The 113057-nt window shown below is 63.5% G+C and carries 109 protein-coding genes and 1 pseudogene (2 of these 110 cut by a window edge); 48 read left to right on the forward strand and 62 right to left on the reverse strand.

Features of this window, described 5'->3' with window-relative positions:
• From IB262_RS10935 to IB262_RS10980, 10 genes are all read right to left on the reverse strand, one after another.
• Positions 1-226, reverse strand: partial view of a sugar ABC transporter substrate-binding protein gene (locus IB262_RS10935; RefSeq protein ID WP_082936573.1) — the 5' portion only. Its footprint begins 1052 nt before the window's first position; 226 of the gene's 1278 nt are visible here — the first part of the coding sequence; it begins with the start codon at positions 224-226; its stop codon lies off the left edge, out of view.
• A 227-nt stretch (positions 227-453) separates the two neighbouring features.
• Positions 454-1386: an AraC family transcriptional regulator gene (locus IB262_RS10940; protein ID WP_051659111.1), complete on the reverse strand. Its 933-nt coding sequence runs from the start codon at positions 1384-1386 to the stop codon at positions 454-456.
• Positions 1387-1482: 96 nt separating this feature from the next.
• Positions 1483-2715, reverse strand: coding sequence for a peptidase T (gene pepT, locus IB262_RS10945; RefSeq protein WP_060604411.1), 1233 nt, complete (start codon positions 2713-2715; stop codon positions 1483-1485).
• A gap of 134 nt (positions 2716-2849) precedes the next feature.
• A complete protein-coding gene (gene hpaI / locus IB262_RS10950; RefSeq protein ID WP_192493553.1) occupies positions 2850-3656 on the reverse strand; it encodes a 4-hydroxy-2-oxoheptanedioate aldolase in 807 nt (268 codons plus the stop codon).
• 8 nt (positions 3657-3664) lie between these two features.
• Positions 3665-4468: a 2-oxo-hept-4-ene-1,7-dioate hydratase gene (hpaH, locus tag IB262_RS10955; protein ID WP_034787788.1), complete on the reverse strand. Its 804-nt coding sequence runs from the start codon at positions 4466-4468 to the stop codon at positions 3665-3667.
• A 3-nt stretch (positions 4469-4471) separates the two neighbouring features.
• Entirely contained in the window at positions 4472-5341 is an 870-nt protein-coding gene (locus tag IB262_RS10960; protein WP_060529317.1) for a fumarylacetoacetate hydrolase family protein, read from the reverse strand.
• Complete coding sequence (locus tag IB262_RS10965) at positions 5338-6774, reverse strand: pyridoxal-dependent decarboxylase (RefSeq protein WP_051659112.1); 1437 nt, start codon at positions 6772-6774, stop codon at positions 5338-5340. The genes IB262_RS10960 and IB262_RS10965 overlap by 4 nt, the downstream gene beginning before the upstream one ends.
• Positions 6775-6824: 50 nt before the next feature.
• Positions 6825-7805: a 3,4-dihydroxyphenylacetate 2,3-dioxygenase gene (gene hpaD / locus IB262_RS10970; protein ID WP_034787793.1), complete on the reverse strand. Its 981-nt coding sequence runs from the start codon at positions 7803-7805 to the stop codon at positions 6825-6827.
• Between the two features lie 33 nt (positions 7806-7838).
• Positions 7839-9356 (reverse strand): 5-carboxymethyl-2-hydroxymuconate semialdehyde dehydrogenase, encoded by a 1518-nt coding sequence (gene hpaE / locus IB262_RS10975; protein ID WP_192493554.1) that lies wholly within the window; start codon positions 9354-9356, stop codon positions 7839-7841.
• A gap of 64 nt (positions 9357-9420) precedes the next feature.
• Positions 9421-9813 (reverse strand): 5-carboxymethyl-2-hydroxymuconate Delta-isomerase, encoded by a 393-nt coding sequence (locus IB262_RS10980; RefSeq protein ID WP_034787798.1) that lies wholly within the window; start codon positions 9811-9813, stop codon positions 9421-9423.
• A gap of 126 nt (positions 9814-9939) precedes the next feature.
• Here IB262_RS10980 and hpaR point away from each other — a divergent pair, with 126 nt between their 5' ends.
• Positions 9940-10410, forward strand: a complete 471-nt coding sequence (hpaR, locus tag IB262_RS10985) for a homoprotocatechuate degradation operon regulator HpaR (RefSeq protein ID WP_090296574.1) — start codon at positions 9940-9942, stop codon at positions 10408-10410.
• Positions 10411-10430: 20 nt separating this feature from the next.
• On the opposite strand, the gene IB262_RS10990 is transcribed toward hpaR, so the two are convergent.
• The 6 genes from IB262_RS10990 to IB262_RS11015 are packed head-to-tail and all read right to left on the reverse strand — an operon-like array spanning position 10431 to position 16800.
• Complete coding sequence (locus tag IB262_RS10990) at positions 10431-11441, reverse strand: phosphotransferase (protein WP_034787804.1); 1011 nt, start codon at positions 11439-11441, stop codon at positions 10431-10433.
• Between the two features lie 7 nt (positions 11442-11448).
• Entirely contained in the window at positions 11449-12732 is a 1284-nt protein-coding gene (locus IB262_RS10995; protein WP_034787805.1) for an aminotransferase class III-fold pyridoxal phosphate-dependent enzyme, read from the reverse strand.
• 3 nt (positions 12733-12735) lie between these two features.
• Positions 12736-14091 carry an aspartate aminotransferase family protein gene (locus IB262_RS11000; RefSeq protein WP_034787806.1) on the reverse strand — a complete coding sequence of 452 codons (1356 nt, stop codon included), beginning with the start codon at positions 14089-14091 and terminating at the stop codon, positions 12736-12738.
• Positions 14092-14093: 2 nt separating this feature from the next.
• Positions 14094-14756 (reverse strand): HAD-IA family hydrolase, encoded by a 663-nt coding sequence (locus IB262_RS11005; protein ID WP_034787982.1) that lies wholly within the window; start codon positions 14754-14756, stop codon positions 14094-14096.
• A gap of 8 nt (positions 14757-14764) precedes the next feature.
• Positions 14765-16018 (reverse strand): Tm-1-like ATP-binding domain-containing protein, encoded by a 1254-nt coding sequence (locus IB262_RS11010; protein ID WP_034787808.1) that lies wholly within the window; start codon positions 16016-16018, stop codon positions 14765-14767.
• Positions 16018-16800: an IclR family transcriptional regulator gene (locus IB262_RS11015; RefSeq protein WP_034787810.1), complete on the reverse strand. Its 783-nt coding sequence runs from the start codon at positions 16798-16800 to the stop codon at positions 16018-16020. Before IB262_RS11015 ends, IB262_RS11010 begins: the two co-directional genes overlap by 1 nt.
• Positions 16801-17097: 297 nt before the next feature.
• Between IB262_RS11015 and IB262_RS11020 the strand changes: the two genes are divergently transcribed.
• Entirely contained in the window at positions 17098-18549 is a 1452-nt protein-coding gene (locus IB262_RS11020; RefSeq protein WP_060582288.1) for an APC family permease, read from the forward strand.
• Positions 18550-18620: 71 nt separating this feature from the next.
• The gene (locus IB262_RS11025) at positions 18621-20099 is read left to right on the forward strand and encodes an aldehyde dehydrogenase (RefSeq protein WP_034787814.1); all 1479 of its coding nucleotides are present in this window, start codon (positions 18621-18623) and stop codon (positions 20097-20099) included.
• Between the two features lie 45 nt (positions 20100-20144).
• On the opposite strand, the gene IB262_RS11030 is transcribed toward IB262_RS11025, so the two are convergent.
• Complete coding sequence (locus tag IB262_RS11030) at positions 20145-21047, reverse strand: LysR family transcriptional regulator (RefSeq protein WP_034787984.1); 903 nt, start codon at positions 21045-21047, stop codon at positions 20145-20147.
• 176 nt (positions 21048-21223) lie between these two features.
• Here IB262_RS11030 and IB262_RS36675 point away from each other — a divergent pair, with 176 nt between their 5' ends.
• Entirely contained in the window at positions 21224-22951 is a 1728-nt protein-coding gene (locus IB262_RS36675; RefSeq protein WP_210337623.1) for an amidohydrolase family protein, read from the forward strand.
• Between the two features lie 164 nt (positions 22952-23115).
• Positions 23116-23823: a DUF6198 family protein gene (locus IB262_RS11040; protein WP_034787819.1), complete on the forward strand. Its 708-nt coding sequence runs from the start codon at positions 23116-23118 to the stop codon at positions 23821-23823.
• A gap of 84 nt (positions 23824-23907) precedes the next feature.
• On the opposite strand, the gene IB262_RS11045 is transcribed toward IB262_RS11040, so the two are convergent.
• From IB262_RS11045 to IB262_RS11055, 3 genes are all read right to left on the reverse strand, one after another.
• Positions 23908-25161 carry a sensor domain-containing diguanylate cyclase gene (locus tag IB262_RS11045; protein WP_060517822.1) on the reverse strand — a complete coding sequence of 418 codons (1254 nt, stop codon included), beginning with the start codon at positions 25159-25161 and terminating at the stop codon, positions 23908-23910.
• A 148-nt stretch (positions 25162-25309) separates the two neighbouring features.
• The gene (locus tag IB262_RS11050) at positions 25310-25822 is read right to left on the reverse strand and encodes a flavin reductase (RefSeq protein ID WP_034787824.1); all 513 of its coding nucleotides are present in this window, start codon (positions 25820-25822) and stop codon (positions 25310-25312) included.
• An 8-nt stretch (positions 25823-25830) separates the two neighbouring features.
• Entirely contained in the window at positions 25831-27393 is a 1563-nt protein-coding gene (locus tag IB262_RS11055; protein WP_034787827.1) for a 4-hydroxyphenylacetate 3-hydroxylase N-terminal domain-containing protein, read from the reverse strand.
• Between the two features lie 94 nt (positions 27394-27487).
• Between IB262_RS11055 and IB262_RS11060 the strand changes: the two genes are divergently transcribed.
• Positions 27488-28366, forward strand: coding sequence for a helix-turn-helix domain-containing protein (locus IB262_RS11060; RefSeq protein WP_034787830.1), 879 nt, complete (start codon positions 27488-27490; stop codon positions 28364-28366).
• Between the two features lie 36 nt (positions 28367-28402).
• On the opposite strand, the gene IB262_RS11065 is transcribed toward IB262_RS11060, so the two are convergent.
• From IB262_RS11065 to IB262_RS11080, 4 genes are read right to left on the reverse strand one after another with little or no spacing between them, the layout of a single operon-like run.
• Positions 28403-29527: a P1 family peptidase gene (locus IB262_RS11065; protein ID WP_034787986.1), complete on the reverse strand. Its 1125-nt coding sequence runs from the start codon at positions 29525-29527 to the stop codon at positions 28403-28405.
• Between the two features lie 2 nt (positions 29528-29529).
• Positions 29530-30417 (reverse strand): ABC transporter permease, encoded by an 888-nt coding sequence (locus IB262_RS11070; protein WP_234824461.1) that lies wholly within the window; start codon positions 30415-30417, stop codon positions 29530-29532.
• A complete protein-coding gene (locus IB262_RS11075) occupies positions 30368-31267 on the reverse strand; it encodes an ABC transporter permease (protein WP_034787833.1) in 900 nt (299 codons plus the stop codon). The genes IB262_RS11070 and IB262_RS11075 overlap by 50 nt, the downstream gene beginning before the upstream one ends.
• A gap of 1 nt (position 31268) precedes the next feature.
• A complete protein-coding gene (locus IB262_RS11080) occupies positions 31269-32360 on the reverse strand; it encodes an ABC transporter ATP-binding protein (protein WP_034787836.1) in 1092 nt (363 codons plus the stop codon).
• Between the two features lie 162 nt (positions 32361-32522).
• Between IB262_RS11080 and IB262_RS11085 the strand changes: the two genes are divergently transcribed.
• Together IB262_RS11085 and IB262_RS11090 are read left to right on the forward strand one after the other, a co-directional pair.
• Entirely contained in the window at positions 32523-33602 is a 1080-nt protein-coding gene (locus tag IB262_RS11085; protein WP_246802618.1) for a spermidine/putrescine ABC transporter substrate-binding protein, read from the forward strand.
• A 76-nt stretch (positions 33603-33678) separates the two neighbouring features.
• A complete protein-coding gene (locus IB262_RS11090) occupies positions 33679-34536 on the forward strand; it encodes a MurR/RpiR family transcriptional regulator (RefSeq protein WP_034787843.1) in 858 nt (285 codons plus the stop codon).
• 17 nt (positions 34537-34553) lie between these two features.
• On the opposite strand, the gene IB262_RS11095 is transcribed toward IB262_RS11090, so the two are convergent.
• From IB262_RS11095 to IB262_RS11120, 6 genes are all read right to left on the reverse strand, one after another.
• A complete protein-coding gene (locus tag IB262_RS11095) occupies positions 34554-35852 on the reverse strand; it encodes an amidohydrolase family protein (RefSeq protein ID WP_192493556.1) in 1299 nt (432 codons plus the stop codon).
• Positions 35853-35897: 45 nt separating this feature from the next.
• Entirely contained in the window at positions 35898-36857 is a 960-nt protein-coding gene (locus IB262_RS11100) for a GlxA family transcriptional regulator (RefSeq protein ID WP_034787850.1), read from the reverse strand.
• Positions 36857-37852, reverse strand: coding sequence for an SLAC1 anion channel family protein (locus IB262_RS11105; protein WP_034787853.1), 996 nt, complete (start codon positions 37850-37852; stop codon positions 36857-36859). Before IB262_RS11105 ends, IB262_RS11100 begins: the two co-directional genes overlap by 1 nt.
• A 157-nt stretch (positions 37853-38009) precedes the next feature.
• Positions 38010-38771: a sulfite exporter TauE/SafE family protein gene (locus IB262_RS11110; RefSeq protein WP_060517834.1), complete on the reverse strand. Its 762-nt coding sequence runs from the start codon at positions 38769-38771 to the stop codon at positions 38010-38012.
• Positions 38772-38799: 28 nt separating this feature from the next.
• Positions 38800-39675, reverse strand: a complete 876-nt coding sequence (locus IB262_RS11115; protein WP_060517836.1) for an MBL fold metallo-hydrolase — start codon at positions 39673-39675, stop codon at positions 38800-38802.
• Entirely contained in the window at positions 39668-41164 is a 1497-nt protein-coding gene (locus IB262_RS11120; RefSeq protein ID WP_082566296.1) for an aminotransferase class V-fold PLP-dependent enzyme, read from the reverse strand. Before IB262_RS11120 ends, IB262_RS11115 begins: the two co-directional genes overlap by 8 nt.
• 100 nt (positions 41165-41264) lie before the next feature.
• On the opposite strand from IB262_RS11120, the gene IB262_RS11125 reads away from it, so the two are divergent.
• Positions 41265-41747, forward strand: a complete 483-nt coding sequence (locus tag IB262_RS11125) for an Lrp/AsnC family transcriptional regulator (RefSeq protein ID WP_060529326.1) — start codon at positions 41265-41267, stop codon at positions 41745-41747.
• A 33-nt stretch (positions 41748-41780) separates the two neighbouring features.
• Here IB262_RS11125 and IB262_RS11130 read toward each other — a convergent pair whose 3' ends face one another.
• Both IB262_RS11130 and uxuA read right to left on the reverse strand, forming a co-directional pair.
• A complete protein-coding gene (locus tag IB262_RS11130) occupies positions 41781-42473 on the reverse strand; it encodes an RraA family protein (RefSeq protein WP_089042912.1) in 693 nt (230 codons plus the stop codon).
• 8 nt (positions 42474-42481) lie between these two features.
• Complete coding sequence (gene uxuA / locus IB262_RS11135; RefSeq protein WP_112975292.1) at positions 42482-43672, reverse strand: mannonate dehydratase; 1191 nt, start codon at positions 43670-43672, stop codon at positions 42482-42484.
• Positions 43673-43873: 201 nt separating this feature from the next.
• Here uxuA and IB262_RS11140 point away from each other — a divergent pair, with 201 nt between their 5' ends.
• The 10 genes from IB262_RS11140 to IB262_RS11185 all read left to right on the forward strand — a co-directional run bounded on the left by IB262_RS11140 (position 43874) and on the right by IB262_RS11185 (position 53899).
• A complete protein-coding gene (locus IB262_RS11140) occupies positions 43874-44617 on the forward strand; it encodes a FadR/GntR family transcriptional regulator (RefSeq protein WP_051659113.1) in 744 nt (247 codons plus the stop codon).
• Positions 44618-44728: 111 nt separating this feature from the next.
• Entirely contained in the window at positions 44729-45688 is a 960-nt protein-coding gene (locus tag IB262_RS11145; RefSeq protein WP_051659114.1) for a substrate-binding domain-containing protein, read from the forward strand.
• A gap of 74 nt (positions 45689-45762) precedes the next feature.
• Positions 45763-47307 (forward strand): sugar ABC transporter ATP-binding protein, encoded by a 1545-nt coding sequence (locus IB262_RS11150; RefSeq protein WP_082566297.1) that lies wholly within the window; start codon positions 45763-45765, stop codon positions 47305-47307.
• Positions 47304-48296: an ABC transporter permease gene (locus tag IB262_RS11155; protein WP_034787896.1), complete on the forward strand. Its 993-nt coding sequence runs from the start codon at positions 47304-47306 to the stop codon at positions 48294-48296. The genes IB262_RS11150 and IB262_RS11155 overlap by 4 nt, the downstream gene beginning before the upstream one ends.
• A 108-nt stretch (positions 48297-48404) precedes the next feature.
• The gene (locus IB262_RS11160) at positions 48405-49190 is read left to right on the forward strand and encodes an SDR family oxidoreductase (protein WP_034787900.1); all 786 of its coding nucleotides are present in this window, start codon (positions 48405-48407) and stop codon (positions 49188-49190) included.
• A gap of 19 nt (positions 49191-49209) precedes the next feature.
• A complete protein-coding gene (locus IB262_RS11165) occupies positions 49210-50322 on the forward strand; it encodes a mannonate dehydratase (protein WP_034787903.1) in 1113 nt (370 codons plus the stop codon).
• Positions 50323-50331: 9 nt separating this feature from the next.
• Positions 50332-51225: an SMP-30/gluconolactonase/LRE family protein gene (locus tag IB262_RS11170; RefSeq protein WP_034787905.1), complete on the forward strand. Its 894-nt coding sequence runs from the start codon at positions 50332-50334 to the stop codon at positions 51223-51225.
• On the forward strand, positions 51222-52244 hold the full coding sequence (locus IB262_RS11175) for a hypothetical protein (RefSeq protein ID WP_034787909.1): 1023 nt from the start codon (positions 51222-51224) through the stop codon (positions 52242-52244). The genes IB262_RS11170 and IB262_RS11175 overlap by 4 nt, the downstream gene beginning before the upstream one ends.
• Positions 52245-52286: 42 nt before the next feature.
• Positions 52287-53129 carry a fumarylacetoacetate hydrolase family protein gene (locus IB262_RS11180; RefSeq protein WP_192356991.1) on the forward strand — a complete coding sequence of 281 codons (843 nt, stop codon included), beginning with the start codon at positions 52287-52289 and terminating at the stop codon, positions 53127-53129.
• Positions 53130-53149: 20 nt separating this feature from the next.
• Complete coding sequence (locus IB262_RS11185) at positions 53150-53899, forward strand: SDR family oxidoreductase (protein ID WP_192493557.1); 750 nt, start codon at positions 53150-53152, stop codon at positions 53897-53899.
• A gap of 117 nt (positions 53900-54016) precedes the next feature.
• Here IB262_RS11185 and leuB read toward each other — a convergent pair whose 3' ends face one another.
• The 11 genes from leuB to IB262_RS11240 all read right to left on the reverse strand — a co-directional run bounded on the left by leuB (position 54017) and on the right by IB262_RS11240 (position 65233).
• A complete protein-coding gene (gene leuB / locus IB262_RS11190) occupies positions 54017-55126 on the reverse strand; it encodes a 3-isopropylmalate dehydrogenase (RefSeq protein ID WP_192493558.1) in 1110 nt (369 codons plus the stop codon).
• Positions 55127-55190: 64 nt separating this feature from the next.
• The gene (locus IB262_RS11195) at positions 55191-55436 is read right to left on the reverse strand and encodes a hypothetical protein (protein WP_060539375.1); all 246 of its coding nucleotides are present in this window, start codon (positions 55434-55436) and stop codon (positions 55191-55193) included.
• The gene (locus tag IB262_RS11200; RefSeq protein WP_060521842.1) at positions 55418-56806 is read right to left on the reverse strand and encodes an amidase; all 1389 of its coding nucleotides are present in this window, start codon (positions 56804-56806) and stop codon (positions 55418-55420) included. The genes IB262_RS11195 and IB262_RS11200 overlap by 19 nt, the downstream gene beginning before the upstream one ends.
• Positions 56807-56816: 10 nt before the next feature.
• Complete coding sequence (locus tag IB262_RS11205) at positions 56817-57791, reverse strand: oligopeptide/dipeptide ABC transporter ATP-binding protein (RefSeq protein ID WP_082566572.1); 975 nt, start codon at positions 57789-57791, stop codon at positions 56817-56819.
• Entirely contained in the window at positions 57788-58804 is a 1017-nt protein-coding gene (locus IB262_RS11210) for an ABC transporter ATP-binding protein (RefSeq protein WP_060521843.1), read from the reverse strand. The genes IB262_RS11205 and IB262_RS11210 overlap by 4 nt, the downstream gene beginning before the upstream one ends.
• On the reverse strand, positions 58801-59661 hold the full coding sequence (locus IB262_RS11215; protein ID WP_060521844.1) for an ABC transporter permease: 861 nt from the start codon (positions 59659-59661) through the stop codon (positions 58801-58803). The genes IB262_RS11210 and IB262_RS11215 overlap by 4 nt, the downstream gene beginning before the upstream one ends.
• Positions 59661-60611, reverse strand: coding sequence for an ABC transporter permease (locus IB262_RS11220; RefSeq protein ID WP_034801757.1), 951 nt, complete (start codon positions 60609-60611; stop codon positions 59661-59663). Before IB262_RS11220 ends, IB262_RS11215 begins: the two co-directional genes overlap by 1 nt.
• A 137-nt stretch (positions 60612-60748) precedes the next feature.
• On the reverse strand, positions 60749-62224 hold the full coding sequence (locus tag IB262_RS11225) for an ABC transporter substrate-binding protein (RefSeq protein WP_090296512.1): 1476 nt from the start codon (positions 62222-62224) through the stop codon (positions 60749-60751).
• A gap of 56 nt (positions 62225-62280) precedes the next feature.
• Positions 62281-63027, reverse strand: a complete 747-nt coding sequence (locus IB262_RS11230; protein ID WP_060608116.1) for a glucose 1-dehydrogenase — start codon at positions 63025-63027, stop codon at positions 62281-62283.
• An 80-nt stretch (positions 63028-63107) separates the two neighbouring features.
• On the reverse strand, positions 63108-64553 hold the full coding sequence (locus IB262_RS11235; RefSeq protein ID WP_060608115.1) for an aldehyde dehydrogenase family protein: 1446 nt from the start codon (positions 64551-64553) through the stop codon (positions 63108-63110).
• Positions 64550-65233 carry a GntR family transcriptional regulator gene (locus IB262_RS11240; RefSeq protein ID WP_034801749.1) on the reverse strand — a complete coding sequence of 228 codons (684 nt, stop codon included), beginning with the start codon at positions 65231-65233 and terminating at the stop codon, positions 64550-64552. The genes IB262_RS11235 and IB262_RS11240 overlap by 4 nt, the downstream gene beginning before the upstream one ends.
• A gap of 194 nt (positions 65234-65427) precedes the next feature.
• Between IB262_RS11240 and IB262_RS11245 the strand changes: the two genes are divergently transcribed.
• Both IB262_RS11245 and IB262_RS11250 read left to right on the forward strand, forming a co-directional pair.
• Positions 65428-66186 carry a DUF599 family protein gene (locus IB262_RS11245; protein ID WP_090426018.1) on the forward strand — a complete coding sequence of 253 codons (759 nt, stop codon included), beginning with the start codon at positions 65428-65430 and terminating at the stop codon, positions 66184-66186.
• Between the two features lie 78 nt (positions 66187-66264).
• Positions 66265-66645, forward strand: a complete 381-nt coding sequence (locus tag IB262_RS11250) for a DUF427 domain-containing protein (protein ID WP_192493559.1) — start codon at positions 66265-66267, stop codon at positions 66643-66645.
• Between the two features lie 65 nt (positions 66646-66710).
• Here the strand turns inward: IB262_RS11250 and IB262_RS11255 are convergent, their stop codons facing one another.
• A complete protein-coding gene (locus tag IB262_RS11255) occupies positions 66711-67622 on the reverse strand; it encodes a LysR family transcriptional regulator (protein WP_192493560.1) in 912 nt (303 codons plus the stop codon).
• 91 nt (positions 67623-67713) lie between these two features.
• On the opposite strand from IB262_RS11255, the gene IB262_RS11260 reads away from it, so the two are divergent.
• Together IB262_RS11260 and IB262_RS11265 are read left to right on the forward strand one after the other, a co-directional pair.
• Positions 67714-68673 (forward strand): MBL fold metallo-hydrolase, encoded by a 960-nt coding sequence (locus IB262_RS11260; protein WP_060521851.1) that lies wholly within the window; start codon positions 67714-67716, stop codon positions 68671-68673.
• Between the two features lie 150 nt (positions 68674-68823).
• A complete protein-coding gene (locus tag IB262_RS11265; protein WP_192493561.1) occupies positions 68824-69066 on the forward strand; it encodes a hypothetical protein in 243 nt (80 codons plus the stop codon).
• Between the two features lie 12 nt (positions 69067-69078).
• On the opposite strand, the gene IB262_RS11270 is transcribed toward IB262_RS11265, so the two are convergent.
• Positions 69079-69804, reverse strand: a complete 726-nt coding sequence (locus tag IB262_RS11270; protein WP_060521853.1) for a glutathione S-transferase — start codon at positions 69802-69804, stop codon at positions 69079-69081.
• Between the two features lie 150 nt (positions 69805-69954).
• On the opposite strand from IB262_RS11270, the gene IB262_RS11275 reads away from it, so the two are divergent.
• From IB262_RS11275 to IB262_RS11300, 6 genes are all read left to right on the forward strand, one after another.
• Positions 69955-70956: a LacI family DNA-binding transcriptional regulator gene (locus tag IB262_RS11275; RefSeq protein WP_060521854.1), complete on the forward strand. Its 1002-nt coding sequence runs from the start codon at positions 69955-69957 to the stop codon at positions 70954-70956.
• 146 nt (positions 70957-71102) lie between these two features.
• Positions 71103-72137, forward strand: coding sequence for a sterol desaturase family protein (locus tag IB262_RS11280; protein ID WP_060584590.1), 1035 nt, complete (start codon positions 71103-71105; stop codon positions 72135-72137).
• 8 nt (positions 72138-72145) lie between these two features.
• Positions 72146-72457 (forward strand): MocE family 2Fe-2S type ferredoxin, encoded by a 312-nt coding sequence (locus IB262_RS11285; protein WP_034801776.1) that lies wholly within the window; start codon positions 72146-72148, stop codon positions 72455-72457.
• A gap of 79 nt (positions 72458-72536) precedes the next feature.
• Positions 72537-73481, forward strand: coding sequence for a substrate-binding domain-containing protein (locus tag IB262_RS11290; protein WP_060529331.1), 945 nt, complete (start codon positions 72537-72539; stop codon positions 73479-73481).
• Positions 73482-73703: 222 nt separating this feature from the next.
• Positions 73704-74909, forward strand: a complete 1206-nt coding sequence (locus IB262_RS11295) for an FAD-dependent oxidoreductase (RefSeq protein ID WP_113136389.1) — start codon at positions 73704-73706, stop codon at positions 74907-74909.
• Positions 74909-75790: a sugar phosphate isomerase/epimerase gene (locus IB262_RS11300; RefSeq protein ID WP_192493562.1), complete on the forward strand. Its 882-nt coding sequence runs from the start codon at positions 74909-74911 to the stop codon at positions 75788-75790. The genes IB262_RS11295 and IB262_RS11300 overlap by 1 nt, the downstream gene beginning before the upstream one ends.
• Here the strand turns inward: IB262_RS11300 and IB262_RS11305 are convergent.
• Positions 75783-76724 carry a LysR family transcriptional regulator gene (locus IB262_RS11305; protein WP_034801727.1) on the reverse strand — a complete coding sequence of 314 codons (942 nt, stop codon included), beginning with the start codon at positions 76722-76724 and terminating at the stop codon, positions 75783-75785. The two genes, IB262_RS11300 and IB262_RS11305, sit on opposite strands and share 8 nt — an antisense overlap.
• 152 nt (positions 76725-76876) lie before the next feature.
• Here IB262_RS11305 and IB262_RS11310 point away from each other — a divergent pair, with 152 nt between their 5' ends.
• The 9 genes from IB262_RS11310 to pcaD all read left to right on the forward strand — a co-directional run bounded on the left by IB262_RS11310 (position 76877) and on the right by pcaD (position 85488).
• Complete coding sequence (locus tag IB262_RS11310) at positions 76877-78058, forward strand: muconate/chloromuconate family cycloisomerase (RefSeq protein WP_192493563.1); 1182 nt, start codon at positions 76877-76879, stop codon at positions 78056-78058.
• Between the two features lie 10 nt (positions 78059-78068).
• Positions 78069-78359: a muconolactone Delta-isomerase gene (gene catC, locus IB262_RS11315; RefSeq protein WP_034801725.1), complete on the forward strand. Its 291-nt coding sequence runs from the start codon at positions 78069-78071 to the stop codon at positions 78357-78359.
• A 75-nt stretch (positions 78360-78434) separates the two neighbouring features.
• Positions 78435-79373: a catechol 1,2-dioxygenase gene (gene catA / locus IB262_RS11320; protein WP_034801723.1), complete on the forward strand. Its 939-nt coding sequence runs from the start codon at positions 78435-78437 to the stop codon at positions 79371-79373.
• A 100-nt stretch (positions 79374-79473) separates the two neighbouring features.
• On the forward strand, positions 79474-80832 hold the full coding sequence (locus tag IB262_RS11325) for a Rieske 2Fe-2S domain-containing protein (RefSeq protein WP_192493564.1): 1359 nt from the start codon (positions 79474-79476) through the stop codon (positions 80830-80832).
• Positions 80829-81317 carry a benzoate 1,2-dioxygenase small subunit gene (gene benB, locus IB262_RS11330; RefSeq protein WP_034801721.1) on the forward strand — a complete coding sequence of 163 codons (489 nt, stop codon included), beginning with the start codon at positions 80829-80831 and terminating at the stop codon, positions 81315-81317. The genes IB262_RS11325 and benB overlap by 4 nt, the downstream gene beginning before the upstream one ends.
• Before the next feature lie 34 nt (positions 81318-81351).
• Complete coding sequence (gene benC / locus IB262_RS11335; RefSeq protein WP_112977089.1) at positions 81352-82380, forward strand: benzoate 1,2-dioxygenase electron transfer component BenC; 1029 nt, start codon at positions 81352-81354, stop codon at positions 82378-82380.
• On the forward strand, positions 82377-83165 hold the full coding sequence (gene benD / locus IB262_RS11340; RefSeq protein WP_034801719.1) for a benzoate diol dehydrogenase BenD: 789 nt from the start codon (positions 82377-82379) through the stop codon (positions 83163-83165). Before benC ends, benD begins: the two co-directional genes overlap by 4 nt.
• A 36-nt stretch (positions 83166-83201) precedes the next feature.
• Entirely contained in the window at positions 83202-84536 is a 1335-nt protein-coding gene (locus IB262_RS11345) for an MFS transporter (RefSeq protein WP_082566574.1), read from the forward strand.
• A 166-nt stretch (positions 84537-84702) separates the two neighbouring features.
• Positions 84703-85488, forward strand: coding sequence for a 3-oxoadipate enol-lactonase (gene pcaD / locus IB262_RS11350; protein WP_112977088.1), 786 nt, complete (start codon positions 84703-84705; stop codon positions 85486-85488).
• A gap of 141 nt (positions 85489-85629) precedes the next feature.
• On the opposite strand, the gene IB262_RS11355 is transcribed toward pcaD, so the two are convergent.
• The gene (locus tag IB262_RS11355; protein WP_034801716.1) at positions 85630-86109 is read right to left on the reverse strand and encodes an SRPBCC family protein; all 480 of its coding nucleotides are present in this window, start codon (positions 86107-86109) and stop codon (positions 85630-85632) included.
• 9 nt (positions 86110-86118) lie between these two features.
• Positions 86119-86442 (reverse strand): metalloregulator ArsR/SmtB family transcription factor, encoded by a 324-nt coding sequence (locus IB262_RS11360; RefSeq protein WP_060521861.1) that lies wholly within the window; start codon positions 86440-86442, stop codon positions 86119-86121.
• Between the two features lie 107 nt (positions 86443-86549).
• Between IB262_RS11360 and IB262_RS11365 the strand changes: the two genes are divergently transcribed.
• Positions 86550-87191, forward strand: coding sequence for a dihydrofolate reductase family protein (locus tag IB262_RS11365; protein ID WP_060644430.1), 642 nt, complete (start codon positions 86550-86552; stop codon positions 87189-87191).
• Between the two features lie 126 nt (positions 87192-87317).
• On the opposite strand, the gene IB262_RS11370 is transcribed toward IB262_RS11365, so the two are convergent.
• Positions 87318-88379 (reverse strand): alpha/beta fold hydrolase, encoded by a 1062-nt coding sequence (locus tag IB262_RS11370; protein ID WP_112977087.1) that lies wholly within the window; start codon positions 88377-88379, stop codon positions 87318-87320.
• 196 nt (positions 88380-88575) lie between these two features.
• Between IB262_RS11370 and IB262_RS11375 the strand changes: the two genes are divergently transcribed.
• Positions 88576-89607 carry an AraC family transcriptional regulator gene (locus IB262_RS11375; RefSeq protein ID WP_112985987.1) on the forward strand — a complete coding sequence of 344 codons (1032 nt, stop codon included), beginning with the start codon at positions 88576-88578 and terminating at the stop codon, positions 89605-89607.
• Positions 89608-89703: 96 nt separating this feature from the next.
• Here the strand turns inward: IB262_RS11375 and IB262_RS11380 are convergent.
• The 3 genes and pseudogenes from IB262_RS11380 to IB262_RS11390 all read right to left on the reverse strand — a co-directional run.
• Positions 89704-90867: pseudogene (locus IB262_RS11380) on the reverse strand (Do family serine endopeptidase); the annotation flags it as partial.
• Between the two features lie 193 nt (positions 90868-91060).
• The gene (locus tag IB262_RS11385) at positions 91061-91507 is read right to left on the reverse strand and encodes a hypothetical protein (RefSeq protein WP_090425993.1); all 447 of its coding nucleotides are present in this window, start codon (positions 91505-91507) and stop codon (positions 91061-91063) included.
• A gap of 326 nt (positions 91508-91833) precedes the next feature.
• A complete protein-coding gene (locus tag IB262_RS11390) occupies positions 91834-92964 on the reverse strand; it encodes a citrate synthase (RefSeq protein WP_060584600.1) in 1131 nt (376 codons plus the stop codon).
• A gap of 75 nt (positions 92965-93039) precedes the next feature.
• Between IB262_RS11390 and IB262_RS11395 the strand changes: the two genes are divergently transcribed.
• Complete coding sequence (locus IB262_RS11395; RefSeq protein ID WP_034801767.1) at positions 93040-94131, forward strand: citrate synthase/methylcitrate synthase; 1092 nt, start codon at positions 93040-93042, stop codon at positions 94129-94131.
• Between the two features lie 289 nt (positions 94132-94420).
• On the forward strand, positions 94421-95122 hold the full coding sequence (locus tag IB262_RS11400; RefSeq protein ID WP_276524208.1) for a cupin domain-containing protein: 702 nt from the start codon (positions 94421-94423) through the stop codon (positions 95120-95122).
• 147 nt (positions 95123-95269) lie between these two features.
• On the opposite strand, the gene minE is transcribed toward IB262_RS11400, so the two are convergent.
• The 3 genes from minE to minC form a co-directional block, all read right to left on the reverse strand.
• Positions 95270-95530, reverse strand: coding sequence for a cell division topological specificity factor MinE (minE, locus tag IB262_RS11405; protein WP_034798387.1), 261 nt, complete (start codon positions 95528-95530; stop codon positions 95270-95272).
• Positions 95527-96342, reverse strand: coding sequence for a septum site-determining protein MinD (gene minD, locus IB262_RS11410; RefSeq protein ID WP_034798389.1), 816 nt, complete (start codon positions 96340-96342; stop codon positions 95527-95529). The genes minE and minD overlap by 4 nt, the downstream gene beginning before the upstream one ends.
• A 115-nt stretch (positions 96343-96457) precedes the next feature.
• Complete coding sequence (gene minC / locus IB262_RS11415) at positions 96458-97210, reverse strand: septum site-determining protein MinC (protein ID WP_034798390.1); 753 nt, start codon at positions 97208-97210, stop codon at positions 96458-96460.
• Positions 97211-97538: 328 nt separating this feature from the next.
• Here minC and IB262_RS11420 point away from each other — a divergent pair, with 328 nt between their 5' ends.
• The 4 genes from IB262_RS11420 to IB262_RS11435 all read left to right on the forward strand — a co-directional run bounded on the left by IB262_RS11420 (position 97539) and on the right by IB262_RS11435 (position 101665).
• The gene (locus IB262_RS11420) at positions 97539-97724 is read left to right on the forward strand and encodes a hypothetical protein (protein ID WP_034798488.1); all 186 of its coding nucleotides are present in this window, start codon (positions 97539-97541) and stop codon (positions 97722-97724) included.
• A gap of 607 nt (positions 97725-98331) precedes the next feature.
• Positions 98332-98736: a DUF1236 domain-containing protein gene (locus IB262_RS11425; RefSeq protein ID WP_060584803.1), complete on the forward strand. Its 405-nt coding sequence runs from the start codon at positions 98332-98334 to the stop codon at positions 98734-98736.
• Between the two features lie 245 nt (positions 98737-98981).
• Positions 98982-99314, forward strand: a complete 333-nt coding sequence (locus IB262_RS11430) for a cupin domain-containing protein (RefSeq protein ID WP_082566589.1) — start codon at positions 98982-98984, stop codon at positions 99312-99314.
• Between the two features lie 302 nt (positions 99315-99616).
• Entirely contained in the window at positions 99617-101665 is a 2049-nt protein-coding gene (locus IB262_RS11435; protein WP_060521875.1) for a calcium-binding protein, read from the forward strand.
• Positions 101666-101676: 11 nt separating this feature from the next.
• Here IB262_RS11435 and IB262_RS11440 read toward each other — a convergent pair whose 3' ends face one another.
• Genes IB262_RS11440 through IB262_RS11450 form a run of 3 tightly spaced genes read right to left on the reverse strand, consistent with a single transcriptional unit; the run spans position 101677 to position 104655 of the window.
• Entirely contained in the window at positions 101677-102399 is a 723-nt protein-coding gene (locus IB262_RS11440; RefSeq protein ID WP_112976622.1) for an ABC transporter ATP-binding protein, read from the reverse strand.
• Positions 102396-103637 (reverse strand): ABC transporter permease, encoded by a 1242-nt coding sequence (locus IB262_RS11445; protein ID WP_060584809.1) that lies wholly within the window; start codon positions 103635-103637, stop codon positions 102396-102398. Before IB262_RS11445 ends, IB262_RS11440 begins: the two co-directional genes overlap by 4 nt.
• Before the next feature lie 7 nt (positions 103638-103644).
• Entirely contained in the window at positions 103645-104655 is a 1011-nt protein-coding gene (locus IB262_RS11450; protein WP_034798492.1) for an efflux RND transporter periplasmic adaptor subunit, read from the reverse strand.
• A gap of 144 nt (positions 104656-104799) precedes the next feature.
• Between IB262_RS11450 and IB262_RS11455 the strand changes: the two genes are divergently transcribed.
• The gene (locus IB262_RS11455) at positions 104800-105486 is read left to right on the forward strand and encodes a TetR/AcrR family transcriptional regulator (protein ID WP_112976623.1); all 687 of its coding nucleotides are present in this window, start codon (positions 104800-104802) and stop codon (positions 105484-105486) included.
• A gap of 52 nt (positions 105487-105538) precedes the next feature.
• On the opposite strand, the gene IB262_RS11460 is transcribed toward IB262_RS11455, so the two are convergent.
• Positions 105539-107275 carry a penicillin-binding protein 2 gene (locus IB262_RS11460; protein WP_192493565.1) on the reverse strand — a complete coding sequence of 579 codons (1737 nt, stop codon included), beginning with the start codon at positions 107273-107275 and terminating at the stop codon, positions 105539-105541.
• A gap of 1 nt (position 107276) precedes the next feature.
• Entirely contained in the window at positions 107277-109733 is a 2457-nt protein-coding gene (locus IB262_RS11465) for a penicillin-binding protein 1A (RefSeq protein ID WP_192357004.1), read from the reverse strand.
• A 322-nt stretch (positions 109734-110055) separates the two neighbouring features.
• On the opposite strand from IB262_RS11465, the gene IB262_RS11470 reads away from it, so the two are divergent.
• A complete protein-coding gene (locus tag IB262_RS11470) occupies positions 110056-110973 on the forward strand; it encodes a LysR family transcriptional regulator (protein ID WP_051659435.1) in 918 nt (305 codons plus the stop codon).
• 132 nt (positions 110974-111105) lie between these two features.
• Here IB262_RS11470 and IB262_RS11475 read toward each other — a convergent pair whose 3' ends face one another.
• Together IB262_RS11475 and IB262_RS11480 are read right to left on the reverse strand one after the other, a co-directional pair.
• Complete coding sequence (locus IB262_RS11475) at positions 111106-112653, reverse strand: SpoVR family protein (protein WP_034798401.1); 1548 nt, start codon at positions 112651-112653, stop codon at positions 111106-111108.
• Between the two features lie 12 nt (positions 112654-112665).
• Positions 112666-113057: the end of a YeaH/YhbH family protein gene (locus tag IB262_RS11480; RefSeq protein ID WP_060584813.1), read on the reverse strand. It continues 931 nt past the right edge of the window; only the last 392 of its 1323 coding nucleotides appear in the window; the start codon falls outside the window, past its right edge; its stop codon occupies positions 112666-112668.

Raw genomic sequence — 113057 nt, forward strand, 5'->3', positions numbered from 1 at the left:
TGGCGCGGCGGTCGTTTTCGTTGAGATAGTCGATCTCAAAGGATGCGCCGCCCGAGAGCTTCTCGAATTGGGACTTGTAGTCTTCGAGCAGCGTCAGGCCGTCGCGCGGCTGGGCGAGCACCTTGATCGTGCCGGAGCATTCGGCAGCGACCGCAACAGTCGTCAGGCCGGTGGAAAGAAGGCATGCGAAGGCGATGCTCGAAACGAGCGTTTTGGCTTTTTTCATTGTGAAAAGACCTCCCCAGGTCTGCGATGCGCGCCGGATACTCCTCAGATCCAGTGCGTTTTCCTCATAGCGAACCGTTTCGCTGGGTTCGATGATAGGCCTTACGCTCTGCCGAACTAGCGTGCGCGATGCGGCAATTCTGTACTTTCTTGCAGAAAATTGCCAGATGCCAGCCGTTTGCAGCGCAGCAAACGCAAGGATTCATTGCCTGGGTGGGTGAAACGCGCCTAAGAACGGGAAGTACGACGCTGGCCCGTCAGCCGCCTGTAGGCCGAAGGCGTCATCTTGTGCTGGCGCAGGAAGGTGCGATTGAAATTGGAGATGTTGAGGTAGCCGACCTCGAAGCAGATGTCGGTGATCGGCACGTCGGTTTCGGCAAGCAGCTTGCACGCCTGCCAGATGCGCAGCTTGTTGACGTGGTCGGTAAAGGTGTTGCCGGTATTCTTCTTGAAGAAACGGGAAAAGGCCGTTTCGCTCATGCCGGCCTGCCGGGCAAGATCGGCAAGATGAATGTCGGTGGCGATGTTCTCGTAGATGAAGGCCAGAGCGCCGCGCAGCACGTCAAGCGATTGTTGGTCGAGTTCTGGCGCGAATTCCGGCGAGGAGAGCAACTCGTATTCTTCGGTGTTGACCAGCAGATCGAGCAGCTGGATGAACAGCGAGAAGCGCGAGAGCCCTTTCAGGCTGCCCATACGTTCGATCAGATCGGCGCCCTTGGCGCGGGCTTCGCCATGAAACACCAGGCCGCGCTCGGCGCGGGCGAAGAAGGCCTCGAGCTCGGCAAATTCCGGTAGGGCGTCGGTGATCTCGCGCATGCGATCCGGGTGGAACTGCATGACGATGTCACGGCCTTCGATAATCTCATCGGGTTCGGTAACCGTTACCCAGTCATGCGGCAGGTTGCTGCCGATGACGGTGAGATAACCCGGACCGAACTGGCCGATATGATCACCGACGAAGGCAAGGCCCGAGGCCTTGCGGATGAGATGGATTTCGATCTCCGGATGGAAGTTCCAGACGTTCCGTTCCCAGGGATAGTTGTCGAGACGCCATAGGAACGTCTCGTTGACGCCGGTGACGATGTGCTCGAAGGTCGGCGGGTTGGTTGCGAGCGAAGCGGGCTTTGCCGGCGCGCGTTTTGAGCCTCGCGCCGTACTCATCGCCTGACCCTCCTTCGCGCCGTGTCGATCGGTCGTCTCCTTTGGAGAAGGAGCGGCTGCCTATTGCACCCAAGCCGCCCCGTTTTCCGGACTATGTCAGGCGCGTTCGGCCCAGATCTTGGCGAGCTCGACCAGCGTCTTTACGCTGCGCTCCATGTCCTGGCGGCTGACCCATTCGAGCGGCGAATGGAAGGCGTGGCCGCCGGCGAAGAGGTTGGCCGAAGGCAGACCCATGAAGGAGAGCCGCGAACCGTCGGTGCCGCCGCGGATGCTGCCGCGCACCGGCTGCATGCCGGCCCGGCGGATCGCCTCGATGGCGTTTTCGACGATCTCCGGATGGCGGTCGAGGATGGCCTTCATGTTGCGGTACTGCTGCTTGACCTCGAAACTGTAGGTGGAGCCCGGATAGGCCTTCATCACGTCCTTGACGATGCCTTCGAGCATGGCTTCCTTCGAGGCAAGGCCCGCCTCGTCGAAGTCGCGCACGATGAGGCCGAGCTGCGCCCTGTCCATCGAGCCGGTCACGCCGGTCGGATGCACGAAGCCGTCGCGGCCCTCGGTGCCCTCGGGCGAAACCTCCCGCGGCAGCCGGCTAATGATGTTGCCGGCGATCTTGATGGCGTTCTCCATCTTGTCCTTGGCAAAGCCCGGGTGGATGGCGACGCCCTGAATGACGATCTCGACGCCATCGGCGGAAAAGGTCTCGTCCTCGATATGGCCGGCGGTTTCGCCATCGACCGTATAGCAGAATTGGGCCCCAAGCTTCTTCAAGTCGACCTTGTCGACGCCGCGGCCGATCTCTTCGTCGGTGGTGAAGAGCAGCTTGATCGTGCCGTGCTTGATTTCGGGATTGTCGACGAGAACTTGAGCGGCCGCGACGATCTCGGCAAGCCCGGCCTTGTCGTCGGCGCCGAGCAGCGTCGTGCCGTCGGTCGTGACGATGTCATTGCCGATCTGGTCGTTGAGAACCGGGTGGTCGGCGACGCGGATTACCTGCTGCGGATCTCCCGTGAGCCTGATATCGCCGCCCTGGTAGTTGCTGACGATCTGCGGCTTGACGTTCGTGCCGGTGAAATCCGGCGCCGTGTCCATGTGCGAGCACCAGCAGATGACCGGCACCGGCTTGTCCACGTTCGAAGGAATGGTGGCATAGACGTAGCCGTTTTCATCGAGATGGGCGTCGGCAAGGCCGATCGTCAGCAGTTCCTCGACGAGCACGCGACCGAGGTTCTTCTGCTTTTCCGTCGACGGCTGCGTCTTCGACCTCGCGTCGGACTGGGTGTCGATGACGACATAACGAAGGAAGCGGTCGAGAACGGTATCGGTCATGGCGGGAATCCAATGCTGGTGGGCGTCAGACCGCTATACCCCCAGACCGAGACGAGGGAAAGTCGTGACCGCCCAACGCATGCGGTTGGTCGTGGCCTGACTGGCTCCTCCGGTCGCGGCGCAGACGATGCCGATCAGTAGATTTTTCCAGCCGTCGTCTCGGTCTCGCCTCTGGTACCCTTGAACTCCGCTGCCAGCTTCGACGTGGCGCCGACCAGCAGGTCGACATCGTTGCCGACCGCCACAAAGGTCGCGCCGAGTTCTAGGTAGCGGCGGGTAAGGGCCTGATCGGAGGTCAGGATACCGGCCGCCTTGCCGTGCGACTGGATGCGAAAGAGCGCCGCCTCGACTGCTTGTTGTACCTCCGGCGCACCGGGCTTGCCGAGGAAGCCCATGTCGGCGGCAAGATCCGCCGGGCCGATGAAGACACCGTCGACGCCTTCGGTCGTGGCGATCTCGTCGAGCGCGGCAAGGCCGGCCCGGCTTTCGATCTGCACGAGCAGGCAGATCTCGTCATTGGCGGTCTGCAGATAGTCGGGAATACGGTTGAAGGCCGATGCCCGGGCAAGGGCGGCACCGACTCCACGCACGCCATGGGGCGGATAACGCACGGCGCGCACCAGGGCGCAGGCCTGTTCGGCGCTTTCGACCATCGGCACCAGCAGCGTCTGCGCGCCGATGTCGAGGATCTGCTTGATCATCCAGGTCTCGCCGATCGGCGGCCGGACGATGGCGTGGCTTGGCGATGCGGCGAGCGCCTGGAGCTGTGCCGCCAGAAGCGGCACGTCGTTCGGCGCATGCTCGGCGTCAAGCAGCAGCCAGTCGAACCCGGCGCCGCCGCAGATCTCGGCCGTATAGGGATTGGCGAGCGCCAGCCAGAGGCCGATCTGCGGACGCTTGTCAGTGAGGGCCTGTTTGAACGGATTGCGCGGAGCGGGCATGGGCGTTCCTATTCGAAGAAGCAGCTGACGGTGCCGGACGGGCCGAAGTCGGCGACGATGGTGTCGCCATGGCGGGCCTCGACCGGGCGGATGAAGGAGCCGGCAAGCACGATCTGGCCGGCCTCGATACGGTCGCCGTAGAGCGCCAGGCGATTGGCGAGCCAGGCGATGCCGCGGGCCGGGTGGTTGAGCACGCCGGCGCCCAGTCCTGTCTCTTCGACCTCGGCATTGCGCGAGACGATCGCGCCCATCCAGCGCATGTCGATCGCATCGGGCCGCATCTGTCTTCCGCCAAGCACGATGCCGGCATTGGCGGCGTTGTCGGAGATGGTATCGACGATCGTGCGCGCCTTCTTCGTTTCCGGATCGACGCGCAGGATCCGCGTATCGAGGATTTCGAGCGCCGGCGTCACGTAATCGGTGGCGTTCAACACGTCGAAGACGGTGACATTGGGGCCGGAAAGCGGCGCCTTCATCACGAAGGCGATCTCGGCCTCGATGCGCGGCTGAATGAAACGATTGCCCGGAATGCGCGCGCCGTCCTCAAACAGCATGTCATCGAAGAGCACGCCGGAATCGGGGATGTCGATGTTGAGCGCATATTGCATCGCCTTCGAGGTCAAGCCGATCTTCCAGCCGATCACCCGGCGTCCAGCGGCGATCTTCTTCTTCACCCAGGCGGCCTGCACCGCATAGGCGTCGTCCATGGTCATGTCGGGATGCTGGAGCGACAGCAGTCCGGTCTGGACGCGCTCGCGTTCGGCGATGTCGAGTGCCGTCGCGGCTGACTCGATCTGGTTCTTGTCGAGCATGGGTCAGGCCTCGTCGGCAACTGGGTTGATGAGCGTGCCGATGCCTTGGGCCTCGACCTCGACGATGTCGCCAGGCTTCAGCCAGATTGGCGGATCGAAACGGGCACCGGCGCCAGTCGGCGTGCCGGTGACGATGACGTCGCCGGGCACCAGCGTCGTGAAGGTAGAGACGTAATTGATGATCTTGCGGAAGGAGAAGATCATCCGGCTGGTGCGGTCTTGCTGGCGAACCTCGCCGTTCACGCGGGTTTCCAGCTTGATGTCGGCAAGCTGGGCCTCGTCGGTGAATGGCACCAGCCAAGGACCGATCGAGCCGGTGCGGTCGAAGTTCTTGCCCTGGGTGACGTTGAACTTGGCATGGCGCACCCAGTCGCGGATCGTGCCTTCGTTTGAGAGCGAAAGCGAGGCGACGTGGTCGAGCGCCGTCGCCTCGGGGATACGACGACCGCCCTTGCCGATGACGATGACGATCTCGCCTTCATAATCGAGTTGTGCGCTTTCCGGCGGGCGGATCAGCGGCTGCCCGTGTCCGGTGAAGGAGCGCGGGAAACGTATGAACAGCGACGGGTTGGAGGGTGCCACCTGCCCGTCCTTGTATTCCTCATTGCGGTCCGGAAAATTGACGCCGACGCAAATGATCTTTTCCGGTGCCGGTATAGGGATCTCGTAGCGGATATCGTCGAGCGAAATGTCCGCCGGCAGTCCGGCCGCTTCGTCGGCAAGCCGGGTAAGGGCACCGGCTTCGATCACCTCGCGCAGCGTCGGAAAGGTCGATCCATATCGTGTGCTAAGGTCGATCAATCCATTGCCGGAAACGAGGCCGTAGCCCCGCCTGTTTCCGGCCGAAAAGGTGACGAAACGGGGAGGTGTCATCGGGAAGCCTTCGTTTTTTCGTGTTGTCCGTCGAGCGCGGCGGCGACCTCGACAATGACCTCGAACGCCGTCTCGGCATCCTCTTGCGTCATGTCGAACTGGCCCGCCTGGAAACGGATCGCCACGCGACCATCGACGCGCGTCTGGGTCAGGTAGATGCGGCCGTCATCGTTGATCGCGTTGACCAAAGCGATGGTGTGGGCGTCCGGATCCCCTTCGCTCAGATGGCGGAACGAAAACAGCGACAGCATCGGTGCGGTCACGATCTCGAAATCCCGGTGCTCGGCCAGCCGCTCCGCCAGTTGCCGGGACCAGCGCACGTGGTTGCGGATCATCGTCTGCAGGCCTTCGAGACCATGGAAGCGCAGCAGGAACCAAAGTTTCAGAGCCCGGAAACGCCGGCCGAGCGGGATCGTCCATTCGGAATAGTTTATGATACCGTCGCGCCCGTGCGTCTTCAGATATTCCGGCTGGATCGCCAACGTCTTCACCAGATCATCGGGACTGCGGATGAAATGCGCCGAGCAGTCGAACTGCGCGCCCAGCCACTTGTGCGGATTGAAGACGACGGAGTCAGCGTTTTCGACGCCGGCCCAGAGTTCGCGAAACTCCTCGCAGATCATCGCGGCACCGGCCCAGGCAGCATCGACATGGACATAGAGACCGTGCGCATGGGCGACCCGTATAACCTCGGCGATGTCGTCGCAGGCACCCGTGCTTGTCCCTCCGGTGCAGGCGATCACGCCCGCCGGCACGAGGCCTGCTGCCTTGTCGCGGAGGATCGCCGCTTCGAGCGCCTGGCAGTCCATCGCCCGCCGCGGCCCGTTCGCCGGGATTCGCACGAGGTTCTCCTCGCCGATCCCCGAGACCCAGATCGCCCGGTCGATCGAGGTGTGAACCTGATCGGAGGAATAGATGCGAAGTTGCTGCTGGCTGGCGAGGCCCTTCTTGTTGCCGTTCCACCCGAGCGCCTTCTCGCGCATGACAAGCACGGCCGAGAGTGTCGCCGAGGACGCCGAATCCTGGATCACACCGGAGAAGCCCTCGGGCAGACCGATCGCCTGGCGCAGCCAGTCGAGGACCTTGGTCTCGAGCTCGGTCGCCGCCGGCGAGGTCTGCCAGAGCATGCACTGCGCCGCCATGGCGGTGACGAGGTATTCGGCGACGACGGAGACGGGTGCCGCGTTCGCCGGGAAATAGGCAAAGAAACGCGGATGCTGCCAATGGGTCATGCCCGGCAGGATGATCTTCTCGAAATCCTCGAAGATCGCCTGCATGTCCTCGCCGGTCCGCGGCGGCTGCGCCGGGATCTGGGCGGCAATTGCCCCCGGTGCCGTCTGCGCCCGCACGGGGCGGTCACGCAGCGAGGCGCGATAGTCCGCACCCCATTTCGCCGCCTTCAGCGACCATTCGGTGAAACTCTTCTCGTCCATTTTCTACTCCCGTTCGATCCCAGGCCCTTAGCCGATCCACTCGCCAAACGTCACGGCGCGACGATCGGTTGGGCTTTCAGGATCGAGTCCCTCGCCTCGGCACCGGCAAAGGCGCTGCCTTCCTCGAACCAGGATTTCGGTGCCGGCGCGCCCCAGAGCGTCTGGCGCTGCGGGTCCTTCAGGTCCCACTTGATCGGTTCCAGATCCGGATCGACGGTCTGGTAGTCGGAGCAGTAGATCTCGATGCGGTGTCCATCAGGGTCGCGGACATAGAGGAAGAAGGCGTTGGAAATGCCGTGGCGGCCGGGGCCACGTTCGATATTGGCGAGCCAACCGGAGGTCGACATCAGGTCGAGCAGGTCGATGATGTTGAGCGGCGTCGGCACCCAGAAGGCGGTGTGGTGCAGGCGCGGGCCGCGGCCGTTGGTAAAGGCGATGTCGTGCACGCCGCCCTTGCGATGGGTCCAGGCGGCCCAGAGACGTCCCGTCTCCTCATCGGCCGTGTATTCCGTTACCCGGAAGCCGATCTCGTTGTAGAAGGCGACCGCTTCGTCGACATTGGGCGAGAAGCAGTTGAAGTGGTCGATGCGCAGCGGTTTGACGCCGCGGTAGAGCGCGTATTTCTGGTGGATTGGCGGCAGGCGGTCCATCTTCGAATAGAATTCGAGCGGGATGCCCTGCGGGTCACGGGTGCGAAAGGTGCGTGACTGGTAGGGGCGTTCGATCCACTCGACAGGCAATTCTTTCGCTTTGAAGAAATGCGCGGCCTTTTCGAGATCCTCGTCGCCAAAGACCTTGAAGCCGAGGTCGCGAGCCTCAGCGCTCGCCGCCTTCTTCAGAATGATGCAGTGGTGGCCGCGTTCCTCCATGGCCCTCAGATAGATCGTGTCCGCCGTCTCGTCGGTGACCTGCAGGCCCAGCACGTCGACATAGAAGGCGCGCGATTTGGCAAGATCGGTGACGGCGAGCTCCACATGGCTCAGCCGCACGATGTTGAAGGGCGGGTAGAGGTTCGGTTTCGGCAAGGGCATTGATGTCTCCTCCAGATTTTTTTGCCAGCGCGCTCAGCCGCCGAGCTTGGCGATCGCATGCGCCGAGCTGGCAAAGGCGATGTTCTTGGTTTCCATGTAAAAATCGAACGACCAGTCGCCGCCGTCGCGGCCAATGCCCGAGCTCTTGACGCCGCCGAACGGCGTCGGCAGGTGGCGCACATTCTCCGAGTTCACCCAGATCATCCCGGCCTCCAGATGATCGGTGAAGCGGAACGCGCGGGTGACGTCGGAGGTCCAGAGATAGCCGGTCAGGCCGTATTGCGTGTCGTTGGCAAGCGCCAGCGCCTCCGCCTCGTCCTTGAACGGGATCGCCGTCAGCACCGGCCCGAAGATTTCTTCCTGGGCCATGCGCATGCCGTTATTGGCGCCGGTAAAGAGCGTCGGGGTCACATAGCAGCCACCGCCCGGACCGTCGAATTTCTCGCCGCCGGCAGCAATGGTTGCACCCTCCTCGCGGCCGATTCGGATATAGTCGAGCACCTTCTTCTCATGCACGGGGTGAATGAGCGGGCCGACGACGGTCTCGGGGTCAAGCGGATGACCGACCTTGATGCGCTTGGCCTTCTCGGCGACGAGCGCGGTGAACCGTTCATAGATGCTGTCTTCGACCAAAAGGCGCGAGGACGAGGTGCAGCGTTCGCCGTTCAGCGAATAGATCATGAAGACGGCGGCGTCGGCCGCGCGTTCGAGATCGGCATCGGCAAAGACGATCACCGGGTTCTTGCCGCCGAGTTCGAAATGGACGCGCTTCAGTGTCTCGGCACCCTGCTTCATGATCATCGAGCCGGTGCGGCTTTCACCGACGAAGCCGATCGCCTTGATATCGGGGTGCTCGGTCAGCGCCCGGCCGGCGTCTTCGCCGAAACCGTTGACCAGGTTCCAGACACCTTTCGGCAGCCCGGCCTCCTCGGCGATCTCCACCAGCAGCCGTGCGGTCAGCGGCGAAAACTCCGCCGGCTTGTGGACGACCGTGCAGCCGGCGGCGAGCGCCGGGGCGATCTTCCAGGTCGACAGCATGAAGGGCGTGTTCCAGGGCGTGATGATGCCTACTGGGCCGATCGGCACGCGCGTCGTCATGTTGATCTGGTTGCCGCCGCGCAGCATCTTGCCGTCGCGTGCCTCCGGCGCCCGGTCGGCAAAGAAGCGGAAGTTTTCCGCACCGCGCAGCGCCGCCTTGGCCATGAACTTCAGCGATTGTCCGGTATCCACGCACTCGACGAAGGCGATCTCCTCGGAGCGCGCGACGATCGCATCGGCAATTTTATGCAGGAGCTTCTTGCGCGTATCGCCGGGCATGGACGCCCATTCGGCGAAGGCTGCTTTCGCGGCCTTGGCGGCGCGGTCGATATCGGCTGCCTTGCCGCGCGCGATCTTCGCCAGCGGTTTCAGGTCGATGGGCGAGATGGTCTCGAAAGTCTCGCCATCAAGCGAGGGAAGGGCTTCACCGTTGATGTAGTTGAGCACGCCTTCGCGTCTGAAGCGGGCAAGATAGCGTTCCGCCTTGGCGAGGTTTTCGGCGAGCTTGGACATGATGGTCTCCGATGCTGGCGCAGACTTCGCCGCGCACTGCTGTGTTTTTGTGGGAGGGCCGCGCTCAGCCGTTGGAGGCGCGCAGCCTGGGGTGAATGGCGTTCTTCTTCCAGCTCAGCTCCGGATCGATCTCGCGGATCTCCAGGCTGAGGGCGAAATGCGGCGTCGAGAAGAGCGTCGAGAGTTCTTCGCTGACGGCCTTGAAAATCGCGTCGCCGGTCGCCTTCTTCTCCGCTTCCGTGCGGCCGCGGCCGATGCGGAAGGACAGGTCGATGAAGCCGTTTTCCGGCAGGAGGTCGGCGATCGCATAGTCGCGGCTCTGGATCGTGCGCACCCTGATGGCGCCAAGCTCGAAGAGGCCGGTGCCGAGGATGGTCGCGTGCACCGTGCGGCACAGCTTGGCAAAGTCGACGCGAGTGTCGAGGTTACCGGAATATTCGATTGTCAGATGCGGCATCTTTCCTCCCGATGCGCTCTCATATATTTAACACGTTAACGAAATTGCCGACGGTGTCAAGCAGCCCGTTTCCCGCAGCTGCGACTGCCGATTGCAGAACGAAAGAAAATGTCCGATAGAACGCCTATGAGCCGCGAAAAGCCTCCCACCGACCTGGGCCACGACGCCCTTTTGCCGCACAACACGCGCCGTTCGCTGCCGATCGCGCTTCTGCGCGCACGCGAAGCCGTCATGGCGCATTTTCGACCGATGCTGGCGCGTCACGATATTACCGAGCAACAATGGCGGGTGATCCGCATTCTCGCCGAAGCCGGCCGGGTCGATGCGTCCGAGATGGCCGACAAGGCCTTCATCCTGGCGCCAAGCCTGACGCGCATCATCCGCTCGCTCGAGGAGCGCGGCCTGATCACCAAGCATAAGGACGCCGACGACGGCCGGCGCGTTCTGCTCGAGATCGCGCCCGAGGGCATGCGGGTGATCGCCGACGTCAGCCCGGAAAGCCGCGCGATCTACGAGGAGCTCGAAGCTCGCTACGGCCACGAGCGCGTCGAAGTCCTGCTCGATATGCTGGACGAACTCGCCAGTCTCAACGACTGAGTGCTTCGACGGCGCCCTGATCATCGAACCCCCAGTTCTTCCGCAAGCGCCAGCGTCTCGTCGGCATATCGCAGGACGCGGTCGCGCGCCGCGGGCAACTCCGGCCGCGAGGCAAACCAGCCGATATAGGTGAGGCTGCGAAGCACGAGGAACAGCGGCAGGCAGGAAAACGCTTCGTCCGGCAGGGCGCGGCGGCTTCGATAGCCTGAGATCAGCACAGCCTCGATCGTCTCATATGCCGGCTCGCGCCGGTTTTTCAGGAGTGCGGTCGCGATGTCGAAGAGGCGAAAGCCGTAGCCGGCATCGTCGAAATCGATGACGGTCACGCCGTTCTCGGCAACGAGCACGTTCTCCCGAACGAGATCGGCATGGATCAGCCCAAAATCCTGCGCCGGAGTCGGCATCGTTGCCAGGCGCCGCCGGAGATCATGGCGCAACGCCGAAAGTGCTCTTGTCTGCGCCGAAGACAAGCCGTCGCAGTCCCAGAACCGTCCCCAGAGCGGCCGCTCGCCGAGCAGTCCTTCCGCATCCCAGGCGGGGCGCCAGAATCCCTCCGGCGACGTCCAGCGGTCGGCGAGATTGTGCATCTCGGCCATGGTGGCGCCGAGTGCCGAGAAGATCGCGCCGAGCTTTTCGGGTGTGTGGGACAGCGGCTTTCCGCTTTCGCCGAGCGTCTGTCCGTCCATCCAGCCGATGATATCGGCGTGCTGCGCGGCAAACGCTTCATCTTCCGGCAGGGCAACAAGCAGGCATCCGTCCGCCGTTGCGATCGGCCGCGGCAGCGCGAGACCGCTATCGACGAGTGCTGCCATCCATTGCAGTTCCGAGCGAAGGGCCGCTTCGCCGTGATAGCCGGCGCGGTGCAGCCGCAGCGCCGCCGACCGACCATCGGCGAGGCATACGCGAAACACCGCGTTTTCCCGATACTTCAACAGTTCCGGCCGTTGGTCGGCGACGCCCCAATGGGCGAGCGCCTGACGGGCGCGCGCGTCGAGCGCGGCGCGAAAATGCGGAGGTAGGGCGGCGACCATCAGCCGCTCACAGGCCCGAAAGCACGTCGTCGAGCGTCGACAGCATGACGTCGGCATTCTCGCGGGTAAACGGCATCGGCGGCCGGATTTTCGTCGTGCATTGGTGGATACCAAGCTTGCCCATCAGCACGCCTCGCTCGCGCATGCCGTTGATCACCTTTGTCGCGAGATCGCTCGCCGGTGTTTTCTCGCTGCGATCGGTGACGAGTTCCGCACCGAAGAACAGGCCACTGCCCCTGATGTCGCCGATCACGTCATGTTTGTCCGCAAGCCGCGCGAGACCCGCCTTGGCATAGGCGCCCACGGTGGCGGCGTTCTCGATGAGCTTCTCACTTTCGATCACATCGAGCACCGCCATGGCGGCAGCGCAGGATACGGGGTTGCCGCCGAAGGTGTTGAAGTAACGAAACGCCTTGCGGAAGGCATTGAGTGTTTCGCTTCCCGCGACCACGCCGCCGATCGGGTGACCGTTGCCCATGGGCTTTCCAAGCGTGACGATATCCGCAAGGATGCCGGCTTTCTGGTGCCCCCACATGTGCCTGCCGGTGCGACCGAAGCCCGGTTGGACCTCATCGGCAATCACAAGGCCGCCCGCCTTTCGGACGGCGGCGACGGCGCCGTCGAGAAAGCCGGATGGCAATTCCGGAAAGCCTTCGTTGGCGAAGAAGGGGTCGATGATCAGCGCCGAGAAGCCGTGCGGGCTCTGCTCAAGCGAGGCGATCGCTTCTTCGACCTTGGCGGTGAAGGCGGCAGCGAATGCGTCACCCGGCTCGCCGCCGAGCGGTCGGTAGCTGTCGGGTGCTGGCACGTGGCGCACGTGGCCGCCGAAGCCGCCGACCGGCGGCATTCGGGTCGAAAGCTGCGACACGGCCGCGGTGTTGCCGTGATAGGTGTGGTCGGTGGCAATCACCCCGGTTTTGCCGGTCACGGCTTGAGCCATGCGCAGCGCCACGTCATTCGCCTCGCTGCCGGTGCAGGTGAGGATCGCCGCGTCGAGGCTCTTGTCGAAGGTCGCGGTCAGCCGCTCGACATAGTCGAGAATGCCTTCGTGCAGATAGCGGGTGTGGGTGTTGAGGGTTGAGGCCTGCCGGGCGATCGCCTCGGTCACCCGCGGATGGCAATGGCCGACATGCGGCACGTTGTTGTAGCAGTCGAGATAGCGGCGGCCATCGGCGTCGAAGAGCCAGACGCCTTCGCCCCGCACCAGATGCACCGGCTCCTCGTAGAACAGCGACATGTTGCGCCCGAGCAGCCGCTCGCGGCGCGCGATCAGATCCGCGTTGCCTGTCATGGTTTATCCCCGTGCGGCGGTGAGGCCGGCGTCCAGCGCCGTCAGAATACGGGCGACATCGCCGGCGGTGATGACGAGTGGCGGCGAGAGGATGACATTGGCGCCCGAGGTTCGCACCATGACGCCGGCGTCATAGGTCACGTCCTGGACCTTCTGCACCACATCCTTCGCCGCAGCGGTCTTCTTCTCGCGATCCGAGACCAGTTCGAGCGCGCACATCAGACCCTTGCCACGCACGTCGCCGATCAGTTCGTGCCGCTCCTTCAGCGCTTCGAGACCGGCGATGAGTTCCTCGCCGCGGGCACCGGCATTCGCCGCCACGTTCTGCTTGCGCGTCTCCTTCAGCGTTGCGAGCGCTGCCGCAGCACCGACCGGATGGCCGGAGTAGGTGTAACCATGGCCGATGGATCCGGCAGCCGTCTTGTTGCTTTCGAAAGCCTCGGCCACCTTGTCGGCGATCATCACTGCGCCGAAGGGATAGTAGCCATTGGTGATCGCCTTCGCGGTCGACATGAAGTCTGGCTTCACGCCCCAGAGACGTGAGCCGGTCCAGGCGCCGGTGCGGCCGAAGGCGGTGATCACCTCGTCGGCAATCAGCAGAATGCCGTGGCGGTCGCAGATCTCGCGCATCAGCGGCATGAAGGTCTCGTGCGGCACGATCACGCCGCCGGCGCCAAGCACCGGCTCCATGATCAGCGCCGCGATGGTGTCGGCGCCCTGAAAGGCGATCTCGTCCTCGAAGAGTCGCGCGATCGACTTGGCGATGACAGCGCCGTCGGTCGTGTCGAACGGGTTGCGATAGGTATAGGGCGCCGGCAGATGATAGACGCCGGGCAGCAGCGGCTCGTAGTTGCGACGGAAATTGGCATTGCCGTTGACCGAGGCGCCGCCGAAATGGGTGCCGTGATAGCCCTTCTTCAAGGCGACGAACTTGGTGCGCTCCGGCTGGCCGTTGAGCTTGTGGTATTGGCGGGCGAGACGCAGGCAGGTCTCGACCGAATCCGAGCCCCCCGAGGTGAAGAACGAGCGCGTCAGCCCGTCCTCGCGGAACCATTCAGCGAGCTCGTAGGACAGCTCGATCAGCGGCGAATTGGTGGTGCCGCGAAAGGTCGAATAATAGGGCAGGTCGTCGAGCTGGCGGCGGATCGCCTCCTTCACCGGTTCACAGGAATAGCCGAGATTGACGTTCCAGAGACCGCCGACCGCGTCGAGCACCTTCTTGCCGTGAATGTCGACGATCTCGACGCCTTCGCCGGCATTGATGATGCGCGGCGGCGTCGCCTGCATCTCGGCCGGATGCGCCATCGGATGCCAGAGGTGGCGGGCGTTGTTCTCGATGAGGAAGTTGGTTTCGCGCATGCTCATGCTCCTGTCAGTTCGAGGCCGAGCATCTGAAGCGCTCTGGCATAGCTTTCTGCGGGGCGGGTGACGTCGAAATGGACGTGAGGCAGGCCGACGGCCCGCGCACCCTCGATGTTCTTCAACTGGTCATCCACGAAGACGCAGGCTTCGCGCGACAAACTGAGCTGGCTCAGCACCAGTTCGTAAGCGCGCGGATCGGGCTTCAGGATGTTGGTGTAGGTGGCGTCGACGATAATCTCGAAGAGCTCGATCAGCGGGAAACGCTCGCGGAACGCGACGCCATAGAAGAGGTCGAGTTCGTTGGAGAGGATCGCGAGGCGGATGCCGGCCCTGTGAGCGGCAAGGATCGCGTCGCGTGCCTCGGGCCTGAGCACCAGCTCCGGTTCGGCCCCGCGCGCCCGCTGCACGAAGGTCTTCATGTCGCTCCAGTCTTCGTCGAGCAACTGTCCAACCTCGCGCGTGCGTGTCGTCCAGTAGTCCCGTTCGGTGATCTCGCGCCGCTGCATGGCGGCCCAGAGCGGGTCGGTCGCCGGATCGAAGGGGCCGCGCCACGTGAGCGTGCCCGGCGCAAGGCCAAGTGCGCGCTCGGTGACGTCGTGGGTCTCGAATAGCGTTCGGGTGACGACGCCGCCGAAGTCGAGGATCAATGCCTTGTCGGTCATGTTCTTCGTCATGGCCGACCCTCGGGCACGATGCCGCGCGACACCCAGTCATCGAAGATCGCAAGTGCTGCTTTCGAGAATTCCGGGGCGTTGATGTGGCTGTCGACCTCAAGGAGCGCGACGCCTGACGGGATCGACCGGCGCATCTCGTCGATGAAGGCGTCGAGCGCCTCCGGTTCGAAGAGCGGCTCGTCGGGCTGATCCCACTCCTGAATCCCCTTGAGCGGCAGGATGAAGGCGACTTCGGCGCCGGTGCCGGCCAGTTTGCCGCCGATGACGCGAGCGATCTCGCGCCGCCCATGGGCTGACGTGGTGACCGAGCCGAGCAGCCGGTTGTGGGCGTGATAGGGGCGGTCGGCGAAGGCTTGCGGAACGGGCTGCCAGGCGGGCAGGTCGACCATGTCGACGGCGCCGGGCGCGACGATCTGGGGGATGCCGGCTCGCCCGGCATTTTCAAGCCGGTCCGGCCCTGAGGTGACGACCGTTCCGTGATGGTGGTTGCTGACCTCCTGGATGCAGAAGTCGAAGACGGCCGTGAAACCCTTCTCGGCCGCGATCGCCTCGAAAGCGCGCCCGCCCATGCCGGTCGAATGGAAGACGGCGACGTCGTAGCCGCGGCGCTCGAGTTCGGGTTTCAGGTATTTCATGTATTTGAGGCAGCTCGATCCCAGCGAGGTCATGCCGATCAGCGGCCGCGATCCATCCGGCTTTGTACCGAACCGCGCAGCACCGACGACCGCGCCGCAGGCCTGGGAGAGCACCGAGCGGCAGATGCCGTTGAGACCATAGAGCCCGCCAGCCCAGAGGATCATCATCAGATCAGGCGCGATGCGCTCGGGCGGCAAGAGGTGCGAATAGGCAATCGTCGAGACGATGAATTTCGGCACGCCGAGTGGTAGCGCCGCGGCGACGTCCAGCGCCAGGTCGGTGCCCATCGAGCCGCCGAGAATGATTACGCCATCGGCCTGGCCGGCCTCGTAGAGCGAACGGGTAAGGGCGGCGGCACCTGTTGCCATCAGCGCCATGGCGCTGTGTTCGTCGCCGCTGGATGCGATGGCCGCGATCGAGACGCCGGCCGCTTCGGCAATGTCGTGGCGCGAGTATTCAGGCTGATAGGGCGGGTCGCCGAGAATGCTGACATCCATCATCACAGGCAGTCCGCCGGCTTCGCGGATGACGGACGCCATGAACTGGAGTTCGTCGCATTTGGTGTCTCCCGTACCCACGACCAGGATATTGGGGAGACGGTTCATTGCATTCATCAGCCGGCCCTCCTTGCCAGCGGATCGGCAGCAACCTGCTCCAACCCGAAAAGTCTTTCGGAAATGCGTCTTGCCGCAGCCATAGCGGCGCGCCCCATCTGTTCCACCGTCTCCTTGTCGGCACGCGTTGCAGGTGCGGCGATAGCGATGGCGCCGACCGGCGTTGTGCCGGGCGCACGGATCGGGGCGGCGACGCTGACGACGCCGGTCTCAAGCCCGTGATGGCAGATCGAGTAGCCGCGCCGGAGCGTCTCGCCGAGCGTCTGGCGGAGTGCGGCCGGATCCGTCAGCGTGTGGTCGGTGAAGGCCTGGAGCGGTGCCGACAGGGCCGCGTCGATCTCCTTCTGCGGGCAGAAGGAGAGAAAGCCGAGCCCGGATGCAGTCGCGTGGAAGGGCAGGATGCTGCCGACGTCGACGATGACACGATGCGCCCGTTGCGAGTCCTCCACATGAATGGTCGACAGGCGGCCGGCGGCATATTCGGAGAGGTGGACGGTCTCGCCCGCAAGGCTTGCGAGTTCCCGCGCAAAAGGTGTCGCCACGCTCAGATAGGGAAAGCGCGCCTCGCGGATACGGGCGAGCCGCACCGGTGCACCGCCCAGCCGATAACGGCGCGTTTCCACGTCCTGCTCGACGAAGCCGTGTTTTTCCAGTTCGACGAGAAAGCGCCTGGCCGTCGCCTTGTCGAGCCCGCAGTGGCGGGCGATGTCGCTCAACCCCGCCTCTTTCTCAAGGCGCGAGATCGCGTCGAGCAAAGTCAAGGCCTTACCGATGGTGCTCATCCATTCCTCCGTTGTCGAGCGCCCCGTCAGTCCTCTTGCCTGTTCCCTCCTAAGGAGCGGTAGACCCGCTCTCCCGGTCGTTCTGGGTCGAGATACTTAACATGCGAAATAACTTGACAGGGCCAGATGCAATTTGCAAGTCTATATTTGAAGCTAAGGTTCAAATAATGAACCGAAAGACTTGCGCGGCGAAGACAAAAAGCAAGCCCCGCGCCTCAAGTCCGCTTCAGGGAGCAGCCGCCGGAGAGAAGGACCGGAGGCGAAAAGGCGTTCGCGCCAGCAAGGGGAGCCAAGACCATGACCAATTCGCCTGCGCCCGTGACCGGGGCGAACCAATTGCGCAAGAACGCCCTCGGCGTCGGCGCCGTCACCTTTCTCGTCGTTTCCGCCGCTGCACCGCTAACCGCGGTTGCCGGCGGCGTTCCATTGTCGATGATGCTCGGAAACGGTGCGGGCATTCCCGGCACCTTTCTGATCGTCACCGCGATCCTGCTTCTGTTCTCGGTCGGCTATGTCGCCATGGCGAGGCATATCCGCAATGCCGGCGCCTTCTATGCCTATACGGCACAGGGCCTCGGCGGGCTGATGGGCGGTGCCGCAGCGATGATCGCGATCCTTGCCTATAACGCGATGCAGATCGGCGTCTTCGGCCTCTTCGGCGCGGCAACGGCGGGGCTTTTCGCCGGCTTGGGGATCGATCTGCCCTGGTGGGTCTGGACCTTTATCGGCATCGCTGCGGTCGGCATTCTCGGTTATCGCCGCGTCGATCTCTCCGCCAAGGTGCTGACTGTCCTCGTCATCCTTGAATATCTGGTCGTGCTCGTCATCGACGTCGCGATCCTCGCCAAGGGCGGCGACGGCGGATTGACGACGGTTTCGTTCACGCCCTCGGCGATCCTCTCCGGTTCGCCGTCGATCGGCATTCTCTTCTGCTTCGCCGCCTTCATCGGTTTCGAAGCGACGACGATCTACAGCGAGGAAGCCCGCGATCCGGAGAAGACCGTGCCGCGTGCGACCTATATCTCGGTGCTGATCATCGGCATCTTCTACATGTTCACCTCGTGGCTGATGGTGAACGCCGCCGGCGCGGACAAGCTGGTGCCCGAACTGCAGGGCCTTGCCGATCCGACCACTTTTCTCTTCGGCCTCGCCGAACGCTATGCCGGCGGCTGGCTGCCGCCGTTGATGAACGTGCTCTTCGTCACGAGCCTCTTTGCCGGCGTGCTGGCGTTCCACAACGGTGTCGCCCGCTATCTCTACGTCGCCGGCCGCGAGCGCCTGCTGCCCGCCTCGATCGGCGTCACACATCCTGTCTACCACAGCCCGCATGTCGGCTCGCTGATCCAGACGGTTATTGCCGTGCTAATCGTCGCGCTCTTTGCGGCAACGGGCCAGGACCCGGTGCTGGCGCTGTTCTCCTGGCTGACCAACGTCGGCACGCTTGCGGTCATGACGCTGATGGCCTTTACCGCCTTTGCGATCGTCGCCTTCTTCAACCGCAATCCTGGGCTTGAAACGAACCCGCTGGTCACCAAGGTCATTCCCGTCGTCACCGGTCTGATCCTCGTTGCCGTCATCATCGCGATCGCGGCCAATTTCGGCGATCTCGCCGGCGCTACCGGCATGCTCGCGGTGTTCTTGCCGGGGCTCGTCGTGATCTTTGGGGTCATCGGGCTGTTCCTGGCGGCCTCGCTGAAATCGGGCAATCCGATTGAGTTCGCCCGCCTGGGTGCCGGCCAGGAGATCTGATCTCTCGGGAATATCGCTTTTGGGGATGGCGGCCCGCCGCCATCCCTGCAAACCAAACGGGACAGGACACGATGCAGGACAAGATCGATCAATTGCGCAACCTGCCCGTTGCGGCCCAAAAACTGTTCATCGGGGGGCGTTGGCAGGAGAGCCTCTCCGGTCAAAGCCTCGATGTCGTCTCGCCGATCGACGGCAGGCATCTGACGACGATCGCCGACGCGGCAGCCGGTGATGTCGATGCCGCGGTCCAGGCCGCCCGCGCCGCTTTCGAGAAGGGAAGCTGGTCGAAGGCTGCCCCGGCCCAGCGCAAAAAGGTTCTCACGCGCATTGCCGAGATCATCGAGGCGCAGGCACTCGAGCTGGCCGTTCTCGGCGTACGCGACAATGGCACGGAAATCTCTATGGCGCTGAAGGCCGAACCCGGCAGTGCCGCCGGCACCTTCCGCTACTATGCTGAGGCGCTCGACAAGGTCTATGGCGAGATCGCTCCGACGGCCGACAATATTCTCGGTCTCGTGCACCGCGAACCGATTGGCGTGGTCGCCGCGATCGTTCCCTGGAATTTTCCGCTGATGATCGGCGCCTGGAAGATCGCGCCGGCGCTTGCCGCCGGCAATTCCGTGGTGCTGAAACCGGCCGAGGGCGCCTCGCTCAGCCTGCTCAGGCTCGCTGAGATCTGCGCCGAGGCCGGTCTGCCAGAGGGTGTCTTGAATGTCGTGACCGGTCGCGGCGCGACCACGGGCGAGGCGATCGGCCTTCATGGCGATATCGACGTTCTCGCCTTTACCGGATCCGGCGGCGTCGGTCGTCGGCTGCTCGAATATTCCGCGCGCTCGAACCTGAAGCGCGTCTATCTCGAACTCGGCGGCAAGTCGCCGAACGTCGTCTTTGCCGACGCACCCGACCTCGACCAGGCCGCGCGCATTTCCGCCTATGGCATCTTCCGCAACTCCGGCCAGGTCTGCGTTGCCGGTTCGCGGCTGCTTGTCGAGCGCTCCATTCACGAAGCCTTCGCCGAGAAGGTGGCAGCGATCGCAGGATCCGTGAAGGTCGGCGACCCGCTGCGTCTTGCGACCGAGGCCGGTGCGATTTCGAGCGAGGTTCAACTCAAGAAGAACCTCGATTTCGTCAGAGAGGCCGAGGCTGAAGGTGCAAGGCTGCGCTCCGGCGGCAAGCGCATCCTCGAAGAAACCGGTGGCTCCTACATGCAGCCGACTGTCTTCGACGTTCAGCCGGATATGAAGCTGGCGAAGGAGGAGGTCTTCGGCCCCGTGCTTGCGGTCATACCGTTTAATGACGAGGTCGACGCACTCCGGATCGCCAACGCGACCGACTACGGTCTGGCGTCGGCCGTCTGGACTGCGAACCTGTCACGCGCGCACCGCATGGTGCGCGGCATCCGCGCCGGCGTGGTGCACGTCAATACCTATGGCGGCGCCGACAACACAGTGCCGCTCGGTGGCGTCAGGCAGTCCGGCAATGGTCACGACAAGTCGCTGCACGCGCTCGACAAATACATCGATCTGAAGACCGCCTGGATTCAGCTCTGACCCCCGGGACGACAAACCGTATCGGCGTTGGGCCGGGTAAGCCGGCTATTCCATCGTCGCCCGCAAGGCCCGGATGATCTCTTCGGCAAACATGGCGGCGGCCAGGCCGTGGCCGCGTCTTTCCCGCTGCACCAGCGAAAGCACGTTCTTTGCAAAAGTCCGGTCACGGATCTGCAGGTATGTCAGGACGCCGTTTCGCTGTTCCTCGGTAATGTCGAACTTGCTGAGGAAAGCGATGCCGTCGCCGGCCGCGGCCAGGAACTTCATCGCCTCGATGGAATTGGTGAGATAGCTCGGCTCGACTGTCAGCCCGGCCTCAGCGAAGGCGTCGGCGACGATGCCATGGATCTGCATCGACTTGTCGGCAAAGATCAGCGGGTAGAGCTGGCAATAGGCCAGCGGCAATGATTCCATGCCGGCGAGCGGGTGTTCCGGAGCAACGACCGCGCCGAGGCGGGTGTCCATCTTCCAGAGAGTCTCGACCTGCGGCGTCGGCGGGAGACTGAAGGCAAAGCCGAGGTCGGCCTCGCCACCGGCCACCGCCTGAACGATCTCGCGGGCGAACATTACCCGGATCGTGATCTTGAGGCGTGGATGGCGTGCGCCGAAGATCGCAGCCACCTTCGGCACGATGCCGCCGGCAAGGCCGTTCATTGTGGCGATGATCACCTCGCCGCTCTGCAGCGTCTTGATATCGCGAATTTCGGCTTCGACCTGGCTGTATTCCTTCATGGTCCGGCGCACATGCGCGACGAGGATTTCACCGGCCGGCGTCAGCCTGAGGCCGCGCGGCAGTCGCTCGAACAGCGGTTCGCCGATATCCTCCTCAAGCTGCAACACATGCTTGTTGATGGCCGAGGCAGCGACGTTCAGCCGTTCGCTCGCCCCGCGGATCGAGCCTGAGCGCGCCACCTCGTCGATATAGCGCAGCACGCGTGAATGCAGCATGGTCTTCCCCATTTAATCGTTCTCGAAAAGCGAACGGTACGAGCAGAAAATACTGCTTTTCGGAAGCGGTGCAATGACTTCTTATGGTTGGCGAGGGGCGCGCTGCCGGCACTGCACCCGCTGAATATGGCGGGTTATGGGCAGGCGCCGACGACTCTGAAAGTGGAGGACTATTCGTGAACCAGACTGAAGCCGCGCATTACGAAAAGGTGCGCGCCATCTTCGATATCCTGAACGGCGAGCGGGAGGCGGATCTTCTTTTGAAGAACCTGAACATCCTCGATGTTCATGGAGAGACCGTCTACCAGGGGTCCATTCTCGTCTACGACAAGCGCATCGTTGCGCTCAACCCCGACGAGACCGTCTTGAAGGTCAAGCAAGTCTTCGACGGCAAGGGCCTCTATGCGATCCCCGGCCTGATCGACGCGCATATCCATTTCGAATCCCAGCTCGCGCACCCGACGGCGCTCGCCGAGGCGATGGTTCCCTGCGGCACGACGACGATCTATGCCGAGTGCCTGGATCTGCTCAGCGCCGCCGGCAAGGAAGGCATCGAAGCGGCCGAGAGCCTTTTCCGGGATTACGAGCAGCTGCCCTATCGGCTCTATGCCTTCGCACCGGGCAAGAAGACGGCGGCATCGGTGACGGAAGCGGTGCTCAAGTTGGAACCGGTGATCGGCCTAGGGGAGTTCGAGCACTTCACCTACAGTTCCGGCAACGACGACGATTTCCGCAAGGCGGCCTGGGTCCGCGCCAAGGGCGGCTTTATGAACGGCCACTGGGGCGTCACGGCGCTCTCCGACATGATCCTCAACTACCTGCCGGCGATCGGCGTCTCCAACAATCACGACGTCTGGAACGAGAAGGATATCGAGAAGAGCATTCGTTACGGCTTCCCGACGCACATCAAGTTCGGGGTCGGCAGCAGCGAGGTGATCAAGGTGCTGTTGCGCGCGATCGTCGACCGCAAATGGCCGACCGACAATTTCATGCTCTGCACCGACAACATCTCGATCGAGCGACTGCTCACCATGGGCCACATGGACTGGATCATTTCGCTCTCGGCCGAAATGGGCATCAACCCGATCCACGCGATCAAGATGGCGACCTACAACACCGCGCGCTCTTTCCTCATGGAAGACAAGATCGGTTCGCTGACGCCCGGACGGTTCGCCGATATCGTCTTGACCGACAGCCTGTCGAAGATCAATCCGCTCTACGTGTTCAAGGATGGCGAACTGGTCGCAAAAGACCGCAAGCTGCTGAAGAATGCCGACATCGACTATTCCGGCATGTGCAAGGACGGCGTTTCCGGCCTCGCCGATCTCTCGCCGGAGCAACTGGACATCGTGCCCCTGGAAGTGTCGGAAGACGGCACGCAGGCCAAGGTCTATTTGTTCGATGTCTACGGCCGCGGCCACGCCAAATTCTACCAGGAAATCTGGGTTCCGCTGAAGGATGGCAAGGTCGTTGCCGAGCATGAGGGCAAGAAGATGAGCCGGCTGTCGGTCGTCCAGCGCTATGCCGACGGCAAACGCCATGTGGTGAACGGGCTTTTCAAGGGCGTTCATGTCGATCGTGGCGCAGTGGCGACCTTTTGGCCGGCGCCGAAGCCCTATTTCGTCGTCGTCGGTCAGGACAGCGCCGAGATGTGCCATTGCCTCAAGCGGGTCGATACCCATGCCGGCGCCTGCATCGTCACCGACGACAGGGTGGAAAAGGCCGTCATGCCGCTGGAGATCTACGGGGTCATGGCGAACATGAGCGTCGAGCAACTGACGGCCAGTGCCGCTGCGATCGATGCGGCGCTCGAAGCTCTTGGCAACCGCAACGAAGGCGAACCGGTGGTCAACAAGCTGCTCAGCCTGTTCATCTCGTTGCACCGGTTCCGCTTCATGGCCTAGAGCCATTCAGAAAAAGGAGACGGGCGTTTCGGCGTCCGTCTGCCTGGAAAGTGGCGTGCTTCCGCGACAATGGGCGGACATGCCGAAAGATTTAAAAGCGCATCGCTGAGGGGGCGATGGGCCGGCGGGGTAAGGAGCTCCGCCTCGTTTCGAGGGAGGAAACAATGGCACACAATGCGGCGGAAGCCGAAATCGTCGATACCGGCAGCCTGACGCGGCGCTGGATCATGTATGTCGTCGGCATCTATGTGCTGACCTTCGGTGTCAGCCTGGCGATCCGCGCCGGCATCGGCATTTCACCCCAGAGCAGCCTGACGCGGACCATGACGCTGGTCTATCCGCCCTTCAGCCAGGGCACCTACAACTTCATGCTCGAACTGATCATGCTGTTCCTGACCTATCTGGTCCTGCCCAAGGACTTCAAGCTCAAGAACTTCGCCTCGCTGATCCCGGCTTTCGTGCTCGCGGTTTTCCTGGACTTCAACCTGGGGATCACCGAGTTCATCAAGCTCGAGGCCTATCCGCTGCGGGTGGCGCTGCTGGTCTTTGCCGATGCGGCGCTCGCCTTCGGCCTGTTCCTGATGATCCGCGCCAATCTGGTGCTGATGCCGATCGACATGTTCGTCAACACCATCTTCAAGCGCACCGGCTGGAAGTGGGGCAACATCAAGACCGGCTTCGACTGCACGCTGCTGGTTCTGTCGGCCTGTATCGGTCTGCTCTTCCTCGCAGAGGTCAAGTTCATCCGCGAAGGCACGATCCTGAACGCCATTCTCGTCGGTCAGTACATCAAGCTCTACTTCTTTCTGTTCAGGAAGTTCCAGGGCAAGGCGACACCTTCGCCGAAAGGCCTGGAAGCGGCCGCGGAATAGCACCCCGCGCGAAGATGCGAGAAGTGGCGCCCAACCGGCGCCCCTTCATCATGTGTCGTGATCTCTGCTTACGGGCGAACAGGCTTATCCGAAAGCGAGTTCGAGGTTCTGCCGGTCCCGTGCCACGACCTGGCACTTAGTTTCGAAACCGTCGCCGGCGACCACCAGGACGAGTTCCGGTGGTATGCCGGCGGAATTCGAGACCGTAACCGCCGCGCCATCGGCGCCCAGCGACCGGATGGTGCAGTCGATCCGTGAATGCCTGTCGTCGAAGAGAATGGTTCCGGCCTTCAGCACGCGCTGGCGCGGACCGAGCGGATAGCCGGCTTCGAGACTGCTCCATTCGACGCAGCGGTTTCGTCCTCCGGCCTTGGCGAGATACATCGCCGCATCCGCCTGGGCGAGCAAGGTCGCGTTATCCCTGCTATTGGCCGAAAGGGCGGCGGTGCCGAAGCTCGCAGTCACCGCGAGCTGGCCGAATTCACCGTGGATCGTCTGGGCGGCGATCGCTGCCCGCAATTTTTCCGCCGCCGTCAGCGCGCCTGTCGCGTCGACATGCGGCAGCATGACGGCAAATTCCTCGCCGCCGAGCCGCCCAAAGAGGTCGCTTGCTCGCAGATTGGACTGGCAGATGGAGGCAACGGCCTTCAAGACCTCGTCTCCTGCCGCATGCCCGTGTGTGTCGTTGACCCGCTTGAAATGGTCCACATCGAGGACGATGCAAGACAGGTCATGCTGGTGCCGCACCGCGAGCGAGATCAGCTTGTCCGCTTCCTCGCGGAAGGCGCGCCGCGTCAGCGTCCCGGTCAGTCCATCCGTCGCGGCCGAGCGGAGCAGATCGATCCGGTCCATCGCCACGCCCGCCAACTCCATCAGGATCGCAAGATCCGTCTCAGTGAACTGTCGTGGCGCGCGATCGATCGCGCACACGGTCCCGACTGTATGCCCGTCCCGCGTCTTCAGCGGGACGCCTGCGTAGAACCGAACATGTTCGGGACCGGCCACGGCCGGGTGCTGCGAAAAGCGTGCATCCTTCGTGGCGTCGTGGACGACGAGAGGCTCCTCGGCGACGACGACATATCGGCAGAAGGTCTCTTTGCGCGGGACCTCGTCGGCCGAAAGGCCGGAGCAGGCCTTGTACCATTGGCGATGTGCATCGACCAAAGAGACGATGCCGATCTCTATGGAGAAGACCTGTTTGATCAGCCGTACGACCCGTTCAAGGCCTTCATCCCTTGGCGTGTCGAGGATATCGAGATGTCCAAGGGCGGCCAAGCGATCGAATTCCCTGCCTTTCGCGTCCGTCGTCGGACGTCCGGCTGGCTCAGCAACCACCATTCCGTTTTCCTTTCTCATTCCACGCCCGGCAATAGACGCGTTTTAGGGAAAAAACAAAAGGCGCTGAACAGCAACTGGATGTGGATTGCGCCGGCTCTGTGGCGAAAGATGCTGTGTTTGTACCGAACCAGCGACGCTGCGTCCGTGCTTAACCGCCGAAACTTCCGAGCTGCGTCGGCACGTGTACATAGTTGCGGTCGAAGTAGAGCAGCGCATTGCCATCGCTGCGCGAGCGGATGCCGACGACCCGGCCGATGAGGATATGGTGCGTACCCAAGAGCCGCGCCTCGGCCAGTTCGCAGTCGAGCGAAACGATCGCATCCTTGACGGCGAAGCTGCCCGATTGCATCTCGACCCAGTCGGTGGCGGCATAGCGCGCGGCCATGTCCTGCGTCGCGCCGGCGAAATGACCGGCGAGATCCCGATGGTCGTGGCTGAGCACGTTGACGCAAAAGCGCCTGTTGTCGATGAACAGCCCGCATTGGGTGGAGTTCCGGTTCATGCAGACAAGCAGCGTCGGCGGCTCGTCGGTTACCGAGCACATGGCGGTGGCCGTGAACCCGCCGCGTCCGGCGGGTCCGTTGGTGGTGATGACGTTGACCGGCGCGCAGACCCGCGCCATCGCATTGCGAAACTCGGTCTTCGAAACGAGCGGTTCCATGGCCGGCCTCACTCGGCTGCGCTGCGAAGGGTGGCGTTGTCGTCGAGCGGCGGCAGCCAGGTATTGCCGGTCCAGCCGTTCTCGTCGTAGTCGGCCATGCACTGATCGACGAGCGCCTCCATCTCCTTCAGACGCCCGCCGCGCTCGGCGCCCTTTAACACCTGCAGCCGCACCTCTTCGGGTGCACCGGCATAGTTGAGTTCGTAAAGCGCGTGCCGCCCGCCAAACTCGGTGCCGGTCGCGTCCCAGAGCAGCTTCATGATCTTGATGCGCTCGATATGGCCCATATCGTTGGAGCCGCGCACATATTGCGCCAGATAACGATCGATCTCGGGATTGCCGAAATCGCGCGCCGAGGAGGGCAGGTAGATCAGGCCGGAGGCGACGACCCTGCGGATCGTCTCGACGACGCGCGGATAGGCCTCCGACATGAAGGTGCGGTAGGAAAGCGCAGCTTCGAGATTGGGCAGCACCGCGCCGTCGGCCCAGGGAATGGGGTTATGCGCCATGGCGTTGGAGAAGCTCCAGAACATGTGTCGAAGGGCAATGACCTCGCCGAGCGCCGCCTGGTTGCCGCGGAAGGCGTCGCCGCCGGTCGCCCTCAAAGCCTTGGCAAGCAGGCCGGCGAGGAAGTCGAGTTTCACCGCGAAGCGGGTGCAGCCCTGGAAGCAGTAGCCGTGCATGAAGCCGGAGGCCGGGTGGAAGGAGAGGATCTTGGCGGCGTCGCGCAGCACCAGAACATCCTCCCAGGGCACGAAGACATTGTCGAGCACCAGGATCGCGTCATTCTCGTCGAAGCGCGACGACAGCGGATAGTCGAAGGGATGGCCGACCGTGTTGGCCGTCTGCTCGTAGGAGACCCGGCAGAACATCTTGATGCCCGGCGCGTTCATCGGAACGATGAACATGACGGAGAGCGAGGGATCCTCGGTCGCCGTCGCCGAGCTCTGTGCGAGGAAATTGTAGTGCGTCAGCGCAGAGGAGGTTGCGACCACCTTGGCGCCGGAGACGTAGATGCCGGCATCCGTTTCCTTGGTGATGTGGACGAACACGTCCTTCACCGCATCCGCCGGCTTGTGGCGATCGATCGGCGGATTGACGATCGCATGGTTCATGAAGAGGGCGGCTTCCTGGGCGCGTCGGTGCCACGCGAGCGCATTGTCCTTGAACGGCCCGTACCAGTTGGCATTGGCGCCCAGCGTGTTCATCAGCGCCGCCTTGTAGTCGGCGGTGCGGCCCATCCAGCCATAGGACATGCGTGCCCACTCGGCGATCGCGCCTTGCTGTGCCGCAAGATCGGAGGAGGAGCGGGCGACGCGGAAGTATTTGTGGGTGTAGCCGCCCGAGCCCGTGTCGGTCGGTGACGTCAGGATATCCTTCTTCGCCGGGTCGTGCAGCGCGTCATAGAGCCTTGCGAGCGACCGGGCGGAATTGCGCATCGCCGGATGGCTGGTGACGTCGTGGACGCGCTCGCCATTGATATAGACTTCGCGGCCGTCGCGCAGGCTTTCCAGATATTCGGCGCCGGTGAAGGGCCGCGCCCTGTCGGCGCGGAAATCCTCTGCTCTCATTTTCTCCTCCTTGAGTTTCGTCAAGGCTAGGCGTTGAAATCGGCAGCGGCCATGGACAGAATGGCAAAATGACTTGGACTTTTTCGGGTGGAGCATGAGCAGCAGCATTCCAAGTTTCTTCGTCTATGGCGAACCGGAGCAGAAGGTCGAGCCCGGGTTCTTCCATGTCGAGACGGTGATGGCGCGGCGGAACCTGCATCAGGGCCAGGTCAAGGCGCACAAGCACGACCAGATGGGACAGATCACCTACTGGCTGAGCGGCGGGGGAACTTACTTCATCGACGACAAGCCTTTGGACTTTTCCGCACCCGCCATCAGCTTCGTGCCGAGCGGCATCGTGCACGGGTTTTCGGTCGATCCAGAGACGAGCGACGCGATCGTCGTCTCGATTGCCGATGGTGCGCTGCTCTCCATCCGCGAGCAAACGACGCTGGGGCTCGATACGCCGATGATGATCCGTGGCGACGGTGAAGACCGGCATTGGCGCCGTCTTGCGGAACTGCTCGATATCGTCGCTGATGAGTACGCCTGCGGTGCCACGGGCGCGCAGCGGATGCTGGCGTCTCTGGTCGCCGCCGTGCTGACCCAGATCGCCCGCCTGGCAGCCGCAGCACCGCCCACCGCCCAGCCGACACAGGCGATGCTGGCCACGGAACTGCGCCGGCTCATCGATCTGCGTTTCCGCGAGAACTGGAGCGTCGGGCACTACACCGATGCGCTCGCCACGACGCCGCACCTGCTTGCCAAGGCGAGCAGGGATGCCTTCGGCATGCAGGTGAAGGAACTGATCAACGAGCGGCGATTGCTTGAGGCCAAGCGCCTGCTGCTCTTTACGGTCCGGCCACTCGAAGACATTGCCTATGAGATCGGCTTTGCCGACGCCGCCTATTTCTCGCGCTTCTTCCGCCTGAGGGTCGGCGAAGCCCCGAGCGACTGGCGCCGTGCGCGGTTGAACTCGCCTGGAGCCGGCTAAGTCACCGGCTCCGAGAGGTATCGCCAAGTCCGTCGGTTATCGGCCATAGGCCCGCATAACCGCCATCAGAGGCTCATGCCGGATCGCCTGGATCTTGAAGCGATCATGGGCTGTACCGCCGGAATCTTCGGCCGCGATCATCGCGTTCACCACTGCTTCTTCGACGCTGTCGACGGTCGCGAGATAGACGGGGTCAAGCAGCTCGTCGTTGACGATTTCCAGCGACAGTCGCGGCGGCGCCCTGTGGGCCATCGGCTGGGTGTTGGCTGTGGAGAAGGCGAGGAAGATGTCGCCGGAATTGTTGCCGCCGGGCGTGCCGTTGCGGCCGATGCCGATCGCCGCCCGTCGCGCCAGGCGCTTGAGTTGATGCGGTGCCATCGGCAGGTCGGTCGCGATCACGACGATGATCGAGCCGCGCTCCTGCATCTGGCTTTGCGGCGTGCCGTCGCGCATGTGTTCGCCGACCGGAACGCCGCGGATCGTTAGCCAGTCGCGTTGCCCGTGATTGGCTTGGACCAGCGTGCCGATCGTGTAGTCGCGGCCGCCGAATTCAACGACGCGCGAGGCGGTGCCGGTGCCGCCCTTGAAGCCATAGGCGATCATGCCGGTGCCGCCACCACAATTGCCTTCCTGGACCGGGCCGGACGCGGCAGCGTCGAGTGCGGCGTGCACATCGGCTTCCGTGATCGGCTGGCCGTTGATGTCATTCAAAACGCCGTCATAGGTTTCGGCGACCACCGGCATCAGCCAGAGGAAATCATCGGTGTCGTAGGTCGTCCTGTAGCGCTCCAGCATCCATTGGATGGTGGCGTGGTGGGTCATGCCGACCGCATGGGTGTTGGTGATCATCACGGGTCCGAGGAAGAAGCCGCCGTCCTCGATCCAGTGGGTGCCGGTCATTTCGCCGTTGCCGTTGAAGCGGTGCACCCCGGCATAAACCGGGACCGGTGTTTCCGATCCGGCATGCGGCAGGATGGCGGTGACGCCGGTGCGCACCGGGCGCTTTCGGCCGGGTCGCGGCGTTTGCTCCTCGATAGTGCGGAAGCCGACGGCAATGCCTTCGACATCCGTGATGGCGTTGAAGCGGCCGGTGCGGCCGGCAAAGGGCAGGCCGATATCGCGGGCGCGGGCGCTGGAGGGCGTAGAGGTTTTGTCGTTCATGATCATTTCTGCCGGGAGCGAAGGTAAAGGCCGAGCGAGGCGACGACGAAGGAGAAGGTCAGCATCATCACGGCGATGGCGTTGATCTCCGGTTTGATGCCGCGCCGAAGCATGGAGAAGATGAACATCGGCAGCGTCGTGACATCGACGCCGGCGATGAAATAGGTGATGACGAGATCGTCCATCGAGATGATGAAGGCGAGCAGCGCGCCGCCGACGATCGCCGGGAAAAGCTGCGGCAGCACCACCCGACGAAAGGTCATCCATTCGTTGGCGCCGAGGTCGGCCGACGCGTGTTCCAACGTGCGATCCATGCCGGCAAGGCGGGCCGAGACGACGATGAAGACGTAGGAGATCAGGAAGGTGCACTGGCCGATGATGATCGTCGTCAGGCCCAGCCGGATGCCGGAATTGACGAAGAAGATCAGGAGCGCGATGCCGAGCACGATATCCGGCATCAGCATCGGCATGAACATCACCACCCGGTAGAAGCGCTGGCCGACAAATTCGAAGCGGTAGAGCGCAATCGCGATCGCCGTGCCGAAGACGGTTGCAATGGCCGTTGTCGAGGCGGCGATGACCAGGCTGTTCCACACCGCCTGCAGCAGCTGCCCCGTCGATTCGATGTAGAGCGCGCTCTCGGAGACCTTGGTCTTGAAGCCGAGAACCTGAGCGTACCATTCGGTGGTGAACCCGGTCCAGGTCATCATGTTCACCGGATTGGCGTTGAACGAATAGACGGCGATGACCACGAGCGGGATGTAGATGAAGGCGAAGAACAAGCCGGTGTAGGCAAGCAGGCCACCGGTAAAAAGGGATCGAGCGATCTTCATGGGCGCCTCACCGTGCCAGTGCGGCGGCAGCGCCGCGCCGTCCGGAAAGGATGACATGGGCGATCATCATGATCAGCATGACGCTCATCACCATCATCGCCAGTGCTGCACCGAAGGGCCAGTTGCGGGCGGCGAGGAACTGCTGCTCGATGAGGTTGCCGAACATCATCACCTTGGCGCCACCAAGCACCGCCGGCACGACGAAGTTGCCGAGCGCCGGGATGAAGACGATGACGGAGCCGCCGGCGATGCCGGGTGCGGTCAAGGGCAGGATGATGCGCAAGAAGGTGCGCACGGGGCCGGCGCCGAGATCGAGCGAGGCGCGCACCAGCGTCCAGTCGAGTTTCTCGACGCTGGCATAGACGGGCATGAACATGAAGGGAATGAACACATAGGTCATGCCGAGGATGATCGCGCCCTTGGTGTAGATCAGGTCGAGCGGCCGTTCGATCAGCCCCGTGGATAGAAGCACTTCGTTGACGAGGCCGGTCTGGCGCAGGATCAGCACCCAGACGAACAGCCGCACGATCAGACTGGTGAAGAAGGGCAGTGTGATCAGGAACAGGCAGAAGTTCTTCCAGCGGTCGGAAAGCCGGGCGATGCAGAAGGCCGCGGGGTAGCAGACGAGGAGGGTCGCGAGCACCGTAAGGGCCGCGATCTCGATCGAGCGCAGGAAGATCGCGATGTAGATCGGATCGAACTCCTCGAACATCGGATCGGCGAAGCCGAGAATGCGGCCGAAATTATGCGGGTAGAAGGTCCATTCCACCCCGCCATAAAGGCCGGGTGCGAGAAAGCTGGTCACGATCATGATCGCGAGCGGCCCGAGGAAGAAGACGGCGAGAAAGGCCGAGACGGGCCCGAGCAGGAGTGCAAGCTGGAAGCGGCGGCGACTGGCGATCGTCATCTTAGGCACCTGCGCTTTCGCCAATCAGGTGTACGGCGGCTGGATCATAGGCAAGTCGCGCCTTACGGGTCTGCTCGACCGTGCCAACGAGGCTGCGGCGGTTGGCCGGAATCTCGGCGACGACCTTGCGGCCCTCGGCGGTGCGACCGAACAGCTCGAAGGTGGAGCCGACGAAGACGATCTGGTCGAGATCGACGTCGATCGTCGGGAAGGGAGCGTTGTCCTCGGCGAGGAAGAACTGTTCCGGACGGATCAGCGCCGTTGCCTCTGCCGAAATCTTCCGCTCGCAGGGCCGGTGGCGGATCGCCATGCCGTCAGCCGTCATCAACCGGTCGCCGTCGAGCCTGCCTTCGAACAGATTGCTGGCGCCGATGAACGTTGCAACGAACGTGTTGACCGGATGGTCGTAGATGGCGCGAGGCGTATCGAGCTGCTGGATGCGCCCGCCTGATAGCACGGCAACGCGATCCGACATCGTCAGCGCTTCCTGCTGGTCATGGGTGACGAAGATGAAGGAGATGCCAAGCTCGTTCTGCAGCGTCTTGAGTTCGATCTGCATGGCCTGGCGCAGGTTCTTGTCGAGCGCCGACAGCGGTTCGTCGAGCAAAAGCAGCTTCGGCCGGGCGATGATGGCGCGGGCGAGCGCCACCCGCTGCTGCTGGCCGCCGGAGAGCTGGCGCGGCTTGCGTGCTTCCATGCCTTCGAGCCCGACCATCTTCAGGGCGGACGCGACCTTTTCCCGGCGCTGCGGCTTGGCAACGCCCGCCACCTCCAGCGAGTAGGCGACGTTTTCGCCGACGGTCATATGTGGAAACAGGGCGTAGTTCTGGAAGACGGTGTTGACCGGGCGACGATAGGGCGGCCGGTCGGTCATGTCCTCGCCGTCGATCAGGATCGAGCCGCCGTCGAGTTCGACGAAGCCGCTGATCGCCTGCAGCAGTGTCGTCTTGCCGCAACCGGAGGGACCGAGCAAGGTCAGGAATTCGTTGCGGCGGACATCGAGATTTATACGGTCGAGAGCGGTCACGGTGCCGCCTTCCGGAGTGGTAAAGGCCTTGCTCGCCTCCACCAGCCGGACGATGGAATTCTGCATACTTCTGTTCCCCAAAATGTTATGCAAATAACGCTTGTGCGTTTTCGATATATGGATACCATTTGCCTATCGGAGTCAACGGCCACGAGAAGCCGTGATCCGGAAGCGGCCGGTCAAGATCGTGTCAGGCCGTCCGGCCAGAACCATCAGAGGAGAATTTCGATGACGATGACAAACGGGAGGACCCGCGGGGGCAGGAGAGCCTTCGCGACCCGTGCGCGCACAGTGGCACTGTCCCTCGCGACGCTGACAGCCCTTTTCGGCACGGCGCAAGCGGCCGAGCTCAACATCTACAACTGGGGCGAATACATCAATCCGGCTGTCCTCAAGAAGTTCGAGGAGGAGACCCAGATCAAGGTCAACCTCTCGACCTATTCCTCCAACGAGGAGATGCTGGCGAAGATCCAGGGTGGCGCCACGGGTTACGACATCGTCTTCCCGTCGGTGCACATGCAGGACATCATGGCCAAGCTCGACCTGCTCGAAAAGACCGACATCAACACCTATGAGGGCTTCAAGAATATCGACCCGACGTTCCTGCGCGCCAAGAGCGACCCGAAGGGCGAATATTGCCTGCCCTATGCCTTCGGTACGGTCGGTATCCTTTATAACCGCACGCTGCTCGGCAAGGACGTGACCGGCTGGCGCGACCTGATCGAAACCGTGAAGGCCAAAGGCCTGAAATTCACGCTGCTTGACGACATGCGCGAGGTGCTGTCGGTCGGCCTCATCCTCAATGGCCACAAGGTCAATTCCACCGACCCTGCCGAATTGCAGCAGGCGGCCGATACGATCATCGCCATGAAGCCGGATGTCGCCGCCTTCACCTATGACACCCGCCCGATGGTCGCGGCCGGCGATGTGGCGGCCGGTCATTTCTTCGTCGGCTCGATGGTCGACGTCTTCGGCAATCCGAAGGATCTCGGCTACGTGATCCCGGAGGAAGGCGCGACGATGTATCAGGAGGATATCTGCGTTCTGAAGACCGCGCCGAACAAGGAGAACGCCGTAAAGTTCATGCAGTTCTACACGCGTCCCGAAGTGGCGGCGCTCAACATCGAGCAGCAGACGAACGTCACGGCCAACGTGCCTGCGCGGCAATTGACCCCCGAGCAGATCAAGAATAGCAAGGAAATCAACCCGCCGCCGGAAACCATGCAGAAGCTGCAGATCTTCGAAGATCTCGGCCCCGGCGTGCGCCAGCTCGATCGGGTCTGGACGAAGGTGAAGACGGCGCAATAAACAGGCGATGCGACGGAGCGGGATATGCGGCGCTAGCTTGCCGGCGTCCCGCTCCGATCATGCAAGGGGAGGGGACGTGGCGCAGCGAATCCTGAAGCTGGTGCGCAGCGACGAGCTCAGACGCTCGAAATCTGATAAGCTCATCGCCAACTACATCGAGCGTAATCTGGCCGACATTCCCTTCGAGACGGCGCGTTCGATCGCGACCCGGCTTGAAGTTTCGCCGATGACGGTCGGGCGTTATCTTCGGCGCATGGGCTTCGACGGTCTCGACGAGCTGAAACTGGAGCTTCGGCGCGACGGCTCCAACAATCCTGCCTGGCAGGTGAAGGGATCGGTTGGCCGTCTGCGCGACGACAACCGCGAAGGCAAGCTGCTTGCCGGCCTGATCCAGCAGCAGATCGACAATCTCGGCATGATCTATGAGTTGACGACCGCGCCGGAATGGCAGCAGGCGATCGACGCTCTGATTGCTGCCAGCGAGGTCTATGTCGCTGCCTACCAGAACGTACGCGGCATCGCGCAGTATTTCGCGAGCCAGCTATCCTATACCCGGTCGCGGGTGCAGTTCGTCGATGGCCTCAACGGCACCTATGCCGAGCTGCTCGACGGTTCCGTCGAGGGACGCGTGCTGTTCCTGCACGACGTACGCCGCTTCGCCGCCAAGGCGCGGCCCTTGGCGGAGGAGGCGCGTCGGGCCGGCGTCAAGGTCATCCTCTTCACCGACGAGTTCTGCCCCTGGGCGCCGGAGGTCTCCGACATCTGCCTCGTCGTGCCCGGGTCCCATGGTCCGCTCTGGGATGGAGCAGCAACGACCGTCGCGGTCATGGACCTGCTTCTGAGCAACATCATCGTCGTCCTCGGCGACGAGGTCGGCGAGCGCGTCGCCCAGCTTACTCGGCTACAGAACGTCTTCGGCGACTTCGAGGATTGAAATCGAAGTCCGAAAGCTCAGGGCGCCGACGTCTGCGGGATGTAATCCAGCCCGATGTCGATGGAGGCCGGCCGGCCGTCGAGAAGCAGTTCGCTGATGCGCGGCGCCGTCCTGGCGATGACCTTGCCGTCCTTGACCACGCAGAGCCGGTTCGGTTTCAGCCGCAGCGCTTCGCTGACATCGGCCGCCTGCATCAGGACGAGGTCGGCCTTACAGCCGACGTCGAGGCCATAGCCTTCAAGGCCCATGGTTTTCGCTGCATTCACGGTGATGGCGTCGAAGATCTTGCGCTTGTCCTCGATCCCGCCCATCTGCGTCACGTGGATGGCCATGTGAGCCACTTCCAGCATGTCGCCCGAACCCATCGAGTACCAGGGATCCATGACGCAGTCGTGCCCGAAGGAAACGTTGAGGCCGGCCGCCATCAACTCGCGAACCCGCGTCATGCCGCGGCGCTTGGGATAGGTGTCGTGGCGTCCCTGCAGCATGATGTTGATCAGCGGATTGGGGATCACGTTGATCTCCGCCTCCGCCATCAGCGGGATCAGCTTGGAGACATAGTAGTTGTCCATCGAGTGCATCGAAGTCAGGTGCGATCCGGCGACGCGGCCCTGAAGTCCGAAACGGACCGTTTGAGCCGCCAGCGTCTCGATGTGGCGCGACATCGGATCGTCGGTCTCGTCGCAATGCATGTCGACCGGCAGGCCGCGGTCTGCGGCGATCCGGCAGAGCACTTCCACCGAGCGGGTGCCATCTTCCATCGTGCGCTCGAAATGCGGGATGCCGCCGACGATGCCGATGCCCATATCGAGTGCGCGGTTCAGTGAAGCCTCGCCGTCGGCCGCGCGAAAATAGCCGTCCTGCGGGAAGGCGACGAGTTGCAGGTCGATATAGGGCGCGACCTTTTCCTTTACCTCCAGCAGTGCCTCGGCCGTCACCAGCCGTGGATCGGAGGTGTCGACGTGGCTGCGGATGGCAAGAAGGCCCTGGCTGACGGCGAGGTCGCAATAGCGCAGCGCCCGCGCGACCAGCGCCTCCTTAGTCAACATCGGGCGCAGCTCGCCCCAGAGCGCGATGCCTTCCAGCAGCGTGCCGGAGACGTTCATGCGCGGCAGTCCGAGCGACAGCGTCGCGTCCATGTGGAAATGCGGGTCGCAGAAAGGCGGGCTGAGCAGGCGGCCGGTGGCGTCGATTTCTTCGCCCGCTGTCGCGGCAAGAGCCATCTCGATCGCTGCGACCTTGCCGCCCTTGACGCCGACATCGACGCCAAGCCGTCCGTCCGGAAGATTGGCATTGCGGATGATCAGGTCGAACATGCTGGTTTCTCCGGTGGCGGTAACGGCGCGGGCCTTGAGCGAGGCTTAGGAGCCGAAGCTCTTTCGATAAGCCGCCGGCGACGTGCCGAATCGACGAACGAAGGAACGACGGAAGGCGATATCGTCATGGAAGCCGATATCGGTCGCAATCTTTTTGAGCGGGATGCTTGTGTCTTCGGCCAATCTGCGCCCCGCCTCAAGCCGCATGCTCTCAACATAGTCAGCCGGCGTCATGCCCACCTCCTGCTTGAATTGCCTGGAGAAGTTTCGCTCGCTCATGCCGGTGCGCCTGGCGATCGCCCCGACACCGAGATCGGCAGAGAGGTTGTCGGCAATGTAGTCCTGCGCCGCGCGAATAGGGGTCTTCTGCGCAAGCTGGCCGGCAAGGAGCGTGCTGAACTGGGTCTGGCCGCCGGGTCGCTTGAGGAAGACAACAAGTTCACGCGCGACTTTCAAGGCGATGTGCAGGCCGAGATCCTTTTCGACGATGGCAAGTGCGAGGTCGATGCCGGCTGTCACGCCCGCCGAGGTCCAGACATTGCCGTCCTTGGTAAAGATGCGGTTGGGCTCGAGCTTCACCTCCGGAAAGCGCTTGCCGAATTCCGCCGCTTGCGACCAATGCGTCGTCGCCCGCCTGCCGTTCAACAGGCCCGCTTCGCCGAGCACGAAGGCGCCGGAGCATACCGATCCGAAGCGACTGGCACGGGCGGATGCGTCCTTCACCCAAGTCAGAAGCGATATCGGAAGCGGTCGTTCGTGAATGAGCGGGTCCCCGGCAACCAGCAGGGTATCGATGTCGGCAATGCCGTCATCCATCGCACGGTCGGGAAGGAGGGTCAGCCCGGAAGACCCACGCACCGGGGCGGTGGAGGCGCTGACGACCTCCACCGAATAATGGTCGGTGCCACTCTGACGGTTGGCCTCCGCGAACACGTCCGAAGGGCCGATAACGTCGAGGAGCTGGACGCCCTGCATTGCGACGATCGCGACTTTGTGAACGGCCATTAGCGAACCTCGAACAATCTGCCGGTGAGGATGATGCTGATCGTCCGATAGAAGACAACCGCAATCGCGCCAGCCAGAAACAGAAAGAACAGTCCAGCCAGCCCGGTGAGGACGGTGCTCTCGGCAGACGCAGCATACCGGAAGAAGGCGATCGAGAGCGCAGCAAGCGGAAAGCTGATCGCCCACCAGCCGACGCTGAAGGGGACATGGGAGCGGAATACCATCGGCGACAGGACGAGCATCAGAAACAGCGCGAAGTAGAACAGGACCGTGGCGAAGAGATCGACCGAACCCGTGACATTGGTATAGGCGAGGAAGCCGACGGCAAAGGGGGCGACCAGAACCATGAGAGACGGCCGAGCCAGCGCCGGAAGTGGATCTTCATGGCGCAACCGCGAGAAGATCAGCGCAATGAAGACTGCGGCGATGACGCTGCCGACCGAGAAGGCAAGCATGTTGACCTCATGTGCCCAGGCGAACGGCATGGCGTGGCCGGTAACGGCGATATCCAGAGTGGCGACACCGGGGATGAGCAGCGGCGGCAGCGTCGTATCGCGCGACTGTTGCCGGCCGAGGAAGCCCCTGGCGACGACATAGGCGAGGGCGAAGGTCAGCGCCGACGCAGCCGTCCAGACGACTTCTGACAGCAGCGGGCTATAGCGGTTCAGAAAAGCTGACTGCAGAAGCAAGCCGATTGCGACCGTTGCGAAGAAGTTGCTTTGAACCGGATGGGCGAATTCGGCGGCGACCGTGGCCGGATGGCGGTGCCACTTGAAAGCGTAGCCGAGCGCAAGGCTTAGAAAGATCGAAGTCCCGAGCCAGCCGACATATTCGCCGGGAAGGGCCGGCAGACCGATCGTCCTGGTGGCTTCGCGCCAGGCGAGGCTCAGGCCGGTTATGCCCATTACCGAGGCGAACAGGTTGATCGGAAGCTGCGAGATCGACCTGCGGGTCAACGGCGTGCTGTTCGAGAGGTCCATGGATTGAACGGTCATTGGATTATTCCTGTCCGAAAGAGTGCTGACAGGATTAAAACACGCCACGCCGTTGTCTTGAATGATCCAGATAGTACGATTCCGGACTCGCTGCGTATGTTTCCGGCCAAGGACCGATCAGTCGCGCCGTCATATGGATTGCGGACGGCGAAGCCGGTCACACGGCTCCGTAGCTGCGCCAGAGAACGTAAAGGCTGACGGAAAAGATGATCGCACGGAAAATCTTGGTCAGCGTATCGCGCTGGGTCGAAAGCTGCGTCGAAACGATCGTGCCGATCACGCCACCCGCGACGCCACCCAGGATGAAGTAGCCGGCGATGCGCCAATCCACCAATCCAGAGGCGGCATAGTTGATCGCGGTCGTCAGGCCGAAGGTGCCGACAGCAAGCAGCGACGTGCCCACAGCGTTGATGAGCGGCATGCCGGTCGCAAGCAGCAGTCCGGGAACGATGAGGAAACCGCCGCCGATGCCGAAGAAGCCGGAACAGGTGCCGGTCAGAAGCGCTGTCAAGCCGGTCTTGGCGTGTGTGCCGAGCGAAAGCGACTGCGGTGTCGCCGCCGTGTCGCACCTGACCTTCCGCATGGCGAAGCTGACGAACATCATCACGAGGCCGAAGAGGAACAGCAATCGCTGGCCATCGATCAGCTTGCCGAGGCTGGAGCCGAAAAAGGCGCCAAGCGAACCCGCGACCGTGAAGATCAGCGCGCAGCGCCACCAGAGATGACCGCGGAGCGCGTGGCTTATCAGGTTGAGATAGGCATTGGCGGAAACCGCAAGCGCTCCGGTGCCGAGCGCGGTGTGCACGTCGCGGATGCCGACGACATAGATCAGGAGCGGCGTCGCCAGGATCGAGCCGCCACCGCCGATCAGGCCGAGCGTGAAGCCGGTGAGCGAACCGGAGCCGATCGCAAGCAGCATCTGCTGGAAGGGGTCCGCCACGATGCCGCTACCCCCAGACCGAACCGGGCAGCGCGTCGAGCGGTATCTTCAGGTAGCGTCGGCCGTTGTCCTCGGCGACAGGGAGCTCGCCGCCACGCACGTTCACCTGCAGCGCGTACAGGATGAGCTTCGGCATCGGCAGGGTGCGGTCGCGCGCCTCGCGCAGGCCGACGAAATCGGCCTCGGACTTGCCGGCAACGTGCGGGTTCGTGGCCTTCTGTTCGGCGACCGTGCTTTCCCAGCGCGCCTCGCGGCCGCCGGGGCAATAGTCGTGGCCGGTGAAGAGCCGTGTTTCGTCCGGCAGTGCCAGAATGGCCTGGATCGAGCGCCAGAGGTCGGCAGCGCTTCCGCCCGGAAAGTCGGCGCGGGCCGAGCCGCTGTCGGGCATGAACAGCGTGTCGTGAATGAAGGCGGCGTCGCCGATCACGTAAGAGATCGAGGCGAGCGTATGTCCCGGCGAATGCATGACGTGGGCCTTGAGCTCACCGATCTGAAACGTCTCGCCGTCGGCAAACAGCCGGTCCCATTGCGAACCGTCGCAGGCGAAGTCCGGCCAGTTGTAGATCTCCTTCCAGATCCGCTGCACGCCCTTCACATGTTCGCCGATCGCCGTCGGCGCGCCGGTCTTTGCTTTGAGGTAGCGCGCCGCCGAGAAATGGTCGGCGTGCGGGTGGGTGTCGAGGATCCACTCGACCGTCAAACCCTTGGCGGCGATATGGTCGAGGATCGCATCGGCATTCCGCGTCGCGGTCGAGCCGGACTTTTCATCGAAGTCCAGCACCGGATCGATGATCGCGCATTTGCCCGTCGCCGGGTCGGCGACGACATATTGGATGCTGCCGGTGCGGGGATCGTAGAAGCCGGTCACATCGGGCTTATGCATAGGCGAGGGCCTCTTCAGCCGCGGCGCACGGGAAGAAGATCGCGCGGGCGGGGTCAAAATCGTAATCGGCTTCGAAGCTCGGGGCGTCGGCGGCGAGCTGCGTGACGCAATCAAGAATGTACTTCACCTTGTCTTCCGAAAGCAGCACGCTGAAGTTCAGCCGGGTGAAACCCGGCTTCTCGATTTCCTCGCCGGCAAGGATCGCCTGGCGGATCTGTTCGGAGTGCTCGGCATCGATCGACAGCAGCCGGTGAACGTAAGGTCCGGCGCAGGCGCAGCCGCCGCGCGCCTGGATGCCGAAGCGGTCGCTCAGCATGCGGGTGACGAGCTGCTGGTGGACATAGCCGCCCTTGCCGTTCCTGATGCGGAACGAAAAGATCGGCAGCCGGTCCGGTTCTTGCAAGCCGAGCAGTTCCAGTTGCGGAATGGCCCTCCAGGCGGCAAACGCCTGCTCCGCCAGTTCGCGGTTGCGCCGCTCCATGCTCTCAAGCCCGATCGCGTGTTTGACGATGAAGGCAAGGGCTGCACGGATGTCACCGACGACGTTCGGCGTTCCGGCCTCTTCGCGGGCCTCGATGTTGGCGCTGTAGTCGTGTGTATCCGGCGAAACGAACTTCACCGTGCCGCCGCCCGGCCAGGTCGGCTTGTCGGTCGTGACACTGTCGCGGCGAACGATCAGGATGCCGGAAGCACCCGGGCCACCGATGAACTTGTGCGGCGAGACGACGATGGCGTCGATCTCGGCACCGGAAACGGGAGACATGGCGATTGGAACATAGGGGCCGGCGCCGGCATAGTCCCAGATCATCTTCGCACCGGCAGCCTTGACCATGCGGGTGATCGCGGCCACGTCGCTGGTGATGCCGGTGATGTTCGAGCCGGCCGAGAGGGTACAGACTGTCAGGTCGGACGAGCCAACGCTCAGCGCTTTGCGAAGTTCCGTGAGGTCCGGTCCACCCGCCGGGCATTCGGCGATCTCAACGATCTCAGCGCCGCTTTCGCGCCAGGGCAGGATGTTGGAGTGGTGCTCGTAGGGGCCGATGATGACGCGGACGGTTTGGCCGGCAGCAACCGCGTCGCTAACGCCGACGAGCTTGACCAGACGGTTGATGCCGGAGGTCGCACCGGAGCCGGTGAAGATCACGGCATGGTCGGCCGTGGCGCCGCAGAATTCCCCGATCAGCGCTCGCGCTTCCCGCCGCATCCGGGTCATGAAGCCCCCGCAATAGGAGGCTTCGGTGTGGCTGTTGGCGTAGTAAGGCAGGACCTCTTCGAGCACGAAATCTTCGATCACGCGCAGCGCGCGGCCGGAGGCGACGTAGTCGGCATAAACCAGTGCCTTCGTGCCGTAGGGACCGGCGATCCGCGCCTTCGCTCCGACCAGATCGTCGCGTAGCTCGGCGACGAGACCCGGCCGGTTGAGGGACTGGCGGAACCGGGCGAGCGGCGAGAGCGCCTCGCAGGGTTGGTGGACGGCGGGCACGATCATCGCGCTTACTCCTCGGAGCGGACATTGACAGCAATTGTAATCCCGTCCAGGGTCGAAAACCTCACCTATCTTCTGCGGTTTCATCGAGGAATTGTGTCAAATGATCGAATCGTCGTTCAAAATCGATGCTTTCGATCTGAACATTCTTACCGCATTGCAAAAAGATTCGTCGCTGTCGCAGCGGGATCTGGCCGAAAAGGTCGGCCTGTCGCAAAACGCCTGCTGGCGACGCCTCCAGCGCCTGCAGGCAATCGGCGTGATCCGGGGCTCGCATGCAGACATTGATCTCGACGCTTTGGGGCTGGATCTCACCGTGTTCGTGATGATCCGCACCCGCCATCACTCCAAGGAATGGAGCGACGGTTTTCGGCAGCATGTCGAGCGGTTGCCGGAGGTGATCGATTTCTATCGCATCGGCGGGGATTGGGATTATCTGATCAAGGTGGTGACCCGCGGCATGCGCGGCTATGACACCTTCTACCAGAAGCTCATCACCAATTTCGACCTCGCCACGGTCACCGGCTTCTTCTCGATGGAGGCGATCATCAACGGTCGCCCCGTGGATCTGAGCCGGTTGAGGTGAGGCGCCGTCTCCCGGCACCTCATCATTCTGTCGTTACATGACGCCGAAGCGTTCGAAGGCCTCGACGGTGCTCATGCCGGCCTCGATCGCCAGCCGCACCTTGTTTTCAGTCTCGGCCTTTTCCAGCGCCAGCGCGATCGCCTCGCGCTCCGCCAACTTCGGGATGACGAGCACGCCGTCGCGGTCGCCGAAGAGGATGTCGCCCGGCCGGATGCGGATGCCGCCGATCTCGATCGGGATGCCGTAGTCGACGACCTTGCCGCGTGGGCCCTGGTCCTGGGCGTAGGAGCCGTAGCAGAAGGTCGGGAAATCGAGCGCGAGAATGCCGGCGCTGTCGCGGCAATAGCCGTCGCAGATCGCACCGGCCGCCTTGAGTTTCATTGCTCGCGTCGACATCAGTTCGCCCCAGACCGCATAGCGCGGCGACGAGCCGGAACAGACGTAGATCTCGTTTTCCTTCAGGCTGTCGAGTGCATGGAACATCAGGCCGAAAGGCTTGGCGCTGAATTCCGAATGGCCGCCGGCCTCAGCGGTCGCGAAAAAATCCGCCTCCAGCACGGGCATCGCTCGGCCCACAGCGACCATGTCGTCGCGCAGCGCCTTGATCTGCGGCGGCAGGAACTGGTGCTGCAGGCCCATCGTGTCGAGAATGTCGCCGACCACGGCCGTGAACAGCCGGCTGCGCATGGCGGTAAAGAGTTCGGTATCGTCTTCAAAATGTTTCATGTCTTCCCTCAAGCCTTGTGCGCCATGGCCGTTGCAATGCCCTGCATGACGCCTCTGATTTCTGCGAGACCCTTCAAGCGCCCGATCAGCGAATAGCCGGGGTTGATCCGCTCCTTGCCGATATCGTCCGCGAGCAGATGGCCGTGATCGGGCCGAAGCGGGATCTGCCAGTCGGTGCGACCCTCGCGGACGCGGCGCTCCTGCTCCTGCATCAATGCCAATATCACCGCGGGCATGTCGCTCGATCCGCCAAGATGGTCGGCCTCGTAGAAGGATCCGTCTTCTTCGCGCTGGACGTTGCGCAGATGGGCGAAATGGATGCGCGGGCCGAATTCGCGCACCATGGCCGGCAAATCGTTGTCGGCGCGTGTGCCGTAAGAGCCGGTGCAGAAGGTGATGCCGTTGGCCGGACTGTCGACGGCAGCGAGAATGCGCCGGACGTCGGCCGGCGTCGAAACGATCCGCGGCAGGCCATAGAGAGAGAAGGCTGGGTCATCCGGATGGATGCAGAGCCGGATACCGACTTCTTCTGCGACCGGCACGATCTCCCTGAGGAAGCGCGCGAGGTTCTCATGCAAGATGTCGGCGGTGACGCCATTATATTCCGAGAGGGCTGCGAGGAAGCTCGCCCGGTTGAACTGGCGCTCGGTGGCCGGAAGACCGGCGATCAGATTGCGTTCGATCCGGTCGATTTTCGCCTGGTCCATCTCGTCGAAACGCTGGCGGGCGGCGGCGATCTGCTGCGTTGAGTAGCTGTCCTCCACATGCGGACGCTGCAGGACGAAGAGGTCGTAAGCGGCAAAATCGACAGCATCGAAGCGCAGCGCAAAGCCGCCATTGGCCAAAGGCTGCATCAGTTCCGTGCGCGTCCAGTCGACCACCGGCATGAAGTTGTAGCAGACGATGCTGATGCCCGAACGTGCCAGGGCGCGAAGCGTATCCTTGTACCAGCCGATATAGCGATCGCTATCTGGCGTCGCGAGCTTGATCGAATTGTGCACCGGAATGCTCTCGACGACGCTCCAGCGCAGGCCGGCCGCCTTGATCAGCGCCTTCTGCTTAAGGATAGCCTCATCGGACCACGGCGAGCCGTCGTAAATGTGATGCAGCGCCGAGACGATCCCTGTGGCGCCCGCCTGCCGGATGTGGCTGAGCGGCACCGGATCGTTGGGCCCGTACCAGCGAAAGCACTCTTCCATCAGTCTCATGCAGAACTCCTACCCGCTTCCGTGGCTATTGTTGGACCACAGCCAGCAATAATGTCCCATTGGTCCAACAATTCAAGTCTGAAAGCGGAGATTTCGCGTGAAAATCACCGATTAAGCTGAGGCCTTCAAATTTTCGCTTGACGGAAACTGCAATCTGGACCAACAAATAAGGCATCGCAGGGAGGAGAGCCGGTGAGCAGTTCGGTAAGGGAAGAGGTGTTGTCGGGCGTCGAGGCCGTGGAGCCGGGCAAGACCTCGGCCGTCGATCGGCTGGTCGAGCAGATCCGCGACATGATTTCTGAGCGTGGCCTTGGTGTCGGTGACGCGTTGCCGACCGAGCGTGATCTCGGCGAACAGTTCCAGGCCGGCCGCAACACCGTGCGCGAGGCGCTGCAGGTGCTGCGCGCCTATGGCATGGTCGAGACCCGGCCGAAGGTTGGCGCCGTGATCAGCGGTGGCCACGGCGAGGCGATCCGCCGGCTCTTTGCCTTTCACAACGGTATCTCACCGGACTCGTTTCATGACCTGCAGGGCTTCCGCCGCATCATCGAGACCGGTGTCGGCGAACACATCATCCTGACGGCCAGCGACGCCGATTTCGACCGGCTCGATGCGATCAATTCCAGGATCCTTGAGGCCGAGAGCGTCGAGGCAGCCGCACAGTGCGACTATGAGTTCCATTCGGCGATCGTCGAACTCTCGGGCAACCGCACGACGCTTGCCGCCTATCACATGCTGCGTTCGGTGATCGAGGAGGTCATGCGGCTCGGCAAGGCCGAACGTCCGGTGCACGCGGCGACCTTCGAGGCGCATGCCGAGATCATCCGGGCGCTGAGGGCGCGCGACCGCATCGCCTATGTCTACCTGATGAGCCGTCATCTGGAGTTCGGCATCCGCTTCGTCGATGCCGTGCCGGGCAGCTCGCAGCCACGATAAACATTTGGAGATTGGGTCCGAACCGCGCTTCACGCGGTGCGGGCAGCCATTTGCCGGATTTTCGCCCGTTGGTCCGGCGGCACGAACAGGGCACTTGGGAGGAGAACCAATATGAGCAACATGAAACGTCTGGCGCTTGCCGCACTTCTTGCCACCGTCAGCTTTGCGCCGGGCGCAGCCTTTGCTGGCGGCAAGGCGATCGCTGGCATCGTCTTCCAGCAGGACCAGTATTTCCGCGGCATCCAGATCGGCATGGAGAAGGCTGCGGAAGCCGCCGGCGACGAGCTTCTCGCCGGCAACAGCGACAGCAAGCTGGAGAAGGAAGCGCAGCTCATCGACACCTACATCGCTCGCGGCGTGAACTCGATCGTCGTGGCGCCGCTTTCGGCCGATGCCTCGGTGCCGGCGCTGAAGAAGGCGCGTGATGCTGGCATCACGGTCGTCACCTACGGCACTTCGGCCAATGGCGACGTCGCCCAGGCGACGGTGACGAGCTCGGACCGCGATATCGGCATCGGCACAGGCAACGCCGCAACCGACTTCCTGAAGACCCTCGGCAATGGTGGCAAGGTCAAGATCGGCACGCTCGCCTTCAAGGCACTGCTGCCTGAACAGTCGAACGCCCGCGTCGACGGGTTCTTAAGCGTCGTCAAGGACCAGGTCGATATCGTCGCCCAGCAGGATGCCTGGCTTGCCGAAAAGGCGCTCGCGGTCGCAAGCGACATGCTGACGGCCAATCCCGATATCCAGGTGATCTACGCTGCCAACGAGGGCGGCACGATCGGTGCGGTCCAGGCCGTGAAAAAGGCAGGCCTCGAAGGCAAGGTCTTCGTCTTCGGCACCGACGGTTCCGAGCAGCTCGCCAACATGTTGCTGAATTCCGACAACGTACTGCAGGCAACGACGGCGCAGCAGCCGCTCGAGGTCGGCAAGCAGGCGATCGAAGCGGCACAGAACCTGCTCGACGGCAAGAAGATCGAGACCAAGGTCAACGTGCCGGTGCTGCCTCTGACGCGCGCCGATACGCAGGCGGTCGCGGCCTACAAGGAAGGCCTGAAGGCGCTGAAGTGATTGGGTTTTGACGTCAGCCGAGCGGCGGGACATCGCGCCCGCCACTCCCTCGTCTTGCACAGCAGGAAATCCGCATGAGCTATCCGCAACCGAGTTCAGCCGCGTTGCAAGGGGTGCAGGGACGGCTGGACTTTCGGGCCGTGACCAAGCGTTACGGTCCGACTGTCGCCCTCTCCGAATTCACCCACAGCTTCGCCCCCGGCCAGGTGCATGCCCTGATGGGCAAGAACGGCTCGGGCAAATCAACGCTCGTCAAGCTGCTTGCCGGCGTCACCGAGCCGACATCGGGCACGATCAGTGTCAATGGCGAGGATCGCCATTTCACCTCGCCGCATGATGCCTTTGCCGCCGGCATCGTCACCGTGCACCAGGAGCTCTCGCTGGTGCCGGAACTTTCTGTCGGCGAGAACATCTTTCTCGGCCGGCTGCCGCATCGGCGTCGCGCCGGTTTCAGCGTCGTCGACTGGGCGGGCCTGCACAAGCGCGCCGGCGAATTGCTTGCCGACATGGGGCTTGCGATCGATTCCCGCCAGCCGGTTTCGGCGCTGAGCGTCGGCCAGCAGCAGGTGGTGGAAATCGTCAAGGCGATGTCCTTCAACCCGTCGATCCTGCTCTTGGACGAACCGACCTCGGCGCTGGCGTCGCGCGAGGTCAAGCAGCTCTTCGCACTGATCGAACGGCTGCGCGCCCGCGGCGTGACGATGATCTACATCACCCATCGGATGAGCGAGCTTTTCGAGATTGCCGATACCTGCACGGTGATCCGCGACGGCCATTACATCGGCGCGGTCGAGATGAAGGCGACGACGCCTTCGGCGATCGTCGGCATGATGTTCGGCGATGCCGCCCGCGCAACGCGGCCGCCGCGGCGCACGCTCGATCGCACCCGGCCGGTGCTCGAGGTGCGGGATCTCAGCCGCTCCGGGCATTTTCAGAATGTTTCTTTCGATCTCTATCCGGGCGAAATCCTCGGAATCGCCGGCCTGCTCGGCGCCGGGCGCACCGAACTGATGAGGGCGATCTTCGGCGCCGACCGGATCGACAGCGGTTCAGTGACGTTCAACAGTCGCGATATGACCGGTGCCAGCCCACGCGACATGCGCAAGGCGGGACTCGGCTACACGCCGGAAAATCGCAAGGAGGTCGGCCTCGTGCAGTCGCTTTCGACCGCCGACAATCTCTGCATGGCGAGCCTCGGCCCGATCTCCAACAGAGGCTTCATTTCGCGCCGCCGCGAACAGCCGCACGTGCGCCGCCAGATCGCCGATCTGCACATCAAGTGCGGCGATCCGGAACTGCCCGTGTCGTCGCTGTCGGGCGGCAACCAGCAGAAGGTGGTGATCGGCAAATGGTTGAACCGGCAGCCGTCGGTGATGTTCTTCGATGAGCCGAGCCGCGGCGTCGACGTCCAGGCCAAGCGCCAGATCTTCGACATCATCTGGCAACAGGCCGCCGATGGCCTTGCCAGCCTCTTTGTCTCGACCGAGCTCGAGGAGGTGCTGGAAGTCGCCGACCGCATCCTCGTCATGCATCACGGCGCCGTCGTCGCCGAAGTGGATCCGACGAAAACCGACCTGACCGAACTCTACGGCCTGTGCATGGAAGGGGCCAAGCAATGACACTCGTGAGCCAGACCACGGAAACAGGCGGACAGAACACGCCGCTCAAGTTTCTGAAAACCTACCCGATGGAGATCATTCTCGCCGCATTGGTGATTTTCCTGATCTTCGTCGCACCGGGCTTCGCCTCCACCAGCAATGTCTTGAACGTGCTGCGCACCGTCTCGATGCTCGGCATCATCGCCTTCGGCATGACGGCGGTTATCATCAGCGGGGAGATCGATCTCTCGGTCGGCGCCGGTGCCGCGCTCGCCGGCTGCATCGTTGCCTGGTTCGCCGACCGTTTCACCGACACGTTCGGTGACTGGGGCGCGGTCACCGTCGGTTTTGCGGTGGCACTTCTGCTCGGCTTCTCGCTCGGCTATCTCACCGGCCGTTTCCGGCAGTGGTTCAACGTGCCGACCTTCATCACCACCCTGGCGCTTTTCGCGGCACTCCGCGGTGTCGCCAATTTGATCACCGGCGGCTTCCCGATGTCGTCCTTCCCGCTCGGATTCGATTTCCTCGGCGGCGGTTATCTCTTCGGCATTCCGTTCCCGGTCTATATCTTTGCGCTGACCTTCGCGGCGATGCACTTCCTGATGAAGTACACAAGCTTCGGCCGTGAGGTTTACGCGGTCGGCGGCAACATGGAGGCGGCACGTCTCTCCGGCATCGACATCTGGAAGGTGAAGGCGCTGACATTGGGCCTGACCGGCGCGCTAACCGCCGTCTCCGGCACGCTGATCGCCTCGCAGATCGGGGCCGGCACCGGGACGACGGCGACCGGCATGGAACTCGACGTGATCGCGGCCGTCATCATCGGCGGTACCTCGCTCTTTGGCGGCAAGGGCCGGATCTGGGGCACGCTGATCGGGGTGCTCTTCCTTGGATGCATCTCCAACGGCATGACGCTGATGAATGTCAGCGAATATTGGCAATACGTCGTGCGCGGCGGGATCATCCTCGGCGCCGTGCTCCTGAACCAGGTTCTGGAACGGGTGCGCTGAGACCGGCGCGGGGTGTCCGCATCCCGCTCCCCCTTATGACCAACGATCACGCTTATGATCTCGGGTCGACGCCGGCCCGGATCATCGCGATCCATCGCGGAGACAATCATGACTGAATTCAAGGGAAAGATCGCGCTGGTCACCGGCACGTCCGGGATCGGGCTTGCCTCGGCGATCCGGCTCGCCTCGTCAGGCGCCACCGTGCTTGCCTGTGGCAACGACGTCGCCACCAACGAGATCTTCGACCGCATAGCCAAAGAGCGCGACTTGCCGATGTCGACCCGACTGACGGACGTTGCCGTGGAAGCAGAGGTCGAAGCGGCCGTGCGCGAGGCGGTGCTGCGCCACGGCGGCCTCGACATCATCGTCAATGCCGCCGCCGTTCACCCCTATGGCACCGTGCTCGACACCAGCGCCGAGACCTTTGCGCGCTGCCTGTCGGTCAATGTCGGCTCGATATATCTCACCGGCCGCTTCGGCATTCCGGAAATGATGAAGCGCGGCGGCGGCGCGATCGTCAACATCTCCTCGGTGCAGGGTCATGCCTGCCAGCAGAACGTCGCCGCCTATGTCGCTTCCAAGGGCGCGATCCATGCGCTGACCCGCGCCATGGCGCTCGATCATGCGGCGGCGAAGGTCCGGGTCAATTCGGTCAGCCCAGGCTCGGTGCGCACGCCGCTGCTATCGCTTGCAGCCCGCACCTATGGCGGCGAGGGCGTCAGCGAGGCGGAAGCCTTTGCCCGCTTCGGCGCTGCACACCCGATCGGCCGCATCGGCGAGCCGGAGGAGGTGGCCGAGCTGGTCGCTTATCTCGCCTCGGATCGCGCCGCCTTCGTCACCGGCTCGGACTTCCGCATCGACGGCGGCCTCACCGCCGGCATCGGCGTCAAATAATCGGATAGGAAACGACAAGATGAAAATCGGCCTTGGGCTCTACCGGGAGCAACTCACCCCGGATAACTTTCAGTTTGCCTTGCAGGCGGGCGCGACCCACGTCGTCGCGCATCTCACCAACTATTTCGCCGGCAAGGATCCGAAGATCGACAGTGGCGACCAGGGCGGCTGGGGTGATTGCTCCGGTGACCGGCTCTGGACTTACGAAGAGCTGTCGGCGCTGGTGAAGGACGTGCGGGCCGGTGGGCTGGAAGTGGCGGCGATCGAGAACTTCTCGCCGCGCTTCTGGCATGACGTGTTGCTCGACGGGCCAGAGCGGGCGCAGCAGATCGAGGGGCTGAAGCAGCTCATTCGCGACGCCGGTCGCGCCGGCATTCCCTGCATCGGCTACAATTTCTCGCTTGCCGGCGTCTATGGCTGGACCCGCGGCCCCTATGCCCGCGGCGGTGCGGAATCCGTCGGCTTCGGCGTCGAAAACAGCATCGCGCCAAGCCCGGATGCGCCGATCCCAGACGGCATGGTCTGGAACATGCGCTATCGTCGTGGCGTCGCCGGCGCTGCCTCCGTTTCCGTCAGCTCGGCGGAGCTCTGGGACCGCCTCAGCCACTTCCTGAAGGAGGTCGTGCCGGTCGCCGAGGAGGCGGGCGTGGTGCTCGGCGCTCACCCGGACGATCCGCCAGCCGAGGAACTGCGTGGCACCGCGCGGCTCGTCAACCGTCCGGAGAAGTACGACCGGCTGATGGCGATCGTCGACTCGCCCTCGAACGGGCTCGAACTCTGCCTCGGCTCGCTGCAGGAAATGCCGGGAGGGGATATCTACGAGCACGTTCGTCGTTTTGCCCGCTCCGGCCGCATCGGCTACATCCACTTCCGCAACGTACGCGGAAAGATGCCGCGTTATGTCGAGACCTTCGTCGACGAGGGCGATATCGACATGGCCGAAATCATCCGCATCCTGCGCGACGAAAACTACCAGGGTGTGATGATCCCCGACCATACGCCGGCCATGACCTGCGGCGCCTCCTGGCATGCGGGCAAGGCCTTTGCGCTCGGCTACATGAAGGCGCTTGTGCAGAATGCCGAGGCGCTCGGCCCCGCGCGTTCGATCCCGACAAGCATCGCAGCGGAATAGGAGGCGGAGATGGCCCGTGAGCTCGTCTGTGTCGCGCCCGTCGGCGACCGCTGCGGCGAGGGCGCCGTCTGGTCGGCGGAAGAGGCGGCGCTCTACTGGACCGACATCAACCGCTTTCTGATCCACCGCTATGACGAGGCGACGTGCGCGGTCAGGACGTGGCTCTTCGACGAGCCGGTGGTGGCGATCTCGCTGACCCGTGAAGATGGGCGTCTGCTCATCGCTCTCGGCTCGAAGCTCATATGGTGGTGGCCCGAAACCGACCGGCGGCAGGATCACGGCTTCGTCCTGCCCGGTTCACCGCGTGTTCGGCTGAATGACGGTCGCGCCGATCCCCTCGGAAACTTCTGGGTCGGCTCGATGAAGAACAACGTGCTTCCGGATGGCCAGCTTGGCGACGTTGCCCCGGGCGAGGGCATCCTCTACCGGATCGCACCCGATGGCACCGTCACCGAATGGCGGCATGGCCTCGGCATTTCCAACACGCTCTGTTGGAGCCCGGATCGAAGCACCTTCTACTTCGGCGATACGCTGGCAAACGAGATTTACGCCTTCGACTATCATGCCGTGGACGGCTCGATTTCCGGCGAACGACCCTTCTTCACCGGTTTCGATCTCGGCGCGCCCGACGGCTCGGCGATCGACAGCGAGGGGTTCCTCTGGAACTGCCGTTATGGCGGTGGCTGCATCGCCCGTGTTGCGCCGGATGGCAGCCTTGCCGAGACGATCGATATGCCGATCACCAACATCACCACCTGCACTTTCGGTGGCGCCGACCTGAAGACGCTTTACATCACCACGGCCGGTGCGGGGCCAGCCGAGCGTCTCGCCGGCAGCCTCTATGCCATGCGCGTCACGGTCGCCGGCATGCCGGAAAACCGGTTCGGGGCGGCTACAAAGTGAGCGCGGAGACCACACGGCGCGCGCTCGCCTGGGCGCATGGCTGCCTCTCGGTGCAGTCGCTCGGCGGCATGCTCGGCCCGGTGCTGTTCCTGCTTCCGGACGGGCGGCAAGTCAGCCCCTTGCAAGTTGCGCCTTGGGGCAACGATCCCGAGCGCGAGACGCTGCCGGAAATCCTGAAGGAATTGCGTGGCGAGTGGCCGTGTGTGCCTTTCGGCAGCGACGCCAGCCGCACGCTTCCTGCAGGCTGGTCCGTAGACGGTGAGAGTTTCGACGGCGCCGGCGTGCCGCATGGCCATAGCTCCAATGTCCATTGGGCGTGGGGTGCCTGCGACGACCGCCAGATAGCGATGGAATGCCATTATCCGGAGAACCATCCGATCCGACTGTTGCGGCGGCAGATCGTGCCGGATCCAAATGCGCCCTCCATCGACATCACCCTGGAAATCGAGGCCCGGCGTCCGTGCCGCCTGCCGATCGGCCTGCATCCGACGTTCCGACTGCCGAGCCGTCCCGGTTCGGTCACGATCGAACCCGGCGCCCATGATCGCGTCTGGAGTTTTCCCGGCGATGTCGAACCGGGCGCGGCTCTGTTCTCGCCCGATCGGCAATGGTTATCGCTCGGCAAGGTCGAGACGCGCAAAGGTGTCATGCTCGATGCGTCGCAGGTGCCGCTTGTCGAGGAGACCGAGGACCTGCTGCAGCTCTCGGGCATCGACGGCAGCCTCGCGCTCCACTATCGCGACGAGGGTTTTCGCGCGCGGCTCACTTGGCAGAACGAGCATTTCCCAAGCTTGCTGCTCTGGTACAGCAACCGCGGTCGCAAGGCCTACCCCTGGAATGGGCGGCACGTGGCGCTCGGCGTCGAGCCGATCGCATCCGCCTTCGATCTCGGACCGGCTGTCTCCACGGGCGACAGCCCCATCGCGGGATCCGGCGTTGCAACGGCGATTGCCTTCGAACCCGATCAGACCTTCACCACCCGCTATCGGCTTTCCGTCGAAGCCGCTCCGATCGGCTGAATGGTCGCTCGCTGAGACATATCCAACTGAAAGGCCAAGAGAATGAAATTGTTGCGTCTCACCGTCGACGGCTCTGCCGTGCCCTGCATCCTCGATGGCGAGGGCAAGGCGCGGGACGTGTCTTCGCTCGTCCAGGACTTCACGGCGGAGACTTTGCCTAGTGTCTTGGCAGTGCTCTCCGGCGCCGATTTCGCGGCGCTCCCTGTGATGCCGGTGGTCGATGCGGACATCCTGCCGCCGGTCGCAAGGCCCGGTACAATCTGGTGCGTCGGCCTCAACTACTCCGACCATGCGGAAGAGGCGGGACTGCCAGTGCCGTCCGAACCGATCCTCTTCAACAAGGCGGCCGGCACCTATTGCGGCCCGAACGCACCGCTTCTCCACACCGAGAAAATGTCGAAGCTGGACTGGGAGGTCGAGCTCGGCATCGTCATCGGCAAGCAGGCGCTCAACGTATCGCGCGCCGAGGCTATGGACCATGTCCTCGGCTACACGATCGTCGACGATGTCTCCGAACGTGCCTGGCAGATGGAGCGTGGCGGGCAGTGGGTGAAGGGCAAGAGCTTCCCGAATTTCTGCCCGACGGGCCCCTGGCTTGTGACGAAAGACGAGGTTCCGGACCCGCAGGCCCTGTCGATGTGGCTCGACGTCAACGGCGAGCGCATGCAGGCGGGTACGACCGCGCGCATGATCTTCGACGTCGCGACCATCGTCTCCTACATGAGCGAGTTCTGCGTGCTGGAGCCCGGCGATCTCATCTGCACCGGCACGCCCCCCGGCGTCGGCATGGGCAAGAAGCCGCCGCGCTATCTTGGGCCCGGTGACGTGGTCGAACTCGGTATCGATGGACTCGGCCGCCAGCGTCAGGTCGTTCAATCCCTCTAGACATGCAGAAGGGTCTCACCATGAAGGAAAAGACGGGACGTTTGACCGGGGGCATTGCCGTGGTCACGGCTGCCGGCCAAGGCATCGGCCGCGCGGTCGCCGAACGACTGATGGCTGAAGGCGCCGAGGTCCACGCTAGCGACATCAATGCCGAGCTGCTCACCACCCTCGACGGCGCCGCGACGACGCGGCTCGATGCGACGGATCATGTGGCGGTCGGTGCCTATTTCGACGCCTTCGCCCGGGTCGATATCCTCGTGCACGCGGTCGGTTACGTGCATCAGGGCACGATCGAGGAATGCTCGCCCGCCGATTGGCGGCGCTCGGTGAACATTACGCTCGACAGCGCCTACAACGTCATTGCCGGCGCAATCTCGAAGATGAAGGCCAATGGCGGCAGCATCATCACCATCGGATCGGTTGCCTCCTCGATCAAGGGTTTCCCGCGGCGTGCCGCCTATGGCGCCGCCAAGGGTGGCGTCATAGGCCTGACCAAGGCGGTGGCAGCTGACTACGTTTCTCAGGGCATTCGCTGCAATTCGGTCTGCCCCGGCACCGTCGCGTCACCCTCCCTGGAAGAGCGCATCGGCGAACTTGGCGAAAAGCTTGGAAGCCGGGATGAGGCCTACCGGTCCTTCATCAGCCGCCAGCCGGCCGGCCGGTTCGGCACGGTCGAAGAAGTCGCCGCCATCTGCGCCTTCCTCGCCTCCGACGAGGCGGCCTTCATTACCGGCCAGGCAATCAACATAGACGGCGGCATCACGATCTGAGACGCCGCATTCTCGCAGGGCCGTGAAATGCAAAACACCTCCGGATGCGCTCCGGAGGTGTTGGTTTTCGTAGGCCTGTTGGCGTCGGCGTGACGCCGATCCGGGATCGGTTGTCGCTTACGCCGACAGCGCCTTGAACTCGGCAAGGATGGCGTCGCCCATCTCGGTGGTGCCGACCTTCTTCGCCCCTTCGGCCATGATGTCGCCGGTGCGGATGCCCTGGTCGAGCACGGTGGCGATCGCCTTCTCCAGATTGTCGGCTTCCTTCACCAGGTTGAAGGAGTAGCGCAGGCACATGGCAAACGAGGCGATCATGGCGATCGGGTTGGCAATGCCCTGGCCGGCAATGTCGGGTGCCGAGCCGTGCACCGGCTCATAGAGCGCCTTGCGCTTGCCGCTGACACCATCCGGTGCGCCGAGCGAGGCCGAGGGCAGCATGCCGAGCGAGCCGGTGAGCATCGCCGCCACGTCCGACAGCATGTCGCCGAACAGGTTGTCGGTGACGATGACGTCGAACTGCTTGGGCTGGCGCACCAGCTGCATGCCGCCGGCGTCCGCCAGCATGTGCTCGAGCTGGACGTCGGAGTACTTCGCCTTGTGCGTCTCGGTCACCACCTGGTTCCACAACACGCCCGACTTCATGACGTTGCGCTTTTCCATCGAGCAGACGCGGTTGTTGCGGGTGCGGGCCAGCTCGAAGGCGACGCCGGCGATGCGCTCGATCTCGTAGGTGTCATAGACCTGGGTGTCGATGCCGCGCTTCTGGCCGTTGCCGAGATCGACGATCTCCTTCGGTTCGCCGAAATAGACGCCACCGGTCAGCTCGCGCACGATCAGGATGTCGAGGCCCTCGACCAGTTCGGGCTTCAGCGACGAGGCGGCGGAAAGCGCCGGGTAGCAGATCGCCGGGCGCAGGTTGGCGAAGAGTTCGAGATCCTTGCGCAGGCGCAGCAGACCGGCTTCCGGGCGCACCTCGTAGGGCACCGCATCCCACTTCGGACCGCCGACGGCGCCGAACAGCACCGCATCGGCGGCAAGCGCCTTTGCCATGTCCTCTTCCGAGATCGCCTGACCGTGGGCGTCATAGGCCGAACCGCCGACCAGGCCCTCGTCCGTCACGAAGCCGGCACCAAGCTCGGCATTCATGTAGGCGATGATTTTGCGGACTTCCGCCATGGCTTCCGGGCCGATGCCGTCGCCGGGGAGGATGAAAAGTTTGCGGGCCATTGTCGGCACTCCTGTGGTTTTCAGTCGGTGTAAAGCGGCACGGCCGCGTTGATAATGATGCGGGCTAGACCGCTGCCTTCGCGCCTTCGATCTGTCCGATGCGCTCTCGCAGCGTGTTGGCGACAGCCTGCGAAGCCGGAGCGAGGGCGATTTCAAGATTGGCGTTGCCGCCGTCTACCTCGATCGCGAGTTTCGAGACGCTGACGCCGAGCCGGCGAACGATGTCGAGCAGGCGGGAAACGATGTTTTCGAGATCGCCGCTTTCGATGGTGTAACGCATGGTGTTGCTCATCATGCGACCTTTGGCCATGGGCGCTGCTGAGGGCGCATTGTCTCGAAGGCACGCGCGAGGCGCAGCACGCCGATGTCGTCGAACTGCTGGCCGATGATCTGCAGGCCGATCGGCAGGCCGCCCGAGGTGTAGCCGCAGTTGAGCGAGATTGCCGGCTGGCCGCCCATGTTGACGGCGACTGTGAAGGCGATGTGTTCGAACGGCTTCTGCGGGTCGTTGACCGGCGAGGCCCATTCGGCCGGATAGGAGGCCGTCGGGGCCGTCGGCGACAGGATGAAATCATAGCCGGAAAGTGCCGCATGCAGCGCGTTGCGCATGGCGTCGATCTGGGCGAAGCCGGTATAGACCTCGCGGCCGGAGAAATTCTCGGCCGTTTTGATCCAGTCGAAGATATAGGGCAGGATCTGCGCCTGTTTTTCCGGCGAGAGGCGCGACACGTCTTCCCAGCCGCGCGCCCGCCAGAAGCGGTCGAGACCGTCGATCATTTCGCGCGTCAGGAAGGGGCCGATCGGCTCGATGATCGCGCCGGCATCGGCAAAGAGCTGTGCCGCCTTCTTGACCGCCTGTTCCGTTTCTTGCGTGACCGACTGGCCGAAGCCGGCGTCGAGCCAGAGGCCGATCTTCAGACCCTTCAGATCACGATCAAGATCGAGCCAGGGGAGATCGGCATAGGGCAAGGACATCGTGTCCCGGGCGTCTGGCTGCGACAGCACCGACATGTAGAGTGCCGTGTCGACGACCGTCCGGGTCATCGGGCCGGCAACGCGGCCGATAAAGGGCGGGTTGATCGGCACGCGGCCGGCCGAAGGCTTGAGCCCGACAATGCCGCACCAGCCGGCCGGCAGCCGGACCGAGCCGCCGATATCCGTGCCGATGTGAAGCGGACCATAACCGGCGGCCGAAGCAGCACCCGCACCGGCGCTCGAGCCGCCCGGATTGGCTGAGAGGTCCCAGGGGTTGCGGGCCAGCTTGTGGAAGCTGGAAAGGCCGGAAGACAGCATGCCGTAGTCCGGCATGGTGGTCTTGGCGAGAAGGATGCCGCCCGCCTCTCGGGTGCGGGCTGCCGGCGGCGCGTCGGCGGCTGCAGGCGTCAGCGACACGGCAGCACAGCCGAGCGGCACGGCGGTGCCCTTGGTTGCGATGTTTTCCTTGATCGTCACCGGCACGCCGTCGATTGCGCCCAGAGGTTCACCCTTTGCCCAGCGCTCTTCCGATGCCTTGGCGGCCTTGCGCGCCTCGGCCGGGTCATAGGCCCAAAGCGCGTTCAGCTTTGGCTCGGAAGCGTCGATGCGGGCAATCACCGCTTCGGTGACCTCGACGGGGGAAAGCTTCTTCGAGCGGTAGGCGTCGACGAGATCGACGGCGGAGAGATCGGCGAGTTCGGACATGGGGCACTTCCTAGGCAAAATGGCAGCGGGCGGACCAGGCCGGCGTCACCGGCTTGGCCTCAGGCGTTCGGGTCAGACAGATCTCCTGCCTGCGGGGACAGACGGCAGCATAGGCGCAGCCGGCTGCGGTCGTTGCGGTATGGACGGGCGTTTGCGGCGGCCCAGCGGAACGCACCCGCTTGCGCCGTCCGGAAAACGGTTTCGGCACGGCAGCGACCAGCGCCTGAGTATAGGGATGGCGCGGGTTGTCGAAGACCTCGGCCGTCGGTCCTTCCTCGACGATGCGGCCGAGATGCATGACGGCAACCCGGTCGGTGATGGCGCGCACGACGCCGAGATCGTGGCTGATGAACAGATAGGAAAGGCCGAGCCTTTCCTGCAGGTCCATCATCAGGTTCAAAACCTGCGCCTGGATCGAGACGTCGAGTGCAGACACTGGCTCGTCAGCGACGATCAGGGCCGGCCGGGTGATCAGCGCGCGGGCGATGGCGATGCGCTGGCGCTGGCCGCCGGAGAATTCGTGCGGATACTTGTCGGCCGACGCCAAGGGTAGGCCGACGGCCTCCAGCACCTCGGCGATGCGCCGGTTGCGCTCCGTGGTGCCCGTTCCACGCTCCAGTGAAACGATCGGCTCGGAGATGATCGTCCGAACCGTGTGGCGCGGATCGAGCGAGCCGTAGGGATCCTGGAAGATCGCCTGAAACCCCTTGCGCGCCTCTCGCAGTCCGGCGCGATCGAGCGCGTAGATATCCTTGCCGGCGATCGACACCTGGCCCGATTGCGGCCGCTCCAGCCCCATCACGGCGCGGGCCAGGGTCGACTTGCCGGAGCCGCTTTCGCCGACGATGCCGAGGCTCTGGCCGGCGGCGAGTGCGACGCTGACACCATGGAGCACGCGCAGGCGGCTCTGTTTCGAGAAGATCGACGGGCGCGGCAGGTCGTATTCGCGCACCAGATCGGTGGTCTTGAGGATCACCTCGCTCATGGTGCCACCATCCTTTCGCGCGGATGAAAGCAGGCGGCGCGATGCTGCACATTTCCATCGGTATTGATCAGGTCGAGTGCCGGGATCGCCTGACGGCAGTCGGCCTCGGCGAAGGAACAGCGGTCCGCAAAGGAGCAGTGGGATGGACGGCCAAAGGGATCCGGAACGATACCGGGGATGGCATTCAGCCGCGGGCGCCCACCGCCTTGATGGCGGGAGTCAAGGGCTGCGCCATGCGGCGACGCGGCGAAAAGGCCGCGGGCATAGGGATGCGCCATGCGCGCAAAGACATCGTCCGTGCGCCCGGTTTCGATGATGCGGCCGGCATACATGACCGCGATGCGGTCGGTCATCTCGGAGACGACGCCGAGATCGTGGGTGATCAGCATCAGCGCTGTGCCGGTGTCTTCGATCAGCTCGTCGAGCAGATCAAGGATCTGCGCCTGCACCGTAACGTCGAGCGCCGTCGTGGGCTCGTCTGCAATCAGCAGATCCGGTTCGCAGGCGATCGCCATGGCGATCATCACGCGCTGGCGCTGGCCGCCGGAGAGCTGGTGCGGGTAGAGATCGAGGTCGAAGCGCGGCGCCGGCAGGCCGACGCGGTCGAGCAGCGCACGCGCTTTCTTCTCCGCATCGGCCTTCGTTTCGCCGAGATGCAGCCGCCGTCCCTCGGCGATCTGCGCGCCGATCGATTTGACCGGATTGAGCGCCGTCATCGGCTCCTGGAAGATCATCGCCATGCGCCGGCCGCGATAGCCGCAATAGTCGGCTTCGTCCAAGCCCGCGAGATTGCGGCCGTCGAAGGAAAGTTCGCCGCGCACCCGCATGCGCTGCGGAAGCAGGCCCATGACGGCAAGGGCTGTCATCGACTTGCCGCTGCCGGACTCACCGACGATCCCAAGCCGTTCGCCGCGGTTGAGTTCGAGATCGATGTCGCAGACGATATCGACCGTGCTTTTGCCCGCGGTGAGTTCGACCGACATGCCGGCCATGTGAAGCAAGGGTTTGGTCATCGTTGCCGCCTCACGCGCGGGTCGAGAATGTCGCGCAGGCCATCGCCGAGCAGGTTGAGGCCGAGCACGGCGAAGGTGATCGCCAGGCCCGGGAAGATCGCGAGCCAGGGCGCCTGATAGATGAAGGTCTGGGCGTCGTTCAGCATCTTGCCCCAGCTCGGCATCGGCGGCTGCGTGCCGAGGCCGACATAGGAAAGGCCGGCTTCGGCAACGATCGCCAAGGCGAACTGGATCGTCACCTGAACGAGCAGCACGTGGTTGATGTTGGGCAGGATGTGCAGAAACGTGATCGCGACGTCGCCGCGGCCAGCGCAGCGCGCGGCCTGCACATATTCGCGTTTCCAGAGGCCCATTGAGGCACCGCGGGTGACGCGGGCAAAGACCGGAATGTTGAAGATGCCGATCGCGATCATCGCGTTGGTAGCGCCCGGACCGAAGATCGCGGTGATGATGACGGCGGTCAGAAGCGCCGGGAAGGCGAAGGCGAGGTCGCTCATGCGCATGACGAGACCATCGACAAAGCCGCCGCGAGCAGCCGCCCAAGCGCCAAGCGGCACGCCGATTCCGGCACCGACGAGAACCGCGACGATCGAGACGCTGATCGAGTTGCGGGCGCCGACCATGATCATCGACAGGATGTCGCGGCCGAAGTTGTCGGTGCCGAACCAATGGGCAAGGCTCGGTCCCTGCAGCTTGTCGCGGAAATTCATCGCCGTCGGCGAATAGGGCGTCCAGACATAGGAGACGAGCGCCATCGCCACGAGGATGACGGTGACGGTGGCCCCGATCGTCAGATTTCGGCTGCCGATAAGCTTGGAGATGAGGCTGGGTTGCGCGGCGGTTGCAGGAGCGGACATCAGTGGCCTCCCCTCGACAGGCGCGGATCGAGGTAACCGTAGACCAGATCGACGAGGAAATTGATGGTGATGACGGAGGCGGCAAGCAGGGTCACCAGCGTCTGCACCGTCACGAGATCGCGCTGCGCGATCGCCTGGAAGACGAGGCGGCCGATACCCGGCAGGTTGAAGACATTTTCGATGATGATCGTGCCGGCAAGCAGGAAGGAAAATTGCAGGCCGATAATGGTGACGACCGGAATGAGCGCATTGGGCACCGCATGCTTCCAGAGAGCGCCCGAACGGCTAAGCCCCTTGGCGCGCGCGGTGCGGATGAAATCCTCGCCGAGCGTCTCGATGACGGCCGAGCGCGTGACGCGTCCGAGAATGGCCGCAAGTGGCAGCCCGAGTGCGAGCGCCGGCAGGATGAGCGAATGCAGGCCGTTCCAGATGCCGCCTTCCCAGCCGGCAAAGCCGGAGGCCGGGAACCAGGCGAGCTTCAGCGCGAAGAGCAAGATGAAGAGAAGCGCCAGCCAGAAGTTCGGGATGGCGACGCCCACCTGGGCGATGCCCATGACGACGGTGTCGCCGGCCTTGCCGCGGTTGGCGGCGGCATAGACGCCGATGGCGATGGCGACGGCGACCGAGATTGCCATGGAGAGCAGCGCCAGCGGCAGCGTCACCAGGATGCGCGGGCCAAGCAGCTCCCGGATCGGCACCGAATAGGTGAGGCTCATGCCGAAATCGCCGACGACGAAGCCGCCGATCCAGTGGAGGTAGCGGATCCAGATCGGCTGATCGAGGCCGAGCTGCCGGTGCAGCGCCGCGATCGCATCTGCGTCGGCATTCATGCCGAGCATCAGCACGGCGGGGTCGCCGGGCAGCACCTGCATCAGCAGAAAGACGATGACTGAGGCGACCAGCGTCGTCAGCAAGAGCGACACGAGGCGACCGCCAATGAAGGAAATCACATCAACCTCCCGGAAAGAGCGAGCGTTGACCGGCGCCGGGTGCGTCAATCAACGGCAGATCTGCGTCCGCCCCAACGAGGGGCAGATGCTGGAGCGGGGTGCGGATTTCCGTCCGCATCCCGCTCAATGAAAGTCGATCAGTTTTCCCAATAGGTCTGGGTCTGGTCGTCGGCCGGCACCGGCATGTTCTTCCAGAGACCCTTCACCTTCTTGTTCCAGACGCCGATCTTCGGCAGCGCGTAGAGGAAGACGTTCGGTTCGTCCGCTGCGAGCTTGCGCTGGAGCTGGCCGATCAGGTCCATCTGCTCGGCCTCGGTCGCAGCCAGCGTGTAGGACTTGTAGAGCGCCTTGTATTCCGGGTTCTGGTAGTTGAAGTAGTACTTGTCGCGCGCATAGATATCGAGGTCGCGGGCTTCCGCATGGGCGATGATCGTTGCGTCGAAGTTCGAGTTCTTGAAGACCTGATCCAGCCATTGTGCGAACTCGATCGGAACGAGGTTCACCTTGATGCCGACTTCGCTGAGCATGGCCGCGATGATCTCGCCGCCGCGGCGGGCATAGGCCGGCGGCGGCAGCATGATGGTGATTTCGAGGTTCTGAACGCCCGCTTCTTGCAGCAGTTGCTGCGCCTTGCCGGGGTCATAGGGGTAGGTCTCGTTCAGATCGACATAACCGGGTTCGACCGGCGAATAATGCGAGCCGATGGTCGTGCCGAAGCCCGAGTAAGTGCCTTCGACCAGCGCCTTGCGGTCGATCGCATGGGCAAGCGCCTGCCGCACGCGCACGTCGTCGAAGGGCTTCTTCGCATTGTTGAGCGCAAGCACCACCTTGCCTGAGGTGCTGCCGACCTCGACCTGCAGGTTCGGGTCGCTCTGGAACTGGCTGACCAGTTCTGCGGCCTGGAACATCGGGAAGGCATCGACGTTGCCGGCAAGAACGGCGGCCGCTGCAGCCGAGGGGTCACTGATGAACTTGAAGGTCACTTCGCTGAGCTTGGCCGGTTCGCCCCAATAGTCGGCGTTCTTTTCCAGCACCACCTTGTCGCCCTTCGCCCATTCCTTGAACTTGAACGGGCCGGTACCGACCGGCTTGGTCTTGTTGTCGGCGGCCGACGACGGCGCGATCATGACCGCGTCGCCCCAGGCCATGTTGAAGAGGAAGTTGGAGGCCGGGCGCTTCAGCGTCACGACCGCGGTGGCCGGATCCGGGCATTCGGTCTTTTCGATCGGCTCGAACAGGCCCTTCTGCGCATTGGTGGAATCGGCCGAGACGGCGCGCTCATAGGAGAATTTCACCACCGAGCAGTCGAAAGCCGTGCCGTCATGGAACTTGACGCCCTGGCGGAGCTTGAAGCTGTAGGTCTTCTGGTCGTCGGAGATCGTCCAGCTCTCGGCGAGCAGCGGCTTCACCGTGCCGTCTTCCACCACCCGGACGAGACCTTCGAAAAGGTTGCCGTAGGTGATGTAGCGGATGGGTGCGGCGGCGCCCGCGGTCGGGTCGAGGCCCGGCGGCTCGAGCACCTGGCCGACGGTGATCGTATCCTTTGCCATCGCCGGCGTCAGCGACGCGGCGATGAAGCACGAGGCAAGCGCCAGTTTCGTCAAATTCATCATGGTTCCCCCGCTTTGCGGTTTCGTTGTTTATGGTCCCGGAAATCAGGTCGAAATAATCAGATCGAGCGTCCGCCGTCGACGTCGAGCGCCACGCCGGTGATCATCGACGCCTGCGGCGAGGCGACGAAGAAGGCGGCCTCCGCAAGGTCTTCCGGCTTCAGCAGGCGTCCGAGCGGAATGGAATCGCGGAACTTCTTGCGGATTTCCTCGGAGTCCTCGCCCATGAAGGTGGTCAGCAGCGGCGTTTCGCCGGCAACCGGGTTGAGCGCGACAACGCGGATGTTGAAGGGCGCGAGTTCGATCGCGAGCGCCTTGGTGGCAGAAACGACCCAGCCCTTGGTCGCGTTGTACCAGGCAAGGTTGGGACGCGGCCGGTTGGCGCCGGTCGAAGCGATGTTGACGATAACGCCCGCCTTGTTTTCCTTCATGTGCGCCAGCAGCGCCCGCGTCATCAGGTAGACGCCGCGCACATTGACGCCGAGGATACGGTCGAATTCGTCGGGCTCGACCAGCTCGGCATTCTGCGGCTTGTGGCCGATGCCGGCATTGTTGATCAGGATATCGACGTGCCCGAACTGCTTGAGACCCGCCGCAACGGCCGCGTTAACGTCGGCTTCCTTGGCGATATCGGCAACCACGGCGATGGCATTGCTGCCGAGTTGCTTGGTGACGCGCTCTGCACCCGCAGCATCGCGATCGACGACGATGACCTTGGCGCCGCCTTCGACGAAGCGCTTGGCAATGCCTTCGCCGAAACCGGAGCCTGCGCCGGTGATGAGAGCGACTTTACCTTCCAGTGACACTTTGTTGTTCCTCCCAAGGAGACTTAGATCATGGGTTGGAGCGCGATGCGGGTGGAACGCCGCCTGCGGTTTTGCGCGCTCTAGCCGTGGTAGACAGAGATGGTTTTCATGCTGGCAAAGCCGTAGAGGGCCTCAAAACCCTTCTCGCGGCCATGGCCCGATTTCTTGACGCCGCCGAAGGGCAGCTCGACGCCGCCGCCGGCGCCGTAATTGTTGATGAAGACCTGGCCGGCGTGCACGGCGCGCGCCATGCGCAACTGCCGGCCGCCGTCATTGGTCCAGACGCCGCAGACGAGGCCATAGTCGGTGCCGTTGGCAAGTCGAATGGCTTCCTCCTCGCCGTCGAAGGGCATGATCACCTGAACCGGGCCGAAGATCTCTTCCTGCACCGTGCGGTGTTGGTGCGGCACGTCGCGCAGCAACGTCGGCGCGACATAGGCGCCCTCGGCCGGCGCGTCGGCGACGATCTCGCCCTGCGCTGCGACCTTCAGGCCATCCTTGGCGGCGTCGGCAAGGAAGCCCTCGACGATCGCCTTCTGCCGCTGCGAGACGACCGGGCCGACCGAGAGATCGCTGCCAGCAGGACCGACCTTCAAGGCGCGGTACCGTTCGCTCATCCGCGCGACCACTTCTTCATAGACGGCACGCTCAACCAGAATGCGCGACGAGGCCGAACAGGTCTGACCGGCATTCTGGATGCCGGCATTGACGAGGAAGGGGACCGCGCGGTCGAGATCCGCATCGGCAAAGACGATCTGCGCCGACTTGCCGCCGAGTTCCAGCGTCACCGGCACGGCGTTCTTCGCCGCGGCTGCCTGCACCATCTCGCCGGTGCGGACCGAGCCGGTAAAGGAGATGTGGTTGACATCGGGGTGTTCCGAAAGCGCTGCGCCCGCCTCCGAGCCGAAGCCGGTGACGATGTTGAGCGCGCCCGAGGGCAAGCCCTCTTCTTCGGCGATGCGGGCGAACTCCAAGATGGTGAGGCAGGCCTCTTCGGCCGGCTTGACGACGGCGGCGTTGCCCATGGCAAGGGCCGCGCCGAGGCTGCGGCCGAGGATCTGCATCGGGTAGTTCCAGGGGATGATATGGCCCGTGACGCCATGTGGCTCGTAGACGGTCAGTACGGTGAAGCCGTTCTGATAGGGGATGGTGTCGCCATGAACCTTGTCGGCGGCGCCGCCATAGAATTCGAGATAGCGCGCAAGCGCCACGACATCGGCGCGCGCCTGGGTCAGCGGCTTGCCGACATCGCGTGCTTCGAGCTCCGTCAGAAGGTCGATGTTGCGCAGCACACCGGCCGAAATCCGGGTCAGCACCCGGCCGCGCTCGGTCGGCGTCAGGCGTCCCCACTCACCTGAGAGTGCCGCGCGTGCCGAACGCACGGCGAGATCGATATCGTCCCGAGTGCCCCGGGCGATGCGCGCAAATTCCTGGCCGTTGGAAGGATCCCTGACGGCGATGAACTCGCCGCCCGTTGCGTCCTGCCACTTGTTCGCGATGAAATTGCCGTAGGTCTTCACAGTCATGCCTCTTTGTCAGTCCCGCGCTCTTCAAGCAGCGCCTTCAATCTCATGGCCGTCGCGTTGATGTGGGCGCGGGCCAGTTTCTCGGATTCATCAAGGTTCCGTGCGGCGATCGCCTCGACGATCAGCCCGTGTTCGGCGACCGCAGTGCTCGCCCGCTCGCTCGAAAGCGAAAAGGCTGGGGCAAAAACCTGCGAGGTCATGCGCAGAAGCGGCCCGAGCGGCGCCAGCGACGCATTGCGCGAGGCCGCAACGATCGCCTCGTGAAAGACGACGTTGGACTGTGTGTAGGCGCCTGGATCCCAGTTTTCGACGGTCTTGCGCTGGCGCTCCACCTGCTTTGCCAGATCCTTGATCTCGGCATTTGTCGCCCGCTCGGCGGCGTTGCGGGCCGCCACGCCATCCATGGCCTCACGCACCGCGTAGGCGTCCAGCAGTTTTGGCAGGTCGGCGGTTGCGACCCGGACACCGCTGCCCGGCTTGTTGACGACCAGCCCGTCGCGCTCGAGCACGCGCAGCGCCTCGCGCAGCGGCGTGCGGCTGATGCCGAACTCGGCGGCGATCTTTTCCTGGCGCAGCGTCGCGCCCGGCGCATAGACGCCGGCATAAATACGTTCGCGAAGGGCCTGGGCCACTTCGTCGAGCAAGCGTGACTGGCTTCGCCATTCAAAGGATTGGTTCATCGATCCCTCCCAAGATCGAGGTAAATTGTATCCAGGATACAGGCCGAGTCAATCCGGTGATGACACATAAGTCCCAGGGATTGTCAGCAAGTACTGGCGACGCCGTCGGCTTCGGCAGTCCCGACTTGCGCCGCCGCGTTGACGCGCCGCTCGCCGCGGCTTCTATTAGGAACTGCTATGGTGGGAGGCTGGCCGTGCAGATGCTTGATTGGATTGCGATTATCCTGTTCCTCGTGACCTGGGTGGGACTGGAGCCGATGATGGCGCTTGGTTGGCCGCGCCGGACAGACAGCCTGATGCTGGACATGGTGCGTGTCCGGCAGGCTTGGATGCGCGAGGTGCTGACGCGGGATACCAACTTCATCGGTGACGCCGCCATTCTCGGTCACACGATCAATTCGGCCTCGTTCTTCGGCTCGGCCAATCTCATCGTCATCGTCGCCATGAGCAGTGCGCTTTTCATCCAGCCGACGATTGGCCTTCAGTCGGGCATCATCGCGATGTTCGCGCCGATCGAGCCGTTGTGGCTGTTTCAATGCAAGGTGCTGCTCGTCATGGCGACCTTGCTGCGCGGGCTGTCCGAATTCATCTGGGCGGTGCGGCAGATCAACTATTGCCTCGCAGCGATCGGAGCGAGCCCTTCGCGCGAAGAAGCCCGCGACATCGCCGCATGGGCCCACGCCCTGTCGCTGATGATCAATCCGGCCCTTCGATCCTTCAGCCAGGGTGTCCGCTCCTATTACTTCACCGTTGCCGCCGCGCTCTGGTTCTTGGGGCCGATCGCCTTTCTTATCGCCATCGTCGGCTCGGTCGCGCTTCTCGTCTGGAGACACAGCTGGTCGGATACGGCCAAGGGCGTGATGGAGGTGCGCAAGCTGCTCGACGAGAGCCATCCGACGGCGGCCGCGGTAGAACCCTCAACAGCCGTCCGTTCTCCGGCGGCAAACAGCTGAGGGTTTTTGGCGTGACCGGTTGGAATTGGCCGGCGAGGTAACCACCTAGTATCCGTAACGTTCTGGAGGCGGTCGCCCATGTCAGACAATCCGATCAAGATCCCCGGTCCCGATCATCCGATCACCATCGAGCAAAACCCGGCGCGGGTCGTCGTCACGCTTGGCGGGCGCGTCGTTGCCGACACCCGCAATGCGCTCGCCTTGCGCGAGGCGTCCTATCCGCCGGTGCAGTACATCCCGCGTGAGGATGTCGACATGTCTTTGCTTGAGCGCACGGATCACGCGTCCCACTGCCCCTATAAGGGGGATGCGTCCTACTACAGCATCCCATCCGGCGGCGAGCGATCGCGAAACGCAGTCTGGAGCTATGAGAACCCGCATGAGGCGGTCGCCGACATCCGGGATCGGTTGGCATTCTATCCGGACCGGGTGGATTCGATCGAAGAGCTTCGGCCCTAGGCGCGAAAGCCCGGCCCTCCGCGCGTCGCCGCATGACGGTTGCTGGAAGCGGCGGCGGTGCGACGCTACTTGCTCCGAACCTGAAACGTCTCGCGCACCGCTTTCAGGAACTCCGCCACTTTCGGCAGGTCGCCCAGTTGCTGGTGGTAGAGGTAGTAGAGGTGCGTAGGCGGCCCGAACCATTCGGGAAGAACCGGCACAAGTCTTCCTGCTGCGACGCCGTCAGCGGCGAGCGCGTCGCTGAGCATGCCGATGCCGAGACCTTCGGAGATCAGGCGCTCACCGATCGCCGGATCGTCGACGACGATCGATGGCGGGCGCTCGAGCGTAAAGTGCCTGTTGCCGTCTGACAGCACCCAATGGGCAAGCTCCCGTCGCATGCGTGTCCGGTGTGCCACCAGGGCGACGTGCATGAGGTCCTCGGGCGAAGACAGCGCCAATCCTGCGCAATAGGCGGGCGCGGCATAGAGGCGCTGCTCGATCGTTCCGATCTTGCGGTAGATCATCTCGCTGTCGACGGGTTCGCCCATCCTTAAGGCCACGTCGACGCCTTCGCCGATCAGATCGACATTTTGGTGGGTGGTCTGCACGTCGACCTGGACTTCTGGGCAGAGTTCCGCATAGCGCTTCAGGATCGGTGGCAGGAAGGTACGGGCAAAGGCGACTGACGTCGCGACCCTTAGGCGCCCGCGCGCCGTACCGTCGGCCGGTTGGAAGCCGGCGATGCCGCGGTCGATGAGCTCGACGGCGCCCCCGACCGATTCCAGCAGATGCTGTCCGGCCTCGGTCAAGGAGACCCGGCGGGTGGAGCGCAGCAGCAGGGCGACGCCAAGCGCTGCCTCAAGCTCGCCCAGGCGCCGGCTGACCGTGCTCGGTGGCAGGTGCAGGCGAAGCGCAGCTGAGGAAAAGCTCTCTGAGCGGGCGACCTCGAGGAAAATCCTGAGGCTGTTGAGATCGGCAGATTGGGGGGATTTCATGCGTTTCCGGAACAATTACTTCCACGATCGCAGGATAATCGACCGACGGTTGAATTGATAGCGTCTCGGCATCCAATCGAAGGAGCCGATCATGACCACTCGCAGACAAGCTTTGGGCCTTCTTGCCGCCGCGGCCCTGTTGCCGCTCGCACCGCGGATCGCCTTTTCCGCCGCGCCATTATCGACCGTCGCCAATGCCGGTTACTATCGCTTCCGCTTCGGAAAGTTCGAAGTCACCGCCTTGTCGGACGGCACCTTGGCGTTGCCGATGACAAAGATCTATCAGAACGAACCGGAAGGCGAGCTGCAGCGCAGGCTGGACGAAAACTTCCTCGGCAAGGAGCCGCATCTGTCGATCAACGCCTATCTCGTCAACGACGGCGAACGGCTGGTGCTGATCGATGCCGGGTCGGGGAGCCTGCTCGGCATTGCCGCCGGCAAGCTCTTGAGGCATCTCACGGCCTCCGGCTATCGCGCCGACCAGGTCGACGCGGTGATCCTGACCCATGTGCACGCCGACCACTCGGGCGGCCTCACCATCGACGGCAAAGCACAATTCCCGAATGCCGAGATCCATCTCGCCGAGCGCGAATACCGCTACTGGATCGAGCGGGAGGGCGTGACGGCGCTGACCGAGGCGCAGAAGACCGACTTTCAGCGAGCGCACGATGCCCTGGCCCCCTATATCGCCGCCGGAAAAGTGAAGCGTTTCGCCGACGACGCGGACGTCTTGCCGAACCTCGGATCGACCCTGCGCGCCGGGCACACGCCCGGGCATTCCGCGATCGTGCTGAAAGCGGATGACGGCCAGCGCCTCGTATTCTGGGGGGACGTCATTCACGGCGACTACATCCAGTTCGACACGCCTGACGTCTTCGTCAGCTTCGACGTCGACGGCACCGCGGCGGCAGCGACGCGTGCCGTGGCGCTGGCGGATGCGGCCGATGGGCGATACCTCGTCGCCGGTGCGCATCTGCCGTTCCCCGGTGTTGGCCATGTGGCGCGCGACGAGACGCTCTATCGCTTCGTCCCCTGGAACTACGTCGAGTAGCGGGTGGCAGCTTAGGCCTTGTCTACGAGATGACGTTGCGGACGAAGGTCACGACGCCGTCGCCGTCATTGATGTAGGCATAGGCCTGCGCCGAGCTGTAGACGGTGCACCAACCTCGCCATTCTCTCGGACTGAGTGGGTGCTTAGCCGTTGATCGCCTGGATCAAGCCGCAGTCGGGCACGACGGCGCTTCTGAAATACGACCTGCCGATGACTTCAGAGGCATTCTGCCTGCAACTGCTACAGCGAACCGGCGTGATGTTCACGCCGGGCAGCGCCATGGACATGGGAGGCTATCTCAGGATCGGCTACGCCAACAACGAAGGCATTCTACGCGGAGGCTTGAGGCGCGTCTCCGCGTTCCTGCGGGAGCACCAGGTGGCGGCCGCCTGAGGGGAGTTTCCGTCAGGGCGCGATATCCAGTTCCGGGTAATTGCGGAAGATGCCGTCTTCATTGAAGGCCAGCCGTCGCGATGAGGCGAGATAGGCGGCGATGTTCGGCCGGGCTTTCACCGAGGCGTGCAGTTTCATGAGATTGGGGTAGTCCTCCTCATAGTGCCGCATCGCTTTGGCAAAGGCATAGCGTAGCCCCTCGATCACCTGGAACAGCGAAAGGTCGACATAGGTGACGGCGTTCCCGACTGCATGGCCGCTGCCATCAGGGTTTTGCGCGAGAATCCGCTCGAAATAACCGAGAAACTTCGGGATGCGGTTGGTGACGAATTCGAATGCGCGGTCCTTCGCCTCCGCCTTCTGCTCCTCATAATATTTCGAAGTCGCGATCGGATGGTGCGTGTCATGCACTTCGGCGATTAAGTCGGTGACGGTGAGCTGCAGGCCATTGGCGAACCACTGCAGCGCCTCACCGTCAGGCGCAAGGCTGAGCTTGGGGCCGAGGTAGAAGAGGATGTTGGCGACATGCGAGATGATCTGGTTGCCATCTTTCAGAAAGGGCGGCGCAAATGGCACGTGCGCCTCGGTGGCGCTCTCCATCAGCTTCAGCATCTCCCCGGTGCCGCGGCCCGGCGCGCGCGTCACATCGACATAAGCGGCGCCGGCGTCCTCGAGTGCCAGTCGGACAAATTCACCGCGCCCCTGGATGCCGTCCCAGTAGTACAATTCATAGGTCATGATGCCTCGATCCCATTCTCGATACCCGGTTGATATAGGCGCCGCGGCAGCGGCGGCGAGGGGAGGCCCTGACTTCGGACGCCTGCTCTGTCGAACAGGGGCGATCACATGCTAAGGCGCTATGAACACGTGTGGTGGGGAGTAGTCCAGGTGAGCAAGCCGAACTATCGCGACATTGCTGAACTGGCAGGCGTCGGTACCGCGACAGTCGAGCGGGTCTTGAACGGCCGCGGTGGTGTTCGCCCGGACCTCGTCGAAAAAGTCGTCGTTGCGGCGCGCGCGCTGAATTATCCGCGAACCCTTCCCGAGACCCATCGCGGGCTTTTGCGCATCGATGTGCTGATGGTGCGGCCGGAGACGACCTTCTATCGCCGCCTGTCGCAGGCCTTTCAGCGGATCGCCGAGACGCTGGATCCGCTCGTCGTCGTGCATCGCAGCTTTACCGAGGAAATGAAGCCGGAGGAGATCGCCAGGCGCATCCTTTCAGCCGAGGTTAGCCGCGCCGGATTGATCCTGGCCGTGCCCAATCATCCGCTGATCAGCGCCGCTGTCGAAGCCGTGATCGTGCGCGGCGTGCCGGTGGTCCATGTCGTGACAAGGGCCTCGCACGACTTGGGCGAATTCGTCGGCATCGACAATCACGCGGCCGGACGAACGGCGGCACTCTTCATCGCGCGCATGGCGCGCAAGGCGGGGCCCGTCGTCGCGCTCTGCCACCCGATCTATCAGGTCCATCGCGACCGCCTCAGTGGCTTCTCGGACTATTTTGAGGGGCATCCGGGCGACCGCCGGTTCGAGTGGCTGGGTTTTACCCGCGACGAGGAGCACTATGGCGCCGAAGCGTTGCGATGGGCGCTCGACATGTATCCGGATATGGCCGGGCTCTATAATGCCGGCGGCGCGAATGCGGCCCTGATCGACGTGCTTCGCCGACATAAGCGTGGCACCGAAATCTTCTTCGTCGGCCATGAGCTGACCGACTACACCCGCAAGGCGCTTAGCGACGGCATCATGGACGTCGTGCTCGACCAGGCGCCGGAGGCACAGGCCCGTCGCTCGCTTGACCTGATGCTGCGGCGGATCGGGCTTTCCGAGATGGAGCCGGACACCGCCCCCATTCGCTTCATTACCATCACAGCCGAAAGCCTTTGATCTGATTTGATCAAACAAGCTTTCGCCGTTCCGACCGCCTCCTGCTAGATTTTTATCAAGAAGGAGGCGCTCCGACAGACCCGGAAAGCAACCTCCTTCGAAGGATTTAGGGCGGAGCGCATGCGGTCCGCCGGGAGGAGAGCGCCATGGACGATCTGAAATATGGAACCCGCAACAAGCGCGGCGACTGGGCGCCGAACGAGCCGATCGAAACGGCGCCGCTGTTTGCCTTCCCGCCAAAACTGCTGGCGCTCGTCAAGTGGCTGCCGCATTACTTCTTTCCTTGGAATGCGATCTTCGCGGCGTCGGCCGTCGTCTATTGGGCCTGGGTGATCCCGCCGGTCGAGGCGATGCAGAGCTTGAGCGTCGGCTGGATCGCCTGGCTCTATGCGGTCAACGCGGTTTGCGTCTTCTTCTTCTACGGCGCTTTCGAGCTGCATCTCTATGTGCTGAAACGGCAGGAAAACCGGTTCAAGTACAACGGCAAGTTTCCGGCCGAGCAGAAGAGCAAAGCCTTCTGGTTCGAAAGCCAGAATCTCGACAACATCCTGCGCACGTTCCTCTCAGGCGTGACGATCTGGACCGCCGTCGAAGTCGCCATGCTCTGGGCCTACGCCAATGGCTATGCGCCGTGGCTGAGCTTCGCGGACAATCCCTGGACGCTCGCGCTCGTCGCATTGGTGGTGCCTGTTATCCACGAGTTCCATTTCTTCTGCATCCACCGGCTCATCCACACGCCGCTGCTCTACAAGTGGGTGCATTCGGTCCACCACAATTCGGTGAACCCGTCGCCCTGGTCGTCGCTGTCGATGCATCCGGTCGAGCACCTGCTCTACTTCGCCACCGCCTTCTATCACCTGATCCTGCCGTCCAACCCGATCCTGATGCTTTACCAGCTGCACTACGCGGGCTTCGGTGCCATTCCCGGCCATGTCGGCTTCGACAAGGTCGAGGTCGGTGAAGAGACGCTCGTCGATAGCCACGCCTATGCGCATTACCTGCACCACAAGTATTTCGAGGTGAATTACGGCGACGCCCTGATCCCGCTCGATCGCTGGTTCGGCACCTGGCACGACGGCTCCAAGGAGGGCGAGGCGCGGATGCAGGAGCGCTACCGCAAACGCAAGGAAAAACTCGCAGCCCGCAAGGCACGCAACACCATCGGGGAGGCAGCAGAATGAGCAACGTGATCACCTGGGTACCAGCCTGCAAGCTGGACGATATCGAACAGGAAGGGGCGATCCGCTTCGACCATGGCGGCCGAACCTACGCCGTCTACCGCGGTCCCGACGATAGCGTCTATTGCACCGCCGGGCTCTGCACCCACGAGGCCGTTCACCTCGCTGATGGCCTCGTCATGGACTACGAGGTGGAATGTCCCAAGCATTCCGGCGCCTTCGATTATCGCACCGGTGAAGCCATCAGGCTTCCGGCCTGCGAGAATCTCAAGACCTATCCCGCCGAAATCGTCGACGGCGAGGTTCGTGTGGCGCTCGGCTAAGGCCACCACGCAAGCATTGATCAGGCCCATCGGGCCTCCGGAATGCGATCGGGTGATCCGGCACCCTCGGGAGGAAATCATGAAATCCATGTACCTGGCGGCAGCACTTGCCGCCTTGATGGGAAGTGCTGCCTCGGCGGAGACGATCGGCGTCTCGATGCAGAGCTTCGACAACAACTTCCAGACGCTGCTGCGTGAGGGCATCAATGCCCGCGCTGCCGAAGTCAACGGCGCCACCGTTCAGATCGAAGACGCACAGACCGACATCTCCAAGCAGCTCAACCAGGTGAACAATTTCATCGCGGGCGGCGTCGACGCGATCATCATGACGCTGACGGATACCTCGGCCGCCCCCGGCATCAGCGAAGCCGCTGAGAAGGCCGGTATTCCGCTCGTCTATCTCAATCTAGAGCCGGATAACCTCGGCAAGCTGCCGGAAAAGCAGGCCTATGTCGGCTCGAAAGAAACGGACTCCGGCAGATTGGGTGCGGAAGCTGCCTGTTCGCTGCTGAAGGAAAAGGGCAAGGCCAGTGATGCGCAGGTCTATATCCTGATGGGAGACCTTGCTCACCAGGCCTCGCGCGACCGCACCTCGGCGTTCAAGGAAACGCTCGCTGCCGGCGACTGCAAGGGTGCGACGATTGCCGACGAGCAGTCGGCCGCCTGGACGCGCACCAATGCGATGGATCTCACCACCAACTGGATCACCGCCGGACAGCCGATCGACGTGGTCTTTGCCAACAATGACGAAATGGCGATCGGCGCCATCCAGGCGCTGAAGGCCGCCGGTGTATCGATGGACGACGTGATCGTCGTTGGCATCGACGCGACCCAGGACGGGCTTGCCGCCATGGCCGCCGGCGACCTCGACGCAACCGTATTCCAGAACGCCAAGGGGCAATCGGCTAGCGCCGTCGACACGGCCGTCTCGCTGGTGCGCGGTGAAAGCGTCAAAAAGAACGTCTGGGTTCCCTTCGAGCTCGTTACGCCGAAAAACATGGCCGATTACGCGGCGCGCAACTGATCCTCCTCCTGCATGTTTCCTTAATCGTCGCCGATTGAAGCACAGAAACATGCAGGAATTCAGAGTTTTACAGCGACCTTTGCGCGTCTGAACGGATGCGCGGCGCTGTGGGCCGGCGCACTTCTCCTGCCTGCGCCGGCCACCTTTTTGAACGGGCTGACAAATCTTGCGTGCGGTTTTGCGACCGCCCCGCACGTCAACGCATGATCTACGGAGCAAGCCATGGATCGCATCGTCATAATCGGCGCCGGGGAATCCGGCACGCGCGCGGCCTTTGCCCTGCGTGAAACTGGCTTTGCCGGCAGCGTCACGCTCATCGGCACGGAACCGCATCTGCCCTATGAGCGGCCACCGTTGTCGAAGCCGCTCAATGGCGCCGTACAGATGAAGCCGATCTGCGGCGCTGAGGCGCTGGAGGCCGCCGGTATCGACTACCGGCAAGGTGTTTCTGCATCCCGACTGGATGCCGGTGACCGCTCCGTCACCTTGAGCGATGGCCGGACGCTCACCTATGACAAGCTGTTGCTCGCCACCGGCGCCCGTCCGAGGCGCCTCGCTTGCATAGGGGCCGAGCGCGCACTGGATTTCCGCACCTACGCCAATGCGGCGGCGATCTTCGCCCGTGCCGAAGCCGGCAGACACGTTGCGATCATCGGCGGTGGACTGATCGGCATGGAGCTTGCGGCGGTGCTGCGCGGCAAGGGCATCATGGTTAGCGTTATCGAAATGGCGCCGAAGCCGCTCGGTCGCGCGGTGCCGCCGCGTTTTGCCGCGAAGCTTCATGCCCGGCATCAGGATGAGGGCGTCACCTTCCATCTGGGGCAGGGGATCGCCGAAATCACCGGTGATGCGGTTGTTCTTTCCGACGGCACTCCGGTGCCGGCCGATATCGCCGTCGCCGCCATCGGCGTCCAGCCGGATACAGCACTCGCGGAGGCGGCGGGGCTTGCCGTCGGCAACGGTATCCTGACGGATGGCTATCTGCGCAGCAGCGATCCGAACATCTATGCATCAGGCGATTGCGCCGCCGTGGCCCAGCCGGGTGGCGGGTATGTGCGCTTCGAAAGCTGGCGCAATGCACGCACCCAGGCCGAGGTCGCGGCCCTCAACATGGCCGGCGGCAAGGAGGCTTTTTCTGCCATCCCCTGGTTCTGGACCGATCAATACGATCTCGGCCTGCAGGTGGCGGGCCTGCCCCATCCGGACCATCAAAGCGTGACACGCCAGCTCGATGGTGGCGAACTCGAATTCTACCTCGATGGCGGGCGTCTCGTCGCCGCCGCTGGCCTCGGTTTCGGCAATGGTCTCGCCAAGGATATCAAGCTCTCGGAAATGCTGATTGCTGCCGGCGTCAGTCCCGATCCGGGAGCGCTCGCCGACGCCAGCGTGAACCTCAAGGCGCTGCTCAAAAGTGCCAGGGCCGCCTGATGCAGAAGCTGCTTGTCTTTCAATCGCTCTGGGCGATGGAGCGCCGGCATGCGGACGGCTTTGAGCGCAGTCTCGAAGAGAACATCGCAATGATCGTCGAGGCCGGGTTCGACGGCATCAGCGCGCATTATACCAATCGGCGCGATGTCGAGCACCTCAATGCCGTGATCCGCGGAACGGGCTTGAAGATCGAGGGCGTCTGTTTTCCTCGAAGCGTCGAGGATTTGCGCCTGACGCTGGAACTGGCCTCGGAGTTTCCGGTGAGCCACATCGATCTGCAGGCCGATGTTCGCCCGCGCCGGGTCGAGGATTGCCTGCCGCTGCTTGACGGCTGGGCCAGGCTTGCTGAGGAAATGGATGTTCCCGTCTATATCGAAACCCACCGTCACCGGATCACCAACGACCTCCTCTTCACGCTCGACCTGCTCGACCGGCGGCCCGATCTGCCGCTCTTGGCCGACCTCTCGCACTATCTCGTTGGCCGGGAATTCGCCTTTCCGGTGGAAGACGAAAGCCACGCCCAGATCCAACGCATTCTGCGCAACGCCGGCGCCTTCCACGGCCGTATCGGCTCCTGCCAGCAGATCCAGATCGAGCTTTCCTTTCCCCACCATCTGCCCTGGGTCGCTCTCTTCCGCGAGTGGTGGGACTACGGCTTCCGGCACTGGCGCTCCCACGCTGCCAACGATGCCGAGCTGGTCATGACCTGCGAACTCGGCCCAAGGCCCTATGCCATCACCGACAGGCACGGTAACGATACGACTGATCGCTGGGCCGAGGCGCTTTTGCTTCGCGAGATGGCCTGCGAGATCTGGGCGGAAAGTGCCAATTCCCCGACGGGTGAAGCACGGGATCTGAGGACGCCTGAACTCGTCATTTAACGAAGGACGGCCGGAACGGCAGATTGTGCTCGAGGCCGAGCCAGGGCGGGTTTTCCGCATACATTTCCACGATCAGCGCCTTGATCAGCTCGATGTAACGGGAATTGTCGCCGACCCGATGGTTGAGGATGACGGGTGAGGTCGCCCGCTCGCCCTCGATCATGCGATAGTGCAGATCGGAGCGGACCTGACGCGCAGAGGACGGGACGATACAAAGTCCGGCATCCGAGGCGACGAGGCCAAGCGCACTCTGGATCTCACGCACCTCATGCACCTCGGCCGGGCGCACATCCTGCGCGTGGAGCAGGCTCAACACGTGATCGGCATAGCTCGGGCGCGGTTCCTTCGGGTAGACGATCAGTTTTTGCCCGGCAACCGCACTCAACGGAAGCGGAGATGTGTCATCGGCAAACGGCGTGCCCTGCGGTATCGCCAAGGCGAGGCGCTCTTCCCGCATGAGGATGCCGGCGACATTGGGATCGTTGTGATGCAGCCGCCCGAAGCCGACATCGATCCGGCCTTCCTTCAGCGCCGCGATCTGCTGCACCGACACCATCTCCAACAGCCGGATATCGAGTTCCGGCGCGTTCTGCCTGAGCTTGCGCACCAGCGTCGGCAGCCCGCCATAGAGCGTGGACGCGACGAAGCCGATCGACAGCACGCGGTTCTGGTTGAGACCGACGCGGCGGGTCGCCTCTACCATCTGTTCCACCCGGCCGAGCACTTGCAGCGATTGTTCGTAAAACAATCGCCCCGCTTCCGTCAGCCGCACCGGCCGGCTCTTGCGGATGATCAGCGGCACGCCCAGTTCTTCCTCAAGAAGCTGGATCTGCCGGCTCAAGGGCGGCTGGGCGATGTGCAGCTGCTCGGCAGCGCGGGTGAAGTTGCGCTCGCGGGCGACGGCGACGAAGTAGCGAAGCTGGCGCAGATCCAATGTTACAGCCCCCATTTTCCTACCGTTGCGGTATGTTGCAGTGCGGCAAGCGCATGAATGCGCGTAATCTTTGCCATACTATACCGTCAAGGTATCATAGGTAACCTATTTGGTGTTGGACGTCACCCGCTGCGTGGGCGCACATTCAGGTCATGAACACGACCCTTGCACCCATCGCCCCGACAGCAGCCCTCTTCCCCGTGATCGAACGGGTCGAGACCATGCTGGTCGACCTGCCGACCATCCGGCCGCACAAGCTGTCGGTCGCGACCATGACCGGCCAGACGCTGATGCTGGTGAAGGTCCATTGCAGCGACGGAACGGTCGGCATTGGCGAGGGTACGACGATCGGCGGGCTTGCCTATGGCGGCGAGAGCCCGGAAAGCATGAAGCTTGCGATCGATACCTATTTTGCGCCTGTCATGGTCAGTGAGGACGCGACCCACGTGAAGGCGCTGATGGCGCGCATCGGCAAGGCGATCAAGGAAAACCGTTTCGCCAAGAGCGCGGTGGAAACGGCGCTGCTCGACGCCCATGGAAAGCGCTTGGGTCTGCCGATCAGCGAACTGCTCGGCGGGGCACTGCGCAAGCGCCTGGCGGTCGCCTGGACGCTGGCGTCGGGTGACACGGCCAAGGATATCGCCGAGGCCGAGAAGATGCTCGAGCTACGCCGTCATCGGATCTTCAAGCTGAAGATCGGTGCCAGGCCGCTGAAGGACGATATCGCCCATGTGGCGGCGATCAAGAAGGCGCTCGGCGAGCGCGGCGCGGTGCGCGTCGACGTCAACATGGCCTGGAGCGAATTTGAGGCCGCCTACGGCATGGCAGCGCTCGCCGATGCCGGATGTGAACTGGTCGAGCAGCCGGTGGCTTCGACCGCAGCGCTCGGTCGCCTCGTCCGCCGTTTCCCGCTGGCGCTGATGGCCGACGAGTCCCTCACCGGACCCGAGAGCGCCTTCGAGATCGCCAAGACCAAGGGGGCCGACGTCTTCGCGGTCAAGATCGAACAGAGCGGAGGTCTGTTCAATGCGCAGCGCGTGGCGGTCATCGCCGATGCCGCGGGCATTGAACTCTATGGCGGCACGATGCTGGAAGGTGGTGTCGGCACAGTGGCGTCAGCCCACGTGTTTTCCACCTTCGCCAAGCTGCAATGGGGCACGGAGCTCTTCGGTCCGCTGCTTTTGACCGAGGAAATTCTGGCGACGCCGCTCGACTACAGCGACTTCGAGCTGACGGTGCCGGATGCTCCAGGGCTCGGGATCGAACTCGATGAAGATCGGCTGAAATTCTTCGCGCGCGACGGGCTGCGCAAGACGATCAGCGTTGCGAAGTAAGGACTGAACCATGCTGTTTCACGTCAGAATGGATGTTCGCATTCCCCACGATCTGCCTGCCGAGCAGGCGGCGGAGATCCTCGCCCGGGAAAAGGCCTATTCGCAACAGCTGCAGCAGAGCGGCAAGTGGCGGCATATCTGGCGGATCGCCGGGCAGTACGCGAACTACAGCGTCTTCGACGTGAAGGACAATGCCGAGCTGCACGAGATCCTCTCGGGGCTGCCGCTGTTCAAGTTCATGCAGATCGAGGTCACGCCGCTGCTTCGGCACCCATCCTCGATCCGCGAGGACGATAGCTGAGAATTTGTGCGTGCCGCGGCCGGGAGGTTTGGCAAGCGGCTTGAGCTTCAAGACAATCCAAGTGGAGGAATTGATATGAACGTGAAGATTTTCGACAAGCCGGAGACTCAAGCTTTCCTGAAGGTTCTCAGCGGCCTCGACAAGGACGGCGGCAACCCGCGTGTCAAAGAGATCGTGCACCGGCTGATGTCCGACCTGTTCAAGGCGATCGACGATCTCGACATCACCCCGGACGAATACTGGACCGGTATTGCCTGGCTGAACGAGATCGGCGCTGCCGGCCAGGCCGGCCTGATCTCGCCCGGCCTCGGCCTCGATCACTTCCTCGATGAACGTCTCGACGCGATCGACGAAGCGCTCGGCATCGAGAATCAGACGCCGCGCACCATCGAAGGTCCGCTCTATGTCGCCGGCGCACCGGCCTCGGAAGGCTTCGCCCGTCTCGACGATGGCCGCGACACCAATGGCCAGACGCTGATCATGCACGGCACCGTCTATGATGCCGACGGCCAGCCGCTGAAGGGCGCGACGGTCGAAGTCTGGCACTGTGACACCCGCGGTTTCTATTCGCACTTCGACCCGACCGGCCTGCAGGCGCCGTTCAACATGCGCCGCACGATCGTCACCGACGCCAAGGGCTGTTACAAGTTTCAAAGCATCGTGCCGCACGGCTACGGCGTGCCTCCGGGAAGCCCGACAGAGCAGCTGCTTTCCGCCCTTGGCCGTCACGGCCAGCGCCCGGCCCACATCCATTTCTTCATCAGCGCCGATGGGCACCGCAAGCTGACGACCCAGATCAACATCGCCGGCGACCCGCTGGTCAACGACGACTTCGCCTATGCGACGAGGGATGGCTTGGTGCCTGACGTCACCGAGCGGACCGACGAGGCGAGCATCAAGGCGAACAACCTCTCCGGCCCCTTCGCCGAGATCGAATTCGACATCCATCTCACCTCACTGGTGAACGGCGTCGACAACCAGATCAACGAGCAGCGTAAGCGCGCCGCCGCCTGATCACCTCTGCGGCGGCCGACTGAGCCGCCGCCCCCTGACATCAGACATTGTTGCAATCGCTAGAGCCGAGCACGGATCAGCCGTTTGCGGGAGAAGAACCATGTCCGCCGTTATCAACAAAGCCCAAGCCCTCGACGACCTGCTCGCCACCGCGGTCGAGGACGATCATGAGGCCGGCACGTTCCGCTGCCGCCGCGACATCTTCACCAACGAAGACCTCTTCGAGCTGGAGATGAAGCACATCTTCGAGAGCAACTGGGTCTATCTCGCCCACGAGAGCCAGATCCCCGAGAACAACGACTATTACACCACCTATATCGGCCGGCAGCCGGTTGTCGTCACCCGTGACAAGACGGGCGAACTGCACGCTGTCATCAATGCCTGTGCCCATCGCGGCGCTATGCTCTGCCGGCGCAAGCACGGCAACAAGGGCAGCTTCACCTGTCCCTTCCACGGCTGGACCTTCTCCAACACCGGCAAGCTCCTGAAGGTGAAGGACGAGAAGACGACGCAGTATCCGCCGCAGTTTGCCAAAGACGGTTCGCACGACCTGAAGCGCGTTGCCCGTTTCGAGAGCTATCGCGGCTTCCTGTTCGGCAGCCTCAATCGTGATGTCACCTCGCTCGAGGACTATCTCGGCGAAACGAAAGTCATCATCGACCAGATCGTCGACCAGGCGCCTGACGGTCTCGAGGTACTGCGCGGCAATTCCTCCTATATCTACGACGGAAACTGGAAGCTGCAGATGGAGAACGGCTGCGACGGCTATCACGTCAGCTCCGTTCACTGGAACTATGCCGCCACTATGGGCCGGCGCAACGAGGAGGGCACAAAGGCGGTCGATGCCTCGAGCTGGAGCCGCTCGATTGCCGGCGTCTACGGTTTCGACAACGGCCACATCCTGCTCTGGACCAACACCATGAACCCGGAGGTCCGGCCGATCTACAGCCACCGCGAGGAGATCAAGGCGCGCGTCGGCGAGGTGCAGGCGGATTTCATCGTCAACCAGACCCGCAATCTCTGCCTCTATCCGAACGTCTTCCTGATGGACCAGTTCAGCACGCAGATCCGCGTCACCCGTCCGATCAGCGTCGACAAGACCGAGATCAGCATCTTCTGCTTCGCGCCGAAGGGTGAAAATACGGCCGATCGCACGCTGCGCATCCGCCAATACGAAGATTTCTTCAATGTCTCCGGCATGGGCACGGCCGACGATCTCGAGGAGTTCCGCGCCTGCCAGCAGGGTTACGCCGGCATCACCGCGCTCTGGAACGATCTCTCTCGCGGTGCGCCGCTCTGGATCGACGGTCCGGATGAGAACGCCAGGCGCATGGGCATCGCACCGCTGCTCTCGGGCGAGCGCAGCGAAGACGAAGGCCTCTTTGTCCGCCAGCACGAATATTGGGCGAAGGTGATGCGCACAGCACTTGCCTCCGAAAAGCAGGGAGCGGTCGCATGACGATCTCCTATGACACCGCCTGCGCCTTCCTCTATCGCGAAGCGCGCCTGCTCGACGACCGGCAATGGGACGAATGGCTGACCTGCTATGCGCCGGACGTCAGCTACTGGATGCCGGCCTGGGACGACGACGATCAGTTGACCGAAGATCCGCAGTCGCAGATCTCGCTGATCTATTACCCGAGCCGCGATGGCCTGGAAGATCGCGTCTTTCGCATCAAGACCGAACGCTCTGGAGCGTCCACGCCGGAGCCGCGCACAAGCCACAACGTCACCAATGTCGAGCTTGTGGCCGATCGCGGCGAGGAGGCGGACTTCCGCTACAACTTCCACACGCTCAACCACCGCTACAAGGTCACCGACCACTTCTTCGGGACCATGTTCGTCACGCTCCGCAAGAGCGGCAGTGAACTGCTGATCTCACGGAAGAAGATCGTGTTGAAGAACGACTACATCCGCCAGGTCATCGACGTCTACCACATCTGACGGCCGTCGCCTGACAGGAATGGGAGGAACAACCATGGCCAGCTACAGGATCGCTTTGAATTTCGAGGACGGCGTCACCCGCTTCGTCGAATGCAGGGACGATGAGAAGGTGCTCGACGCCGCCTTCCGCAACAAGATCAACCTGCCGATGGACTGTTCGGACGGGGTTTGCGGCACCTGCAAGTGCCGCGCCGAAAGCGGCGCCTACGACCTCGGCGACGACTTCATCGACGATGCGCTGACAGCGGACGAGGCGGCAAGCGGACTGGTGCTGACCTGCCAGATGAAGCCGTCGAGCGACTGCGTCATCGCGGTGCCGACGACAGCAGCGGCCTGTAAGACCGGACAGCAGAAGTTTACGGCGAGTGTGGCAAGCGTCGTCCCGCACAACGATGCGGCGATCGTGCTCGAACTGGATATCGAGGGCGCTGCAGCGCCGGCCTTTCTGCCGGGGCAGTACGTCAACATCGACGTGCCCGGCAGCGGCCAGAGCCGTTCCTATTCCTTCTCCTCGGCATCGGGCGAGACGCGCGTCGGCTTCCTGATCAAGAAGATCCCGGGCGGGCTGATGAGCACGTGGCTGGAACACGCCGAAGTCGGCACGAAACTGGAATTGACCGGGCCGCTCGGCAGTTTCTATCTGCGCGAGGTTCAGCGCCCCCTGCTCTTCCTCGCCGGTGGCACCGGTCTTGCGCCGTTCCTGTCGATGCTTGAGGTTCTGGCCCGCACCAACCCGGAGCAGAAAGTGCATCTGATCTACGGCGTCACCCGCGACCTCGATCTGGTGCTTGTCGACGAGATCGAAGCCTATACCAAGCGGCTTGCCAACTTCACCTTTGACACGGTGGTGGCGGATGTCGCCTCCAGCCATCCGCGCAAGGGCTGGGTGACCCAGCACATGCCCGAGGACGTGCTGAACGGCGGCCATGTCGACGTTTATCTCTGCGGCCCGCCGCCTATGGTGGACGCAGTGCGCAAGCATCTCGACGACACCGGCGTAAGGCCCAACAGTTTCCACTATGAGAAGTTCACGCCCAATGCGGTGGCGAAGGAGGCAGCATGACCTCCGCTCGTTTCGAAGGACGGTTTGCCGGTAAGGCAATCGTCGTCACCGGTGCCGCGCAAGGGATCGGCCGCGCCGTGGCGCTGCGTGCCGTGGCTGAAGGCGGCAAGGTTCTCTTTGTCGACCGTGCCGATTTCGTGTCCGAGGTGGCGGCGGAGGCCGGCAGTGAATGGGCGGCTGCCTTCGTAGCCGATCTTGAAACGCACGAGGGGGCAGCCGCAGCAATGCACTTTGCCGCGGAAAAATTCGGCGGCATCGACATCCTGATCAACAATGTCGGCGGCGCCATCCGCATGCGTCCCTTTGCCGAATTCGAACCGGTGCAGATCGATGCAGAGATCCGCCGCTCGCTGATGCCGACCCTCTACTGTTGCCATGCGGTGCTGCCGCATCTCTTTGCCCGCGGTGGCGGCACCATCGTCAACGTGTCGTCCAATGCCACACGCGGCATTCACCGCGTGCCCTATTCGGCGGCCAAGGGCGGCGTCAATGCCATCACCCAGTCGCTGGCGATGGAGCTTGCCGACCGCAACATCCGCGTCGTTGCCACAGCACCGGGCGGAACCGAGGCGCCGCCGCGCCGCATCCCGCGCAATGCCGAAGGCGACAATGAGGCCGAGAAGGCCTGGATGGGCGACGTCGTCGCCCAGGTGAAGCAGTCGAGCTTCATGAAACGCTACGGCAGCATCGAAGAGCAAGCGGCGCCGATCCTGTTCCTGGCCTCCGACGAGGCCTCCTACATCACCGGCAGTGTTCTGCCGGTCGCCGGCGGCGATCTCGGCTGACGGACCTTTTTCAACGCGCTAACACCTGGGGAGGAGATGATGCGCACGATCGATGTGAATGAAGCAATTGACGGGAGCCCGCTTGGGAGCTTCCAGTGGATGGTGGTAGTGCTCTCGGCGCTGCTGTTGATCGTCGACGGTTACGACGTCTTCGTCGCCGGCACGGTGCTGCCGACGCTGATTGCCGAATGGGGCCTGAGCAAGCCGCAGGCCGGCGCGCTGCAGGCCTGGGCGCTGTTCGGCATGATGTTCGGGGCGCTGATCTTCGGCCCGCTCGCCGACCGGATCGGCCGCAAGAAGGGAATCGCCATCAGCTTCCTGCTGTTTACGCTCTCAACCCTTTTGACCGGCTTTGCCAATTCGCCGGAGCAATTCAAGATCTTCAGGTTCTTCGCCGGTCTCGGCTGCGGCGGCTTGATGCCGAATGCGGTGGCGCTGATGAACGAATATGCGCCGAAGCGTCTGCGCGGCACGCTGGTGGCGCTGATGTTCTCCGGCTATTCCGTCGGCGGCATGGTCGCTGCCGGCCTCGGTATCGGCCTCATCCCGTCCTATGGCTGGAAGCCGATGTTCTTCATCGCCGCCGTGCCGCTGCTCCTCTTGCCAGTGATCCTCTGGAAGCTGCCGGAATCGCTCGGCTTCCTTATCCGCCAGGGCAAGCAGGAAGAGGCCAAACGCATCTATGCCAAGATCGATCCGAACGCGCGTCTCGGTACCACCGACAGGCTGGTCTTCTCCGAGAGGAAGGGGGCCTCGGCATCGGTGCTGGAACTCTTCCGCCATCAGCGGACCCTGCGCACCGTGATGCTCTGGGTCGCATTCTTCTGCTGCCTACTGCTCGTCTATCTCTTGTCGTCCTGGCTGCCGAAGGTGCTGCAGGAAGCTGGCTATGCCGAGAAGGCGAGCCTGCTCAGCCTGTTCTCGCTGAATTTCGGCGGCATGGTCGGCGCGATTGCCGGTGGTTGGCTCGGTGACCGCTTCGGCCTGCCGAAGGTGGTGGTTGGTTTCTTCGTTGCCGCCGCCTTCTCGATCGCGCTGATCGGCTTCAATCCGCCGACGGGTGTCCTGTTTCTGATGGTCTTTGTTGCCGGCGCCACCACGATCGGCACGCAGATCCTGCTCTATGCCAGCGTGGCGCAGCTCTACAACCTGTCGGTTCGCTCCACCGGTTTGGGCTGGGCCTCCGGTGTCGGTCGCATCGGCGCGATCGTCGGCCCGACGCTCGGCGGCGTGCTCCTGGCGCAGGAGCTTCCGCTGCAGCAGAACTTCGCGATCTTCGCCGTACCGGCGGCGATCTCGGCTGTCGCCATGCTGGTCTTCGCGGTCAGCAACGCCCGCCGCGTGGAGATCGCGCGACTGGCGGCGGCATAGATCGAGGCGAGGCGGCCGGGCCGCGAAAGGATCGGTTGCCGCCCCTTGAGCGCGCGCTGTCGATATCTACTTATTGCAGCGCCGCGTACCACCCGAGGCGCGATGTTGCGCCAAGAACGACAAAGCCGCCATTGCTGGCGGCTTTCCCGATTGGAGTTCCTGTTTCATGGCCTATCTCGACTTGTCCAGCCATCGCCTTCACTACCGCATCGACGGCGACCAGAACGGCAACGCGCCCTGGCTGCTCTTCTGCAATTCGCTCGGCACCGACCTCTCCATGTGGGATGCGCAGATCGCCGATCTGTCGCCCCATTTCCGCGTGGTGCGCTACGATCGCCGCGGTCATGGCCAGTCCTCGGCGCCGCCGCCGCCCTATGCGCTGTCCGACCTCGGCCAGGATGTGCTCGCGCTCATGGATGGCCTGGGGATCGAGCGGACACATTTCTGCGGCCTGTCGATCGGGGGCCTGACCGGACAATGGCTAGGTATCCATGCCGGCAAACGTCTCGACAAGATCGTGCTCTGTGCCACGGCGGCGCGGATCGGGACGCCCGAGAGCTGGGGCACCCGCATCGATAGCGTCCGGGCGGACGGTCTCGCAGGGCTCGCCGCGGCCACGGCCGAACGCTGGTTCAGCCCGCAGTTTGCAGCCAGCCATGCAGAAGCCGTCGATCGCATTCTGGGCGCCTTCACCGCCACCTCGACGGACGGCTACATCGGCGGCTGCACCGCGCTCGCCGGCGCGGACCTGAGGGAGGAGATCGTAGCGATTGCCAACCCCGTGCTCGCCATCTCCGGCAACGGCGATCCGGTATGCCCGCCGGCGGACCTCGAATATATCGCCGCCCGGGTGCAGCGAGGCCGGCACCTGTCGCTGCCTGGTCGGCATATCGTCAATATCGAGTCGGCAAAGGCCTTCAATTCGGAGCTTCTCGACTTCCTTCGGCCATAGGTGCCGCGCAGATCCGTCACTTGATCGGAACGAGCGGCGACGGCTTCGCCGACGGTGCCAGTCGCAAGCTCAGACGTGGCTCCGAACAATCCTGAAAGCGGTCAATCATGAAGGCGGCGACCAACGTCCAGGCGGGCCGCGTCAGCCATCGAGCCAGGCGGCCAGACTGTCAAGCGTCTGCAGCCCGTACTCCACCGCGCCGAAGTCGATGACCGCTTGGCGGCGCTCGCGACTTGGGTGAAGCTGGCGCAGGGTCAGCACGGTCTTGCCGTCGGCCTGTTCATCGAAAGTAATCGTCATATAGAAGCGATCGGGGTCGTCGGGCTCAGCAGTGCCATAGTCCACTACGATCAATTCGTTGGGCACGATCTTCAGGAAGCGCATCAGACTGGGGAAGCGCTGCTGCCGACCATCAAACTCGCCCACCATGTCGAAGCGCCATACCCCGCCCTCACGGATGTCAGCCTCATGGTTCTCGATGCTGAAGCCAGCCGGGCCATACCATTGTGCCAGCGCTTGCGGGTCCATCCAGGCGGCGAAAACCTTTTGTCGCGGGTGCTTCAGCACCTTGACCAAAACGATTTCGCGGTCGGGCGACCAGGTCTCAAAAATCGGTTCCATTGCCGTTCCCTACGTCTTGTCCAGATAGGCTTCCAATCGGTCGAGCCGTTCGGCCCAACGTCGTCGCTCCGCTTCCATCCAGGTTGCCGCCTCTTCGAAGCGCCCCCGCTCCAGTCGACACCAGCGGCTGCGGCCACGTTTCTCGCTTGCGATAAGTCCGCAATCTTCAAGCACCTTGAGGTGCTGGGCGAAGGAGGGCAGTGCCATGTCGAAGGGCTCGGCAAGGACACTCACGGGCATCTCCCCGTCCGCAAGCCGTGAAACAACGGCGCGGCGCGTCGGGTCGCTGAGTGCATGGAAGGCAAGGTCAAGCGGGGTCGAATGATAGGGCATGCGCCACACTAAAGCGGACCGCGCACGCGCGTCAATGATAATAAGGTACTTGCCTTTGTATTCGGGTGAAATTAATAAGGCACCTACCTTACTATTAGGAGAGACCAATGGCAGTTCGTGTCGATCTCAACATTTCCCTGGACGGTTTCGCGACAACCACAGATCAGACCCCGGACAATCCGTTTGGCGCTGATTGGCCGCGTCTGGTTGCCGCCTATGCTGCGACCCGAACGATGCGGGAGCGCGTGTTCAAGGACACGTCCGGAGCGGGCACCACGGGCGTCGATGAGCAATATGCGCAGTCATACTTCTCAAACATCGGTGCTGAGATTATGGGTGCCGCCATGTTTGGATTTCACGCTCACCCAAACGATCCCGACTGGCGCGGCTGGTGGGGGGAAGAACCTCCGTTTCGCGTCCCGGTCTTCGTGCTCACGCACATGCCGCGGCCTCCGATCGAGATGGCCGGAGGCACCACATTTCATTTTCTGAACACGTCCCTTGCCGATGCACTCCGGCAGGCGACGAGCGCTGCGGACGGTAAGGATGTCCGTATTGGCGGCGGACCCACGGTCGTGCGCGCCTATCTCAAGGCAGGCCTTGTCGATAGCTTGCATGTGGCGATCGCACCCATCCTGCTCGGGCGGGGTATCCGTCTTTGGGACGATCTGCGCGGGTTGGAGGCCGGCTACACCGTCAAGGCAGAAACGGCCGAGAGTGGGACTGTCCACCTCACGTTTCAGCGCTAGCAGCGGACCAGAGCGATGGCAGCTTCTCGTCTCCTCGGACGATGCCATCTCTCCGGGCAAGACCGAAATCGAACAGACCGAGCACAGGGCGACGCGTGTCATCGCCCTGCGGCCAGTATGACGATGCTATCGATTCGCCAGTGTTTTCTGCAGGGCCTCGCGGGTCAGCTTGCTGATCTCGGCATGAATATCGGCGCGCGGCCGTTCCGTCGTGCCGCAAATCGGATCGACCTCGCCGAAGGATTCAAGCAGTTCGGCAGCGCCGTCCTTGCATATCGGCAGGAAGCTGAAGTGGTCTGCTCCGGCGACCGTGGCATAGGAGCCCTTCGGCGTCAGCGCCGCCAGCGGCTCGGAAGCGACCGCAAGCGGGATCGTCTCCTTGCTGCCGAGATTGATGAAATGCATCGGGATCGCGATCGCCTTGAGGCTGTCTTCCACATAGGCCTGGGCGAGGCCGGGGTCGACGAGTACGGCGCCTTTGATCCGAGGATCCCGGTTCGACTGCTCGAAACGCGCCTTGTCGACGGTGCGAAGATCGAGCTTGTCGACGTCGACCGGCGTGTCGTCGACATAGCCCCTGCCGCCGACGAACCAGGCACAATCCCACTTGCCGTAGCTGTCGCAGTAGCCGGCATAGGCCTCGAGGCTCGCTCTTGCCCCTGAAATCTCCATGGCGGTCGAGCCGCCGAGAGAGAATCCGAGGACGGCGATCCGCCCGGGGTCGATTGCAGCGCTCCATTGCGGATCCCGGGTGAACGTGTCGATCAATGCCGAGAGGTCGGCCGTCCTTTCCCAAAGCTTCGGCGTGTTGGCAGGCGTCGAGTCGCCGCTGGTGGTGCCGGGATGGTTGGGGCCGGCGACGATGAAGCCGGCCGCCGCGAGCTCGGCCGCAAGCCAGCTCATCGCCTCGACGCGGCCGCCCGAACCATGGGACAGAACCACCAGCGGATACCGGCCCTCGCGCAAGGGGGCGTTCTTCGCTGCGGGCGATCCCTCGAAGATGCGATTGTCGCCGACAAGCACCGGCTCACCGCCGGCTTTGGCGGGATACCAGACGGTGACGGCGAGTTGGCGTTCCCGCTTCGGTGCGGCAACGTCGATCTCGCGGACGCCGACGTCATCGGCTTGCGCCGAGGCGGCCAGGCTCAGAAGGAAGGCAGCGGCGGGAATGAACTGGAGGAGGGGCATTGGGCATCTCGCTGTGTTGGAAAAGACGGCCGACCGTCACCGACGCCCCGTTTGTCCGCGTCCTCGATCGCGATTGAGGTCGTCCCGAATCGCGATCTGGGCAATGATCCGCTCATCGAAATGCCTGCTTGCCGCTCGCCTGCCTGCCGTTTGTCTGTCCGCCTTTGTCTGTCCGCCTTTGTCTGAAGGACATGCCTTGATCTTTCTGCCGCTCCCGTTCGTCGTCGCCTTGCTGCTTTTTATCCTGCTTGCGTTCATGCTGCATGGCGACGAGCCAGGGCGGCGCAACCGGCCGTTCCTCGCTCTGGTCGCGCTCTGTGCGCTCCAGTCGGTGATCGTCGGGCTGCGTTGGGGCTATGACGTCACTGCGTTGAAGTTTGCGCTGCCGGTGCTTGCGAGCGGTGTGCCGCCGCTGGTGCTTGCGAGTTTCCACAGCCTGATCCGCAGAGACGAGCGCAGTGCTGCTGCGGCGGGGTGGGTCCATGCGGCGCCGACGATCGGTATGTTCGCGCTCGTGCTGTTCGCGCCGCGCTACATCGATTTCGCCTTGATCGTCGAATATGTCGGATACGCGCTGGCGCTCCTGAACCTGGCGCGCGTCGGTACGGATGCGCTGGAGGAAGCGCGCTTCGAAGGTGCGGCCGCGGCGCACCGCGCCTTGCTCATTGCCGCGTTCTCGCTCTGCCTTTCGGCGCTCTTCGATCTTGCGATCCTTCTGGATTTCGAATGGACGAGGGGCGCGAATATCGGCCTCATCGTCAGTAACGCGAACTTGCTGGGCCTGCTCTTCATCGGGCTGACAGCCATGGTCGCGGACCGTGCGCGTGCGCTTCCGGCCGCCGGCGCGGTCACCGACGAGGATCCTGTTGCAAAGCCGCAGGACCGCGAAATCCTCGACAGGATCGATCAACTGCTCGTCAGTCAGAAACTGGCCCGCGACGAAAACCTCACCTTGTCACGTCTGGCGCGGCGCGCGGGCCTGCCCGCCCGGCAGATATCGACCGCCGTCAATCGGCTGGCGGGCAAGAACGTCTCGCAATACATCAACGATATCCGGATTGCTGAGGCCTGCCGGCTGTTGCGCGAAACCGACATGTCGGTGACCGCGGCCATGCTGGAATCCGGCTTTCAGACGAAATCGAATTTTAATCGCGAGTTTCGCCGCGTCACCGACTTGAGCCCCGTCGCCTGGCGCGAGCAGAACCGGACCGGAGCGCTTGCCGCCTGACTGATGCCATGGCGATGCCCGGCCGCGGTGCGGCCGGGCTGGTTGGAGGCAAGGTGTGCGGTGACGTACTTGCGACGGTTACTGCTGGTCTGCGGCATTGTCGCCGATCGTGATCGCAACATCCTTCGTCTTGCCGGTCCGCCATAGGCTCAGGTTCTTCGAGGTGCCGGGCGAGAGGTCGGCGACCATGCGCGACAGGTCACGCGGCGACTTCACCGGGTTGCCGCCAAGCGCGATGATGATGTCGCCGGCCTTGATGCCGGCCTTGGCCGCGGGCGTTCCGCCACTGACGCCGGCAACGAGCGCGCCCTCAGGCTGGGCAAGGCCGATGGCGTCGGCGATATCAGCCGTGACCGGCTGTATCTGCACGCCGATGAAGCCGTGCTGGATCGAACCATCCTTCATCAACTCAGTGACGACCTTTTGCGCCTGGTCCGAGGGGATGGCGAAGCCGACGCCGACGCTACCGCCGTTCGGCGAATAGATCGCCGTGTTGATGCCGACCACCTGGCCCTTTGCGTCGACCAGCGGTCCGCCGGAATTGCCGTGGTTGATCGGGGCGTCGATCTGGATGAAATCGTCATAGGGACCGCTGTGCAGGTCGCGGCCGCGCGCCGAGACGATCCCCGACGTGACCGTCGTGCCGATGCCGAACGGGTTGCCGATCGCCAGCACCTGGTCGCCAACCCGCAAGGTGTCGGAATCGCCCCAGGCAACTGTTGCGAGCGGCTTCGGCGCCGTGATTTTCAGGACTGCGAGGTCGTTCTTCGGGTCGGCGCCGACAAGCTTGGCCGGCACTTGCGTGCCGTCGTCGAGCGTCACCATGATGCTCGATGCCTTGTCGATGACGTGGTTGTTGGTGACGACGTAGCCGTCCGCGGTCACGATGAAACCGGAGCCGAGCGCTTCGGCCCGTTCACGCTGACGCTGCTCAGGCGCCTGGTCCGGCAAGGGGATGCCCTGATCGTGGAAGAATTGGCGGAATTGTTCGTCGAAGGGCGAATTTCCGCCCGGTTGCGACGGTTCGCTCGCACCGGCGTTGTCGGCCTTGATCACGGTCGTCACGGTGACGACCGCCGGCTTGTCTGCCGACACGACCGGCGCGAAGGATCCGCCGGATGTGGCCGGGACTGCAACGGCCGGACTGGCCGCCGCAGCGGCCACGTCATGGCCTGTGAAGGCTGCTACAGACAAGGGCGCAATGATGACGGCTGCGCCAAGGAGGGCGGCAGCTCGATACCTCGTGAGAATGTTTGACATGATCCTGTTCCTTTCGCTGCCTGTTTGCCGGACGAACTTGGCCGGACGCAGCCCGAGGCAGGTCGGGTCTGCGGGCACCGTCGGCCGGCATTGGATTAAGGGGCGGTCTGGTTACCGAAGGACCAGGCCCTTGAGCAGGCCCGGCCCCATCGGTTACGGCTCACCCGAAGACGGGTGAGCCTCAACGTGTCGGTCAAGCCATTCGGGCGATGTCGCGGTCGAGATGGCGAACGTCACCCTGGAGCCGGGCGTAGGACTGGGCCGGCAGCATGCCGTGATGGGCGGCGGCGGTCTTGACGGCGTCGGCGCGCACAGCACCGTCTTCGCGTTCAAGCTTCCGGTAGTTTGCTGCCGTCAGCTTGCCCTGTTCGTGGTCGGCGTTGATGCGGTGGTTGTCGACCCGGAGTTCATGCAGGACGTGATCGAGCCGCGTCGATGCAATGTGGGTCGGTGTCCGGTAGACCGGCATGGCCGGGGTTGCCATGTCGTCCTGGGCGAAAATGCCCTGGTAGTAATCGCCGGTATAGGCACCCTTGTCGTTGTCGCGGCCGAAATCGTGGTGATCGGCAGCAAAGGCGGCGCCGCTTAAGAGAACGAGGGCGACGGTTGCGATGGTGGTGGTCTTGAAGGGCGAGCGCATGACTGCATCTCCTGAATTGAAGGAAGCGCCGCGCGCTTCCGTTCGAGGCTGTCTCCTATTGTCGCGTCACGGCCGAAGCGGTCGCCGGCAATATTCAGCCTCGAAAATGAAGGTATTACTTCCGTGCGCCGCCGTCATGTTAATAACGCGTAATATTTCGGTAAACATCTCCGGAAATCCGCTTCATTAACATTATTTAATAAAGGCCAATTCGCTCCAGATTGACGGATATTCTTTCCCCAGGCGCGTATTGTGGCCCTTTTGCGGCCGCCCGCCCGCGCCTTTTCTAGTCAATCGAGCTTAGGGCTGAGGGCGCGGAGGAGGAGCTACGATCCGGCATAGTGGGCGCGCGGCCGGATCAGATCGCCGCTGACGACCTGTTCCATTGCGTGCGCGAGCCAGCCGACGGTGCGTGCAAGGGCGAATATCACCATCGGCGCGTCATCGGGTAGATCATAGGCAGCAGCGAGCGCCGCCAGAGAGAAGTCGAGATTGGCCGGTTCTCCGAGCAGTTCCTCGCCGGCCTCGGCCAGCGCGGCATAGAGCGGCGGCACGTCGAAGCTCGACATGATGGCCTTCGCGCGCGGGTCGCCGTCCGGATAGAGCCGGTGGCCGAAAGCCCGGACCACGCCGTCCGAAGACAGCATGGTACGGATCGCCTCGCGCACCCCGCCCACGGCCGCCTGTTCGGCAAGCCGCGTGACGCTCAGCCAGGCGCCGCCGTGCCTGGGGCCGGTGAGGGTGGCAAGCCCCGAAAGTGTGGCGGCGGAAAGTGCGGCGCCGGACGACGCGGTGACCCGTGCTGCAAAGGCGGAAACGTTGAGCTCGTGTTCCGCCGTCAGCACCAGGCATCGGCGGATCGGCTCCGCCGCCTCCGGCCGCTCCCAGCCGTGCGCCAGGCGCTCGTGCAGCGGCACATTTTCCCGCGACGGCGCAAGTCCGGCGGCAACGGTCGCCAGCACCTCGGCGGCCTCGGCCTTCAGGATGGCGGGCCTGCGTCCGAGCGCCGGCAGGTCGGCTTCGATGCGCCCGGCGAGAAGCGTAAAGGTCGTTGCTAGTCGCGATTGGCTGCTGCCGGGATCGCGCGCTGGAACAACAACCGCCGCCGGTGTCAGCCAGAGCAGGGCGGCGACCTCCTCCAGGGTCGCTGTGGTGGCAAGTTCGATCGCGTTGCTGCCGCGGTAGGAGAGCTGCCCTCCGGCGATGCTGGAGATCGTCGTTGGCAGTACCGGCTCGCCCCAGCGGATCGTCTCGGCCGCCACGACCGCCGCCTGCCGCCTGCCGGCGTGGCGCTCGGCCAGCCGGTGCACGTCGTCGGCCTGGTAGAGGCTGCGGCGCGGGTCGGCGGGGTCGGGCTTGGCGCGAATGCGGCCGCGGCTGACATTGGCATAGAGCGTCTGCCGTTTGCTGCCGAGCTTGGCGAGCGCCTCTTCGGCGGTGATCCAGAGTGTATTCATGTTGATCAATAGCATCAAGATTGACGTCAATAGGTCTAGGTCGGATCATCCTCGGCGTAAAGGAGAAACTTGATGATGAAGAACGGACTTGAAGACGTCGTCGCCGCCGAAACGCAGCTCTCCCATGTTGACGGCGAGGCGGGTCAATTGATCATCCGCGGCGTCTCGCTCGATCACCTGGCCGGCCACGCAAGCTATGAGGATGTCGTGGCGCTGTTGTTCGAGGGGCTGCTGGGGCCGATGCCGGACCGGGTTGAACTCGCGAAGCGGCTGGGTGAGAAGCGAGCGGAAGTGTTCGCCCATGTTGGCGCCATCGACGATGCGTTGCTGGAACTGCCACCGGTCGACATCATGCGCGCGCTCATCGCCCGGCTCCCGGATGGGGAGGACCTCGATACGGCCCTACGTCTGCTCGCCGCGCCGGCCGTCTTCCTGCCGGCGGCGTTGCGCATGAAGAGCGGTGAAGCTCCGGTCGCGCCGACGCCGGCGCTGTCGCACGCCGCCGATATCCTGGCGATGCTCTGTGCCAAGGTCCCGAGCAGACAAGAAGTGGCGGCGCTCGACGCCTATCTGGTGACGATCTCGGACCACGGCCTCAACGCCTCGACCTTCGCCTCACGCGTGGTCGCCTCCACCAAGGCCGGTCTCACCTCTTCGGTGCTTGCCGCCATCGGGGCGCTCAAGGGGCCGCTCCATGGCGGCGCGCCTGGTCCGGTGCTCGACATGCTGGACGCGATTGGAACGCCTGAGAATGCGGAGGCCTGGCTTTCCGACGCGCTCGACCACGGCGAACGGCTGATGGGCTTTGGCCACCGTGTCTATCGTGTCCGCGACCCCCGCGCCGATGCGCTGAAGGGCGCGCTGAAACGACTGATCGCTGCGCATCCGGCCAACCGCGATCGCATTCGACTGGCAGAAGAGGTCGAACAATCGGCGCTCGCCGTCCTGAAGGTGCGCAAGCCCGACCGCCCGCTCGACGTCAACGTCGAGTTCTACACGGCGCTGCTGCTCGATGCGCTGCGCTTCCCGCGCGACGCCTTCACCGGCGTGTTCGCGATCGGTCGCACCGTCGGCTGGATCGCCCATGCCCGCGAGCAGGCGCTGGAAGGCCGCCTTATCCGGCCGCGTTCGCTCTATGTCGGGCCGCTGCCGCAACAGGCCGCGTGAGTGTTCTATGCTGAGGCGGAGACCATCCGCGCATTTCGCAGGTGTTGTTGAAAGAACGCCTTCAGGTCGCGGAAGTCATCGAAACCAAGGACGGTCGCAAAACGGGCGACCGTCGTCGGCGAGACGGCGCAGACTGACCTCCCCCCCCCCCCCCCACATCGGCGCGCCGCTTCGCGCCCAGAACCAAGGAGTTTACCAATGGGATACAAGCCGTCTCCCCGTCCTGTCTTTGATCGTCCTAGCCACATCCCCTATGCCGGCGTCACGCGGCATCTCTGGGGCGAGGAAAATGCCGGTCTCGTTGACGGCTGGATCTACGCCTCGACGGAAAGCATTCACCAGATCGTCTTCATGCAGCCCGGCGGCTGCTTCAAGCATACGATGGCCTCCCGCGATCTTCGGGGCGTACGAGGTTCTCTACGTGCTGAGCGGTACACTTGGCCTTGCCAACCCCGAGACGGGTGAATTCTGCATCGCGAAGGAAGGCGAGGCGCTGTTCTTCCGCAAGGAAACTTGGCACCACGGTTTCAACCTTGGCAACGAGCAGGTCCGCGTGCTGGAATTCTTCGCGCCGCCGCCGGCCAAGGGCACGTCAGGCCCCTATGCGCGCACCAAGCCCTATATCGAGATCGAGCAATCGCGCTATGGCCAGAGCAGGTCCATCGGTCGCTGGCCGATGGACGCCGACGCCCAGCGGAAGGCCAGGACAATCCATTCGATGCGCGATGCCGATCTGCTCTTAAGCCTCGATCGGCAAACGCAGGGCGCCTATACCGGCCTCTATTGCGCGACCGATCAGCTCACCGTCGGCAAGACGACGCTGCTTTCGGGAAAACGCACCGGCATGGAGCGCCACAAGGGTGACGAATGCCTCTACTTGGTGTCGGGTATCTTGAACATCCATGTGCCCGATGCCGAAAGCCAGGTCTGGTTCGAGCTCAACCCGCGCGACGGCTTCCGGCGGGTTTCGATCACCAATATTTCAACATGACGGGCGACAAGGTGGAGTTCGTCTTCGGTGTCGCCCCGGAGTACTGATCTCAGACAAAAAATACGGCAGTACCCGCTGGATGCTGCCGTATCTGAAAACAGGAAGTCGGCCGAGAGGAACGTTGTTTCCCAAATAAGTTGGCGGCCCTTAGGCCGCCTTCTTTGCGTCGAAGGGGATCTCGATATCGACGGCGAGCGTTGAGACCTGGGGGCCGCGTTCCATCGTTACGCGGACCTTGTCGTCGTCGATCTGCATGTGTTTGGAGATCGCCTGGAGGATTTCGTCGCGCAGTTTGGTGACGAGATCGCTATCGCCGGCGGATGCGCGCTCATGGGCGAGCAGCACCTGCAGCCGTTCGCGGGCGGCCGGCGCTGACTGTGTGCGGGAGAAGAAACGGAAAAGGTTCATGCCGCTTTCCTTCCGAAGATCTTGCCGAGGAAGCTGCGCTTCTCGCCGGGGATGTTGATCGGCAGGGCCTCGCCCTTCAGTCGGCGAGCCGCCTCGAAATAGGCGAGCGCCGGGGCCGAGCGGGTGTCGGCCAGCGTGACCGGCGAACCGACGTTGGACGCGCGCAGCACGTCGGCGCTTTCCGGAATGATGCCCATCAGCGGGATTGACAGGATTTCGAGCACGTCGTCGACCTTCAGCATGTCGCCGCGCTCGGCGCGTACCGGGTCGTAGCGGGTAAGCAGCAGGTGCTTTTCCATGCGCTCGCCGTTTTCCGCCTTGAGCGTCTTGGAATCGAGCAGGCCGATGATGCGATCGGAATCGCGCACCGACGAGACTTCCGGATTGGTCACGACGATCGCGATGTCGGCGTGGCGCATGGCCAACGTGGCGCCACGCTCGATACCGGCGGGGCTGTCGCAGATGACCCAGTCGAAGGCGCTCTGAAGGGCGGCGATGACCTTCTCGACACCTTCCGGCGTCAGGTTGTCCTTGTCGCGGGTCTGGGAGGCCGGCAGCAGATAGAGCGTTTCCAAGCGCTTGTCGCGGATCAGCGCCTGCGACAGCTTGGCCTCGCCCTGGATCACGTTGACCAGGTCATAGACGACGCGGCGTTCCGCGCCCATGACGAGGTCGAGATTGCGCAGACCGACGTCAAAGTCCACGACGACGACTTTCTCGCCGTTCTGAGCGAGTGCGGCGCCCAGTGCGGCGCTGGACGTCGTCTTGCCGACGCCGCCCTTGCCCGATGTAACTACGACTACCTTGCCCATTCGTCTCTCCAAGTATCTAAGAATTCGCCTTCGCCTACGTCCTCGTGACCCCGGCCGGATCGACCTGAATCACCAGATGCGGATGGCAAGCATCCACACCTTTCCTTGCCTCGGCCTAACCGAGCGTTCCGGCCTTCAGCTGTTCGCCGTCGAGCCAGATCTGCACGGACTTGCCACGCAGGTTCTGCTCCATGTCGTCGGCCGTCTTGTAGAAGCCGTCGATCGCAATCAATTCCGCTTCGAGCTTGCGGCAGAAGATCCGCGCCGAAGCATTGCCCGTGGTGCCGGCCATCGCCCGGCCGCGCAGCGCGCCGTAAATGTGGATCGAGCCGCCGGCGACGACTTCGGCGCCCGAGGCGACCGAGCCGATGATCGTCACGTCCCCTTCGGGGAAGAACAGCGACTGGCCGGAGCGCACCGGCTGGGTGACGACGATCGACGGCGTCGCCTTGGTGGCAAGCGGTTCTGCCGTGATCACGGTTTCCGCGGCTGCTTCCGCTTCCGGCGTCTCGCTCTTTTCGGCCTGTTCCGCCATCTTGGCTTCGTAGTCCGCCGCCGGGCGACCGTCGGTCATCGCGGGAGGAAGGTCAGCGCCGAGCAGAGACTGGCGCGCGCCTTCGATGCCCATGATGCGCACATTGCGCTTGCCGAGCTGGTCGACGAGTTCGCGCAGTTGCGACCGGTCGATATCAAGGCCGTCGACATCAAGCACGACCGGGCGTCGCAGGAAGAAACCGGCGGAGCGGGAGGCGAGATGGTCGAGGCGGGTGAGCCAATCCTCGAGCGGAAGCTCGGGGGTCAGCGCTAGCGCAAGGAAGGATCGCCCCTTGAGGCGGATCGGCCGGGATTCGGTTAACACATCATTCATCTTGGTAAATTTTCCGTTGCTTCGGTGTATCGATCAAATGGTTAACAAATGGTTAATTCGGCAATGCGAAGGTTAATGAGGCGGCGCTGAGGACCGGTCGCCGGCCGCTGGAAAACAAGGAAAATCGGGTGGCCGAAAAAGCCGCTCTTTTGCCCATCGTCGCCTTGGCTTCGGCCGATCAGACCCTGCGCCCGGCGCCGAGCGACGCAGAAAGCCTCGATACGGCAAGAGCGATTCGTCCGGGCTCATGAGGGGAGTTGACATTGGAACGCTAAAATAAGAACATAACAAGAACAAAGCGGAGGTTCCCATGAGTCGGATGGAGACCATGACCCACACGGAAGAAGTGATCGAACGCGCCATGGCCGCCGTTGCGGCCGCCCGAAAGAAGCGGGAACGCGAGGCCGAATGGCGCAAGCGCACCTTCGGCCGCATCGACATGGCGCCGCCGTTGCCGCGGCTGAAGCGTGGCGGTGTCCAGCTTTCGCTTCGGCTCGACGGTTCCGCACGCTGACGAAGGAGCGGGCCGCTCAAGGCCCGGCAGCTGGATGACGGGCGAAGTGAGTCGAAGCTTCGAGAGGAATGAACATGAGGCATCGTCGAAGCATCGACCTGATGCCGCGCGAAGACGCCACCGTTGACGGGGCGACCTTGGAACTCTTGCCGGAATGGTACGTGCTCGTGGCGCAATGCGGGAAATGTCGACACCAGGGGCGGATCGATCGCCGGCTTGTTGCAAACAGGCGCGGATGGGGCGTCTCTCTCAATTCCATCGGCCCGGCGCTGAAATGCGTACGCTGCGGCAACAGGGAAGGGAACAAACTGCTTCTTGGCCGGTTGCCCCGTGACTGATGGGCGGTGCGGGCAGAAAGCGTGGCGGGGCAGATGGGTTTGCCTTGAGAGCGCACGAAGGCGTCTCAGTCACATAGAGGGTGATTCTCTGCTATTTGTACTATAGAATTGATAATGGTCGGTGCCTCTTTGAATTGTATGGCGTTGATGTCGATCATACATTGATTGTTAATGAAATTTATCAAGCGTGATGCGCTGAAATTAGCGTGGATTCGGAACAAATTATTATTCTTTTCGTTGATGTGGTGATCAAACGAAAGGATTAGATCATGAAGAAGCTTATAATCGCCGCGGCTGTTGTTTCTTTGATGGCAGGATCCGCATTTGCTGAGGATGCCAACCAGAAAGCCGGCACGGCCGCAGGCATCGTTGGCGGCGCAACCGCGGGTGCCGTCGTCGGCGGGCCGATCGGTGCCGGTGTGGGTGCCGTGGTCGGTGGCGCGCTCGGCGGAGCGCTGACGCCGCCGCCGCCGGAAGTCATCACCTATGTCGAACAGCAGCCCGCACCGCCTTCGGTCGTCGTGCAGGAGCAGGTCGTGATCGGTAAACCCATCCCGCAAGCCGTCGTCCTGACGCCCGTACCCGATAATCCGCGCTACGCCTATGCGGTCGTAAATGACCACCGCGTGATCGTCGAGCCGCAGTCGAGAACGGTGGTCCAAGTCATCAACTGACCGTAGGCGGTCTTCATACCGTAGTCTCTCAGGGAGGGGTGGCGTTCCGCGCCGCCCCTTCCTTTTGCCCAGCTATCGATAAGGCGAGGCATCAAATGCCCTTGAGCGCTCAGCGGGATCGGTCGTGTCGATTGGTTCAACCTGATAAACTGCTGGCCGGATTTCATCGGCGGGGAGCACGTCATGGGAGCTGTCGCGCATGAAGACTGGCCGATCGAGATGTGGCGCCCGGGGTTGAGACCCGCATGCTCATCTCCGCGCTCAATGGCGCTTCCGGATTGTGCCTGTTCGAACAATGGATCGCGCCCGGCGCCGGCGCGCCCACCCATAGCCATCCCGTCGAAGAGGTGCTGACGGTGGTGGCGGGGCAGGCGGAAATGTGGATCGACGACGAACGTTTCATCCTCACCAGCAATCAATCGCTGATCGTGCCGAAATTGCGTCGGCACGGGTTTGCAAATGTCGGCGGCGAAACGCTCCACATTCGCGCTGTGCTCGCATCCGCAGCCTTCGAGGCAAGCTTTGACGATGCAGCGGAAGCGACCAGGCGCTGGGCAGCCGCGCCGGTGCAGGGATAGGTCGGCACCTCCCATAAGCCACCACCCGAACTTCGGGCAAAGCCGTCGTGTCCGGCAGCGACCGGCTATCGAGGCTCTTTCCCGAAAAGCTCGCACGCGTGTTTCTCACGCCGAGGGACGCACGGCGCCGAGGATGAAAATATACGCGCGAAACAACTAATATAAATCTCGAATTATATTGCCAGTATTTCGAGTATTTATTCGGTATTGCTTTACGAGTTTATATAAATACAGTCCGCATAGAAGTGTCGATATTTCCGTGGCAAAGTATTCTTGAAAATTGTTTGAAGGGGAGTGATCGCATGGCGAGGATCGTAGGTTCCTATGGGAACGACGTTTTGAAGGGTACCGCGGAAAGCGACCGCATCTGGGGGCTTTTCGGCGCCGACACGATCGACGGCGGCGCTGGCGATGATTTCGTCAGCGGCGGCGGCGGGCGCGATACCCTGATAAGCTCGAGCGGCTACGATCGGCTCGACGGCGGTGCCGACGACGACCAGATCGTGCTGAACGGGACCGGCGGTGCGGTCACCGGAGGGGCCGGCTATGATGGTCTCGTGGTCGATTTCTCACAAACCTCCGAGCGCATGGTGTTCAACGGCGGGTCCGGCCACGGTTATGTCGGAGATCCTGCGCTCGCCGGGCGCCACGTCTTCTTCCACGATATCGAGTGGTTGCGGGTGCTTGCCGGCAGCGGCGACGACCGGATCGCCGGCACCGCCTCAGGCGACAACATCTCGACGGGCGCCGGCAACGATGTCGTCTACGCCGGTGGCGGAAACGATCTCATAACCAACAGCGGCGGTCACGATCGTCTCAATGGCGGCGCCGGCAACGACCGCTTCGTTCTCATCGGTACCGGCAGCACCGTCTCCGGCGGCAGCGGCACCGATACGCTGGCTATCGATCTCGTCGCCGCCAAAGCCCCCGTCGTCTTCAACCTGCAAAACGGCCACGGCATCATCGGTCATCAGACATCGGGCGAGCGCCATATCTTCGTCACCTATGACGGCATCGAAAAGATCGAAGTGACGACGGGAAGCGGCAACGACCGGATCCTGGGGAGTACGCTTTCCGATGTCATCCAGACCGGCGGCGGCAACGACTTCGTCGACGCGGGTGTCGGCGACGATACGATCATCGACGGGCTCGGCGCCAATCGCCTATTTGGCGGTGACGGCCGCGATCAGATCACCTCGACGCTGTATTCGGCAGAAATCGACGGTGGGGCGGGCCAGGACTGGTTATGGATCAAGGAAACGCAGCGCACGAGCGACCTGACGGTCGACTTCTCCGCCGGAGGGGCCTCGACCGGCACCGTCATTAGCGGCATCGAGGAGGCGAGCCTCATGCTCGGCAGCGGCAACGATCGGGTGATCGCCGGCGATCTGACCTATCTCGTGGTCGAGGCCGGCGCTGGAAACGATCACCTCGAGGGCGGCGCCGGAGGGGATGCGCTCTATGGCGAAGACGGCAATGATTACATTCACGGGGGTGCCGGAAACGACTCGATCGTCACGGGCGCCGGTGACGATGTGGCCTATGGCGGCGACGGAATGGACACGCTAGCCAATACCGGCGGCAGCGACGTGCTCGATGGCGGCGCCGGAGACGACTGGCTGCAGGACACCTTCCCCGGCGGTGGCAGCCTCGGTGTTGCGTCGATCCTGCGCGGCGGCGCGGGCAACGACACGATCAATGCCCGCTACGTCGGCGAGGTCGATGGCGGTGAAGGCCGGGACCTCCTGAACCTCAACTATGGCGGCCTGCCGGAGGCGATGGACTTCGACGCGGCACGGGGTGTCACCCATACCGGCCTGACGTTCACCGGTATCGAATATTTCAACGTTTCGAGCGGGGGCTACGACGACGTACTACGCGGCGGCGACGACAACGACACTTTTTACGCCTCGAGCGGCAACGATATCCTCGAGGGGCGCGGCGGGGATGACAAGCTGACGGGCGCGTCGGAAAACGACCAGCTCTTCGGCGGCGACGGGGCGGATTTCCTCGATGGAGGGTCCGAGAACGACCTATTGAGCGGCGGTAACGGCAGTGATGTGCTGACGGGTGGCCGCGGCGCGGACACCTTTTACTGGTCGTCGGAAACCTCCGGCGAGGTGGGCCTCGATCGCATTCTCGATTTCGATGGCCGGCAGGGTGACCGCATCGCCTTTTCCCACGAGGCCCAGGACACAACGGGTATTCACAGCTATGCGGATTTCCTTGCCGCAGCGCGCGACACGGCCGATGGCGTGTTCGTCTCCTTCAATGGCTCGGAAACCGAAGGCATTCTGATCGAGGATAGCTCGCTCTCGGTTCTCTCCGAAAGCGATCTCGTCTTCGGCTGAGGCCTCGTTCGTCAGGCCTCCGGAGCTGCGCCTTCGTCTTGGCGCGCGGCATTGATCGTCTCCGTGGTTAGGTGCCCATCGATGAGATGAAGGCGCCGGTCCATGCGCGCGGCCATATCCAGGTCATGAGTGACCGCGACCACGGTCTTGCCCTCTTCGCGCACCAGCGTTTCCAGGATCCTGAAGACCTGCTCGGAGCTCGTGCTGTCGAGACTGCCGGTCGGTTCGTCGGCGAGGATCAGCGGCGGGTCGTTGGCGAGTGCACGGGCGACCGCCACGCGCTGGCGCTGGCCGCCCGAGAGCTGATCGGGCCGCTTGTCGAGGTGATCGGCAAGCCCGAGTGCCGCAAGCAGCTCGCTTGCCTTCCCACGCATCTCGCTCCGGCCGAGGCGGCCGAGCTTGCGCATGGGAATTTCGACGTTCTCGCGGGCGGTAAATTCGGGCAACAGGAAGTGGAACTGGAAGACGAATCCGATATTGGCGAGCCGCGTGGCTGCCCGTTCGTTCTCGTCCATTCGCTCCGTGTCGCGACCGCGGATCATAAGCGTGCCACCCGTCGGCCGGTCGAGCAGGCCGAGCAGATAGAGGAGCGACGACTTGCCGGAACCGGAGGGGCCGGTGACAGCGACGAATTCCCGCTCGCCGATGGTGAGCGATATGTCCTTCACCAGCGTGACAGGTACGGTCTCCCTGAGGATCCGCGTCACATCCTTGGTTTCGATCAGCGTGCTCATGTCGCGCCCCGGATGATATCGACGGGATTTGCCCGGGCCGCGCGCCGCGCCGGCAGGTAGCCGGCAACCGCTGCCGATCCGAGCGCGAAAGCGGCGGCGATCAGATAGTGCAACATGCTCCAGGCGATCGGTAGCCGGGTCATCTCCTGGCCGGTGGCGGCGAGCTCGAAGCGGACGAGCGAAAGGCCATAGATCATTGCCAAGCCGAACGCCCAGCCGACAAGCGTGCCGACTGTCGCGATCGCCACGCCTTCGAGCACGAAGAGGATGCGCATGTCGGTCTCGGTGAAGCCGAGCGATTTCATGATGGCGATGTCGCGCGCCTTCTCGTGCGTGATCGTCGAGATGATGTTGAAGATACCGAAGCCGGCGACCAGCATGATCGCAGCGACGACCGTGTACATGATGACGTTGCGCACGACGAGCGCCTCGAGGATCGACTCGTTGGCCTCCTGCCAGGCGATCGCCTTGTAGCCGAGTTCCGCCTCGATACGCCGGGCGACGGTCGGGGCGGCGTTCGGATCGTCGAGCTTGATGTTGATCACGTTGATCGCGTTGGGCCGGGCTGAGAGGATCTGGGCGTTTTTCTGCAGCACATAGGCCTCGCCCTCATCGCGCGCCGTCGTGCCGGTGTGGAAGAGGCCGACGATCTTGAAGCGGCGGCTGAGCCCTTCCGAAGAGACAGCGGTGATCGTGTCGCCGATCTTGGCGCCGAGCCGGGAGGCCATGGTATCGCCGATCACCACATTGTTGCCGCCGGCGGCAAGGGCCGCGAAGCTGCCCGCCTTGAAATCTCCGATGATCGGCGAGACCCGCGGCTCCGCCTGCGGATCGATGCCGATGACGGCGGCGCCGACCTCCTGACCGGAATAGCGAAGGACGCCCTGCGCCCTGAGGGTGGCGGCAAAGCGGCCGGGGATCCAGCCGTCGAGCCAGGAGAGCGCTGCCGTTGGGTTGATGATGCCGCGGCGGTCGTCGCGTGGCCTGAGGCCGGAAATGGCTGCGGCACTAAACAGGTCTTCCGCCGGCTGGCGGCGCGCCGTGCGTTGCTCGTCGGTCACCTGCACATGGGGCATCGTGTCGACGAGCTGGCGAACGAAGTCGTCCTGGCCGCCCTGCATCAGCGCTGCCATGGCGATGGAGAAGCCGACGCCGACCGCCACGCCCAGCATCGCGACGATCGTCTGTCGGCCTCGGCCGGTGATGTGCGTCAGTGCGATGTCGAGGATGAGGCGCATGGCGGGCTCATTTCTCCGGCGAAGGGGTGGCCTTCACCCGCGTGCCATCGGCAAGACCGGTCGGGAAGGGCGAGACGACGCGCGCGTCGTCTTTGAGGCCGGAGAGGACTTCGACGCCGTCGGCGCCGCGGATGCCCGTTTTCAGTTCTCGGATCCGTGCGCGATTGCCGTCGATCACGGCGGCCTTCGCTCCTTCCAGCGCCACGGTCGGGATGATCAAGGCGCCATTGGCGACCCGCACGATGATGTTGACGTCGGTCGACATGCCGATCCGAAGCGGCGTGTCGTCGGGCAGCCGAAAGCGCACGCGATAGGTCTTCGTTACCGGATCACCCTTGGGCGTGATGCTGTCGACCGTCGCTTCCAGCTTGCGGTCGGGGAAGGCATCCGATCGGAGCAGCGCCTTCTGGCCGACTTCGACGCGCGGGATATCCTCTTCGTTGACGTCGGCGGTGACGATCAGCGGTTTCGGCTCTCCGACCCAGAAGAGCACCGTGCCGAGATCCGCGACCTCGCCGATCTCGCCGTCCTGCCTGAGTACCTGGCCGGCGCTCGGTGCGCGCAGCACATAGGTCGCGAGCCGCGCCTGGCGGCCGGCGACGAGCGCTTCGAGCTGGCCGAGTTCGCTGCGCGCCCGGTCGACTTCCTGTTCGCTGATCGTGCTGCGTTCGGCGAGCGCCAGCTTGCGCCGATATTCCTCCTGCGCCAGCGTCAGCCGCGCCTGTAGTTCGCCAAGCGCCGCCCGTGCCTCGGTGTCGTCGAGGCGGGCGAGCACGTCACCCTTGGCGACACGCTGTCCCTCGCAATTGCACTGCTCGACGATGCGCTCGGCGACCGTCGGGGTGACTTTCGCCCAGGTGCGCGGCTCCACCACGCCATCCGCATAGATGATCTCCGCCGCATCGCCGCGTTTCGGCGAAATGACGGAGACGGGAACCGGGCGAAGAAAATACCAGGCGCTTGCCGCACCGACGGCAACGACAACGGCCGCTCCGATTGCATAACGAGTGAGCCGCACGAGACGCTCCTTGAACGCTTCCAATCCGTTCTGTATAAATAGACCGACGGTCGGTTTGTTTCAAGGCTGCCGATTTCCTCGACCTTCAGGAGCGTCGTGGACCGCGCCGCAAACCCGTGCTAAGCCGCCGTCCTGGGAGCGCTCATGGTCAGAACGAAGAAATCGCCGGAAGTCCGATCGAACGAGTTGACCGATTGCGCCGAGCGCTTGTTCTTTCTGCACGGCTACGAGAATACGACGGTCAACGACGTCATCCGCGAGGCCAATCTATCCAAGGGCGCCTTCTACCACTATTTCGTCTCGAAGGAGGCCTTGCTGGAGGCGGTCGCGACCCGCCTGGCTGAGCGGAACCTGAAGGAATTGCAGCCGCTTTTCGAAGATCCGTCGCTCGATGCAGTCGGCCAGCTGAATGCGCTTTTCGCCGGCTCGCGGCGGCTGAAGCTCGACATGGCGCCGCAGCTGAAGAACAGCTTCAACGCCCTCTTCAAGCCCGAAAATGTCGCGCTCTATCATCGTATCGACGAGGCGCTGATGGCCGTCAGCCTGCCGCTGGTCGCCGAAATGCTGCGGCGTGGGCACGCGGACGGAACGCTCGATGCGCCCGATCCGGAAGCTTCCGCCCTGATGTTGCTGCAACTGCGGCTGAGTGTCGCCAAAGTGATGCACAAGGCCTTGCAGCGACAGGAGGCCGGCGACCTCGACGGCGCGGCTGCGATGCTCGACGGCTGGATGCGAACCTACGGCACCGCCATCGAGCGCTTTCTGAAGCTCCCGGATGGAACGATCGAAGTGACCGAACCGGGTTTCTCCCGCGCTTTCCTTGAAGCATAGCCGACGGTTCGGTTGCCGGCTCGCGCGTCATTGCCTGCCGCGGCGGCAGGGATCAAAGCGCTCCGTCGATCGCGCCGCTGTTGCGCTCGCCTGTGTTCGTCGGAGACGGAAAGAGCTGGGAGCCAAAGGCGCCCTGGCTGCTGATCTCGGGGAAGCTGACGTCTGCGATTTCGAAATCGGGCATGAGCGCAAGCATCGGCAAGATCCGTTCGAAAACCGCGCCGCCCAGCGGTGCTGCATTCCAGCCGGAGGTGCGGAAGCCATAGGTCTCCTTCAGACCCTTGGGCTCGTCGAGCAAAGTGAGAAGCAGATAGCGCGGATTGTCGACGGGAACGACGCCCATGAAGGATGAGATGTTCAGCTCCTTCGAGTAGCGCCCGCTGACCACCTTTTCGGCGGTGCCGGTCTTGCCGCCTATGAAATAGCCTTTGACCTCCGCCTTCTTTGCCGAGCCGGTCTTGGCGTTGAGCCGCAGCAGATAGCGCAGCGCCTCGCCGGTCTCCGGCTTGATCAGATTGCGCGCGATGATGCGTTCGTCGAGCGCCGCACCCTTGATCAGAGTTGGCCTTATAAGGCGCCCACCGTTGACGAGCGCCGCCACCGCGATGCTCGCCTGCAGCGGCGTCACGGCGATGCCGTGGCCGTAGGAGGCGGTCGCCGTTTCGATCTCGCCCCAGCGTCGCGGCAATTGTGGATGGGCGCTTTCGGGCAGTTCCGTCGTCAGCCGCGACATCTGCCCGAAGCGCGTCAGGAATGCCTGCAGGTTCTCCGGGCCGACGGATATCGCCATTTTCGCCATCGAGATGTTTGACGAATAGATGAAGGCCTCCGGCACCGTCAGCGGTCGATGCTGGCCGCGGTAGTCGTTGATGCGGAAGCGGCCGAAGGCGAGCGGCTTGCTGGCGTCGATGACGGAGCGGAGCGTGAACTGGCCGGAATCGAGCGCCATGGCCGTCGTCAGTGCCTTGAAGGTCGAGCCCATCTCGAAGGTGGCGGCGGCGATGCGGTTGATACGGTCGGGCTTCAGCGCGTCCACGGGCAGGTTCGGGTCGAAATCCGGGTAAGAAACGAGCGCCAGGATCTCGCCATTGGTGACGTCGAGCACCAAGCCGGCCCCGGCCTTGGCGCTGAACTTGGCGATCGCCTTGCGCAACTCGACCTCGAGCGCATGCTGGATGCGGATATCGAGCGTCGTGCTCACCGGCTCGAGGTTGCGATGGGAGAGATCCATTCCGCTCTGGCGAAGCACCTCCAGCCCCTGGCCCTCGATCCAGCGCTCGATGCCGGCGATGCCAATATTGTCGATATCGACCGCGCCGAGCACGTGGGCGGCAAGCGTGCCGTTGGGATAGAAGCGCTGTTTCTCGCGCTGGAAGCCGATCGCTGGAAGGCCGGCGTTCCAGACGGCCTGCTCTTCGGCCGGCGTCACTTGCCGCTTGATCCAGGCAAACGCCGCACCGCTCTTCAGCCGACGATAGAGGTCGCGCCCGTCGAGATCAGGGAAGATCGCTGTCAGTTTCTCGACTGCTTCGTCCACATCGACGATCAGTCGAGGCTCGGCGTAAAGCCCGGAACTCGGCACGTCGATCGCCAGCAGATTGCCGTTGCGGTCAAGGATCGAGGGACGGCCGAGCGACGGCGGCGGCGGTATGTAGCCGGTGCGCTCGTAGTCGGCGGCGCCGAGCTGGACGAGACGCGCGAGCATGAGGCCGAAGACGAGCGCGAAGGCGCCGATGACGAGGAGAAGGCGGCCGCGGGGATCCGGCCGGAGCTGAGCCTTGCGTGCCATCTCAATAAAGTCCGTTGCTGTTGGTAAGAAGCTTCGCCCGCTGTTCGGGCGTAAGGTCCGCATCGGCCGTGGCCGATGTGCTCGCCGTCTCGAAGCCGTCGATGACCGGGCAGCCGCCGGCGCAAGGGGCAGTGCCCGGCTTGAAGGATTCGAGAATGGCACCCGGCGTGCCCGCCGGGACCGGCTGGCCGCTCTTCCGGTCGATCGCCTCGACCATCATGCCTGTTGGCGCGTGGAAATCGGCCGCGGCCCGCCCCGCAAGAGCCACCTTCATGAAATCGATGAAAATGGGTGCGGCGAGGCCGCCGCCGGTTTCGCCGTAGCCCATGGGCTTCGGCGTGTCGTAGCCGAGGAAGACACCGGTGACGATATCGGGCGTGTAGCCGACGAACCAGACGTCCTTCTCGTCATTGGTGGTGCCGGTCTTGCCGGCGATCGGCACGCCGAGCGAGCCGACATTTCGAGCGGTGCCACGTTCGACAACGCCGCGCAGCATCGAAGTGACCTGATAGGCTGTCATCGGATCGAGCACGTAGTCGCGGTCGTCCACGGGCATGGGCTCTTCCTGGCCGGTCCAGTCGGAGGCGTTGCAAGCGTCGCACTTGCGCTGGTCGTGGCGAAAGATCGTGCGGCCGTAACGATCCTGGACGCGATCGACCATCGAAGGCGTGACGGCCCTGCCGCCATTGGCGATGACCGCATAGGCCGAGACCAGCCTGAGCAGCGTCGTTTCGCCGGCGCCGAGCGACATCGGCAGGTAAGGCTTCAGCTCGTCATAGATGCCGAAACGCTTGCCGTAGTCGGCGACCAGATCCATGCCGAGATGGCGGGCAAGGCGCACGGTCATCAGGTTGCGGCTGTTTTCGAGCCCGACGCGCAGCGTCGATGGACCGCTGAAGCGACCGTCGTAGTTCTTCGGTTTCCACATTCGCCCGGCGCCGTCGGCAAGGGCGATCGGCGCATCCATCACCAGCGTCGTCGGCGCATAGCCGTTGTCGAGGGCGGCGGCATAGACGAAGGGCTTGAACGACGAGCCCGGCTGGCGATAGGCCTGGGTTGCGCGGTTGAATTCCGACTGGGCATAGGAAAAACCACCGGCGACCGCCAGCACCCGGCCGGTGTTCGGATCCATGGAAACGAGCGCGCCCTGCACGAGCGGCGGCTGCCGGAGCAAGTAGCGGTCGCCCGCCTTTTCCACATAGACGACGTCGCCGGGCGCCAGAGCCCCGTCGGGTCCCGCGGCGCAGCCCCGCTTTGCCTTGGCCGAGCGGCAGAGCGCCCAGGCCATGCCCGCCCGGCCAAGGCGGATCGTCTCGTTGGTGCCAAGAGCACCGCTTCGTTCCGCGACCGTCGGCCTTAGCCCGATCTCTGCTCCATCCTTGTCGGTCGCCAGCACCACGCCGAGCCGCCATTCCGGCACGTCGGCGAGCGGCTGGAGCCTGGCAAGCGCCGGCGCCCAGTTTCCAGTCGAAGGGAGCCTGGCGACGGGGCCGCGGTAGCCCTTTGCCTGGTCATAGGCGACGAGGCCTTTGCGCAACGCCGTCATGGCGGCGACCTGCAATCGCGGATCGAGCGTCGTGCGCACGGAGAAGCCGGCCGTATAAAGGGCAGCATCGCCGTATCGGGCGTTGAGCTGGCGGCGGACGTCCTCGGTGAAATAGTCGGAACTGGCGACCGCGGGCGATTGTTGGCGTTGCCTGACGCCGAGCGAGGAAGCGGATGCCTTTGCGGCGGCGGCGGTGTCGATGACGCCGTTCTGCCGCATCTGGTCGATCACCCAGTTGCGGCGGCCGGTTGCCCGCTCCGCCTGGCGGTCCGGGTCGTAATTGTTGGGCGCCTTCGGCAGGGCTGCGAGGAAGGCTGCCTCCGCGACCGAGAGCTCGCTGACCGGCTTGTCGAAATAGGTGAGCGCTGCCTGCGCCACGCCATAGGCACCGCGCCCGAGATAGATGTCGTTGAGATAGAGTTCGAGGATGCGGTCCTTGGAATAGGTCTGGTCGATCCGCAGCGAAAGGATCGCCTCGCGCAGCTTGCGCTCCACAGTCCGGTCCGACGTCAGCAGGAAATTCTTGGCGATCTGCTGCGTGATCGTCGAGCCGCCGATCATGCGGCGACCGGAGCCGTAGTTGGCGAGATTGGCAAAGAGCGCCGTGCCGATGCTCGCAACGTCGATGCCGGGATGGGTGTAGAAGTTCTTGTCCTCGGCGGAGAGGAACGCCTGGCGCACGCGTGCGGGGATGGTGGCGATGGGCAGGAACAGCCGGCGTTCCCGCGCGAGCTCCGCGACCATCGTGCCGTCGGCGGCATAGAGGCGGCTGGTCACCGCCGGCTCCCAGTTGGCGAGCGTGCGGTGATCGGGCAGGTGTCGCGTCAGGGCTGCGACGAGCGAGGCGGCGGCCAGCGCGACGACGACAGTAAGATTGAGGCATGTGCCGAGCAGATTTACGAGGAGCTTCATAACGGGCAGAGCGGACCTTCATGGCAGCAGGCAGCGTCGCCGACACAGGTGTTCGTGTGGCGGGCAGCGCATGCGGAGCGGAGTATTGGGATGCGCCTACGTCCGCGGACGTTGGCTCGGTGACGGTGCCTGCGGCCGCTAGGGCCAAATGAAACGGCGCATGGATCAGGTCTCCGAAAGCGGTGCGGCTGACCGCGCCTTTCCTGAGTTGGCGACTTCCGGGCAACGGCACGCACCGCCGATAAAGTTCACCGTAGAGGGATTGTGCTTACGCAACAAACCACGTTTATTTGCGAGACCCATTAGGTGAGTTAGGGCATTCATGGTCAGGCCATATCTTCCGCTCAATGCGCTGCGCGCTTTCGAAGCCTCAGCGCGGCATCTGAGCTTTACGCGCGCGGCAATCGAGCTCTGCGTTACGCAAGCCGCGGTCAGCCATCAGGTCAAGCTTCTCGAAAACCGCCTGAACGTGACCCTGTTCAAGCGGCTGCCGCGCGGACTGATGATCACGGCGGAGGGCGAGGCGTTGCTGCCGGTTCTGCGCGATAGCTTCGACCGGATGGCGGACATGCTCGACCGCTTCGAGGCGGGGCATATTCGCGAAGTGCTGATGATCGGCGCCGTCGGCACGTTTGCGGTCGGTTGGCTGCTGCCGCGGCTCGCGGATTTCCAGGCGAAATATCCCTTTGTCGACGTTCGCCTCTCCACCAACAACAACCGCGTCGACATGGCGGCCGAGGGGCTGGATTTCGCTATCCGCTTCGGCGGCGGCTCCTGGCACAATATCGAGGCGACGCGGCTCTTCGAGGCGCCGCTATCCGTGCTTTGCATCCCCGAGATCGCCGAGCGGCTGAAGACGCCGGCCGATCTGCTCGACGAAACGCTGCTCCGGTCCTATCGGGCCGACGAGTGGGTGACCTGGTTCGATGCAGCCGGCATCGCCTATCCGGCGCCCCTGCTCAAGGGCATCGTCTTCGATAGTTCGCTGGCGATGATGGAGGCAGCGGCCCAGGGGATCGGCGTGGCGCTGGCGCCACCACTGATGTTCTCGCGGCTGCTGTCGAACGGCACGATGCGCCAGCCCTTCGACGTTCACACCTCGATGGGAAGCTACTGGCTGACGCGGCTGAAATCGCGTCCCGTCACGCCGGCGATGACCGCCTTCCACGATTGGCTCGCTGCGGCGGCCGAGCAGGAGGCAGCGGCCTTGCCGGCCACGCCCGACGTTATCGCAGGCTGAACGTCCGCCACAGGGCCGTGCAGCGCAAGCTGCGCCTCAACCGGGTCCCGCGGCGGCGCGTCTTGATAACCAAATAATTCTAATGCCTGCCACCAATTCTAATGATGGCCACGACCCACGGCTTTTATCCGTTCACTCGGACGATTTTGCCGTCGAGCACTCGTACACCGTGCGCCCGCTTTGGGCATCGACGCCGGCGAGGCTCACCTCATAGCCCCAGAGATGGCGGATATGGCGCATCGTCGCGTCGCGGCTGCCCTCGTCGAGTAGGATACCGTGCTTGACATTGTGCTGTAGCCGCAATTGCCGGTCACCGAGCAGATCGACGTCCATCACCTGGATGTCCGGCTGGTTGGCAGCAACGTCGTAGCTGTTGGCGAGCGCCGAACGGACCGCGGAATAGCCGCGCTCGTTGTGGATCGAGGCAACTTCGACGAAACGATCCGACGAGCGATCGGAGAGCTGGAACAGCCGGAACTTGCGCATCACCGCCGGGCTCAGATACTGCAGGATGAAGGACTCGTCGCGATGGTTCGCCCAGGCGTCACGCAGCGTTTCCATCCAGTCGCCGTTGCCGGCGAAAGACGGGAACCAGTCGCGGTCTTCCTCCGTCGGTTCGGTGGCAATCCGCTGGATATCCTGCATCATCGCAAAGCCGAGCGCGTAGGGGTTGATGCCCGGGTAGCGCCGGTCGTTGAAATCCGGCTGGAACACGACGTTGGAATGGCTCTGCAACAGTTCCAGCATGTGACCTTCGCCAATCCTGCCCTGGTCGTAGAGGCGGTTGATGATGGTGTAATGCACGAAGGTGGCGCAGCCCTCATTCATGACCTTCGTCTGGCGCTGCGGTGAAAAATATTGCGCGATGACACGCACGATCCTGAGCAGCTCGCGCTGCCAGGGCTCCAGGATCAGGCTGTGTTTTTCGAGGAAATAGAGCAGGTTTTCCTCCGGCAGGTTGAGCACCTTCTTGCGCTCCGAAGCGTCGCGCTCGGCCTCGGCCGGATCACGGCTCTCGGCGACCTGCGGCAGGGTCCGCCAGAGGTCGCTATAGGTCTGCTCCTCATATTCCAGCCGCTCGCGCGCCCTTTCGCGCACCTTTTCAGAGGAGAGGCGTGGCGGGCGGCGGTAGCGGAAGACGCCCTGGTCCATCAGCGCATGGGCGGAATCGAGAATGGCTTCAACGGCGGCAGTGCCGTGCCGCTCCTCGCATTTGGTCACGTATTTCTTGGCGAAATCCATATAGCTCAGGATCGCGCCGGCATCGGTCCACTGGCGAAAGAGATAGTTGTTCTTGAAGAAGTGGTTATGGCCGAAAGCGGCATGCGCGGTCACCAGCGCCTGCATCGCCATGGTGTTTTCTTCCATGAGATAGGTGATGCAGGGATTGGAATTGATCACCAGCTCATAGGCAAGACCGCGGTGGCCCTTACGGTAGTGATGCTCCTCATAGGCAAAGCGCTTGCCGAAGGACCAGTGCTGGTACATGAGCGGCATGCCGACCGAGGAATAGGCGTCGAGCATCTGTTCGGAGGTGATGATCTCCAACTGGTTCGGGTAGACGCTGAGGCCCATTTCTTCGAGCGCGACCTGCTCGATCGCGTCGTAAGCACGCGACAGCGTCGCAAAATTCCAGTCGGACCCCTGGAACAGGAGACCTGAGGTCGTGCGTCGTGCCATCCGGTCTCCCCCTCACTTCCGGGTGCGTGCGGCCGGCTGCCGGGCAAAAAGCCTGCGGAAGACCGGGTAGATGTCGGCGGGCTTGGCGATCCGGGTCATCTGGAAATTCGACTTCTCGCCGTCCACCGTGCGATAGGCGCGCCAGAGCGCGGTGCCGTTGTCTGTCGAGCCGAAGATTTCCGTCTCGCGCTCGTCGATGATCTCGACATAGGCATAGTACTGGCAGAGCTTCGTGAGTTTTTCCCGCAGCAGTGCCGCACAATGTTCGCTGTCGCCGATGATGTTGTCGCCGTCGGAGGCCTGGGCCGCATAGATGTTCCAGATCTGCGAGGGGTAGCGGTCCTCGACGATCCTGATCATCTCTTCGAGCGCGGTCGATACGATCGTGCCGCCGCTCTGGGTGC

Source organism: Ensifer sp. ENS02 (assembly GCF_014851885.1).
Lineage (GTDB): Bacteria > Pseudomonadota > Alphaproteobacteria > Rhizobiales > Rhizobiaceae > Ensifer > Ensifer adhaerens.

Excerpts from the sequence above, each read along its gene's own strand:
- IB262_RS10940 (WP_051659111.1), bottom strand. The coding sequence starts at position 1,386 with ATGAGTACGGCGCGAGGCTCAAAACGCGCGCCGGCAAAGCCCGCTTCG.
- IB262_RS11195 (WP_060539375.1), bottom strand. The coding sequence starts at position 55,436 with ATGGCCAAAGGTCGCATGATGAGCAACACCATGCGTTACACCATCGAA.
- IB262_RS10960 (WP_060529317.1), bottom strand. The coding sequence starts at position 5,341 with ATGACACCTCCCCGTTTCGTCACCTTTTCGGCCGGAAACAGGCGGGGC.
- IB262_RS11045 (WP_060517822.1), bottom strand. The coding sequence starts at position 25,161 with ATGGTGGTTGCTGAGCCAGCCGGACGTCCGACGACGGACGCGAAAGGC.
- minD (WP_034798389.1), bottom strand. The coding sequence starts at position 96,342 with ATGGGCAAGGTAGTCGTAGTTACATCGGGCAAGGGCGGCGTCGGCAAG.
- IB262_RS11060 (WP_034787830.1), top strand. The coding sequence starts at position 27,488 with ATGAGCAGCAGCATTCCAAGTTTCTTCGTCTATGGCGAACCGGAGCAG.
- IB262_RS11180 (WP_192356991.1), top strand. The coding sequence starts at position 52,287 with ATGAAATTGTTGCGTCTCACCGTCGACGGCTCTGCCGTGCCCTGCATC.
- hpaR (WP_090296574.1), top strand. The coding sequence starts at position 9,940 with ATGAGCCGCGAAAAGCCTCCCACCGACCTGGGCCACGACGCCCTTTTG.
- IB262_RS11160 (WP_034787900.1), top strand. The coding sequence starts at position 48,405 with ATGACTGAATTCAAGGGAAAGATCGCGCTGGTCACCGGCACGTCCGGG.
- benD (WP_034801719.1), top strand. The coding sequence starts at position 82,377 with ATGACCTCCGCTCGTTTCGAAGGACGGTTTGCCGGTAAGGCAATCGTC.
- IB262_RS11080 (WP_034787836.1), bottom strand. The coding sequence starts at position 32,360 with ATGCAGAATTCCATCGTCCGGCTGGTGGAGGCGAGCAAGGCCTTTACC.
- IB262_RS11440 (WP_112976622.1), bottom strand. The coding sequence starts at position 102,399 with ATGAGCACGCTGATCGAAACCAAGGATGTGACGCGGATCCTCAGGGAG.
- IB262_RS11280 (WP_060584590.1), top strand. The coding sequence starts at position 71,103 with ATGGACGATCTGAAATATGGAACCCGCAACAAGCGCGGCGACTGGGCG.
- IB262_RS11015 (WP_034787810.1), bottom strand. The coding sequence starts at position 16,800 with ATGAGCACCATCGGTAAGGCCTTGACTTTGCTCGACGCGATCTCGCGC.
- IB262_RS11065 (WP_034787986.1), bottom strand. The coding sequence starts at position 29,527 with ATGAACGACAAAACCTCTACGCCCTCCAGCGCCCGCGCCCGCGATATC.
- IB262_RS11055 (WP_034787827.1), bottom strand. The coding sequence starts at position 27,393 with ATGAGAGCAGAGGATTTCCGCGCCGACAGGGCGCGGCCCTTCACCGGC.
- minE (WP_034798387.1), bottom strand. The coding sequence starts at position 95,530 with ATGAACCTTTTCCGTTTCTTCTCCCGCACACAGTCAGCGCCGGCCGCC.
- IB262_RS11345 (WP_082566574.1), top strand. The coding sequence starts at position 83,202 with ATGATGCGCACGATCGATGTGAATGAAGCAATTGACGGGAGCCCGCTT.
- IB262_RS11355 (WP_034801716.1), bottom strand. The coding sequence starts at position 86,109 with ATGGAACCGATTTTTGAGACCTGGTCGCCCGACCGCGAAATCGTTTTG.
- benB (WP_034801721.1), top strand. The coding sequence starts at position 80,829 with ATGACGATCTCCTATGACACCGCCTGCGCCTTCCTCTATCGCGAAGCG.
- minC (WP_034798390.1), bottom strand. The coding sequence starts at position 97,210 with ATGAATGATGTGTTAACCGAATCCCGGCCGATCCGCCTCAAGGGGCGA.
- IB262_RS11360 (WP_060521861.1), bottom strand. The coding sequence starts at position 86,442 with ATGCCCTATCATTCGACCCCGCTTGACCTTGCCTTCCATGCACTCAGC.
- IB262_RS11200 (WP_060521842.1), bottom strand. The coding sequence starts at position 56,806 with ATGTCCGAACTCGCCGATCTCTCCGCCGTCGATCTCGTCGACGCCTAC.
- hpaI (WP_192493553.1), bottom strand. The coding sequence starts at position 3,656 with ATGCCCGCTCCGCGCAATCCGTTCAAACAGGCCCTCACTGACAAGCGT.
- IB262_RS11470 (WP_051659435.1), top strand. The coding sequence starts at position 110,056 with ATGGTCAGGCCATATCTTCCGCTCAATGCGCTGCGCGCTTTCGAAGCC.
- IB262_RS11295 (WP_113136389.1), top strand. The coding sequence starts at position 73,704 with ATGGATCGCATCGTCATAATCGGCGCCGGGGAATCCGGCACGCGCGCG.
- IB262_RS11150 (WP_082566297.1), top strand. The coding sequence starts at position 45,763 with ATGAGCTATCCGCAACCGAGTTCAGCCGCGTTGCAAGGGGTGCAGGGA.
- IB262_RS11425 (WP_060584803.1), top strand. The coding sequence starts at position 98,332 with ATGAAGAAGCTTATAATCGCCGCGGCTGTTGTTTCTTTGATGGCAGGA.
- IB262_RS11240 (WP_034801749.1), bottom strand. The coding sequence starts at position 65,233 with ATGAACCAATCCTTTGAATGGCGAAGCCAGTCACGCTTGCTCGACGAA.
- IB262_RS11370 (WP_112977087.1), bottom strand. The coding sequence starts at position 88,379 with ATGCCCCTCCTCCAGTTCATTCCCGCCGCTGCCTTCCTTCTGAGCCTG.
- IB262_RS11250 (WP_192493559.1), top strand. The coding sequence starts at position 66,265 with ATGTCAGACAATCCGATCAAGATCCCCGGTCCCGATCATCCGATCACC.
- IB262_RS11075 (WP_034787833.1), bottom strand. The coding sequence starts at position 31,267 with ATGACGATCGCCAGTCGCCGCCGCTTCCAGCTTGCACTCCTGCTCGGG.
- IB262_RS11205 (WP_082566572.1), bottom strand. The coding sequence starts at position 57,791 with ATGAGCGAGGTGATCCTCAAGACCACCGATCTGGTGCGCGAATACGAC.
- IB262_RS11095 (WP_192493556.1), bottom strand. The coding sequence starts at position 35,852 with ATGTTCGACCTGATCATCCGCAATGCCAATCTTCCGGACGGACGGCTT.
- IB262_RS11085 (WP_246802618.1), top strand. The coding sequence starts at position 32,523 with ATGACGATGACAAACGGGAGGACCCGCGGGGGCAGGAGAGCCTTCGCG.
- IB262_RS11260 (WP_060521851.1), top strand. The coding sequence starts at position 67,714 with ATGACCACTCGCAGACAAGCTTTGGGCCTTCTTGCCGCCGCGGCCCTG.
- IB262_RS11025 (WP_034787814.1), top strand. The coding sequence starts at position 18,621 with ATGCAGGACAAGATCGATCAATTGCGCAACCTGCCCGTTGCGGCCCAA.
- catC (WP_034801725.1), top strand. The coding sequence starts at position 78,069 with ATGCTGTTTCACGTCAGAATGGATGTTCGCATTCCCCACGATCTGCCT.
- leuB (WP_192493558.1), bottom strand. The coding sequence starts at position 55,126 with ATGGCCCGCAAACTTTTCATCCTCCCCGGCGACGGCATCGGCCCGGAA.
- IB262_RS10990 (WP_034787804.1), bottom strand. The coding sequence starts at position 11,441 with ATGGTCGCCGCCCTACCTCCGCATTTTCGCGCCGCGCTCGACGCGCGC.
- IB262_RS11255 (WP_192493560.1), bottom strand. The coding sequence starts at position 67,622 with ATGAAATCCCCCCAATCTGCCGATCTCAACAGCCTCAGGATTTTCCTC.
- IB262_RS11165 (WP_034787903.1), top strand. The coding sequence starts at position 49,210 with ATGAAAATCGGCCTTGGGCTCTACCGGGAGCAACTCACCCCGGATAAC.
- IB262_RS11445 (WP_060584809.1), bottom strand. The coding sequence starts at position 103,637 with ATGCGCCTCATCCTCGACATCGCACTGACGCACATCACCGGCCGAGGC.
- IB262_RS11170 (WP_034787905.1), top strand. The coding sequence starts at position 50,332 with ATGGCCCGTGAGCTCGTCTGTGTCGCGCCCGTCGGCGACCGCTGCGGC.
- catA (WP_034801723.1), top strand. The coding sequence starts at position 78,435 with ATGAACGTGAAGATTTTCGACAAGCCGGAGACTCAAGCTTTCCTGAAG.
- IB262_RS11465 (WP_192357004.1), bottom strand. The coding sequence starts at position 109,733 with ATGAAGCTCCTCGTAAATCTGCTCGGCACATGCCTCAATCTTACTGTC.
- IB262_RS11390 (WP_060584600.1), bottom strand. The coding sequence starts at position 92,964 with ATGAATACACTCTGGATCACCGCCGAAGAGGCGCTCGCCAAGCTCGGC.
- IB262_RS11130 (WP_089042912.1), bottom strand. The coding sequence starts at position 42,473 with ATGAAACATTTTGAAGACGATACCGAACTCTTTACCGCCATGCGCAGC.
- IB262_RS11215 (WP_060521844.1), bottom strand. The coding sequence starts at position 59,661 with ATGTCCGCTCCTGCAACCGCCGCGCAACCCAGCCTCATCTCCAAGCTT.
- IB262_RS11155 (WP_034787896.1), top strand. The coding sequence starts at position 47,304 with ATGACACTCGTGAGCCAGACCACGGAAACAGGCGGACAGAACACGCCG.
- IB262_RS11000 (WP_034787806.1), bottom strand. The coding sequence starts at position 14,091 with ATGCGCGAAACCAACTTCCTCATCGAGAACAACGCCCGCCACCTCTGG.
- IB262_RS11110 (WP_060517834.1), bottom strand. The coding sequence starts at position 38,771 with ATGCTGCTTGCGATCGGCTCCGGTTCGCTCACCGGCTTCACGCTCGGC.
- IB262_RS11020 (WP_060582288.1), top strand. The coding sequence starts at position 17,098 with ATGACCAATTCGCCTGCGCCCGTGACCGGGGCGAACCAATTGCGCAAG.
- IB262_RS11050 (WP_034787824.1), bottom strand. The coding sequence starts at position 25,822 with ATGGAACCGCTCGTTTCGAAGACCGAGTTTCGCAATGCGATGGCGCGG.
- IB262_RS11210 (WP_060521843.1), bottom strand. The coding sequence starts at position 58,804 with ATGACCAAACCCTTGCTTCACATGGCCGGCATGTCGGTCGAACTCACC.
- IB262_RS11395 (WP_034801767.1), top strand. The coding sequence starts at position 93,040 with ATGAAGAACGGACTTGAAGACGTCGTCGCCGCCGAAACGCAGCTCTCC.
- IB262_RS11040 (WP_034787819.1), top strand. The coding sequence starts at position 23,116 with ATGGCACACAATGCGGCGGAAGCCGAAATCGTCGATACCGGCAGCCTG.
- IB262_RS11125 (WP_060529326.1), top strand. The coding sequence starts at position 41,265 with ATGATCGAATCGTCGTTCAAAATCGATGCTTTCGATCTGAACATTCTT.
- IB262_RS11115 (WP_060517836.1), bottom strand. The coding sequence starts at position 39,675 with ATGCATAAGCCCGATGTGACCGGCTTCTACGATCCCCGCACCGGCAGC.
- IB262_RS11455 (WP_112976623.1), top strand. The coding sequence starts at position 104,800 with ATGGTCAGAACGAAGAAATCGCCGGAAGTCCGATCGAACGAGTTGACC.
- IB262_RS11325 (WP_192493564.1), top strand. The coding sequence starts at position 79,474 with ATGTCCGCCGTTATCAACAAAGCCCAAGCCCTCGACGACCTGCTCGCC.
- pepT (WP_060604411.1), bottom strand. The coding sequence starts at position 2,715 with ATGACCGATACCGTTCTCGACCGCTTCCTTCGTTATGTCGTCATCGAC.
- IB262_RS11430 (WP_082566589.1), top strand. The coding sequence starts at position 98,982 with ATGCTCATCTCCGCGCTCAATGGCGCTTCCGGATTGTGCCTGTTCGAA.
- IB262_RS11120 (WP_082566296.1), bottom strand. The coding sequence starts at position 41,164 with ATGATCGTGCCCGCCGTCCACCAACCCTGCGAGGCGCTCTCGCCGCTC.
- IB262_RS11400 (WP_276524208.1), top strand. The coding sequence starts at position 94,421 with ATGCCGGTCTCGTTGACGGCTGGATCTACGCCTCGACGGAAAGCATTC.
- IB262_RS11300 (WP_192493562.1), top strand. The coding sequence starts at position 74,909 with ATGCAGAAGCTGCTTGTCTTTCAATCGCTCTGGGCGATGGAGCGCCGG.
- IB262_RS11010 (WP_034787808.1), bottom strand. The coding sequence starts at position 16,018 with ATGAATGCAATGAACCGTCTCCCCAATATCCTGGTCGTGGGTACGGGA.
- IB262_RS10965 (WP_051659112.1), bottom strand. The coding sequence starts at position 6,774 with ATGGACGAGAAGAGTTTCACCGAATGGTCGCTGAAGGCGGCGAAATGG.
- IB262_RS11235 (WP_060608115.1), bottom strand. The coding sequence starts at position 64,553 with ATGACTGTGAAGACCTACGGCAATTTCATCGCGAACAAGTGGCAGGAC.
- IB262_RS11420 (WP_034798488.1), top strand. The coding sequence starts at position 97,539 with ATGACCCACACGGAAGAAGTGATCGAACGCGCCATGGCCGCCGTTGCG.
- IB262_RS11005 (WP_034787982.1), bottom strand. The coding sequence starts at position 14,756 with ATGACCGACAAGGCATTGATCCTCGACTTCGGCGGCGTCGTCACCCGA.
- IB262_RS11185 (WP_192493557.1), top strand. The coding sequence starts at position 53,150 with ATGAAGGAAAAGACGGGACGTTTGACCGGGGGCATTGCCGTGGTCACG.
- IB262_RS11460 (WP_192493565.1), bottom strand. The coding sequence starts at position 107,275 with ATGGCACGCAAGGCTCAGCTCCGGCCGGATCCCCGCGGCCGCCTTCTC.
- IB262_RS11030 (WP_034787984.1), bottom strand. The coding sequence starts at position 21,047 with ATGCTGCATTCACGCGTGCTGCGCTATATCGACGAGGTGGCGCGCTCA.
- hpaE (WP_192493554.1), bottom strand. The coding sequence starts at position 9,356 with ATGTCCAAGCTCGCCGAAAACCTCGCCAAGGCGGAACGCTATCTTGCC.
- IB262_RS11225 (WP_090296512.1), bottom strand. The coding sequence starts at position 62,224 with ATGATGAATTTGACGAAACTGGCGCTTGCCTCGTGCTTCATCGCCGCG.
- hpaD (WP_034787793.1), bottom strand. The coding sequence starts at position 7,805 with ATGCCCTTGCCGAAACCGAACCTCTACCCGCCCTTCAACATCGTGCGG.
- benC (WP_112977089.1), top strand. The coding sequence starts at position 81,352 with ATGGCCAGCTACAGGATCGCTTTGAATTTCGAGGACGGCGTCACCCGC.
- IB262_RS11310 (WP_192493563.1), top strand. The coding sequence starts at position 76,877 with ATGAACACGACCCTTGCACCCATCGCCCCGACAGCAGCCCTCTTCCCC.
- IB262_RS11105 (WP_034787853.1), bottom strand. The coding sequence starts at position 37,852 with ATGACCGTTCAATCCATGGACCTCTCGAACAGCACGCCGTTGACCCGC.
- hpaH (WP_034787788.1), bottom strand. The coding sequence starts at position 4,468 with ATGCTCGACAAGAACCAGATCGAGTCAGCCGCGACGGCACTCGACATC.
- IB262_RS11435 (WP_060521875.1), top strand. The coding sequence starts at position 99,617 with ATGGCGAGGATCGTAGGTTCCTATGGGAACGACGTTTTGAAGGGTACC.
- IB262_RS11385 (WP_090425993.1), bottom strand. The coding sequence starts at position 91,507 with ATGCGCTCGCCCTTCAAGACCACCACCATCGCAACCGTCGCCCTCGTT.
- IB262_RS11070 (WP_234824461.1), bottom strand. The coding sequence starts at position 30,417 with ATGTCATCCTTTCCGGACGGCGCGGCGCTGCCGCCGCACTGGCACGGT.
- IB262_RS11290 (WP_060529331.1), top strand. The coding sequence starts at position 72,537 with ATGAAATCCATGTACCTGGCGGCAGCACTTGCCGCCTTGATGGGAAGT.
- uxuA (WP_112975292.1), bottom strand. The coding sequence starts at position 43,672 with ATGGAAGAGTGCTTTCGCTGGTACGGGCCCAACGATCCGGTGCCGCTC.
- IB262_RS11475 (WP_034798401.1), bottom strand. The coding sequence starts at position 112,653 with ATGGCACGACGCACGACCTCAGGTCTCCTGTTCCAGGGGTCCGACTGG.
- IB262_RS10995 (WP_034787805.1), bottom strand. The coding sequence starts at position 12,732 with ATGACAGGCAACGCGGATCTGATCGCGCGCCGCGAGCGGCTGCTCGGG.
- IB262_RS10980 (WP_034787798.1), bottom strand. The coding sequence starts at position 9,813 with ATGCCGCATCTGACAATCGAATATTCCGGTAACCTCGACACTCGCGTC.
- IB262_RS11365 (WP_060644430.1), top strand. The coding sequence starts at position 86,550 with ATGGCAGTTCGTGTCGATCTCAACATTTCCCTGGACGGTTTCGCGACA.
- pcaD (WP_112977088.1), top strand. The coding sequence starts at position 84,703 with ATGGCCTATCTCGACTTGTCCAGCCATCGCCTTCACTACCGCATCGAC.
- IB262_RS11100 (WP_034787850.1), bottom strand. The coding sequence starts at position 36,857 with ATGGCCGTTCACAAAGTCGCGATCGTCGCAATGCAGGGCGTCCAGCTC.
- IB262_RS11270 (WP_060521853.1), bottom strand. The coding sequence starts at position 69,804 with ATGACCTATGAATTGTACTACTGGGACGGCATCCAGGGGCGCGGTGAA.
- IB262_RS11145 (WP_051659114.1), top strand. The coding sequence starts at position 44,729 with ATGAGCAACATGAAACGTCTGGCGCTTGCCGCACTTCTTGCCACCGTC.